Here is a 115,343-nt window from a genome sequence, read left to right on the forward strand (position 1 = left end):
TTCGACGAGGACGAGCTGGCCACCGACCTGGGTCAGCGCGCCATCTCGGACAAGAAGATCCGGCGGGTCCGGCGCGACCTCGACGCCCGCCGGGACCGCCGCGAGGGCGGACCAACCTCTGGACCGTCCGACGCGATCTGATCACACTGACCTACTCTTGTAGCAGAGGCGAGGAGGGTCCGATGGCCGAGCAGAACGAGGTTCCGGGGCGGGTGTCGAGCACCCCCCGCGAGCGCGAGCTCGAGAAGAAGGCCATCGATCTGGCCGGCAAGAACGAGCGTCTCGTGACCGCGCTGACGTCCGCGCGCTCGCAGCTGGTGGAGATGCGCACCCAGCTCGAGGAGATGACGAAGCCGCCCGGCAGTTACGCGATCCACCTGCATGACCACGGGGACCGCACCGTCGACGTGATGTCCTCCGGGCGCAAGCTCCGGGTCGGGGTGGCCCCGAGCGTGGACATCGAGACGCTGCGGCCCGGGCAGGAGGTCCAGCTCAACGAGGCGATGACTGTGGTCGCCGCGGGTGGGTACGAGCCGGTCGGTGAGCTGGTCACCGTGAAGGAGGCGCTCGACGGCGGTCGCGTCCTGGTCCTCGGGCGTGCCGACGAGGAGCGGGTGGTGCGGCTCGCCGGGCCGTTGCAGGACGTCACCGTTCGCGTCGGAGACACCCTCACCGTCGACGCCCGCACCGGCTTCGCGTTCGAACGGATCCCACGCTCGGAGGTCGAGGACCTCATGCTCGAGGAGGTCCCGGACGTCGACTACGCCGACATCGGTGGGCTGGCGGCCCAGATCGAGCAGATCAAGGACGCCGTGGAACTGCCGTTCCTGCACCCCGACCTGTTCCGCGAGCACGGGCTGAAGCCGCCGAAGGGCCTGCTGCTGTACGGCCCGCCCGGCTGCGGCAAGACGCTGATCGCGAAGGCCGTCGCGACGTCGCTGGCCGAGACCGCGGCCGCGCAGGGCGGTGGCGCGGCACCGGGGGCGGCGCGCAGCTACTTCCTGAACGTCAAGGGCCCGGAGCTGCTGAACAAGTTCGTCGGTGAGACCGAGCGGCACATCCGGCTGATCTTCTCCAGGGCCCGGGAGAAGGCCTCGCAGGGCATCCCGGTGGTCGTGTTCTTCGACGAGATGGAGTCGCTGTTCCGGACCCGCGGGACCGGCGTGTCCAGCGACGTCGAGACCACCATCGTGCCCCAGCTCCTCAGTGAGATCGACGGCGTGGAGCGGCTCGAGAACGTCATCGTGATCGGTGCCTCCAACCGGGAGGACATGATCGACCCGGCCATCCTGCGGCCCGGTCGCCTGGACGTGAAGATCAAGATCGAGCGGCCCGACGCCGAGGCGGCCCGGGACATCTTCACGAAGTATCTGACCCCGGACCTGCCGATCCACCCGGACGATCTGGCCGAGCACGGCGGGGACGCGGCGGCGGTCGTCGAGGCGATGATCGAGCGGACCGTGGGCCGGATGTACTCGGAGGAGCCCGAGAACCAGTTCCTCGAGGTCACCTACGCGAGCGGCGACAAGGAGATCCTCTACTTCAAGGACTTCAACTCCGGGGCCGTGGTTCAGAACATCGTCGACCGGGCGAAGAAGAGCGCCATCAAGGACCTGCTCGCCACCGGCGTGCGTGGGATCCGGGTGGAACACCTCCTCGACGCGTGCGTGGCGGAGTTCAAGGAGAGCGAGGATCTCCCGAACACCACCAACCCCGACGACTGGGCGCGGGTGTCCGGCAAGAAGGGTGAGCGGATCGTGTTCATCCGCACGATCGTGCAGAAGAAGGGCAACCCCGAGGCGGGGCGCACCATCGAGAACCTCAACCCCACGGGCCAGTACCTGTAGGTGCTCCGTCCCCTGGTGGGGCGCGCGGAGGCTCGGGCCCGACGGAACTAGGGTGGGCCCGTGACTGTGCGACGCATCATGGGTATCGAGACCGAGTACGGCATCCTCGGGATCGGCAATCCCGGCGCGAACCCGATGCTGATGTCCGCGCAGGTGGTCACGGCCTATGCGAACGAGGGCATCCACGGCGGTTCGCGGGCGCGCTGGGACTACCAGGACGAGGACCCGCTGCGGGACGCCCGCGGGTGGAGCCTGGACCGTTCCTCGGCGCACCCCAGCCAGCTCACCGACAACCCGAGCCGGCCCGCGCCGGACGGTGACGGTCCCGGCAACGGCAGCGCCGGCAGCGCTGCGGGCGGCGACGAGGCCACCGGCGGGAACTGGGGCGGTGTGACCCAGCGACGGCGCCCCGCCCCGCAGCCGGAACCTGCGACGGTCGCGAACGTGATCCTGCCGAACGGGGCCAGGTACTACGTCGACCATGCGCACCCGGAGTACTCCAGCCCGGAGGTCACCAGCCCGCTCGACGCGGTGCGCTGGGACCGGGCCGGCGAGGAGGTCCTGCTCCGGTCGGCGCGGCTGCTCGCCCAGATCCCTGGCATGCCCCAGGTGGCGCTGTACAAGAACAACACGGACGGCAAGGGCGCCAGCTACGGCACCCACGAGAACTACCTCGTGGGCCGCGAGGTGCCGTTCGACGACATCATCGACTACCTCACCCCGTTCCTGGTGACCCGGCCCGTCTTCTGCGGCGCGGGCCGCCTCGGCCGGGGTCAGCGCGGTGAGCAGGCCGGCTACCAGATCTCCCAGCGGGCCGACTTCATCGAGGCGGAGGTCGGGCTCGAGACGACGCTGCGCCGTCCGATCATCAACACCCGGGACGAGCCGCACGCGGACGCCACCCGGTACCGGCGCCTGCACGTCATCGTCGGGGACGCGAACATGCACGAGGTGTCCACCTACCTGAAGCTCGGCACCACCTCCGTGCTGCTGTGGCTGCTTGAGCAGGGCCAGGTGCCCCTTGAGCTGAGCGCGCTCCGGCTCGCCGACCCGGTCGGCGCGGCCCACGCCGTCAGCCACGACCTCACGCTCGGCAGCCCGCTCGACCTGGCCGACGGCCGCCGGATGACGGCTCTGCAGATCCAACGCGTCTACGTCGACGTGATCACCGCCGCCGTCGGCGCCCACGCCGAGCGCACCGGCACCGCGCCGGACACCCAGACCGCGGATGTCCTGGCCCGCTGGTCCGACCTGGTCACCCGGCTGGCCGACGCCCCCGCATCCTGCGCCCGGGAGGTCGAGTGGCTCGCGAAGCTGCGGGTCCTGGACGGGATGCGGACCCGGGACGACCTGCCCTGGGACCACCCGCGGCTGGCGGCGCTGGACCTGCAGTGGTCCGACCTGCGGCCCGAGCGCGGCATCTACGCGAAGATGGCCGCCGCCCGGGCCGTGGAACGGCTCGTCGATCCGGCCGACGTCGAGCGCGCCATCACCCACCCGCCCGAGGACACCCGCGCCTACTTCCGCGGTGAGGCGATCCGCCGGTTCCCGGACGCGATCAGCGCCGCGAACTGGGACGCGATCGTCTTCGACGTGCCCGGGCAGGCGCACCTGCAGCGGGTCCCGACGTCGGACCCCCTGCGAGGCACCCGGCGGCACGTCGGCGACCTGCTCGACGCCCACGCGGACGCGGGCTCGTTGTTGCGTGCGCTGACCGCCGTGCCGCCTCCGGCGGAGGAGTCTGGGACGTAGGATCGAACCACCCGCGTCAGCGCCACGAGGAGGACATCTTGGCAGCACGGCAGTACGACCAGCGCAACACCCCCGAGCCTCGGCCGGACGACGAGCCCGCGGGCCCGCCGCCCACCGCAGGGAGCGCGAGCGCCCGCGATGCGGAGGTGGACTCGCTGCTGGACGAGATCGACGATGTGCTCGAGACGAACGCGGAGACCTTCGTGCGGGGCTTCGTCCAGAAGGGCGGCCAATGACGGCCGAGTTCGGCGACCGGCTCCCGGCCGCGTTCTCCCGACCCGGTAGTTCGTCGTTCGTCGATTTCCTCGCCGACCATGCCCCGAACCTGCTGCCGGGTCGCGGGCCGGCCCCGATCGGCTCCGTCGAGACCCCGCACGCGACCACGATCGTTGCGCTCACCTACGACGGTGGGATCGTCATGGCGGGGGACCGGCGCGCCACGATGGGCTCGACGATCGCGCACCGGAAGATGGAGAAGGTCTTCTCGGCCGACGACTACTCCGCGGTGGGTATCGCGGGAACCGCCGGGGTCGCCGTCGAACTGGTCCGCCTGTTCCAGCTCGAGCTCGAACACTTCGAGAAGATCGAGGGCACGCTGCTGTCCCTGGAGGGCAAGGCGAACCGGCTCGCCACGATGGTCCGGGCCGGCCTGCCGATGGCGTTGCAGGGGCTCGCCGCCGTCCCGCTGTTCGGGGGCTACGACGAGCTGCGCTCCGAGGGCCGGATCTTCTCCTACGACGTGGCCGGCGGTCGGTACGAGGAACAGGACTTCCACGCGATCGGCTCCGGCTCCGTGCACGCCCGAGGCTCCATGAAGAAGCTCTGGGCGCCGGGACTCGGGGCCGAGGAGGCCGTACGGACCGCGGTGCACGCGCTCATCGACGCCGCCGACGAGGACTCGGCCACCGGCGGACCGGACGTGGCCCGCGGCATCTACCCGATCGTCGCCGTGGTGGACTCCGGCGGGTACCGGCGGGTGAGCGATTCCGACCTCGCCGCCGTGGTTCGCGCGATCACCATGGGAGGGGACCAGTCATGACGCAGCCGTTCTACGTCTCGCCCGAACAACTCATGAAGGACCGGGCGGACTTCGCGCGCAAGGGCATCGCCCGGGGCCGGTCGGTGATCGTGGTCGGGTACCGCGGCGGCATCGCGTTCGTCACCGAGAACACGTCCCGCGCCCTGCACAAGATCAGCGAGATCTACGACCGGATTGGCTTCGCCGCGGTGGGCAAGTACAACGAGTTCGAGAACCTGCGGGTGGCCGGGGTCCGGTACGCCGACCTGCGCGGGTACTCCTACGACCGCGTCGACGTCAGCGCGCGTGGCCTCGCGAACGCGTACGCACAGACCATGGGTGCGGTGTTCACGACCGAGTCCAAGCCGCTCGAGGTCGAGCTCGCCGTCGCCGAGGTGGCCGCCACGCAGGCCGGCGACCAGATCTACCGGCTGGGCTACGACGGCTCGGTCGCCGAGGAGCCCGGCTTCGTGGTGATGGGCGGCGCGGCGGAACGCCTCGGCGCCCTGGTCCGCGAGGAGTGGACCGAGGACCTCACGCTGGCCGAGGTGCTCGGCCTGGCCGTGCGCGTGCTGGGCGCCGGCGAGGAGGAGGACGGCTCGGCCGACCGGGTCCTTGCCCCGGCCAGCCTGGAGGCCGCCGTGCTCGACCGGCACCGGCCCCGGCGTGCGTTCCAGCGGCTGAGCGTCCCGGCCCTCACCGACCTGCTGCCGGGCGCGGAGCAGAAATGAAGATCCGCCGCATCTTCGGCCTGGAGACCGAGTTCGGCGTCACCTGCGCCGCTCCGGAGGGCCGGGGCCTGTCCGCCGAGGAGGTCGCCCGGTACCTGTTCCGCAAGGTGGTGGCGTGGGGCCGCTCCTCGAACGTGTTCCTCGGCAACGGCTCCCGCCTGTATCTGGACGTGGGCTCCCACCCGGAGTACGCCACCGCGGAGTGCGACGACCTGCGCCAGCTCGTCTACCACGACAAGGCCGGCGAGCGCATCCTCGAGGGCCTGGTCGCCGACGCCCAGGAACGCCTCGACGCCGAGGGCATCCCCGGCCGGATCCACCTCTTCAAGAACAACCTGGACTCCGCGGGGAACTCCTACGGCTGCCACGAGAACTACCTGATCCGCAGGCGCGGGGACTTCGCCAGGACCGCCGAGGTACTCGTCCCGTTCCTGATCACCCGGCAGATCCTCACCGGTGCCGGGCACATCCTGACCACGCCCCGCGGGCCGACGTACTGCTTCTCGCAGCGCGCGGATCACCTGTGGGAGGCGACCAGCTCGGCGACCACCCGGTCCCGGCCGATCATCAACACCCGCGACGAACCGCACGCCGACGCAGACCTGTACCGCCGCCTTCACGTCATCTCCGGCGACTCCTCGATGTCGGAGACCACCACCATGCTCAAGGTGGGCATGACCGACATCGTGCTGCGGATGCTCGAGGCCGGCCATATCTTCGGCGACATGAACCTGGAGAACCCGGTGCGGGCGATCCGGGAGATCTCCCACGACATCACCGGTACCAAGCAGGTGACGCTGGCCCGCGGCACGAAGGTGACCGCGGTCGAGCTGCAGGAGTCGTACCTGCAACGGGCCCGGGACTTCATCGCCGAGGCGCCCGAGGGGGGCCCGCACGACGAGTGGGTCCTGGAGCTGTGGGGTCGCGGGCTGGACGCACTCCGCAGCGGGGACCTCAGCCTCGTGGACCGGGACCTGGACTGGGCCATCAAGAAGCGCCTCGTCGACCGGTACGTCGAGGCCCACGACGTGCCGTTGTCCGACCCGCGGGTGCAGCGCCTGGACCTGGCCTACCACGACATCTCCCGCACCGACGGCCTGTTCGCCCGCCTCGCCGCGCGCGGCATGGTCAGCCGGGTCGTCACCGACGACGAGATCGACGCGGCCACCACCGAGCCGCCGCAGACCACCCGGGCCAAGCTCCGCGGTGACTTCGTGACCGCGGCGACCGCCCGCCGTCGCGACTACACGGTCGACTGGGTGCACCTGAAGCTCAACGACAACGCCGGCCGGACCGTGCTCTGCAAGGACCCGTTCCGCAACGTCGACGAGCGCGTGGACCGGCTGATCGCGAGCCTCGATCCACCGGCGCAGACGCAGGGGACTCCCAGCCTCGCCCCGTAGACTCAACGATCATGCCCGCTCCTCGACGACCCCACGGCCCCGGTCCGGTGGGGATGCTGGTCCTGCGTCTGCTGGCCGTGATGGCCCTGCTGACCGTGGCCGCTTGCGCCCCCGACGAACCCGAGCCGACCGGGATCGACCTGGTCAGCGTGGGTGGCAACTTCGGTGCGCACCCGCAGGTGACCTTCGACGCCCCGCTCGATGTCACCGAGACCGACACCGAGGAACTGATCACCGGCGAGGGCACTGTGCTCGTCGACGGCGCAGCCGTGATGGTCTCCTTCCTCGCCCTGGACGCGGTCACCGGTGAGGTGATCGAGGACACGTTCAGCGCCCAGCCCGAGGTGATCCTGCTCACCGAGGCCGAAGCCGGGCCGCTGTACGAGGACCTGCTCGGTCGCACCGAAGGATCCCGGCTGTTGCGCGTGGAGGTCGGCACCACCACCAAGCCGAACCCGCTGGTACTGGTCTACGACATCCTGCACACCCGCGCGTGGGGTGAGGAGGTGCCCGCGGTCGCAGGCATGCCGGTGGTGACCCGCAGCCAGACCGGCGAACCCACCGTGACCATCCCGGACTCCGCGGCGCCCGTGGACCTGAGCGTGGTGCCGCTGATCCGGGGCGACGGCGCCCAGGTACGTTCCGGACTGGCCGTCACCGTCCGCTACACCACGGTCGCGTGGAGCACCGGGGCGGTCGTCGAGTCGACCTGGGGGGAGGGGCAGGCGCCGACCACGGTGGCGTTCACCGGGCTCATCCAGGGCTGGCAGGAGGGCCTGGTCGACGAGACCGTCGGCTCCCAGGTGATGCTGGTGGTGCCGCCCGAGCAGGCGTTCGGTGACGATACGCTCGTCTATGTGATCGACGTGCTCGCAGTCTCCGCCCTGACCGGTACCGACGGGGCGGGCGAGTGAGCCTCGCGCTGCGGGTGATCCCCTGCCTGGACGTGAATGCGGGCCGCGTCGTCAAGGGCGTGAACTTCGAGAACCTGCGCGACGCCGGGGACCCGGTCGAGCTGGCCCACCGCTACGACGCCGAGGGCGCCGACGAGGTGACGTTCCTCGACGTGAGCGCCTCCACCGAGGGTCGGGCGACCACACTGGAGATCGTCGCCCGCACCGCCGAGGAGGTCTTCGTGCCGCTCACGGTGGGTGGTGGGGTGCGCAGCACCGACGACGTGGACGCCCTGCTGCGCGCCGGCGCGGACAAGGTCGGCATCAACACGGCCGCCATCGCCCGCCCGGAGCTCATCGCCGAGGTGGCGCACCGGTTCGGCTCCCAGGTGCTGGTGCTGTCCGTGGACGCCCGCCGCACGCCCGACGGCGTCAGCACGCCTTCCGGGTACGAGGTCACCACCCACGGGGGTCGCCGGGGCACCGGCATCGACGCGCTCGACTGGGTCGGCCGGGCCCAGGACGCCGGTGTCGGAGAGATCCTCCTGAACTCCATCGACGCCGACGGCACCACGGCCGGGTTCGACCTCGAGATGCTCACCGAGGTGCGTGCGCGGGTCCAGGTGCCGCTGATCGCCAGCGGCGGCGCCGGCACGGCCGACCACTTCGTCGAGGCGGCCCGCACCGGCGCCGACGCGCTGCTCGCGGCGAGCGTGTTCCACTACCGCACCCTCACGATCGGCGAGGTCAAGGACCACCTGCGCGCGGCCGGCTTCGAGGTGCGCTGACCGCAGGGGTCGAGCGTCAGAGCGCCGCCCAGGCCTCGAAGGCGGCGACGGCGTCCGGCGCCCCGGTGACCTGCACCTGCGCGGCGTCGCGGCGCCCCATCGCGAACAGTGTCTGCTCGATGGGACCACCGGTGAGGGCCACCGAGACGGCGCCCGCACGGGCACGCCGTCGCCGGTTCCCCGGGACCACCTGCACCACGCCGACGGGCGCGGACCGGAACGCGAACTTGGAGAACTGACCGACCCGCCGCCAGATGTCGTCGAGCATCGGCGCCGGGAGCTCCCGCGGCGGCAGCGGCTCGGCGCCGCCGCGGCGGACGTCCTCGTGGTGGACCACGTACTCGAGCAGGTTCATCGCCTCGTCGGCCCGCCCGCGCACCAGCCGCATCGGGTTCGCCCCGTCCGGGCCGGCCGCGAAGGTCTCGACCGCGTCGGTGTAGGCGGCGCGCTCGCGGAGGCCGTCCGCGACGTCGTCGATGAGCCGGTCCACGGCATCGGGAGCCCACGGCCGCGGGGTCAACCGCCACGGTTCCTGGCCCCGGAGCAGCAGGTGCGCGGCCAGGTGCCGGGTCTGCCAGCCCTCGCAGAGCGTGGGCGCGTTGGGGCCCGCGTTCGTCAGGGACTCGACCAGGTCGGACTTCTCGCGCGCGGACCACATGGGTTCCACGTTCTCACAAACCCACGTCGTGCCCGCGTCCGCAGCGCCGGACCGTCGGTGGGCGAGGGTAGGCTTGTGCCAGTGCCCGCAGAACCCGCCGGAGACGGCAACCCCGCCATGCCCAGCCCCGACGATCGGCCCCTCCACGCACTGTCCGGCGGCGCCGTCCGACGCTCCCTGCTCCTGATCGGCCGGGGCATCGCCTCGCAGCCGCGCACGTTCACCATCGCCATCGTCGCGAGCGTCGTCTACGGCATCGGCCTGGTGGCCTCCGGCTGGCTGCTCGGCCGGATCACCGACGGGGTGGTGCTGCCCGCGATCGAGGGTTCGGGGGTGTCGACCGGGTCCATCTGGCTCGCCGGGCTCGGGCTCCTGCTGATCGGCGCCGTGACCGCAGTCGGAGTGGCGCTGCGCCGCATCTACGCCGGCATCGGCGCCCTCGACGTACAGGCGGGGCACCGGCGCGCCGTCACGCGCCAGTACCTCCGGTTGCCGATGACCTGGCACCGGCGGCACCCGGCCGGCCAGCTGCTCTCCAACGCGAACGCGGACGCCGAAGCCGCCGGTGGCGTGTTCATGCCGCTGCCGTTCGCGCTCGGGGTGCTCGTCATGATCATCGTCGCCGGGGTCGCCATGATCGCCGCCGACCCGGTCCTCGGCATCATCGGGGTCAGTGTGCTCCCGCTGGTGCTCGTCGTGAATGCCGTCTACCGCAACTACATGAGCCCGGCGATCACCCACGTCCAGCACCAGCGGGCGGTCGTCGCGGACGTCGCCCACGAGAGCTTCGAGGCGGCCGCCGTCGTGAAGGCACTCGGCACCGAGGACTTCGAGGAGCGGCGCTTCGCCGCCGCCAGCCGCACGCTGCGGGACGCGAACATCGCCGTCGGGCGGATCCGGTCCGTGTTCGACCCGGTGATCGACCTGCTCCCGGGCCTGGCCACGCTGGGGGTCCTCGCCGTGGGCGCGACGCGGGTCGCCGCCGGCGTGGTGGACACCGGCGCGGTCATCACCACCGCCTACCTGCTCACCGTGATGACGTTCCCGGTGCGTGCCATCGGCTTCGTCCTGGGGGATCTGCCGCGCTCGCTGGTCGGCCACGACCGGGTCTCCCGGGTCATCGACGCCCGCGGCTACCTCGGCGCGGGCCGCCACCGGCTCGGCGACGCGGTCCCCACCGACGAGGGGCTGCGCCTGGACCTGGACGGCGTCGGCGTGCGGGTGCCGAGCCACGACGCCGACGGCGCGGCCACCGAGGCGGACCTGCTCACCGACGTCACGTTCTCCGTGCCGGCGGGCCGGACGGTCGCGATCGTGGGGTCCACCGGCGCCGGCAAGTCGACGCTGGTGGACGTGATCGCGCGGCTGCGGGACCCCTCGTCCGGGGTGGTCCGCTACGACGGCCGGGACGCCCGTGAGATCGCCGACGCGGACCGCACCGGTGCGATCGCCCTGGTGGCGCAGTCGGCGTTCGTGTTCGAGGACACCGTCCGGGGCAACGTCACCCTCGCCGACGAGGTGGAGCCCGACGGCGAGGGGCTGCCGGTCAGCACCGGTTCCGGATACACCGACGAGCAGGTCTGGGCCGCGCTGGCGATCGCGCAGGCCGATGGTTTCGTCGCCGCGCTGCCCGATGGACTGGACACCGTCATCGGCGAACGGGGCGCGTCCCTGTCCGGTGGTCAGCGGCAACGGCTGGCGATCGCCCGCGCCCTGATCCGGCGCCCCAGGCTCCTCATCCTCGACGACGCGACCTCCGCCGTCGACCCGCTCGTGGAGCAGGCCATCCTCGCCGGGCTGCGCCGCAGCGCCGGGGACGTCACGGTCATCCTGGTCGCCTACCGCACCGCCACGATCGGACTCGCCGACTCGGTGGTGCACGTCGAGCGTGGTCGCGTGGTCGACGCCGGCACCCACGCCGACCTGCTCGGCCGCGACCGGGGCTACCGGCGTCTGGTCACCGCCTACCAACGCGGCCGCGAGGAGAGGGAGGTGGCCCGGTGAGCGCCACGACCCCCGGAACCAGCGCCCGGATCGAGAGCACGTCCTCGCTCGGCGTGCTCGGCACCCTCAGGGCGGGCCTCGCGCTCTCCCCGGCGATGCGCACCGGCATCGGCGTCACCCTCGCTCTCGCCGTGCTCGCCACCGCGGGCCGACTGATCGTCCCGATCGTGGTGCAGCAGACCACGGACGTCGGCATCCTCGCCCCGGGCGGGGTGGACGTCGGCCTGGTCCTGCGGCTGTGCGGGATCGCTGCGGTCGGGCTGTTCGCCGCGGCCGCGTGCACCACCTGGGTGAATGTGCGTCTGTTCCGCGCGGCCGAGGCCGGGCTCCTGCAGCTGCGGGTGCGGGCCTTCCGGCACGTGCACGACCTGTCCGTGCTGACTCAGAACACCGAGCGGCGCGGGTCGCTGGTGTCCCGGGTGACCTCCGACGTGGACACCATCTCCCTGTTCGTCCAGTGGGGCGGCATGCAGCTCGTGCTGTCCGTGCTGCAGATCGCCGGCGCGACCGTGGCGATGCTGTTCTACTCCTGGCAGCTGACCATCGTCGTGTGGCTCGCGTTCGCGCCGATGATCGTGCTCGCCCCGAAGGCGCAGAAGGCCCTGAACGTCGCCTATGGCACCGTGCGCCTGCGGGTCGGGGCCATGCTCGGGCGGATCTCGGAGTCGATCGTGGGCGCCCAGACCATCCGCTCCTACGGCGCCGGTGCCCGCACCCAGCGCCGCATGGATGAGGCCATCGGCGAGCACCGGGATGCCGCCGTGCGGGCGCAGGCGTTCGCGTCGCTGGCGTTCTCCTCCGGCGTCCTGCTCTCCGGGCTGGCGCTCGGAGCCGTCGTGGTCGTCGGCACCCTGCTCGGGATAGACGGCGACCTGACCGTCGGTGGGCTGCTCGCGTTCCTGTTCCTCGTGCAGATCTTCACCGGACCGGTGCAGTCCGCCACCGAGGTCCTGAACGAGCTCCAGAACGCCGTGGCCGGGTGGCGCCGGGTGATCTCGGTGGTGCACACGCCGTTGGACATCACCGAACCCGACGAGCCGACCCCGGCCGGGCCGCGCGGCCCCGCGGCCCTGGACTTCGCCGACGTCACCTACACCTACCCCGGCTCCGCCGCCCCGGTGCTGCACGACATCGAGCTCGCGATCCCCGCGGGCGCCCGCGTGGCCGTGGTCGGGGAGACCGGCTCGGGCAAGACCACGCTCGCCAAGCTGCTCACCCGGATGATGGATCCCGACGCGGGCTCGGTGCGTCTGAACGGTGTGGACCTGCGCGACATCGCGCTCGCGGACCTACGCTCGCGGGTGGTGATCGTGCCGCAGGAGGGGTTCCTGTTCGACGACACGATCGCCGGGAACGTGGCCTACGGCCGCCCGGACACCGACGCCGACGGCGTGGCCGCCGCGCTCGAGCGCCTCGGCCTGGGCGACTGGTTGGCCACGCTGCCGCTCGGTGTGCACACCGATGTCGGGCAGCGAGGGGAGGCCCTCAGCGCCGGCGAACGCCAGCTCGTCGCGATCGCGCGGGCCTACCTGGCCGACGCGGATGTGCTCGTCCTCGACGAGGCGACCTCCGCCGTCGACCCGGCGACCGAGCACCGGATCAGCCGGGCCCTGGCCGAACTGACCCAGGGGCGCACCTCGGTCGCGATCGCGCACCGACTCTCCACGGCGGAGGCCGCCGACCTGGTCGTCGTCGTGGACGCCGGCCGGATCGTGGAGCTCGGCCCGCACACCGCACTGGTGGCGGCCGGCGGGGTCTACGCGCGGATGCACGCCACCTGGATCTCGGCAAGCGAGTGAGGCCCAGTGGGGGTCCGTGAACGTGCCTCGGGCGTGGGAGGATCGAGGGCGTGTCCGACGTGAACCCCTCCATCCTGGATCCCTCGATCGTGGCCCGGCTGAAGCGGGACGAGCACGGTCTCGTCTGCGCCGTCGTGCAGGACGACGAGAACGGTGACGTCCTCATGGTCGGCTGGATGGACGACGAGGCCCTGCACCGCACGCTGACCACCGGCCGGGCCTGGTACTGGTCCCGGTCCCGCCAGGAGTACTGGCGCAAGGGCGACACCTCCGGGAACACCCAGCACGTGCGCTCGGTGGCGCTGGACTGCGACGGCGACGCACTGCTGGTCCGGGTGCACCAGATCGGCCCGGCGTGCCACACCGGCACCCGGACGTGCTTCGAGGCGGGCGGCGACCTCGGCGCCGTCGTGGGCAGCCAGACCCCGGAGGCCGGACGATGACCGGCGCGCAGTCGAACGCCGCTACCGACTCGGGCGCCGACCTGAAGCTGGCCTGGGGCGAGACCAGGCCCTCCGGCGCCGGGTTCCGGGACCTGGCGGCGCAGCGCCGGGTGATCCCGGTGGTGCGCCGGATCCTCGCCGACGACGTCACCCCGGTGGGGCTGTATCGCCGGCTGTCCTCGGGCCGGGCCGGCACCTTCATCCTGGAGTCGGCGGCCTCGGACGGGGTCTGGTCGCGGTGGTCGTTCGTGGGGGTCTCCTCCCGGGCGATCCTGAGCGAGGCCGACGGTCAGGCCCACTGGTACGGCGACGTCCCGGTCGCGGTGCCCCGCACCGGTGACGTGCTCGAGGTGCTCCGGGAGACCCTGCGCGTACTGCACACCCCGGCGCTACCGGGCCTGCCACCGCTGACCGGTGGGCTCGTCGGTGCGCTCGGCTGGGACGTGATCCACCACTGGGAACCCACGCTGCCGCGGCTGGCCCGCGAGGAGCTGGGCGTCCCCGAGGTCGCGCTGTGCCTCGTCGGGGACATGGCCGCCGTCGACCACAACACCGGCGACGTCTGGCTGATCGCGAACGCCATCAACTTCGACGACACCGATGACCGGGTCGACGAGGCGTACGCCGACGCCGTCGCCAGGCTCGACGCGATGGCCGCCGCACTCGTGGCCCCCGCCCCGTCCCGCGCGATGGTCACCCTCGACGGCGCGGCGGCGCGGGAACCGGAGCTGCGGTTCCGGACCGAGCGGGCCGACTTCGAGGCCGGCGTCCTCGCCGCCAAACAGGCGATCCGCGAGGGCGAGGTGTTCCAGGTGGTGCTGTCCCAGCGCCTGGAGCTCGAGTGCACCGCGGACCCGCTCGACGTGTACCGGGTGCTGCGGACCATCAACCCGAGCCCGTACATGTACTTCCTGCACCTGGGTGACCCGGCGGCTGATGGCGAGGGTGACTACCACGTGGTCGGCTCCAGCCCGGAGACCCTGGTCAAGGTCACCGGCCGGGACGTGGTCAGCTTCCCGATCGCGGGCTCCCGTCCGCGCGGCGAGAACGCGACGCAGGACCGCGAGCATGCCGACGAACTGCTCGTGGACCCGAAGGAACGCGCCGAGCACCTGATGCTCGTGGACCTGGCCCGCAACGACCTCGGCCGGGTCTGCGAGCCCGGCAGCGTCGCCGTCATCGAGTTCATGGAGATCAAGCGGTACAGCCACATCATGCACATGTCCTCCACGGTCAGCGGGCGGCTCCGCCCGGAGTCGACGGCGGTGGACGTGTTCACGGCGACGTTCCCGGCGGGCACCCTCTCGGGAGCGCCGAAGCCGCGGGCGATCGCGCTCATCGACGAGTTGGAGCCGGCCCGCCGGGGCATCTACGGCGGCACGGTCGGCTACTTCGACCTGGCGGGCGACCTCGACATGGCGATCGCGATCCGGACCGCGCTGATCTCGCGAGGCGTCGCGAGCGTACAGGCCGGCGGGGGACTGGTGGCGGACTCGGTGCCGGAGACGGAGTACTGGGAGAGCCGGAACAAGGCCGCCGCCGCGGTACGGGCGGTGCAGATCGCCGCCGGGATCGAGGCGATCGCGCCGTGACGCCGGCGTCCACGCGCCGACGGCTGGGCCGCGGTCCGGCCGTGCTGATCCTGCTCGTGGCCGGGGCGGCGCTGCTGGTCACCACCCTGGGCACCTGGGTCAGCGCGCCCGTGGCCGGCATGCTCGGGACCGAGACGGTCACCGTGGGCGGCGCCGCGGCCGCCCCGGTGGTCCCGTCCGTGGCGCTCGTCGTACTCGCAGCCGCGCTCGCCCTCGGCCTGTCCGGCCGGGTGGTCCGGATGCTGGCGGCCGTGCTGGCGGCCCTCGCCGGAGCGGCGGCGGCGGCGGCGGTGCTGGCGTTCCTGCGGGACCCGGCCACCCCGGCGCAGGCTGCCGCGGGCGAGCTGATCGGAGTCCGCGAGATCGGCGGCGAGCCGGCCGTGACCGCGCTGCCCTACCTCGCGTTCGGTGTGGCCGCGGTGATCCTCGTCCTCGGTATCGCGCTGCCGTTCCTGGTCGGGCAGTGGGGCCGGGTCGGTCGCCGCTATGAGCGCGGTTCGGGTCCCGCCCCGGCCGGGGTCGATGCCGCGGCGCCGGAGGCGAGTGCACCGGGGCCGACCGCGGCGCCGGCCGCCGGGTCGGCGCGGACCACCCGGATGGAGGACTGGGACGCGCTGAGCCGCGGCGAGGACCCGAGCGAGGGGGCGGACCGGTAGTCTGGTCGCGCCGAGCACGACCACCGCGAAGGGCCACTGCACCATGACCAACGAAGCGATCACCGAATCCACCCGGCACTCCGAGGATTCGGTGGCGGGCGGGCACTACGCCCCCGAGAACCTGCCGACCGCCCCACCGTCCAACCACGGCCGCACCATCGCCGGCTGGACCCTGTTCTGGGGTGGTGTGGTCGGCTCCCTCGTGGTCGGCATCGCGTTCATCCTGCAGAACCTGACCATCGGGATCATCGGTGGCGCCGTCATCGTCATCGGGTGCGTCGCCAGCGCGATCCTGCGAGCCCTCGGTTACGGCCAGCTCGAGCGCAACTCCGGGCGGACCGCGTAGCCCGCGATGTCCTACCCTCCCGTGCCGCCCTCCAGCGGTGGTGTGAACCCCTACGGGGCACAGGATCCCTACGGCGCGGCCGGATCGAACCCGGGCCCCTCGAACGAGGACCGGGCGTTCGTGGAGGGGCCCCAGCCCTGGGACCCGCAGGCACCCGGTTCGTACGGCCAGTCCCAGTACGGCACACAGCCCCAGTACGGCGCACAGCCCCAGTACGGCGCACAGCAGTACGGCCAGCCGCAGTACGGCCAGCCGCAGTCCCCGTACGGGGTCAGCCCGTACGGGTACGGCCTGGCGGCCACCCACCGGAACAGCCTCGGCACCACCGCTCTCGTGCTCGGGATCGTCGGGTTCTTCCTGGCCTGCATCCCGCTCGTGGGCATCGGGCTCGGCATCGGCGCCATCGTGAACGGCACCAAGGGCCGCGCCGCTGCCGATGCCGGCCAGGCCACCAACAGGGGCTCCGCCACGGCCGGCGTCGTCATGGGTGTGCTGGCCATCATCGCGGGTGTCTTCTGGGTCCTCGTGTCCCTCTCCCAGGGCTACTACGGGTGAGCGTCGAGGCCACGGCGCCGCCCCGGGACCGGCGCACGCCGGTGCTGGTCGGTGCCGCGGTGGCCGCCGGCACCGCGCTGCTCGCGCTCGTGGACCCGCACGACGGCGGGTACGGGTTCTGCCCGATGCTGCGCCTGACCGGGTGGTTCTGCCCGTTCTGCGGTGGCCTGCGGACCACGCACTCGCTCGCCACCGGCGACCTGGCCGGGGCGTGGGCGGCGAACCCTATGCTCGCCATCGCGTTGCCGATGGTGGCACTGGTCTGGGTCTGGTGGCTCGTGCGGGTCTGGCGTTCGGAGCCCGTCCGGCGGTCGCCGACGTGGGTGTGGGTGGCGCTCGGCGCCGGCCTGCTCGTGTTCACGGTGCTACGCAACCTGCCCGCGCTTGCGCCCTATCTCTCCCCGGTCTGAGGCACCCCCGTCGCCCGCCGTGAGATGCGTCCTGGGCGCCGGAGGTTTCGGCATACGATGGTGGCCGAGCAAGGGAGAGGCGGATGGTGACCGTTCTTGAGGAGATCGTGGCCGGGGTCCGGGAGGACCTGGCGGTCCGGGAAGCGGCGACTCCGCTCGAGGAGTTGAAGGAACAGGCGGCGGCCCGCCCGTCGGCCATGAATGCCCTCGACGCGCTCGCCAAGGACGATGCCGTCACCGTGATCGCCGAGGTGAAGCGGTCCAGCCCCTCCAAGGGAGCGCTGGCGGACATCGCGGATCCGGCCGGCCTGGCCGCGGACTACGAGGCGGGCGGGGCGTCCGCGATCAGTGTGCTCACCGAGCGCCGCCGGTTCGGTGGATCCCTGGACGACCTCGACGGCGTCCGGGCGGCCGTGGACGTGCCCGTGCTGCGCAAGGATTTCATCGTCACCCCCTATCAGGTGTGGGAGGCAAGGGCGCACGGCGCGGACATCGTGCTCCTCATCGTGGCGTCCCTCGAGCAGACCGTGCTCACCTCACTCACCGAACGGGTGCACTCGCTCGGCATGACCGCCCTCGTCGAGGCGCACACCGCCGAGGAGGTGGAGCGGGCCGTGGACGCCGGCGCCCGCCTGCTCGGGGTGAACACCCGCAACCTGCACACCCTCGAGGTCCGCCGCGAGGTGTTCGCCGAACTGGCCCCGCGGATCCCGGACGGGATCGTCCGGGTCGCCGAGTCCGGTGTCCGGGGTCCACACGACCTCATGGACTACGCTCGCTGGGGCGCCGACGCGGTGCTCGTGGGGGAGGCGCTCGTGACCCAGGGCGACCCGCGGGCCGCCGTCAAGGACATGGTCGCCGCCGGGACCCATCCGTCGCTGCGGGCGGTGCGCAGCCGGTGAGCGAGCCCAGGACCGAGCCGGCTGCCGTGACGGACTTCCGGGACGCCGTCGGCCCCTACTTCGGCGACTTCGGGGGCCGGTTCGTGCCCGAGGCCCTGATCGCGGCGCTCGACGACCTTGCGACCGCCTGGGACAAGCTCAAGGATGACCCGACGTTCATCGAGCGCCTCGCCGCGCTGCACCGGGACTACACCGGCCGGCCCAGCCCGATCACCGAGGTGCCCCGGTTCGCCGAGCATGCCGGCGGCGTGCGGGTCTTCCTCAAGCGCGAGGACCTCAACCACACCGGGTCCCACAAGATCAACAACGTCCTCGGTCAGGCGCTGCTCACCCAGCAGGTCGGCAAGACCCGGGTCATCGCCGAGACCGGCGCGGGCCAGCACGGCGTCGCTACCGCCACCGCGGCTGCCCTGTTCGGCCTCGACTGCACGATCTACATGGGCGAGGAGGACACCCGCCGGCAGGCGCTCAACGTCGCCCGGATGCGTCTGCTCGGCGCCGAGGTCATCCCCGTCACCGCCGGCTCGCGGACTCTCAAGGACGCGATCAACGAGGCGTTCCGGGACTGGGTCGCGAACGTCGAGACCACCAACTACGTGTTCGGCACCGCCGCCGGTCCGCACCCGTTCCCGGCCCTGGTACGGGACCTCCAGAAGATCATCGGCGAGGAGGCGCGCGAGCAGCTGTCGACGAGGATCGGGCGGCTCCCGGACGCCGTCGTCGCCTGCGTGGGCGGTGGCTCCAACGCGATCGGCATCTTCACCGCGTTCCTGGACGACGCCGAGGTGCGCCTGATCGGCTGCGAGGCGGCTGGTGACGGCGTCGAGACCGGGCGCCACGCGGCCACGATCGGCGCCGGCAGCCCCGGCGTGCTGCACGGTGCCAAGACCTACCTCCTGCAGGACGAGGACGGGCAGACCATCGAGTCCCACTCGATCTCCGCCGGCCTGGACTACCCGGGCGTCGGGCCCGAGCACTCCTGGCTCGCGAGCATCGGGCGGGCCGAGTACCGGCCGGTCACCGACGCGGAGGCCATGGAAGCGTTCCGGTTGCTGACCCGCACCGAGGGCATCATGCCCGCCATCGAGAGCGCGCACGCGCTGGCCGGGGCGATCACGCTGGGCCGCGAGCTCGTGGCCGCCGGCGCCGACCCGGCCGAGACCGTGCTCCTGGTCAGCCTGTCCGGACGCGGGGACAAGGACGTCGAGACGGCCGCCGAGTGGTTCGGGCTCGTGGATTCGAGTGCCGCGAGCGGCGAGGACGAGGGCGGGAGCACGACGGCATGACCGGATCCAGGACGGCCGCAACCATCGACGCAGCGCGGGCGGAGGGTCGCGCCGCGCTCGTGGTGTACCTGCCGGTCGGCTACCCGGACGTGGACGGCTCCATCGCCGCGGCACGCGCCGCCGTCGAGGCCGGAGCCGACATCGTCGAGCTCGGCCTGCCGTACTCCGACCCCGGCATGGACGGCGCGGTCAACCAGGAGGCCATGCAGGCCGCCCTGGCCGGCGGCACCCGCACCGCGGACGTGTTGCGCGCGGTCCGCGAGGTCGCCGAGACCGGTGCCCCCACGCTCGTGATGACGTACTACAACCCGGTGCTGCGCTACGGCGTGGACCGCTTCGCGACCGACCTGGTGGCCGCCGGGGGAGCGGGCCTGATCACCCCGGACCTGATCCCGGACGAGGCCGGCGAGTGGATCGCCGCAGCGGACGCCCACGACCTGGACAAGGTGTTCCTGGTCGCGCCGAGCTCCACCACGGAGCGGCTGCACCTGACCACCGCCGCGAGCCGGGGCTTCGTCTACGCCGCCTCCACGATGGGCGTCACCGGGGCGCGCGCGAGCGTCGGCCCGCGGGCCGAGGCGCTCGTGGCCGCGACCCGGGCGGCCGGGGCCGAACGCGTCTGCGTCGGCCTCGGGGTCTCGACCGGCGCCCAGGCGGCCGAGGTGGCCAGCTACGCCGATGGCGTGATCGTCGGCTCGGCGCTCGTGCGCACCCTGATCCGCTCCGACGGTGACCGGGACGCGGCCCTGGAGGACCTGCGCCTGCTCATCGGCGAACTCGCCGAGGGCGTGCGGGCCGGACGGCTGGTCCGGTGAACGGCATCCCGAGCCCTTCGCAGGGCGTCTGGTACCTCGGTCCGATCCCGATCCGGGCCTATGCCCTGGCGATCCTCGCCGGCATCGTGGTGGCGGGCTTCATCGCGATCCGTCGGTACCGGGCCCGCGGTGGCCCCGAGGGTGCCGTCCTCGATGCGATCTTCTGGGCGGTGCCGTTCGGCATCGTCGGTGCGCGGATCTACCACGTGTTCTCGTCGCCGGACGCCTACTTCGGGCCGAACGGCGATCCTTGGCTCGCGTTCGCGATCTGGAACGGCGGCCTCGGCATCTGGGGCGCGATCCCGGCAGGTGCGCTCGGTGCCTGGATCAGTCTGCGCCGCGCCGGCCTGCGCCTCGCCCCGTTCGCGGACTCCCTGGCGCCTGCGCTCGCCGTGGCGCAGGCGATCGGCCGGCTCGGCAACTACTTCAACCAGGAGCTCTTCGGCGCGTCCACGACGCTCCCGTGGGGCCTGCAGATCTCCGAACAGACCCTGCGGGCCCAGGGGCTCGACTATCCCGCCGGCACCCTGTTCCATCCGACGTTCCTGTACGAGCTCCTCTGGAACCTCGCGCTCGCCGGCGTGCTCATCTGGCTCGATCGCCGGCTCCGGCTCGGGCACGGCCGGGTGTTCTGGCTCTACGTCTTCGGGTACACGCTCGGCCGCGTCTGGATCGAGTACCTGCGCATCGACGAGGCCGAGCAGGTCCTCGGTCTGCGCCTGAACGTCTGGACCTCGATCATCGTCGGTCTGGCGGCCCTGATAATCTTCATAGTGATCTCCCGCCGCCACCCCGGGCGGGAAGAATCGGTCTGGCTACCCGGTCGTGAACCGGACGAACAGAGCGAGGACGAGGCCGAAACCTCGGCCGATGACGAGGTCGACGCAGCATCCGAGCACGACTCGGACGACGTGGTCGAGACAGCCGAGACCGATCCGGTCGACGACGCTGAGGAGAACGACATGACCGACGAGACTCCCACGGAGACCGTCGACGAGCAGGCAGACCTCGAGCAGACCCGCACCAAGGCGGGCGCAGCGGATCCCCTCCCGGAGGACGACCCCGGTCGGTGACCCGTGTGCGAGGCAGGCATGGCAGGCACAGCAACGATGCGGGCCATGCGGTCTCCTATTTCACATGGGCGTAACACAACCGAAACATGGGGCGTGCATCCTCTGATGGTCTGCGGAGAGTAAAGTCTCCGCCGCAGGTGGGTCGACGGCGTCCCAACAAGTAGTGCAACCGATGCCGCGGGTCCCCCGATCCCCGCGGTGGTGAGGATGATCGGATGAACAGGTCCCCGCAGTCCCGAGGCGCGAACAGCGTCGGCAGTGCCACGCGTGCCACCAGCGCCTTCAGGGCGTTCAGCGCCACTCCCGAGAAGCAGGGTCTGTACGACCCCGCCCAGGAGCACGACGCGTGTGGGGTGGCCTTCGTCGCCACCCTGCGGGGCACCCCCGGCCGTGACATCGTCGATGCCGGCCTGACCGCGCTCGCCAACCTCGACCACCGCGGTGCGGTGGGCGCCGAGGAGAACTCCGGCGACGGTGCGGGCATCCTGACCCAGATCCCCGACGCCTTCGTGCGGGACGTCATCCCCGGCGAGCTCCCCAGGCCCGGGCACTACGCCATCGGCATCGCCTTCCTACCGGCCGACGCGGGCGAGGCCGCCGCCGCCCAGGCGGGCATCGAGGAGCTGGCGGCCGCCGAGGGCCTGGACGTCCTCGCCTGGCGCGACGTGCCGGTGACCGCCGACCTGGTCGGCCCGACCGCACGCGCCTGCATGCCGACGTTCCGCCAGCTCGTGGTCGCGGACCCGGCACGGGAACTCTCCGGGGTCGCCCTGGACCGCCGCACGTACCGGCTGCGCAAGCGCGCCGAGCACGCCCTCGGGGTGTATTTCGCGTCCCTGTCCTCGCGGACCATCGTCTACAAGGGCATGCTCACGACGACTCAGCTCGCCCCGTTCTTCCCGGACCTGACCGACCCGCGGTTCGCGTCCGAGATCGCGCTCGTGCACTCGCGCTTCTCCACCAACACATTCCCGTCCTGGCCGCTGGCGCACCCGTTCCGGATGGTGGCCCACAACGGCGAGATCAACACGGTGCGCGGCAACCGGAACTGGATGGCGGCCCGGCAGGGCACCCTCGCCTCGGACCGGCTCGGGGACGTACGCGACCTGCTGCCCATCTGCAGCGAGGAGGAGAGTGACTCCGCCAGCTTCGACGAGGTGCTCGAACTGCTGCACCTGGGCGGGCGCTCCCTGCCGCACGCGGTCCTGATGATGATCCCCGAGGCGTGGGAGAACCACGCCTCGATGAGCGCGGACCGGCGCGCCTTCTACCAGTACAACTCCACCATCATCGAGCCGTGGGACGGCCCGGCCGCGATGTGCTTCACGGACGGCCGCTACATCGGTGCTGTCCTGGACCGGAACGGGCTGCGTCCCGGCCGGTTCTGGATCACCGACGACGGGCTCGTGGTCCTCGCCAGCGAGGCCGGCGTGCTCGACATCGACCCGGCCCGGGTGGCCCGCAAGGGGCGCCTCGCCCCCGGGAAGATGTTCCTGGTGGACACCGGCTCCGGCCGGGTGATCGAGGACGAGGCCATCAAGGGCGAGCTCGCCGACGGCCACCCGTACCCGCAGTGGCTCGAGGAGAACCTGGTCACCCTCGAGGACCTTCCGGACCGGGAGCACGTGGCGCACTCCCGCTCGTCCGTGCTGCGCCGCCAGCAGACGTTCGGCTACACCGAGGAGGAACTGCGGATCCTGCTCCAGCCGATGGCGGCCAGTGGTGCCGAGGCACTCGGCTCGATGGGTACGGACACCCCGATCGCGGTGCTGTCCTCGCGGCCCCGGCTGCTGTTCGACTACTTCAGCCAGTTGTTCGCGCAGGTCACCAACCCGCCACTGGACGCGATCCGTGAGGAGCTCGTCACCTCCCTCGGCGGTGCGATCGGGCCGGAGCCGAACCTGCTCGAGGACACGCCGACGCACGCCCGCAAGCTGATCGTGCCGTTCCCGACGATCGACAACGACCAGCTCGCGAAGATCAAGCACGTGCAGCGCACGCCCGGACCCGGGCGCGGCTTCGAGGCGATCACCATCTCCGGCCTGTACCGGGTCAATGGCGGCGCCGCCGCACTCGAGGCGCGCCTCGAGGAGGTCTTCGCCGAGGTGGACGAGGCCGTGGATCGCGGCGTCTCCTTCATCGTGCTCTCCGACCGGGAGTCGGACGCCGAGTTTGCGCCGATCCCGTCCCTGCTGCTCACCTCCGCCGTGCACCACCACACGCTGCGCCGGCAGACCAGGACCCGGATCAGTCTCCTCGTCGAGGCCGGGGACGTGCGCGAGGTGCACCACGTCGCCCTGCTCATCGGTTACGGCGCGGCCGCGGTGAACCCCTACCTCGCGATGGAGAGCGTCGAGGAACTCGTGCACTCCGGTGTCGTGGAGGGCGTCACGCCCGAGCAGGCCGTCAAGAACCTGATCAAGGGTCTCGGTAAGGGTGTGCTCAAGGTGATGAGCAAGATGGGCATCTCCACCGTGCACTCCTACCGCGGCGCCCAGGTGTTCCAGGCCCTCGGCCTGTCGAGCGAACTGGTCGAGAAGTACTTCACGGCCACCCCGTCCCCGCTCGGCGGTGTCGGCCTGGACGTCATCGCGGCAGAGGCCGCCGCCCGGCACGCCATCGCCTACCCGAAGAGCGGCATCACCGCGGCGCACCGGCGGCTGCAGGTGGGCGGCGAGTACCAGTGGCGCCGCGAGGGCGACCCACACCTGTTCGACCCGGAGACCGTGTTCCGGCTCCAGCACTCCACCCGGACCCGTCGCTACGACGTGTTCCGGGACTACACCCGCCGGGTCGACGACCAGGCGCGCCGGCTGATGACGCTGCGCGGCCTGTTCCAGTTCCGCGAGGGCCTGCGCCCGCCGGTTCCGATCGAGGAGGTCGAACCGGTCTCGCAGATCGTCAAGCGGTTCTCCACCGGTGCGATGAGCTACGGCTCCATCTCGATGGAGGCACACGAGACCCTCGCGATCGCGATGAACGAGCTGGGCGCGAAGTCCAACACCGGTGAGGGCGGCGAGGACGCGGAGCGGTTGTACGACCCCCGACGGCGCAGTGCCATCAAGCAGGTCGCGTCCGGCCGGTTCGGGGTCACCTCCGACTACCTGGTCAACGCCGACGACATCCAGATCAAGATGGCCCAGGGCGCCAAGCCGGGCGAGGGCGGCCAGCTGCCGGGCAACAAGGTCTACCCGTGGGTGGCCCGGACCCGGCACGCGACCCCCGGCGTCGGGCTCATCTCGCCCCCGCCGCACCACGACATCTACTCCATCGAGGACATCGCCCAGCTCATCCACGACCTGAAGAACGCGAACCCGCGGGCGCGGGTGCACGTGAAGCTGGTGTCCGAGGTCGGTGTCGGGACCGTCGCGACCGGGGTGTCCAAGGCGCACGCCGACGTCGTGCTCATCTCCGGCCACGACGGCGGCACCGGGGCGAGCCCGCTCACCTCGCTCAAGCACGCGGGCGCACCCTGGGAGATCGGCCTCGCCGAGACTCAGCAGACGCTGGTCATGAACAACCTCCGGGACCGGATCGTGGTGCAGGCCGACGGCCAGCTGAAGACCGGCCGTGACGTGGTGATAGCCGCTCTGCTCGGCGCCGAGGAGTTCGGTTTCGCTACCGCGCCGCTCGTCGTCTCCGGCTGCGTCATGATGCGGGTCTGCCACCTCGATACCTGCCCGGTGGGTGTGGCCACCCAGAACCCGGAGCTACGCGCCCGGTTCTCCGGCAAGCCCGAGTTCGTGGTCACGTTCTTCGAGTACATCGCCGAGGAGGTCCGGGAGTATCTGGCCGCCCTCGGGTTCCGCAGCATCGACGAGGCCATCGGCGCGATCGACGCGCTGGACACCCGGGCCGCCGTCACCCACTGGAAGGCGTCCGGGCTCGACCTGAGCCCGATCCTGGTGCAGCCGGTGCTGCCCCCGGGGTCCTCGCCGCGCGCGGTGCGTGGGCAGGAGCACGGGCTCGAGAAGGCACTCGACAACGAGTTGATCGCCGCCGCGCGGCCTGCCCTCGATGACGGGGAGCCGGTCCGCTACACGACGCGCGTACGGAACGTGAACCGGACGGTCGGGACGATGCTCGGCCACGAGATCACCAAGCGCCACGGCGCCGCTGGACTGCCGGACGGGCTCATCGACGTGACGCTGTACGGCTCCGCCGGCCAGTCGTTCGGTGCCTTCCTCACCCCGGGCGTGACCCTGCGGCTGTACGGGGACGCCAACGACTACGTCGGCAAGGGCCTGTCCGGTGGTCGGGTGATCGTCCGGCCCGACCCCGGCGCCACGTTCGCGCCCGGGGACAACGTGATCGCCGGGAACGTGATCGCCTATGGCGCCACGTCCGGGGAGCTCTTCCTGCGCGGGCTCGCCGGCGAACGGTTCGCGGTCCGCAACTCCGGTGCGACCGCCGTCGTCGAAGGGGTCGGCGACCACGGCTGCGAGTACATGACCGGTGGCACGGTGCTGATCCTCGGCCCGACGGGGAGGAATTTCGGCGCCGGGATGTCGGGCGGCACCGCCTACGTCCTCGACCTTGACCGCGACCTGGTCAACGGCCCGGCGGTGGCCGCCGGGGATCTGGCCCTCGACGAGCTCGACGAGGAGGACCTGAACCTCGTGATGGACCTGCTCGCCCGGCACACCGAGCACACCGGCTCACGGATCGCGGCTCAGCTGCGTGAGGACCGTGAGCAGGTGCGGCGCCGGGTCACCCGGGTGCTGCCACCGGCCTACGCCCGCGTCAACGCCGTCCTCGCCGACGCCCGCGCCGATGGCGTGGACGTCAGCGAACCCCATGTCTGGACCCGAGTGCTGGAGGCGACCCATGGCTGACCCCAAGGGATTCCTGAAGAACCGCGACCGGGAGCTCCCGGTCCGCCGGCCGGTTCCCATCCGGCTGATGGACTGGAACGAGGTCTACACCAAGCGGGCGGAGGACGCCGATGCGCTGACCCGGCAGGCGGGCCGGTGCATGGACTGCGGCATCCCGTTCTGCCACAACGGCTGCCCGCTGGGAAACCTGATCCCGGAATGGAACGACCTCACCCGGACCGGCCGCTTCGACGAGGCGATCGAGCGCCTGCACGCGACGAACAACTTCCCGGACTTCACCGGCCGGCTGTGCCCGGCGCCGTGCGAGACGGCGTGCGTGCTCGGTATCAACCAGCCCGCCGTGACCATCAAGAACATCGAGCAGTCCATCATCGACAAGGCGTTCGACGACGGCCTGGTCACCCCGCAGATCCCGGACCGGCTGACCGGCTCGACGGTCGCGGTCATCGGGTCCGGCCCGGCCGGCCTCGCCGCCGCGCAGCAACTGACCCGGGTGGGGCACACGGTCGCCGTGTTCGAGCGTGACGACCGCATCGGCGGCCTGCTTCGCTACGGCATCCCCGAGTTCAAGATGGAGAAGCGGCACGTCGACCGCCGCCTCGAGCAGATGGCCGCCGAGGGCACCCGGTTCCGACCGGGCGTCGAGATCGGCGCCGACGGCGAACTCACCGGGACGGAACTGCTCGAGCGGTACGACGCCGTCGTGCTCGCCATGGGCGCCACCGTGCGCCGCGACCTGCCCGTGCCCGGCCGGGACCTCGGTGGCATCCACCAGGCCATGGAGTACCTGCCGCAGTCGAACCGGGCCACCGCAGGTGACCTGGTCCCGGACCAGATCACCGCCGCCGGCAAGGACGTGGTGGTCATCGGTGGCGGCGACACCGGCGCCGACTGCCTCGGCACCGCCCTGCGCCAGGGCGCGAAGAACGTGATCCAGCTGGAGATCATGCCGCGCCCCTCCGAGGACCGGCCCGATAGCCAGCCGTGGCCCACCTACCCGATGATCTACCGCGTCGCCAGCGCCCACGAGGAGGGCGGCGAGCGGGTCTACGCCACCTCCACCGTGGAGTTCCTCGGCGACGACGACGGCAATGTCAAGGAACTGCGCGTCGTCGAGGTGGACATGGGTTCGGGCCGGCCGGTCCCGGTCGAGGGAACCGAGCACGTCATCCCGGCGCAGCTCGTGCTGCTCGCGATGGGCTTCACCGGCGTACCGACCGCGGGCGTCGTGGAACAGTTGGGGCTCGAGGTGGACCAGCGCGGCCGGATCACCCGGGACGGCGCCTGGGCGACCTCGGTGCCTGGCGTGTTCGTCGCCGGTGACGCCGGACGAGGTCAGTCGCTCATCGTGTGGGCGATCGCCGAGGGCCGCTCCGCGGCGGCGGCCGTGGACGAGTTCCTGCGCGGGCACACCGAGCTGCCGGCCCCGATCGAGCCCACCACGGTCTCCATCACGGTCTGAGTCGCAGGATCGCCAGTGGCCACCCACCGAACGGGTGGCAAGGAGTAGTCGAACGCGCGGTGACGGCTCGTTCGAGTGATGCCGTGTGCCGTCCGGGCACCCGGCGAGAGGGCATAAGGTTTGAACATGCGTAGAGCCAAGATTGTGTGCACATTGGGACCGGCAACCGAGTCCCCTGAGATGGTCCAGGCGTTGGTGGACGCCGGCATGGACGTCGCCCGGATCAACCGCAGCCACGGTGACGTGGAGGCGCACGAGGCGGTGTATCGCCACGTCCGTGCCGCCGCGGAGGCGTCCGGGCGCGCCGTCGCCGTCCTGGTGGACCTGCAGGGGCCGAAGATCCGCCTCGGACGGTTCGTGGAGGGCAAGCACTACCTCGCCGAGGGCGACGTGTTCACGATCACAACCGACGACGTGCCCGGGACCAAGGAGCTCGTCTCGACGACGTTCAAGGGGCTGCCCAAGGACGTCAAACCAGGTGACGCCATCCTCATCGACGACGGCCGGGTGACCGTCCGCGTGACCGACGTCACCGCGACCCACGTGACCACCCGGGTCGAGGTGGCCGGTCCCGTGTCCAACAACAAGGGCCTGAACCTGCCCGGCGTTGCGGTCGACGTGCCGGCGCTCTCGGAGAAGGACGCCGAGGACCTGCGCTGGGCACTGAACCTGGGCGCCGACTTCATCGCGCTCTCGTTCGTGCGGTCCGCCAAGGACTACGACGATGTCGCGGCGATCATGGACGAGGAGGGTCGCACCGTCCCGGTCATCGCGAAGATCGAGAAGCCGCAGGCCGTCGAGAACCTGGCCGAGATCGTCGACGCGTTCGACGGCATCATGGTCGCCCGCGGCGACCTCGGTGTGGAACTCCCGCTGGAGCAGGTGCCGCTCGTGCAGAAGCGGGCCACCGAGATGGGCCTGCGCAACGCCAAGCCGGTCATCGTGGCCACCCAGGTGCTCGAGTCCATGATCAGTTCGCCGCGGCCCACCCGCGCCGAGGCCTCGGACTGCGCGAACGCGGTGCTCGATGGCGCGGACGCGGTGATGCTCTCCGGTGAGACCTCCGTCGGTGAGTACCCGATCGAGTGTGTGCGGACCATGGCCCGCATCATCGAGAGCACCGAGGAACACGGCCTGGAGCGCATCGCGAAGCTGCGGGCCACGCCGCACACCCGTGGGGGCGTGCTGACCAAGGCGGCCGCGCAGATCGGCGAGACGCTCGGCGTGAAGTACCTGGCCTGCTTCACCCAGTCCGGCGACTCCGCGCGCCGGATGTCCCGGCTTCGCTCGGCGACGCCGCTGCTGGCCTTCACGCCGGTCGAGGCAACCCGAAACCAGCTGGCGATGACCTGGGGCACCCAGACCTTCATCGTGCCGAAGGTGCAGCACACCGACGACATGATCGACCAGGTGGACGTGGTGCTGCGGAACTCCGGCCATGCCGAGGACGGCGACACCATCGTGGTGGTCGCCGGCATGCCGCCGGGCCAGCCCGGCACCACCAACTCGATCCGCGTGCACACCGTGGGCGAGGAGCAGAGCGTCGGCTGATCCCGCTCGGCCGGGGAACCGGCTGAACGCCCCACCGACGGCGCAGGGCAGGACTGACCCGCCCTGCGCCGTCGGGCGAACGGCTGGACCCGTGCGACGATGACGACCATGCACAAGCCCCGCGCCCGCCTGGGCGCCTCGGTGCTCGCGCTCGGCGTGCTGCTCACGCTGGTGGGCTGCGCCGGGTCGGCACCCGGCCCGGCGGGGGAGGAGACCACGCCCGGCGGGCCGGTCTCCGGTGGCGCGACCGGCCCGGCCACCGTGCCGCCCGGTCTGCTCGAGTGCGACGACGCCAGCAAGGACGCCGGCGCCGAGCCGGCGCCGCAGGACCTGCATCGGCTCGACTACGGCGTCCCGGATGGCTTCGCCGAGAGCGGCGGCTACACGCAGATCTCCTCCCCGGAGGGTGACTACACGGCCGACTACCTGGTGCCGACCACCTCGGGCGTCGGCAACCTCAACGTCCTCGCGGTGGTCTACTACGCCGAGCTCGCGCTGGGACCGGTAGCCGGCGACTGCGGGCAGCTCGATCGCAAACTGGTGCTCGCGCGGCTCGACGTCGTGAACGCCGAGGCCGGCGCCGACCTCCTCGGGGACTACGCCTGGGTGGAGGTCGGCGGACTGCCGGCCGTCCGGTACGACGCGTGGTACCCCAGCCATGGGTTCACGGTCCGAACCTACGCCGTCTACGGGGCGACCGAGCTCGTCACTTTCGGCTGCCAGTGGGTGGAGGCGGAGTCGGTCGTCACCGCGGGGTGCGACGAGCTGATCGCGTCCGCGTCCTTCTGAGCGATCCTCGCAGGCAGTCTGCCCGGGCCGTCCTGGCGAGGAACGTCCCGCAGCCTTGGGCAGTGCTGCCCGCCCGCGCCTGCGGGGACTCCCACCAGTGTGTGCTAGACAAGCCCATGTGATGCGCAGTGGATGGCGCGTGGCGCTCGTGGCCACGCTCGCGACGGTGGCGCTGGCCGCCTGCGGACCGGGGGATGAGGAGCCCACGGCGGACGATCCGAGCACCCCGGCCGACGCGAGCGGCAGCGACGCGACCGACCCACCCTCGGCGCCCGGCGGGTTCCTCGAGTGCGGCGATCCGGATGCGGACAAGGTGGTCGAGCTCGCCACCGTCGACCTCACCACGGCCACCTGGTCGATACCGACGGGGTTCCAGGAGACCTTCATCTACCACGAGGAGAACCCGGTCGACGAGGTGTTCTCGACCTGGACCGCGGAGCCGACGGCGGACGTCGACATCCTCAACATCGTGAACGTGGTCATCTACGACGGCGTCGACTGGGGCGAGGAGGCCGGGGAGTGCGGCACCGTCCCCGTCGACGTGATCACCGCCCAGCAGGCCGGCTACACGGAGGAGATCGGTGCCGTGCCGATCACCGAGGCCGAGGTGACCACCGTCGCCGGGTACCCCGCCGTCGAGCAGTACATCGACCTGCCCGACTACGACTACCACGGCTACTGGCTGTTCTCCGAGGACCAACTGCTGCACGCCTACTGCCAGTGGACCAACGAGCAGGAACTGGTCGAGGCGGCCTGCGCCGAACTGATCCCGTCGATCGAGGTCGAGCAGTGAGCATCGGCCCGGCGCCGGCGCGGTACCGGGCGCTCGCCGTCGGCCTGAGCGCGGGGCTGCTGACCGTCCTCGCCGCCTGCACGCCGGGCGGGCCGCAGGCACCCACCGGGCCCGGGGCCGAGACGACCACGTCCCCGGCCGGCACGGAGGAATCCGGCGGCGAGACGCCGTCGGGCGCCGGCGGACTGCTGGAGTGCGGCCAGGAGGTCAAGGACTCCCTCGGCGACGTGGACCTGGAGAGCGTCACCTGGAGCACACCGGCGGACTTCTACGAGAGCGACGACTTCGTCTCCGTCAACGACTACGAGGAGCAGAACGTCGAGCTCTGGGTGGCCTCCTACGAGGGTCCCGAGGCCACGGCCGCGTCGGCGATCGCGGTGACGTTCTACCCGGAGGTCGCCTGGGGCGACCTGGTTGTCGGCGGCTGCGCCCAGATCCCGATCGAGGCCGCGTTGGCCCGGGTCGCCGAGTACTGGGAGGTTCCGGGCACCACCGATGTGCCGGTCGGTGAGTCCGAGATCGTGCGGATCGGTGGGCAGCCCGCAATCGCACACGACTTCACGTTCGAAGGCACCCAGGCGCACGGCTGGTGGCTCTACTCGAACACCCAGCTGCTGCATCTGCAGTGCCAGTGGGTCTCCGAGGCCGAACGGCCGGGCCTCGAGGCCGGCTGCGACCAGTTCCTCGAGTCGGTGGTGATCCCGTGACGGCCCGACTCATGCGGCGGCTGGGAGTGCTGCTTGCCGGCGCGATCCTGCTCGCGGGATGCGCCACGCCCGCCGACGACCCGGGAGACCCGGGCGGCGCGGGCCGCCCCACCGGCGGCGGCCCGATGAACGGAACACCCACCGCCCAGCCGAGCGTGCCCGCCGGGTTCCTCGAGTGCCCCGATGTGGCAAGCGACAAGGATCTCCAGCTGGCCGACGTGGACCTGACCACGGCCACCTGGGCCACCCCCATCGGGTGGGCGGAGGCCAGCGGCTACATCGAGGACAACCCGCTGGAGGAGATCCTGGCGAACTGGGTCGGAGAGCCGGTCGACGATCCGCTGCCCCGCCTGAACGTCGGCGCGGTGGTGATCTACGGCGGGCTCGACTGGACCGACCTGGCCGACGAGTGCGGCCGGGTCCCGATCACCGCGATCGAGGCCCAGCTCGACCGGTACCGCGAACAGATCGGGGCCGAGCCGCTCAGTGACGTCGAGCGGATCACCATCGCCGGACTGCCGGCCCTGCACCAGGACATCCGGCTCCCGTCCTACGACTACACGGGCTACTGGGTGTTCTCCGAGAACCAGTTGCTGCACGCCTACTGCCAGTGGACGGCGGAGGAGTACCGGGGCCCGATCGAGGACGGTTGCCTGCAGATCGTCGAGTCGCTGACGGTCGGCTGATGGTCGGCCCGATGCGGCCTGCGCGGCGGGCACGGCGCTCCAACCGGGTGATGGCGGTGGCCGCGGTGGCCTTGACGGTCGCCCTCGTGGCTGGGTGCGACCCGGCGAGCCCGGCGCCCGGACCCGGCGGAGCGTCCGGCGCGGGCGACGGCACCGCGACACCGACGGAGCTGCGGACCGTGCCGCCGGGCTTCCTCGAGTGCAGCGACGACCCCGACCCGAAGGAGTTGCAGCTCGCCGACGTGGACCTGGCCACGGCCACCTGGTCCACCCCGCCGGACTTCGAGGTCGTCACGTCCTACCACGAGGACAACCCGGTCGAGACGATCGAGAGCACCTGGTATGCGGAACCGACGAGTCCGCCGCTGCCCACGCTGAACGTGCTGAACGTGCTGAACGTGGTGCTCTACTCCGGCCTCGACTGGGGCGACGTGGCCGACGACTGTGGCCGGGTACCGCTGTCCGCGATCGAGACCCGGCTCGCCGACTACCGCGAGCAGATCGACGCCGAGCCGCTCACCGACGCCAGCATGACGACGGTCGCCGGGCTACCCGCGCTCGAGCAGGACATCGGGCTGGCCTCCTACGACTACCACGGCTACTGGCTGTTCGCGGAGACCCAACTGCTGCACGTCTACTGCCAGTGGACCTCCGGCAACCGAGACGTGATCGAGGCGGGCTGCGGACCCCTGGTGGACAGCGTCCAGGTGGGCTGACACCCGCGCGCGACACCCTGCGAGGACTAGCATGCGGTGCGAGCGGACCGCCTGCCGCCGGCGTCCCGCCGGTGCACGAGCACCGCAGAGAGCAGGTCCGCCGGATGATCCGCATGCTGATCCGACTCGCATTCTTCCTCGGCGCGGCCGCCGTGGGGCTCGCCGTCGCCGCGCTGGTGATCGACGATCTGAGCATCACCCCCGTCTCCTTCATCGCCGTGGTCGTGGTCTTTGCGGTGATCCAGTCCGTGCTCTCGCCGTTCATCTCGACCGTCGCGAACAACACCGCACCAGTGCTGATCGGTGCCGCCGGGCTCGTCAGCACGTTCGCTGGGCTACTGGTCAGCTCGCTGGTCTTCGGTGACAACTTCCAGATCACCGGCGGCGTGGGCTCGTGGATCATCACATCCGTGGTGGTCTGGCTCGTGACGATGATCGCGACCGTGCTGCTGCCGGTGATCTTCGTCAAGCGCAAGGTGGCGGATGCCCGCGCCGACGGTGGCGGCTCGGGCAAGAACACCAGGAAGAAGTAGCTCAGACGTCTCCACGCCGTCGGAGCCAGCCCAGGGCGGGGCCTCCGTACGCCGGCGGCAGGTAGAACGTGGCGAGCCGGAACACGATGGCCGTGGACAACGCCGTCGCCTCCTCGACGCCGGCGGCGACCAGCGCGCCGGTGAGCGCCGCCTCGGCCACCCCGATACCGCCCGGCACAGGCATCAAGCCGGCGAACAGCGCAACCACACACTGGATCAGGATGAGCTCGGTGAGCGGAAGTTCCTGCCCGAACGCCCGCAGGGACAGCGACAGCACCACGGCCAGGAACGTCTGGGCGATGACGTTGCCGACGAGCATCAGGGCCAGGTTCTTCGGCGAGCGGAGCACCTGCAGACCCTCGTGGGTTTCCGCGAGCCGGGCGGGGAGGAAGCGGCGCACGGGCGGGATCGCCCACGCGATCGCGATCGCCGCGACCAGCCCGAGCGCGATCAGCGCCAGCGGGATGTCGATCTCCACACCGCCCGACGGCAGAGTCAGCGAGACCAGACCGGTCGCCGCCAACACCACCAGCATGATCGCCTGGGTCACGATGCCGCTGGCACCGTCGATCGCGCCCACGGTCACCGCGGTGGTCGATGGCAGACCGGCGCGCTGGAAGAAGCGCACGATGAGTGCGACGCGGGCGGCGACGCTCGGCACCACCAGGCCCATGAACTGGATGGCGTACTGGAGTGCGAGCACGGGCAGGAACCGCAACGGGCGTGGTGACGCGCCGATGGTCGACATCGCCGAACCGACCTGCACCAGCGGGGTCACCAGGATCGCCGCGATCACCCAGCCGGGAGTGGCCGCACTGAGCTCGGCGATGAGGTTGTCCAGCCCGATGCCGCTGATCGCGCCGACGATGACGTAGGCGAGCAGGACCACCACGACGACGGTCAGGACCTTGCCGAGGCTGAGCCGGCGCAACTGGGCGAGCTTCGGCGGCTCCACACCGGCGGCCTGGCCGGCCATGGTGCGCAACGCACCGAGGTCCAGCCCCTGATCGCGGACCTGCTTCCGGGTGGTGCGGTCCAGCAGCCCCGGTTGCACCAGCGGCAGCACCTCGCCGAACTGCTCGCCGCTCAGCGCGGCCGATGCCGCCGCCACGGCCCGCTCGGGCCCGAGCACCATGGCCGTCGCGATCAGGAGGCCGGCGTTGTCCGCCGCCCGGAGGAACGGCGTCGGGCTGATCCGGGCCTGGCTCAGGTCGGCGAGGGCTGCACTGCCGTCGGAGCGCACCATCAGCGCGGATGGCCGGAGCGAGCCGTGCGACAGCCCGATCTTGTGCAGGCGGGCCACGGCGGCCCAGTAGTGCGCCGCCAAGGCATCGGCGTCGCCGTCCGTCCCGTCGCCCGGGAACGTGTACGGACGGGCGTCGGCCCTGATCGCGAGGAGGGCGTCGCGGTCGCCCGCGAGCCCTGCGGCGACGATCGGCAGCACCGGCACGCCGGACCGCTCGGCAAGCAGGGTCGCGAAGGCCTCGTGCTGCACCTGGCCGAGCCGGGACACCCGTGCGGACGGTTCGCGGTCGCGGTACCAGAGCGAGGTGCCCACGGCCGTCATGAACTGGCTGTCCCAGGCGTCCCGGCCGTAGACGCGCACCAGCAGCGCCGTGCCGTCGGCGGAGACCCCGGCCACGAGGAGCTGCCCTCGCTCGTTCATGGCCAGGTACCGGAGGTCGTGGGCATCGACGCCGATCTCCCTGAGCGCCTGCCCGACCTGGGCGAGCGTGAGCCTGCCGCCGGGTGATCCGGCGATCAGGTGGACGACGGCCGCTGCGACCCAGCCGATGGCCACGCCCGTGAGGCTGCCCCAGGGACCCGTGATGCCGGTGGCGACGGCAGCGATGGCGCCCGCGACCACCAGGGCGCGGCCGATCCGGCGGACAGGCGCGACCACCTGCGGTGCCGTGACGGTGACGACGGCGGTCGTCACGGCGAGCACCAGACCGGGGTAGGTGGCGCCGTCGCCGGCCCACGGCACGAGCGCGTCGGTCACGTCTGCCGCGGAACCGACCGTCAGTCCCACCACGACCGCACCCAGAGCCGCCGCGATGGCCGCCCCGACCTGGTCGCGGACGACGTGCCAGCGACCGCGTGCGATCGCGACCGTGATGAGCAGCGCCGCCCACATCATCAGCACGGTGAGCAGGGCCTGCCAGACCCACGACCCGAACCAGCCGGCCTCGCCAAGGGACTCGAGCAGCCGGACGTCCGTGCTGGCGGGGCGCGCGAACGCCAGGACCAGGAGCAGGATCAGGACGGAGACGCCCAGGAGCACGGCGTCCGACGGGCGGCGGTCCCGCGGCGCCCGGGGCGCACCCGCGAACCACCGACCCGCCCGGCCGGACCGGTTCGCCTCCTTGGGCCCCGCGATGCCCGCTCCCGCATCAGGGAGCGGCTCAGCGTGCGGGTCATTCACTGCCGCGCGGTGCTCGGTGGCCATCTGTTACCCATCTGTGCTTCGGGTGGTCCGCACATCGTGGCAGGGCCCTGTTCTCAGGGCCACCACCCAGTTCGGGTGGTCGAGCACGACCCGCCGGATCGGCGCCCGATCAGCCCAGCCAGAGCACGTCGAGCGAACCGACGGCAGGCCGGAGAACCAGCACCACGACCAGGGCCGCGACAGCGATCGCGGCCCAACGCCAGCGGGTTCCATGGGTGCTCGCGATGGCCAGGCCCACGGATACCGGCACGGCGATCAAGAGAGCCGCCAGGAGCATGGCGAGGAACAAGGTCCCGGCACCCCAGGCCGCGGCGGCGGCGAGCGCAGGCAGGATCGAGATCCCGGTGACGAGCGCTCCACCACCACCCACCGCGAGGCCGGCCAGCGACCGGACCCGGTCGCTCCGCGCCGGCTCAGCCACGGGTCAGCTCGCTGATGATGATGCGAGTCGCCTCGGCGACGACCTCGTTGTCGTTGACCGCGGCCGAGTCGTCGGTGCGAGTCAGGATCACCAGCGTGATCGGGTCGGAACCGGCGCCCCAGAGCACGCCCGCGTCGTTGACCACGCCGTACCTGCCGGCACCCGTCTTGTCCGCCAGTTCGACGTCACCGTCCAGGCCCGCCCTGATCCGTGCGTCGGAGGTCGTGTTGCGCAGCATCCACGCCCGCAATCGTGCGCCCGACAGGGCGCCGGCCCGGTCCTCCAGCAGCAGCGCCCGGTACAGCAGCGCGATGTCCGAGGGGGTCGAGGTGTCCCGCACGTCGCCCGGGGCCGCCTCGTTGAGCTCCGGCTCCCAACGGTCCAACCTGGTGCTCGCCGCGCCGAGGTCCGCAGCGAAGGTGGTGATCGCATCCGGACCGCCGAGCTGGGCCAACAGCAGGTTCCCTGCCGTGTTGTCGCTGAACCGGAGCGCCGCATCGGCGAGAGTCGTCGGGCTCATCGCCCAGGTGGTGCTCGCCGAGGTGACCGGTGAGTCCTCGACGAGGTCCGCCGGTCCGAACGGGATCGGCTCGGCCCAGTAGGCGTCGTCGTAGGCCCGCTCGCGCAGCAGCGCGGCCACGGCCAGCACCTTGAACAGGGAACACATCGGGAACGCCTCCTCGGCCCGGTGATCCACGCGAGCGTCCGCGGTGATCCCGACGGCACCGATCCGGACGCCGGTGTCCTCCTCGAGCCTGACGAGCGCGTCGGAACCCGGGCCGGTCGGGTCCGTACGTGCGGGCTCGGGACCGGCGCATGCCGTCAGAGCAGCGCTGCCGAACAGGCCGGCGGCAGCGGTGGCCGAACCCCAACGGAGCAGGGCGCGGCGGCTTGGTGCGGTGAGGTCGGTATCGGCGGTCATGGCAGAGAGCATCCGCGCCGAGCGGTCATGCGGTCCAAGCACCGAAGATCACCATTGATGCTAATTTCGCATCCATGGCCGCTCGGATGGATCTCGTGTCCGCGTGTGAGGTGTTCGTCAGCGTCGCGGAGCGGAGCAGCTTCACGACGGGCGCCGCGGTGGCCGGCGTGACCCAGTCGGTGGCGAGCCGGAAGGTCGCCGCCCTCGAGGTCGAGCTCGGCGGTCGCCTCTTCGAACGGACGTCGCGACGCGTGGAGCTGACTCGGCTCGGCCGGGAGGTGCTGCCGGCGGCCGAGCGGCTGGTCCGCAGCGCCGGTGAGCTCAGGGTGGACGCCAGGCGTTCGCGTCGCCGTCCGATCACCCTCGGCGTACCGAACGGACTCCCGCCCGCGGAGCTGGCGCACCTGGTCGCGACCGCGCGACGTGCGGACCTGCTCCTGGAGGTGCGGACCGCGGACCCGCCCGAGCGTGCGGACGCGCTCCGCTCGGGTGTGCTGGACCTGGGTCTGGAGCCCGTTGCCGCGGACCAGGCCCGGTGGTGCGTCCCGCTCGGCGCCGGCCGCTCAAACGGCCGCGGCCGGGACCCTGCTGGGGACATCACCTTCTACCTGGCGTCGATCCGGAGCGGGCGCGGCACCCGGCCGGCGGACGCCCGCCGCATCTGGATCCAGCCGGACGACGCCGTGCCGCACGTGCGCGACCGACTGGTGTTCGCCGCGCATTCGGCCGGACTGGCCCCGGCGCAGGTCCGGGTGGCGACCGACATGGTCGGCGCGGTGGCCGAGGTGTGGTCACGGGACGATCTGGTCCTGTGTTCGGAGGCGGACGCCGAGCAGTATGGCCTCGGTTGGGCACCGATGGGGGATGCCCGCCTGGTCCGTGGCTACGACGTGTCAGGTCGGGACGCCGACCTGGTCCGTCGCTTCCTCGGTGTGGCCATCACCGATGTCGCGGGCGCGCTCGGCGCCGAGCTGTCCGGCCGGGTCGAGGCACCGCAGTGAGGCGCACCGCGGACGTGCTGGCCAACGCGGCGAGCGCACTCGAGGAGGCCGGGCTGCGCGGCTCCTTCCTGGTTCGCGACCTCGACACCGGCCGGGAGCTGGGCATCGAGGCCGACCTCCTGTTCCCGCTCGCCTCGCTCGTCAAGGTGCCGCTGGCCCTGGACGTCGTCGAGCGCGCCGGCTCCGGCGAGCTCGACCTCGCCGAACAGGTCCTCATCGACGCCACGGTTCGCGTGCCCGGACCCACCGGGCTGTGCCGGTTCACCGAGCCGGCCACCGTCGCGGTCGCCGACCTGCTGTACCTCGCCGTCGCGGTCAGCGACGACACGGCGGCCGAGGCGCTCTTCCGGCTGTGCCCACCGGAGCAGGTGACCCGGCGACTCCGGTCGATGTCGGTCACCGACGTCACCGTGCGGCACACGATCGGAGAGCTGCACCGGTCGCTGGCGTCTCGGCTCGATCCGACCGATGCGCACCTGGCGCAGACGCTCGCGATCGACTCCGGCACCCAGGGCCGGGGCCACGTGATCCCGCAGCTGGACGTCTCGATGGCCAACTCCGGCTCGGCGCGCGCCATGGCGGCCCTCTTCGAACGGATCTGGAGCGGCGCGGACCTGCTGCCCGGCACCGCCGAGCGCCTTCAGGAGCTGCTCGCCGGCAACCTGTTGCGGCACCGGCTCGCTCCGGACCTTGCCACCGACGCCGCTTCCTGGGCGTCGAAGACCGGCACCTTCCTGCACCTCAGGCACGAGGTGGGCGTCGTCACCCACCGCGATGGCGGCAGGTTCGTCGTGGCCGCCCTGACCGAGTCCCGAGTACCCGCCGCCACACAGCCCGTCGCTGAGCAGACGATCGGTTGGGTCGCTCGGATGCTGCATGACGAGGTCCGCGGGTACGCGGAGCCGAGCCGTACGGGGTAGCGTGCGCTCGTGAATGCTGCGCAGGTGGTCGGGTCGATCGCGGACGTGTTCACCTGGACGACCCTGCCGCTGGGCCTGCTCTGCATCCTGATCGCGGCCGTGGCCAAGGCGTGGCTGCGCGGGGAGCCCGAGCCGTCCGCGATCAGCACCCTGCGGCTCGTCGGCGGGTTGCTGGTGGGCGTGGGCCTGCTCTCGATCGTCGTCTCGATCGTGCTGACGTTCGCGGGTGGCTGACCGTCGTGATCGCCCCATCACATCCGGACATGGTCGAGGTAGCGCCCGGCTCCGTGACGCTGCACGACCGGCGCACGTCCACGCGGTGGCGGGTCGAGGTCACCGCACACCTGCTCGCCCGGGCACCCGTCACCCAGGCGCAGTATCGCGCCGTGCTCGGCGCCACCCCGAGCGCCGCGACCGGGGACGACCTCCCGGTCGAGACCGTCTCCTGGCTGGACGCCGTCCGCTTCTGCAACGCGCTCTCGATGCGTGAGCACCTCGAGCCCGCCTACACGATCGACGACGAGGTGACCTCCGCCGTCGGGAGCACCGGCTACCGGCTCCCCACGGAGGCGGAATGGGAGCATGCCTGCCGGGCCGGCACCACCGGCCCGCGCTACGGCGAGCTCGACGAGATCGCCTGGTACGCGGGGAACTCGGGGGAGCGGCCGCACCGGGTCGGCACCCGGGCACCGAACGCGTGGGGGCTGCACGACATGCTCGGTAACGTCTGGGAGTGGTGCTTCGAGCGCTACGACCCGGACGTCTACGGGGACTACCGGGTACTGCGCGGCGGCGGCTGGAGTGACCCGGAGTGGAGCGTGCGGGCGGGCGTGCGCAGACGCAGCCACCCGACCTTCGCCATCGAGGATGTCGGGTTCCGCCTGGCCCGGTCACTGCCCTGAGACGTGGCGTCGCCGTCACCGAACGCGAACGCCCGGAACCACCTCCTCGGCGGTCCCGGGCGCAGCGGCTGTGCCCGATCGGGTCACTGCCAGACGATCGGGGACTCCAGGTAGAGATTGCCCGGGGTCGCGACGAAGGAGTAGTAGCCCTCGCCGTTGTACTCGACAGCGCTCACCGGCTGGTCGGAGTTGGACAGGCCCACGAAGCAGCTGACCGCGGTGTTCGTCTCCTCGTCGAACGGCGGCAGCTCGAGGCCGCAAGCGTCACCCGGGCTGTTGAACGAGAACTGCGTGGTCAGGTACTCGGCGTCGGCGCCGTCCGCGAGCAGGGGGAACAGGTCGGCGCTCGGCGGGTTCTCGTCCGCCGGGACGTCACCGGTCCACTGCTGCTGCGTCACGATCAGGTACGGGATGTAGTCGGCGAACTCGTCCGCGTTGGAGTACTGCTCGAACAGCGACGCGTCCGACTCGATGATCTGCAGGACGCTGATGCCCTGGGTTCCGGTCACCTCCGTGTCGTCGCTGAAGGTCACCGTCCGCTCCACCCACGCGACCTGGCCGAGGGCCAGGGCGGAGCCCGGCGCGGTGACCGCACCCGGCTCACCGAAGTCGATCGCGTCGACGTCGAAGGTGCTCTCGGGCTCCTCGGTGGTCTCCTCCTCGGTGGGCTCGTCGGCCGCCACGTCCTCGACGGTGGGGTCGGTGCCGGCATCCGGCTCGTCCGTGTCGCCGCCGCCGCAGCCGGCCAACAGCAACGCCCCTGCGACGGCTGCTGCCGACGCCGTCCACATACGCCTGGAGTTCATCCCCGGTCTCACTTTCGTCTGTTCGGATCCCCGTCGCCGGATGGCACGGGTGCGGGTGGGCGCACCGGTGCACGGGTCTCATCACAGGCGCGGCGGACCGCGCAGAAGAGCCCCGGGAGCCCACCGCGGCGGACCGCGGGGACTGGGGGCCAACCCCCTGGCTTTCAACCCTAGTAGGCGTCGACCGGCGTGGGCGCCCCGCAGGCGCCGCGACGATGGGGAGAAGTCACCACCCGCACGGCCAGAGGTGCTTCAGACCAGGGTGCTGACGAGGATCGCGACCACGATCGCCACGATCACCGTGTTGAACGCGAAGGACAACAGCCCGTGGCCGGTCACGAGCCGGCGCATGCGTGCGGTCTCGACGGTGACGTCGGTGGTCGCGAACGTGGTGGACACCGAGGTCGCGAAGTACAGGTAGTCGGCGAGACCGTCCGGCTCCTCGCCGGGGAAGCGCAGGCCGGCGTCCCGGGTCTGTGCCCGCGCATAGTGCAACGCGTAGGAGACGAGCACCGTGAACCACGACGTGACCACCGTTGCGACGCCGACGAGGAGGAGGGCCGGATCGGACCGGACCTGGTCGTTGACGCTGAGCAGGAGGGCCGCGGCCAGGGCAACCAGGGCCACCTGGGCGGCCCAGCTCGGGCCGTCGCCCCCGGTCAGCATGGTCCGCGCGCCCGGCACCCGGAGGATGCGGCGCACGGCGCGGGGCTCGGTCGACTCGGCCTCGACGAGGGACCGCCGGAAGCGTTCGCCACGCAGGCCCCGGAACGCCCAGAGAGTCAGCACGCAGTAGATGGCGGCGAAGCAGCTCCACCCGAGCATCCCCGCGCCTATCGCGCTGACCAGACTGTCCTCGACGGGCTCGGCGAAGATGACCGGGCCGAGCACCACGATGAGGACAAGGCCCGGGATCAGGCAGACGACGCTGCGCCGGATGTCCGAGGTGAGCTTCGGGATGGCGGCGGGGTCTCGGGACACCGCATGAGGCTAACGTAGGCGGGTGAGCACCCAGAGCGCGCAGAGCAGCCAGACGAGCACCGAGTGGACCCAGCTCGACGACTACACCCGCCGCCGGATCCTGGCGCACACCCCGGAACTGATGGTGGTGGAGGTGCAGTTCGCGCCCGGTGGGGTCGGGGCTCCGCACACCCACCCGCACGTGCAGGCCACCTACGTGCGCGAGGGCACCTTCGACTTCGTGGTGTCCGGCGAGCCGATCACGATCACCGACGGGGACAGCATCGTGGTGCCGTCGAACGAGTGGCACGGCTGCGAGACCGCCACCGGCGGGACGCTGATCGACGTGTTCACCCCGGCCCGCGAGGACTTCCTGCCCAGCACCTGAGCGTTCGGCTCACCTCCGAGCCCGTTCGGATCAGCGGGTGGCGCGACAGCGGCATGCCCTGCGCAACGACAGTTCAGGAGCGGCTCCGCACCAGTTCCGTCAGCTCGGCGACCTGGTCCCGCAGGCCCCGGATCTCGCCCTCCAACGCCCGCGTGGTCGCAGGTTCGGCGGGTGTCTCGTGGTCGGTGGCCGCCGGCTCGTCGGCCCGGATGTGCTGCATGGCGTCGACGATCACGGCGATGAACAGGTTCAGCACCGTGAAGGCGCTCAGCAACACGAACGGCACGAAGAACGCGACGGCCCACGGGTGCACCTCGAGGACGGCCCGGCTGATGACGCTCCAGTTGTCGAGGGTCATGATCTGGAACAGCGTGAACAGCGACCGCGAGAGGTTGCCGAACTCGGTGGGGAAGGAGTCGCCGAAGAGCATCGTGGCCATCACCGCGCTGACGTAGAACAGCAGGATCAGCAGGGCGCCGATCGAGAGGATCCCGGGTACCGCTTTCACCAGCGCCTCGACCACCCGGCGCAGCTGCGGGACCATCGAGACCAGGCGCAGCACCCGCAGCACCCGCAGGGAGCGCAGCACCCCGAACGCACCCGAGCCCGGGATCAGGGCGACCCCGACCACGAGCAGGTCGAAGACGTTCCAGCTGGACCGGAAGAACGAGCCCCGGAAGGCGTACAGCTTCACGGCGAGCTCGACCACGAAGAACGCCAGGCAGATCCGGTCGAGGGTGTGCAGCAGGTCGGCGTACCCGGCCATCACCGCGTCGGAGGTCTCCAGGCCCAGCGTGGCGGCGTTGATCAGGATCAGCACGATCACGAATCGCTGGACCCGGTCGGACTCGACCCATCTGCCGAGCGCGGCGCGGGAGTACCACCGCGGGGGTGGCGGCGAACCGGCGGTGCCGGGCGCGGCCTCCGCGAGGATCTCGGTCGTGGTCATGCGCCTGCTCTCAGTCTGGACAACGGCTGGCGCACGAAGAATGCAGGCACGAGGCCGGGCCAGGCAAGTGGCGCAGGTGGTGACCGCTGCCCACCCGCCCGGCCGGAGGTGCTCAGGCGGGACTCGGCTGCAGCCCCACCCGCCGGGCCACCGAAGCTCCCCATTCGGTGGCCCGCTCGAGCTCGCCGTAGACCACAGGCCCGTCCGTGCCCCCGACATGGAAACTCATCGGGTCAGCGACCAGCGTGCAGCCACGCCGGGTCAGGAGTCTGGCCATCGTTCTGGCGGCGGACCCCGGGATCGGAGGAGCCACGTGGGTGTCGAAGGTCGCGACGGACAGCGACAGCGCCGACCGGGAGTCGATCCAGTCCCGCATCAGGCGCCCGTCGGAGATGACCTGACCGGCTCGCTCGACGGCTTCGTCCCGCGTGCGTGGCCGGCTGAGGCCGAACACGTGGGTCGGCGCACCCACGATCAACAGCTCCACCTGCAGGTCGCGGATCATCGGTGCGTCGCCGACCTCGACCAGCTCGACCGGCAGGCAGGTGGCGACCCCGGTCGCGACAGCCTCGGCCAGACCGGCCGTGTTACCGAACATGCTCTCGTAGACGATGTAGGCAGTCATTGCACTCACCATTCCCTTCTGTCTCCAGTGTGGAACTTCCCGACGGCGTAGGGCCGGGACCTAGGTCACGTTGGGTCGCGCTCCGCTCACGTTCGCGAGGCGAGGACGAGGACGCGCCGCATCGGACCGTCGCCGGCGCACCGTCGCTCGCCTCGACCGAAGCGGGCCGGGCCGGCCCGGAGAGGCGTGGGTCATCTGCCCGGACCCGACGCCTGATAGTAATTTCTACCAATCTGTAGTTAGCAGTAGAAATAACTGTTACATTGGGCGAACGCTCAAGGACGAGGGAGTGGCACGTGACGTACAGCGATGTGGCCGATGCGGAAGATGGCCAGGTGCGATGAAGATCGCATCGATCAGCCGAGCCGACGGCAGTACCCAATGGGGTCTCAGCGACGGGCAGTCATTCCTTGCCCCTGCGAGCGCAGGGGTGGACCTGCCACTGGATCTGGTCAGCGCGATCCAGGTGTCCGATTGGCGCGAGCAGCTCCGGCCTGCACTGCGCCAGCTCCACGACGGCGGTGGGCAGTGGATTCGAGCGGATCAGCTCGCAGCACCGCTGGTACTCGGGCGCAACGTCTTCTGCCTCGGTCCGAACTACTCGGACCACGCGGCCGAGTCGGCGCACAGCCCGGGCGTCCCGGCCGAACCGGTCTACTTCTCCAAGGCGACCACCACGCTCGCTCCACCGGTGCACTCGTTGCCCTTGGACCGGAGCCTGACCACTCGCCTCGACTGGGAGGTCGAGTTGGCCGTCGTCATCGCGGTCGGCGGTCGCAACATCGACGAGGCGACCGCACTCGACCACGTCCTCGGGTACAGCGTCGCGATCGACTTCTCTGCTCGTGATGTGCAGGAAGGTCGGCCGGAGGGCCAGTGGTTCCTCGGCAAGAGCATCGACGGGTACTTCCCGCTCGGTCCATGGATCGTGACGACCGACGAGATTCCCGATCCGCAGGCGCTGAGGATCGAGCTGACCGTGAACGGGGTGGTGAAGCAGCACGCCACCACTGAGGCCATGCTCTTCCCCGTCCGTCGGATCATTGCCGACCTGTCGCGCTACGTGACGCTTCAGCCCGGCGACGTGATCTCGACCGGTACTCCCGGCGGGGTGGGCAACGCGCGAGACCCGCAGGAGCACCTGGCCGAGGGCGACCGGGTCGTGGCAACGATCTCGGGCATCGGCAGCGTCACGACCACGATCGTGCCGACGTCCGGCCGGTCCGCCACGACGCCGGGAGCATCATGACGAACCCGCCGGTACTGCCCGATGCCACGGTGGACCGGAACGACGGCTGCCTCGCCAGGCTCCGGACCTCGGCGTCGCGACTCACCGGTGCGCGGCAGCGGGTCGCCGTCAAGATCTTGGAGAACCCCTGGGCGGCGAGAGGGCTGTCGATCAGCGCCCTGGCCAGCCACGTGGGTGCGTCCGAGAACGCGATCAGCCGGATCACCCAGGCGATCGGCTACAGCGGATATCGCGAGTTCATGCAGGAGCTGGCCCTCGACCTCGGCAAGAACATGGGCTACCAGCACGTGGATCCGGCCGCCGCGATCGAGGACATCGCCGAGGGCACCGCGGGGGTGGTCCGGCAGGTCGTCAAGCTCGAGATCGACGGCATGCAGGATGCGCTCGCCAACCTCGACGACAGTGTGCTCGACGAGGTGGTGCACACCATGGTCCAGGCGCGGACCATTCTGTTACTCGGCACCGGGACGGCGGCCGGCCTGTGCCAGATGCTCGCCTATCGGTTCACGAGCATCGGGATCGCGGCGTCGTGGTCGAGCGATCCCATGGTGATGCTTGCCGAGGCACACCGCACCACCACGGACGATCTTGTCGTTCTCGTGAGTTTCTCCGGGTACTCCCGCGACACCGTGTTCGCCGGTCGGCACGCGCGCGAGCAGGGTGCATCCGTCCTCGCCGTGACCAGCGACCCGCAGAGCGCCGTGGCCCAGATCGCCGACACCGTGTTGAGCATCTTCTCCGCGAGACTGAAGAACGAGGCCGCGCAGTTCAGCGGTCGGGTGGCCGGTCTTGCGCTCCTCGAAGCCATCGCGACCGCGGTCTCGTGGGAACGGGGCGGCACCGAGAACGCGTCCCTGGCGGCGCTCGGTGAGGCGCAGACCAGGTTGAACACACTGCCCGGCGACTGGGAGTCGTCGTGAATGACTCACCTCGCCTGGTCATCCTCGGCGTGGCCCATTGGCACACGGAGCGGCAGGTAGCTGCGTTCGCGCGAGCCGGCGCGCAGTTCGTGGCGGTCCAGGACGACGATCCGCACCGAGGCGAGAGATGGGGGAGAGAACTGGGTTGTCCCGCCCACACGGACGTCTCGGCTGCACTGGACGGCGTGGCGGCGGACCTGGTCCTGGTGCTCTCGCCCAACGACGACGTGCCAGGAGTGGTGCGTCTGTTGCTTGACCGCGGTCTGCCGTTCGCGGTGGAGAAGCCCGCCGGGGTCAGCGCACCGTCGCTCCGCGCCCTGTGTGACGAAGCGGAACGGCTCGGGACCTTCACCGCTGTGGCCTTCGTCAACCGGTACAGCGGGTTCTGGCCGGAGGTCGACCGGCTCCGCGGTCGAGGGACGATCACCGGGCCCGTCGCCGCACGCTTCCGGATCGTCAACGGCACGCCTGCGCGCTACCCCGAGTCCGGCGTTCCGTGGGTGCTGAGCAGACAACGGTTCGGCGGCGGCGCTCTCAGGAACATCGGCGCACACGCAGCGGACTCGGCCGTGCGTCTGCTCGGGCCGCAGATCGACGTCATCGGGGCACGCACCTCCAGCAGCGCGTACGGACTCGACGTCGAGGACTACGCCGTGGCGCTGCTCTCCGGCCGCGACGGATCGACGGTGACGATCGAAGCCGGCTACGTCCACCCGAACCGTGAGGGCACCGATCACGAATGGTCGCTCGCCTGCCCCGGGGCGATGGTGGTCGAGTCCGACTCTGTCCTGCACGTCACCACCGCGCAGTCCGACCGCGACGTCGCGACCCCAGATATGAGTGGTCGGTATGACCAGTTCGCCGCCGAGACCGTAGCCGCGCTGCGCGAGGGCCAACCGTCACGCACACCCCTGCGCACCGCGCTCCGGGCGCTTGACCTCGTCGATCGCATCTACGCCGCATCCACCACCTCGCCATCCCCGACCTGACGCTCTCGGCATGGGGCAGCACCCACGCCGAGACGGAGCCGCCAATGAGGCCACAACAGCACACCACCGGTCGTCACCACGGCCCGCCGCACTGGTGGACCGCAGAACGATCGTCGACCCGAGCTTGGGACACCCCACATGCCGCAACGATGCGGCACCACCAGGAGAGGCAGTTCCGCAATGAACCAGCAACCCAACCCGTTCCACGCAATGCACCGCGCCACCTCCCGCCGTTCGTTCCTGGGCCTGGGCCTCGCAGCCACGGCCGGGCTTGCCACTGCGAGCTGTAGTAGCGATGGCAATGACACGACCGACGGGGGAGTCACCGGAGACGTCGTCTTCTGGCACCCGTACGGCCAGGAGACGCGTCAGGCCGAACTCCAGGTGGCCTTCGACATCTTCGAGGAGGAGCACCCCGGTGCGCGGGTCCAGGCCGAGTACGTGCCGTTCGGAGACCTGCCGCTGCGCTGGCCGGCGGCACAGCAGGGCGGGACCCTTCCGGACCTGATGATCAACATCCCGGAGAACATCCTGCCCATGCACATCGCCGGTGTCATCGACACCGACGCCCTCGGCTCGTTGGTCGAGGAACTCGGTGGTGAACCGTTCTTCGCCCCGGGATTCCTGGACAAGAACGGTCGCTATCAGGGCGACACCTTCGCCATCCCGCACTATGCGCACAACCGCCTGATGCTCTACCGCAGCGACCGGCTCGCGGCCGCGGGTCTCGAAGTACCTGAGACGCTGGCTGACGTCGAGGAATGCGCTGCAGCCATGAACAACCCGCCGGACTTCTTCGGATGGACGATGCCGCTGTCCCAGAACGACATCGGCGGCGGATACCTGCTCTGGATGATCACCAGGTCCAACGGCGGCAGTCTCGTGGACCCGGAGGGCAACCAGTTCTGGGCCTCCGACGAGGTGCGCGCCGCCGCGGACTACCTCGGCCGAATCGCGAGCCAGTACGGTCCGACGTCGGCGGCGACCACGGCGATCGGGGACACGTTCAACCGGTTCCACGACGGCACGGCCTCGATGGTCGTCGACACCGCGGCGAACATCGCCGTCGCGAACAGCACCGAAGGTCTCGACCCGGAGCTCGTCGCGTCCCTGAACGGGACGCACATCCCGGCCGGGACCCAGCCCGGCCACATGGTGGGATCGGTCGCCATGACGATTCCGGTGGACGCGAACGTCGCGGCCGCGCACGAGCTGGCCAAGGTCCTGTACCGACCGGAGGTCCACCTGGACTTCCTCCTGTCCATCCCCATGTTCCACTTCCCGGCCACCACCAACATCGACACCGATGCGTTCTTCGGCGAGCCGCTGATCGCCCAGTACAAGGACACCGTGGTGGCGCAGACCCTCGCCGGGATCGACGAGGGATCCGTGGCCGGGTTCGAGGACGGGCCGAACCCGTTCATCGGTCCGATCCTGGACGCCAAGATCTCCGAGGTGATGATCCAGGACATCGCCTTCGGGGGCATGGGCGTCGATGCCGCGCTGGAGAAGGCCGCAGCCGCCGCCGACGAGATCGTCGCCCGCATCCAGAGCCAGATCAGCTGAGCCGCGGGCGAGTGAGGGTGTCCACCACGGTGACCGCTTCAGCCACGCAGGGAGGGCGGGTTCCGGCGCGGGAGCCGGACCCGCCCGGGGACCGTACGGTCCTCCGACGCGCCGGGCGTTTCGTCGACCGGCACTTCGCGGTGCTCCTCGTGGCGCCCGGTCTGATCTGGATGATGGTCCTGCTCGTCTATCCGGTGGCGCTCAATCTCTACTACAGCGTCACGAACAAGAGTTTCCAGTACCCCAACACCAGCGTGGTGGGGTTCGACAACTATGCGGCGTTCCTATCCGATCCGGAGTTCTGGCGGGCCGCCGCGAACTCGCTCATCTGGACCGCGGCCTCCATCGTGGGGCAACTGGCGATCGGATTCGTGGCGGCGTTGGCCGTCGAAGGCCTTGCCCGGGGGCGGGCCGTGGTGCGGCTGCTGCTGATCGTGCCGTGGATGTTCTCGTCCATCGTGCTGGCCGCGGTCTGGCGACTGATGCTCGATGAGCTGAGCGGCGTCACGAACGCCGCCTTGATGGCGATCGGGATCATCGACCAACCCATCGCCTTCTTCGGTGACGGCGCCTACGCCTTGGGGGCGGTGATCGTCATGAACATCTGGTTCGGTGCCCCGTTCATGTTCCTGGCGTTCCTCGCCGGGATGCAGACCGTGTCCCAGGACCTCTATGAGGCGGCCGTGACCGACGGCGCCGGGTACTGGCGCCAGGTGTGGCACATCACGCTGCCGGCCCTGCGACCGGTGGTGGGCACACTGGTGATCCTGCGGACGATCTGGGTGATGAACAACCTCGACTTCGTCTATCTCACCACCGGCGGCGGTCCACGTGACGCCACGATGACCTTGCCGTTGTACGCGTTCCGGGTGGGATGGGCACAGTTCGAGGTCGGACGGATGGCCGCCGTCTCCGTCGGGATGATGATCGGGCTGCTCGCGCTGGCCCTGATCCTGTTCCGGCTGATGCCGATCGAGGGCGAAGAGGACAGGAACTGAGATGCCACCTATTCCCAAGCGCCGCACCGCCACGTCGACCGCCGCGGTGGACGGCTTCGTGATCGCCCTCGCGGCGGTGTCGGTGTTCCCACTGTTCTGGATGATCTCCACGGCGTTCAAGCCGTTCGACGAGATCTACCAGTTCCCGCCGGCGTTGTTCCCCTCCCAGGTGACGCTCGGCCAGTTCGAGCGATTGTTCGGGGTCTCCTCCGGATTCACTCGGATGATCGGGAACAGCATCCTGGTATCCACGACGACCACGCTGATCACCATGGTCCTCGCCGCGATGGCGGGCTACGGGCTCGCCAAGGGAAGGTTCCGCGGGCGTCGGCTGCTGCTCCGCAGCACCCTGCTCGCGTATGTGTTCCCACCGATCCTGCTGGTGGTGCCGCTCTTCGGCATCCTGGCGGATCTCGGTTACGCGAACACGCTGCCTGGGCTCATCGCGGTGTACCTGATCATCACGTTCCCGTTCGCGGTCTGGTTGCTCACGAGCTACTTCGCCACCCTGCCGACGGAGCTGACGGAGGCGGCACGTATCGACGGGGCGAGCAACATGCGCGCGTTCTGGTCGATCGCGCTACCGCTGACGCGCCCCGGGTTGGCCGCCGTCGCGATCTTCACCTTCATCAACACGTGGAACGAGTTCCTGTTCGCCTTCGTGATCGTGGGTGGGGGGCAGAACCGGACCGCGTCCGTGGGGCTCTCGGCCATCCTGCGCGGCGCCGAGGGCGCCGAGTACGGGGTCCTGATGGCCGGCTCACTGATCGCGATGATCCCGATCATCATCCTGTTCGTGTTCGCCCAGAAGCACATCGTGGCGGGCCTCACCGGCGGAGCCGTCAAGGGCTGAACCTGCCCGTAGATCCCCGGCCGCGGACACCGTCCAGGCCCCACATCAGAGGAGGACTCGCATGATCAAGATCTCTGCGCACACCATGGCCACCCCCGAGGAGACGCTGCCGGAGGCCATCGACCTGTTCGCGGAACTCGGCTTCGACGGTGTGGAACTCATCTGCGCGGACGACTACCCGTGCGGGATCGGCACCGACGTCCAGGCGGGCGAACTGAGAACCGTGCGTCGTGCCATCGAGGACCATGGCCTCGAGGTCCCCAATCTGGTCCCCTACGTCCGCGAGATCAACGTCATCGACGCCCAGGTGCGGCGCCGATGCATCGACGATCTCCTGCGGTGCATCGACTTCGCGGTGGCACTGGGTGCTGCCTCCGTGCGGATCTGGGCCGGGACCGACCCCGAACCTGGTCACGAGGACGAGCAGTACGCGCTGCTCATCGACAGCCTGCAGCAGCTCGCGCCGGTCGCCGGCGCCGCAGGAGTGGTGCTGAGCGTCGAGAACCACATGGGTTCCCACGCGATCACGGGTGCGATCACGGCCGGCATCGTCACCGACGTGGGCTCGGCACACGTCGGCGTTCTGTATGACCCTGCGAACCTGCTGGTGCTCGGCGATTCCGACTATCGGGCCGCTCTCGAGGTGCAGCTCCCGCACATCACGCACGTCCACTTCAAGGACGTGGACGTCCTGGGTGACAACCGGCACATGCCCAGGATCGTCGGTGAGGGTGAGGTTCCATGGGCGGAGATCCTCCCGGCGCTGTCCGCCGCGGGTTACGACCGGTTCGTCACCACCGAGTATGAGAAGCGATGGCATCCGGACGAACTCCCGCCCTCCCGCGAGGGGCTGGCGCACGAACTGGCCGCTGCCCGCAGGATGCTGGACCTGACCGGTGGTCGGGATGAGTGAGGCCGCGCGTGGGGTACCACGATGAAGGTGGCCGTGATCGGCTGCGGTCTGATCGGCGGCATCTATGCCCGCGTGATCCGGGATCTGGGCCACGACGTGGCTGCGGTGGTGGACCTCGATCCGGACCGGGCCCGGGCTGTGGCCGAATCCGCCTCCGCTCGCGCCTACGGGTCGGCGGACGAGATGTTCGCCGTTGAGAAGGACGTCGCTGCGGCCGGGATCAGCACGCCACCGAGTCTGCACCCGGCCCTGGTGGGACTGTGTGCCTCGCGTGGCATCTCGACCCTCTGCGAGAAGCCGCTCGCGCTTGATCTGGTGGGCGCAGAGGAGGCTCTGCGGGAGTGTCGACGTTACGGCACCCGGCTCGCCATCGGGTTCAAGATGCGCTTCGAACCGCTCTTCCGGCGGACCAAGGACCTGATCGACGCGGGCACCATCGGGCGCCTGCGCCACCTCCACCTCACGCACTACCAACCGATGCACGGCCAGGCATGGGGCCGCGCCGAGGGTGTCACGCTCGAGGTGCTCGCGCACGCCGTCGACCTCAGCCGGTGGCTGTTCGCGCAGGAGCCGACGGCGGTGCAAGCCACGCTCGGCGGCTTCACCCCGGAGGGTGGCGACGGCACCAGCCGGGTGCGCCTCGTGTTCGGGCCGGACCGCGACGCCGGCATCGCGGGCGGTTGGCTGCCCGACTACCCGGCCGTCGGGGGCAGGGACGATCACACACTGCTGGCCGTGGGGGAGCAGGGGTACATCCGAGCGGTGCGGCCCGGGTCGCTGACCGTGCACGCCGCGTCCGGCCAGGTCACCGAGACGGTGGGCGAGGCCGACTACGACGGACCGTTCGCCCGGGAATGGTCGGCCTTCTTCAGCCTCCTCGCCGGAGGCGACCCCGGTGACCTCGCGATCGAGGCGGATGCCCTCGCCGTGCAGCGCATCCTGGAGACCGTGCGCACCAGCCACCAGGGCTGGTCCCGGTAGCGGGCCAGGTCCCGCAACCAGCCGACGCCCTCCGGCGTCGGCGCGGACCGGGGGACGGTGACCGCGCGTCCTGCGACCGTGCGGATCGCAGGTGGTGCCCCGAGTGGGATTCGAACCCACACTGGATCGGGTTTGAGCCGAACGCCTCTGCCGGTTGGGCTATCGGGGCCAGTGCGCCGCATCACTGCGATCTCTGTCGTGCCATTCTGGCACAGGCATTAGGCTAGGCGATCGTGAGCACGGATGAGACCACCGGCGGGAAGCCGGGCAAGAAGTCGTCGAACGACGCAGATCTCCTCGACCTCGACACGGCCCCTGCGGCCGAGCCGGCGGCGAAGCCCAAGGCGGGGCGGATCCGACGCGTGGTCGTGGCCGAGGACGAGGCACTGATCCGCCTCGACGTGGTCGAGACCCTCAACGAGGCCGGGTACGAGGTGGTCGGCGAGGCCGGTGACGGCGAGACCGCGGTGCGGCTGGCCACCGAGCTCGAACCGGACATCGTCGTCATGGACGTGAAGATGCCCATTCTGGACGGGATCTCCGCCGCCGAGCGGATCACGAAGGCCAGGATCGCCCCGGTCGTGCTGCTGACCGCCTTCTCCCAGACCGAACTCGTGGAGCGTGCCCGGGACGCCGGCGCCATGGCGTACGTCGTCAAGCCGTTCACCCCGAACGACCTGCTGCCCGCCCTGGAGATCGCCCTCTCGCGGCACCAGGAGATCGCGGCCCTGGAGTCCGAGGTCGCCGACCTGACCGACCGCTTCGAGACGCGCAAGCGGGTGGACCGGGCCAAGGGTCTGCTGATGACGAAGATGGGCTTGTCCGAGCCGGAGTCGTTCCGGTGGATCCAGAAGACCTCGATGGACCGGCGCCTCACCATGCGTGAGGTGGCCGACGCCGTCATCGCACAGGTCGGCGCGGGCAAGGACTGACGCACGCAACGGCCGGCGACCCGCGTGAGCGCACCTGCGACCACGGTCGTCGGCCGTCGTTGTGCCGGTTCGGTCCATGCCCGGGTTTCATTCGTTCGAATGCAAATCGGGACTTCTGCCCGTGGCCCCAACGGGCGTATGGTGGGGGCCGACCTCGCTGGAACGGACGACGAACGGTGGTGAGACGGTTGGTTCGGATGGGTGGTGTGACCGCACGGGTGGCACACGCTGAGGACCTCGAGGCCGTCCTCCCCGTCCTCCGGGCCGCGCGAGCCGACTCGCCGCTCGGTGTCCAACTGATCAACCCCGACTCCGGGGCCCTCAACGAACTCCTGCGGGCGTGGTTCGGGATGGAGAACTCCAGCCTGATCATCGCCGAGGTGGACGAGACGATCGTCGGGCTGGCCCTCGTCCAGCAGATCGACGTGAACCTGTTCTCGGACATCGCGTACATGCACATCGAGGCGCTCTACGTCGACAACGAGCATCGACGGCGGGGCGTGGGTCGGGCGCTGATGCACCAGATCGCGGTGGTCGCCGCCCGCTGCGCCGGCGAGCGCGTCGTGACGATGCCGCTCACCGGCGCCCGCAGCGAACAGCGCTTCCTCTCCGGGCTCGGGTTCATCCCGGCAGGTTCCCGTCGGATCGCCGAGACCGCCGCACTGCTGCGGCGGCTGGAGCAGCCGGCCGGCGGCCGTGACAAGAGGGTCCGCGGCATCGACGAGTTGATCGCCCGCCGTCGGCGGTCCCGTGGGCTTCCCGAGACCCCGCCCCGTGGGCTCAGCCTGGTGGACCTGGCCGACCGTGCGGAGCGGACCGACCGGGCCGATCAGGACGGGGCGTCGAGCAGCATGCAGGTCAACCGGGAGGTGCAGACCCGCCGCCCGGACTCGTCCGCCACCGCGATCTCGTAGGTCGCCGTCGAACGGCCCAGGTGGATGGCCGTCGCCGTCCCGGTCACCCAGCCCTCCCGTGCGGCCCGGTGGTGGGTGGCGTTCAGCTCCAGCCCGACGGCGTAGCGCCCCGGGCCCGCGTGCGCGACCGCCGCGAAGGAGCCGAGGGTTTCCGCCAGCGCCGCCGTCGCCCCGCCGTGCAGGAGTCCTACCGGTTGCGTGTTCCCGGCCACCGGCATCCTGCCGACGGCCCGGTCCGCGCTGATCTCGAGCATCTCGATGCCGAGCTTCTCGATGAGCGTGCCCCGGGTCAGGTCGGCCAGGTCCGCGATGTCAGTCATGACGCATAGGGTGGCACCTGTGAGTGAGAACGTGCGACCCAAGCTCCTGCTGATCGACGGGCACTCGATGGCGTACCGCGCCTTCTTCGCCCTTCCCGTGGAGAACTTCTCCACCTCCACGGGGCAGGCCACGAACGCCGTCTACGGGTTCACCTCGATGATGATCAACCTGCTCCGCGACGAGGAGCCCACGCACGTCGCCGTTGCGTTCGACGTCTCGAGTCAGACGTTCCGCAAGGAGACCTACGCCGAGTACAAGGGCACCCGGAGCGAGACCCCGCAGGAGTTCCGCGGGCAGATCCCGCTGATCGAGGAGGTCATGGCCGCGCTCGCAGTGCCGACCCTGGGCAAGGAGGGCTTCGAAGCGGACGACATCCTTGCCACCCTCGCCACCCAGGCCAGTGCCGCCGGGCTGGACGTGCTCATCTGTTCCGGGGACCGGGACACCTACCAGCTCGTCGGGGAGTCGGTCACGGTCCTCTACCCGCGCAAGGGGGTCTCCGACCTGGTCCGGATGACCCCGGAGGCGGTCACCGAGAAGTACGGTGTCACGCCCGCGGAGTACTCGGACCTGGCCGCACTGGTGGGGGAGACGAGCGACAACCTGCCCGGGATCCCCGGCGTCGGCCCGAAGACGGCGGCGAAGTGGATCAACACCCACGGCGGGCTCGAGGGCATCATCGCGAACGCCCCCGCGATCGGCGGCAAGGCGGGGGAGAACCTGCGGGCCCACCTGGACCAGGTGATCCTGAACCGGCAGCTGAACCACCTGCTCCGGGACATGGAGCTGCCGCTCGGCGTCGACGACCTGGCCCGCCGCCCGTTCGAACGGGAGAAGGTGCATCAGGTCTTCGACGCGCTGGAGTTCCGGGTGCTGCGGGACCGGCTGTTCGAGATGACCCCGCAGGACGCCGAGACCGAGGCGGCCGAGGGCTTCGACCTGGACGTCACCGCGCTCGCACCGGGTGGCATGTCCGCCTGGCTGGAGGCGCGCGCCGGTGCCGAGGTGGGGCTGGATGTGCGCGGCTCCGCGGCGCAGGGCACCGGGGACGCGTGGGGTCTGGCACTGGCGGCCGACGGCGGCTCCGCCCTCACGATCGACCTCGCTGACATCTCGGTCGAGGACGAGACGGCGCTCGCGGCGTGGCTCGCGGACCCGGCCGCACCCAAGGTGGTGCACGAGGCCAAGTCCGCATGGCACAGCCTGGACGGACGCGGGTTCGTTCTCGACGGCATCACGTTCGACACCGCCATCGGTGCCTACCTGTGCCACCCGGACCAGCGCAGCTTCACGCTGGCGGACCTGTCCGTGCGGTACCTGCACCGTGAGCTGCGCGCCGGCGAGGAGGACTCCGGGCAGCAGATGCTCGTCCTGGAGGGGCCGGCCGAGGATGAGATCGGCGCCGTCCGGGCCGCCGCCGTCCTCGATCTGGCCGCGGCCCTGCGGACCGACCTCAACGAGCGCGGTGCGGCTGAGCTGCTCACCGATCTCGAGCTGCCGGTGGCTGCGGTCCTCGCCGAGATGGAGAAGGCCGGCATCGCCGCGGACGTCGACTACCTCACCGAGCTCGAGAGCCAGTTCGGGGACGCGGTCACCGACGCCGCGACCAAGGCCTACGAGGTGATCGGCCGCGAGGTGAACCTGTCCTCCCCGAAGCAGCTCCAGGAGGTCCTCTTCGACGAGCTCGGGATGCCGAAGACCCGCAAGACGAAGACCGGGTACACCACCGACGCCGACGCCCTCGCGGACCTGTACGCCAAGACCGAACACCCGTTCCTGGAACACCTGCTCATCCACCGGGACCAGATCCGGCTCCGGCAGACGGTAGAGGGGCTCCTGCGCACCGTGGCCCCGGACGGTCGGATCCACACCACCTACTCGCAGACCATCGCGGCCACCGGCCGGCTCTCCTCGGCGGACCCGAACCTCCAGAACATCCCGATCCGCACCGAGGAGGGGACCCGGATCCGGGCCGCGTTCGTGGTCGGCTCCGGCTACGAGAACCTGGTCACGGCCGACTACTCCCAGATCGAGATGCGCATCATGGCGCACCTGTCCGGGGACGCCGGCCTCATCGAGGCGTTCCGGTCGGGGGAGGACCTGCACTCGTTCGTCGGGTCGCGGGTGTTCGAGGTGGAGCCGGACGAGGTCACGGCCGCGATGCGCTCGAAGATCAAGGCGATGTCCTACGGCCTCGCCTACGGTCTGTCCGCGTTCGGGCTGTCAAAGCAGCTCAAGATCGAGACGTCCGAGGCGCGCACCCTCATGGACGGCTACTTCGAGCGCTTCGGCGGCGTGCGCGACTACCTCGCCTCCGTGGTCGCGCAGGCCCGCACCACCGGCTACACCGAGACCATCCTCGGCCGCCGCCGGTACCTGCCGGACCTCACCTCGGACAACCGGCAGCGCCGGGAGATGGCCGAGCGGATGGCCCTGAACGCGCCGATCCAGGGCAGCGCCGCGGACATCATCAAGGTCGCGATGATCGGGGTGGAGCGGGCCCTGCGGGAGCAGGGGCTGAAGTCCCGGCTGCTGCTCCAGGTGCACGACGAACTCGTCGTCGAGGTCGCGCCCGGTGAGGCAGAGGCAGCGGAGGCGGTGCTGCGCGAGCAGATGGGCGCCGCCGCGGACCTCGCCGTGCCGCTGGACGTGTCCGTGGGGACCGGGAAGAGCTGGCGCGACGCCGGTCACTGAGTCCGTCCTCGCGCGCCGAGCTCAGGCAGGCAGCCGGGCCTGGAGGATCACGGTCCCGGGTAGTAGGGCGCCGCGCTCCGGGCCCCACCCGCCCCACACGTTCGTGTTGTCAGCGGGCCACTCCGGCTCGAGGAGACCGGAGATCACGAAACCCGCGCCGACGAGGTCCCGCACGTGGTCACCCAGGGTCCGGTGGAACTCGGCGTACAGGGGCTCACCGGCGTCGTCGGTCTCGACGTAGGGCGTGCGGTCGAAGTAGGACCGGACCGCGGTCAGCCCGTGCGTGCTCGGGTCGTCGGGGAAGGCCCACCGGATCGGGTGGGTCACCGAGAACACCCACAACCCACCGGGGCGCAGCACCCGCGCCACCGCTGCGTGCACCCGGTCGGCGTCGGGCACGAACGGCAGCGCCCCGAACGCCGTGAACACCACGTCGAACGAGGCGTCCGCGAACGGCAGGTCGCGGGCGTCGGCCACCACGGTGGGCACGGCGATCCCGGTCGCGGAGTCCAGCGCCGCGGCCGCCGCCACCATCCCGGGCGCCACGTCCGTGGCGACCACGTCCACCACTCCCCGCGAACGCAACCACCGGGAGCACTGCGCCGCCCCGGCGCCGACCTCCAGCACCGAGCGGGAGGCGAGGTCCGCCGTCGGCCCCAGCAACTGGGCCTGCTCCTCCCGCAACCCCTCGGGGCACCAGCAGAAGTCGGCCGCACCCAGGAACTCGCCGTGCTCGTCCAGGTACTCCTGCGCACCCTCGCTCCACCAGGCGGCGTTCGCGCCGGCCGCCCGGCCGCCGTCGACCAGCTCGTATCCGGCCCGCGCCAATGGCCCGCGGTGATCGGTGCCCATGGGTCCTCCCTCGTTCGGCGTCAGCCTAGACTCGGTCCCGGGCGGCCCTGATGCCGAGCGACCAGCCGACGCGAATCGACATCAGGGAGTGGCCATGCGCATCGGACTGATAACCGGGGGCGGCGACTGCGCAGGACTGAACGCCGCGATCCGTGCGGTCGTCAAGCACGCGCACGGCTCCTACGGACACTCGGTGATCGGCTTCCGCAACGGCTGGCGCGGCGTGGCCGAGGGCGACGTCCGCCCCCTCGCCCGCGATGACATCCGCGGCGTACTGGCGCTCGGCGGGACCTTGCTCGGCACCGCACGGTTCCACCCGCACTCGGAGCCCGGCGGCATGGACGCGGTCCTGGCGACGCTGGAGGCGGAGCGGATCGACGCGATGATCTGCGTCGGCGGGGACGGCACGTTGCACGCGGCCAGCGTCGTGGCCGAGCACGGGGTGAACGTCATCGGGATCCCGAAGACCATCGACAACGACGTCGAGGGCACGGACGCCTCGATCGGGTTCGAGACCGCCGTGCACGTGGCCACCGAGGCGATCGACCGCCTGCACACCACCGCCGAGTCACACAACCGGGTCATGGTGGTCGAGGTGATGGGCCGGCACGCAGGGTGGATCGCCGTGCAGGCGGGCATCGCCGGAGGCGCCGTTCGACATCGACCGCGTGGTCCGCACGCTCAAGCACCGGCACCGGGCGCACGCGTCGTTCTCCATCGTGGTGGTGGCCGAAGGCGCGGTGCCCGCCGAGGGCACGTCGCTGGAGTTCGAGACCCGGCTCGGCCCGCACGGCGAGATCATCGCCGGCTCCACGGGGGAGCGTGTCGCCGCCGAGATCGCCGCGCGGACCGGGTTCGAGACCCGCGTCACCGTGCTCGGTCACGTGCAGCGCGGCGGCACGCCGCTCCCGGGCGACCGGATCCTGGCCTCCCGGTTCGGCTACGCCGCGGTGGAGGCCCTCGCCCAGGGACGCAGCGCCGTCATGACCGCGCTGCGCGGGGACCGGGTCGAACTGGTGCCGCTCAGCGAGGTCGCGGGCCGGCTCAAGCGCGTACCGGACGAGCTGATCGCGGTCGCGTCCGCGCTCGCGTGAGCCGCAGCGGCCGGCTGTCGTGGCCGACGACGAGGCTGGTAGCGATGCCTGGCCGGACACGATAGACTAGTAGACGGCTTTTCGTGCCCTCCTGCGCCGCCCGGCGATCGGAACACCGGTCACCATGGAACACACGGTTCGCGGGGGCTACGCGTGCCACCATCCCCTGTCCGCACTATTCCTGTCCACATCGGAGTCCAACACTCTATGACTATCACCACCCCCGCCACGACGACGGTCCCGCAGGTCGCGATCAACGACATCGGCTCGGAAGAAGACTTCCTCGCAGCCGTCGATGCGACCATCAAGTACTTCAACGACGGAGACATCGTCGAGGGCACCGTCGTCAAGGTTGACCGGGACGAGGTCCTCCTCGACATCGGTTACAAGACCGAAGGCGTCATCCTTTCCCGCGAGCTCTCCATCAAGCACGACGTCGACCCCGATGAGGTCGTCTCCGTTGGTGAGCGCGTCGAGGCCCTCGTCCTCCAGAAGGAGGACAAGGAGGGTCGTCTGCTCCTGTCCAAGAAGCGCGCGCAGTACGAGCGGGCCTGGGGCACGATCGAGAAGATCAAGGAGGAGGACGGCGTCGTCACCGGCACCGTCATCGAGGTCGTCAAGGGCGGCCTCATCCTCGACATCGGCCTGCGTGGCTTCCTGCCCGCCTCCCTCGTGGAGATGCGCCGCGTCCGCGACCTTCAGCCGTACATCGGCCAGGAGATCGAGGCCAAGATCATCGAGTTGGACAAGAACCGTAACAACGTGGTCCTGTCTCGTCGCGCCTGGCTCGAGCAGACGCAGTCCGAGGTTCGTTCCACCTTCCTGCAGACGCTGCAGAAGGGCCAGGTTCGTCCCGGTGTGGTCTCGTCCATCGTCAACTTCGGTGCGTTCGTGGACCTCGGCGGCGTCGACGGTCTCGTGCACGTCTCCGAGCTGTCCTGGAAGCACATCGACCACCCGAACGAGATCGTGGAGGTCGGCCAGGAGGTCACCGTCGAGGTCCTCGACGTCGACTTCGACCGCGAGCGTGTCTCCCTGTCGCTGAAGGCGACCCAGGAGGACCCGTGGCAGGCCTTCGCCCGCACCCACGCCATCGGGCAGGTCGTGCCGGGTAAGGTCACCAAGCTCGTTCCGTTCGGTGCGTTCGTGCGCGTCGAGGACGGTATCGAGGGTCTGGTCCACATCTCCGAGCTGGCCCAGCGCCACGTGGAGCTGCCGGAGCAGGTCGCGAAGGTCGACGACGAGGTGTTCGTCAAGGTCATCGACATCGACCTCGAGCGTCGCCGGATCTCGCTGTCCCTCAAGCAGGCCAACGAGGGCGTCGACCCCAGCAGCGACGACTTCGACCCGTCCATGTACGGCATGGCGGCGGAGTACGACGAGCAGGGCAACTACAAGTACCCCGAGGGCTTCGACCCGGAGACGAACGAGTGGCTCGAGGGCTACGACACCCAGCGCGAGGCATGGGAGGCGCAGTACGCGCTGGCCCAGGCTCGCTGGGAGGCCCACAAGCAGCAGGTCGCGGCGGCCATCGAGGCCGACGCCGACCCGGGCACCTCCTCCAGCAGTTCCTCCTCCTCGTCCTCCACCTCCTCGGACTCGGGCTCGGACTCCTCGTCCTACAGCTCGGCTCCGGTCGAGGCGGCCGGCACGCTGGCCTCGGACGAGGCCCTCGCCGCGCTGCGCGAGAAGCTGACCGGCGGCTGATCCAGCCCCACGCAGTACCTCGACGGCCCGTCACCCCGCACCGGGGTGGCGGGCCGTCGGCCTAGGCAGGGCTCTGCGTGGCCAGCGATGGTCAGCATCCCTCGACCGCCGGCGGCCGTCCCCACCGCGCCGGCCCCGGCGACGGCGTCTATACCCGCCACCGCGAGTGCGGGCACGACGAGGAAGACTCAAGTGGCCCTGGTCGCGGCACGCTGGCGTCGTACGACGGCGTTGTAGTACTCGACCAACGCCTCCAGACCGGCGTCCAGGTCGCGAGGGTCCGACTCGGGTAGCATTGTCTGCTCCCACGACCAGAGTCGGCGCCTCGCATGCTGGAAGTCCTCGTCCTGGACCAGGTCGATCGTGCGGCGTAGCGTCTGCTCGTCGGCTTCCAGGGTGTCGCGAGCCGGAGTCGTAGTCGGATCCCGTCGGATTTCACGCCGGGCGGTGCCGGAGGCAACGCGGCCCCGTCGCTGCTGCCGGTGAGGGCTCCCGCCTCGTTTCGGGTCTGGAAAGGCTGCCGCCCTGTCGCGCTCGAGTCCAACCCTCGTGTCCCTTGAAGGCGGTGTGCACCTTTGGTTGCTCGAGGACCGCCGACCCGAAGCGGTCATCCGATTCGCCCATGAGCCTGGCAAGGGGGTAGGTGGGTCATCGTCGCCCAGTTGGGTGACGCGTAGGGCCAGCAACCCCGGGTCCCAGCCCTCGCGCTCCCACCGGGCGTGCTCCGCGTCGTCGTCGGGAGATGGAATTACCAGCACGTCGAATGTCAGTAGATCGGTGATGAGCCGGCCGAGGTTCTGATGAGCCTGCATCGAGTACGTGCCCCAGCGCGGCCGGTTCTCTAGCCACCGCTCAACCCAGTCAGTCATGTCGGCTCCCCGCGCTGGACGGCAGGAACCCGAGCATGAGGCTACCTCGGTGGAGGCGCCGGAGCCCGGGAGCCAGCGGGCACGCTGGCCAGACCGGGCTGTGCGAACCGACCCGGTGCGGCAGCCCTCGGCGTAGACTCGCTCCGGCGCGCACGTCCCCGAAACGGGGACTGTTCCGGGCCGAGGTGGCCCACATCCACAATGATCGTGCTCATCGGGGGATTCGGTCCCATGAGTGAGTTCCTCGTCCATGAAGCGCAGGTCGACGGTCCGGCTGCCCACGTCCTGGTGGTCGGGGTCGGGAACTACCCGCACCTGCTCGGCGGCAGCGGGCCGATCTCCGCTAAACATGGCGGGATGGGGCAATTGACGTCGTGCCCGGAGTCCGCCCGGGCGTTCGCGGCCTGGGCGATCGCCGAGCTCGACACCCCGGTGCCCCTCGGCTCCGTGACCCTGCTGCTGTCGGAGGCCGACCCGAGCCCGTTCCTGCATCCCACGACCGGCGCAAGGTTGGCCGTGGCCCCCGCGACCGCCGACAACGTGGAGACGGCACTTTCGCAGTGGCGTGCCCGGGGTGACGCGGGAGCGGGGGAGCGGCTCGTCCTGTTCTTCTCCGGGCACGGGATCGCCGCCGGCGCCGACCTCACCCTGCTCGCCGAGGACTACGGCGCCAAGCCGCACAACGCGCTGGACGGCGCCGTCGACTTCCGCAACGTCGTCGCCGCCATGGACCAATGCCTCGCCAGGGAGCAGCTCTACTTCGTGGACGCGTGCCGGGTCGGCTCCTTGGCGTTGCTGAGCGCAGGGAGCAACAACGGCCGCCCGATCTTCCAGCAGGACCTGCTCGCGCCGGCCCAGCCGCAGATGCGCCGAGCGCCCGTGTTCTACGCGGCGCTGCCCGGTACGAGTGCCTACGGGATCCCGGGCCGACCCAGCGTGTTCACGCGGGCACTGCTGGCCGGGTTGCAGGGTTACGGGGCCGACGACTTCGACGGCGGGGACTGGCAGGTCACGCCCTCGCGACTGCAGGACGCCCTCGAGGTCCTCATGGCGTTGGAGGCCCCCGAGTTGGGACGGCTGCCAGTCCCGGCGGCCGAGCACCATGGCAGGGTCGTCATCCGTGCGCTGGCCGAGGCCCCGGACGGGCTGACGATCGTCGAGTGCGACCCGCGCGAGGCCACGGAGGCGGCGTCCTTCGCCTGCTTCGAGAACGACCTCGAACGGGCTCGGCGCGGTCCCGCGAAGCGGGCCTGGACGGTTCCGCTGCCAGAGGGGCGGTACCGGTTCGTCGCCGAGTTCGCCGACGGCTCCTTCCGGCGCGAGGAGGTCGAGCGACGGGTGCACCCGCCGCTCATGCGCATCCCCCTGAGGGTCCGGCCATGAGCGAGTTGCTGCTGCGGGTCGACAAGTACCTCGACGGCGCCGAGGTCCCCCACGGGGCCGTCGCGCAGGTCCTCGCGTTCGACTCCCGCGGCGGGCGATCGCCGGCGGCGGACGTGCGCGACGTCGTCGTTCCGGTCGGCGGGAACGTGGCCCCGGCGTCGATCCCGGTCGAACCTGGGGACTACCTCATCGAGGTCCTGTTGCCCAACGGTGAGCGAACGAGCGCCGAGGTCAGGGCTGGAGAAGCACCCGTCAGCGTGGACCTGGCCGTGACGCACTCGCCGCGGGAGTGGCTGAGCTGGCAGCACCTGGTGGGAGGGGTTCCCCTCCGCGAGAACATGCGGCCGGGCCGGGGCGCCGGACCGGTGCGGCTGGAGTGGCTGGAGGGCCTCCCCCGAGGGCGCGTCGGCCTGGCCGGTCCTGGCTACCCGTGGCGGGCGGTCCTCGCGATCGTCACCGGCGCCGAGCCCGCGCCGGAGGGCTTGGCGGTTGCCCCGCTGACCGGTGAGTCCGGCTGGCAGCTCTACCGCTTCGGAGCGGCCGGGGCCCTGAAGTGGCTGGATCAGGAACCGGAACCCGGCGGGCCGATGCGCCGCCGTTACCTGGTGGCACGCAGTGGCGCAGATGTGTCGCTCGTGCCCGTGCCGGTGCCGTGGCCCATCACCTCGGGCGGCGCCGCGGTCGTCGACGTGCTCGTGCGCGACCAGCCGGACGGCGCACGGATCCTGATCTCGCCGATGGACCAATACATCGCGCCGGTGATCGGGTTCTTGAGTGCGGGGTCGGCGCAACCCGCGCGGGTGCTCGTCGACCACGCCAGGTCTCGGCTGTTCGAGAAGATGGTGAATCCGTTCGCGGCCGCCGCGGGCGGGTACGTCCTGCTCGCCACCGAGGAGACGGGCGACACCGCGTGGCATCCGTTGATCGCGAACCTGGCCGCGCGGTTCGACTGGCTGCCCGACGGCGCCGTCCTGCAGGGCCGACTCCTGTTGCGGCACCGGAGCGGCAGCGCCGACGTGCACGCGGCCCGCGATTCCTTCATGGAGGCGTACCGGCGTGGCCTGCCGTTCTACACGCTCGGCCTGCAGTGGCTCGTCGACGGCCTGCGCACCTTCGCCGGCACCGGCGACGAGGAGGCGGGGCGGATGCTCGCCACCGTGCAGGAGGTGGCGTGGCACGCCGACCTCGCCCAGCCGTTCGCGACGCTCCGCTCGGGCACCGGATGAGCCGGACGTTCGCCGTCGAGATGCTGCCGGCCCGGGAGGGGGACTGCCTGCTCGTCTCCTGGGGCGACGTGGACCATCCGCACCGGCTCCTGATCGACGCGGGGCGGGCCGGCACACGCCGGGCCATCCGGGACCGGTTCGCCGCCGCATCACCGGATGAGCGTCGGCTCGAGTTGCTCATCGTGACCCATGTCGACCGCGACCACATCGAGGGCGTACTGCCGCTGCTGTCCGACCCGGATCCGCCGATCACGTTCCGGGACGTCTGGTTCAACGGGTATCACCACCTCCACGACGGCAGGATCGAGACCTTCGGTCCAGTCCAGGGAGAACGGCTGACCCGGCTCCTGGAGCGGCCCGACACCTCCTGGAACGGTGCTTTCGGAGGTCGGTCCGTCGAGGTGACCCACGCCCCGGAGCCCGTCACCCTCGCGGGTGGGTTGACGCTGCGGGTCCTGGCCCCGGACCGCGACGATCTGGAACGGTTGATCCCCGTCTGGGAGCGGGAGTGCCGGCGAGCCCGCCTGACCCCGGGCGGTGAGGAGTCCACCGCCGTCGACATCGAGGCGCCCCTCGGGTACGAGTCGTTCGGCCCGATCGACGTGCCGGGTCTCGCCGCCGTGCCGTATATCCCGGACCCGAGCGAGGCGAACGGCTCGAGCATCGTCGTCCTCGCCGAGTACGAGGGCCGGCGCGTGCTGCTGGCCGCCGATGCGCACGCCGAGACCCTCGTGCGGGCGCTCGCACCGCTGGCGGCGGAGAGCGGGTCCCGCCGGGTGATGCTCGACGCGGTCAAGGTCCCGCACCACGGGAGCCGGCACAACCTCTCGCGTGAACTCGTCGCTCTGCTCGAGAGTCCGCGCCTCCTCATCTCGACGAACGGCGCCCACCACCAGCACCCGCACGACGTGGCACTCGCGCGCATCCTCGCCGACGGCGGGCAACCGCACCTCGTGTTCAACTACCGCACGGCGCAGACCCTGGTCTGGGACGACGACACACTCCGGGCGCAGTGGCTCTACACCACCTCGTACCCGCCAGCAGGGCAGGACGGAACGAACGCCGTCGACCTGTGTGCCGACCCCGACGACCGGCGGCCCGATACGACAGTGTGAGCCGTAGAGTCCTGTTGTGCCCACCGTTCTGCTCACCGGATTCGAACCCTTCGACGGCGCCACCAGCAACCCCTCGATCGAGGCAGTGCGACTGGTCGATCGCGACTGGGACCGTGCCGAGCGGCTCGTCGTGGCCGAGCTGCCCGTGGCCTACGCCCGGATGGGCGCCGACCTGGACGTCCTGCTCGCCGAGCACCATCCGGACGTCGTCATCGGCGCGGGCCTGGCCCCCGGTCGGGACCGGGTCGGCCTCGAGCGCCTCGCGGTGAACCTGTGCGACGCCCGGATCCCCGACAACGACGGGGCCCAGCCCGCCGAAGCCCCGGTGCTGGCCGGGCAACCCACCGCGCTGTTCACGTCGCTGCCGGTCAAGGCCACCCGCATGCTGCTGGCGGACGCCGGCATCGAGGCGGAGCTGTCGATGACCGCCGGCACGTTCGTGTGCAACGCGATGTTCTTCCGCGCGGCGGCGTGGGCCGGCCTTGCGCTGGGCCGTCGCGCCGGTTTCGTGCACGTGCCGATGCCCGACGGCGTCGGCTCGCCCGATCTGGCGACGCTCGCCCGCGCGGTGCGCGTCAGCGTCGACGCGGCGCTCGACGTCGACGCGGAACTGCAGGTCGCCGCTGGCGACACCGACTGAGCGCAGCGCCATCCGCCCACCTCACCAGGGCGCCACCGCACCTCGTAGGGTGGTGCCCGTGCTACATATCGGCCTCACCGGGGGCATCGCCGCCGGCAAGTCCACGATCGCCGCGGTCCTCACCGACCTGGGCGCCCACCTGATCGACGCGGACGTGATCGCCCGCGAGGTGGTCGAGCCGGGCACGCCGGGCTTGTACGCCGTGGCCGGGGCGTTCGGCGACGATATATTGACGGCCGACGGCACCCTGGACCGGCCCGCTCTCGGCCGGGTGATCTTCGGTGACGACGCCGCCCGGGCCCGGCTGAACGCCATCGTGCACCCGCTCGTCGGCGAGGCCACGAAGGCCCGGGTGCGGGCGCTGCCGTCGGACGCGATCGTGGTCCACGACGTCCCGCTCATCGTGGAGAACGGCCTCGCGGCCAACTACCACTTGGTCCTGGTGGTGGGCGCGTCCGAGGACGTGCGCCTGAACCGGCTGGTCACCGACCGCGGCATGACGCCCGAGGACGCCCGGGCGCGCATCGCGGCTCAGGCCGACGACGGTGCCCGGCGCCGGGTCGCCGACGTATGGATCGACAACGAACGACGTCCGGACGAGGTGCGCACCGCCGTCGGGCAGTTGTGGAGGAGACGGATCGCGCCGTACGCGCGCAACCTCGAGGCGGGTGCCGTGGCGGCCCGATCCGGGCCGGCACTGCTGTTCGAACCGCCCGAGCCGCCGCGTACCTGGGTGGCGCAGGCGGACCAGATCCTCGCCCGGCTGCGCCGCGCCGGCGGGGAACGGATCCGCTCGGCGGAGCACATCGGGTCCACCGCCGTGCCGGGGCTGGCGGCCAAGGACGTGCTCGACCTGCAGCTCGGTGTGGACACCCTCGCGGATGCGGACCGGATCGCCGAGGCGCTAGGCCGGGCCGGGTTCCCCGTGCGGGCGGGGGAGTGGGCAGACACCCCGAAGCCGAACGAACCCGATCCCCGCCGGTGGGACAAGCGGCTGCACGGCAACGCGGATCCGGGCCGGGCGGTGAACCTGCACGTGCGGGTGGTGGGCGGACCTGCCTGGACCTACGCCCTGGCCTTCCGGGACTGGCTCCGCGCCGACGATGCCGCACGCGAGGAATACGCGGCACTGAAGCGCCGAACCGCGGCCGGCACCGCCGACACCCGCGCCTACGCGGCCGCGAAGGAGCCCTGGTTCACCCAGGTCTGGCCCCGCCTGCAGGAGTGGGTCGCCGCCGAACGGTGGCAACCACCGGCCCTGTGATCGACGCATCGGCGCTCCCGTGCGCGACCGGTGATCGGCACGGGAGCGCAGTGCGCTTATGCGGTGAGCTGGGTCAGGCGAGCGACGCCGTCAGCGTGATCTCGGTGGCAGCGAGGGCCTTCGACACCGGGCAGCCCTCCTTCGCCGCGACGGCGAGCTTCTGGAAGTCCTCTTCCGAGAGGTTGTCGACCGTTGCCGACACGGTCAGGTGGATGCCGGTGATCGCGGCCCCGCCCTCGGCGCCCGGGTCGAAGGTGACCTTCGCTCCGGTGTTGATCTGCGTCGGCGGGGTGCCGTTGGAGTCGAGCACGTTCGAGAACGCCATCGAGTAGCACGCGGCGTGCGCGGCACCGATGAGCTCCTCGGGGTTGGTGGTGCCGCCGTTCTCCTCGGTACGGGCCTTCCAGTTGATGTCGAACGTCGCGAGCTTGGAGCTGTCCAGGCTCGCTGAGCCCGACCCCTGGAACAGGTTCCCGGACCAGGATGCGCTTGCGCGGCTGACGAGTGCCATCTGTCGATTTCCTCCTTCGCCCGCCCGGACGTTCCGTGCGCGGCGTCGTGAGCCAGTCTGCCTCGCCGGCCGCCTTCGCGACAGCGCGGTTCACGACCCGGGCACACCGACGTGATCGCGGAGGAATCGGGCGACGTCCGCCAGCTCGGCGGCGGCGACGCCGTGGCCCGCCCCGGGGTACCGGCGCTCGGTGAGGTCGACGTGTGAGGTGAGGAACGCCGTCGTGCGCATCACGGCGTCCGCGGTGATGACCGGATCGGCATCGTCACGGCCCCAGAACACCGGCGGGCGGATCTGCGAGAGGGCCTCGTCCCCGGCCACCAACCCACCGGCGGTGAAGCCGGACAGGACGACGCCGCACGCGTAGTCCTCGGGGTTGTGGCGCAGCAGGTGGGTCACCATCGCGCCGCCCTGGGAGAATCCCAGCAGGGCCACGGGCCCCGGTGTACGGACCCGCGCGTGCGTGTGCTCCAGCCACCGGCGGATGCCCCGCACACCGGCATCCAGGTAGGCGGGGTCCGGCCGGCCGGGGTCGGTGATCGGGAACCAGGCGTAGCCGCGGCCGGCCCCGACGTCGACCGGCAGCGGTGCCCGCAGGCTGGCGATCACGAACTCCGCCGGCAGGTGCGGCATCAGGCCGGCGAGGTCGGCCTCGTTGGAGCCGAAGCCGTGCAGCAGGACGAGCAGCGGCCGCTCGTCGAGGGCGGCGTTGACCCGGTTCTGTGGTACCGACCAGACGGTCGCCCCGGCGTCCAGCGGCAGGGTCTCGGGGCGCAGTGTCGACATGGCGGAAGTCTGGCACGCCTGCGTTCGGCCGACGGCGTACCGGTGCCGATCGATGAATGTCACCGGTCCGACGTACCTTTGTGTCATGCGCCCTGTCACCGATCTGCAACGGACCGTCGCCCCGTTCGAGGTGATCTCCGAGTACACCCCCTCGGGGGACCAGCCGACCGCCATCGCCGACCTCACGGAGCGGTTGAAGGCCGGGGAGAAGGACGTGGTGCTCCTCGGGGCCACCGGTACCGGGAAGTCGGCGACCACGGCCTGGCTGATCGAGCAGGTGCAGCGGCCCACGTTGGTGATGGCGCCGAACAAGACCCTGGCCGCCCAGCTGGCCAACGAGTTCCGCGAGCTCCTGCCGAACAACGCCGTCGAGTACTTCGTCTCCTACTACGACTACTACCAGCCCGAGGCGTACGTCCCGCAGTCGGACACCTACATCGAGAAGGACTCCTCGATCAATGACGAGGTCGAGCGGCTGCGGCACTCGGCTACGAACAACCTGCTCACCCGGCGCGACGTCATCGTGGTCGCGTCGGTGTCCTGCATCTACGGTCTTGGCACCCCGCAGGAGTACGTGGACCGGATGGTGCCGCTGCGGGTCGGGGACAGCATCGACCGCGACGACCTGCTCCGCCACTTCGTGACCATGCAGTACACCCGCAACGACATGGCCTTCACCCGGGGCACGTTCCGGGTCCGCGGGGACACGATCGAGATCATCCCGGTGTACGAGGAGCTCGCGATCCGGATCGAGATGTTCGGGGACGAGATCGAGTCCATCCAGACGCTGAACCCGCTCACCGGCGAGGTGGTGCGCTCGGAGACCGAGACGCACCTGTTCCCGGCCACCCACTACGTGGCCGGACCGGAGCGGATGGAGCGGGCCATCGGGACGATCGAGGTCGAGCTCGCCGAGCGCCTGGCCGAGTTCGAGGCGCAGGGCAAGCTCCTGGAAGCGCAGCGGCTGCGGATGCGCACCACCTACGACATCGAGATGATGCGCCAGATCGGATCCTGCTCGGGGATCGAGAACTACTCACGGCACATCGACGGGCGCGAGGCCGGCTCCGCCCCGCACACACTGCTGGACTACTTCCCCGAGGACTTCCTGCTCGTCATCGACGAGTCGCACGTGACCGTGCCGCAGATCGGGGCGATGTTCGAGGGGGACTCCTCGCGCAAACGCACCCTGGTGGAACACGGGTTCCGGCTGCCGAGCGCGATGGACAACAGGCCGCTGCGCTGGGAGGAGTTCCTGGACCGGATCGGGCAGACCGTGTACCTGTCCGCCACCCCGGGCTCCTACGAGCTGTCCCAGTCCGACGGCGTCGTCGAGCAGATCATCCGGCCCACCGGGCTGGTGGACCCGAAGGTGGTGGTCAAGCCGACCCAGGGTCAGATCGACGACCTGCTCGCCGAGATTCGGGAGCGAGCGGGCCGCGACGAGCGGGTGCTCGTCACCACGCTCACCAAGAAGATGGCCGAGGACCTCACCGACTACTTCCTGGAACGGGACGTGCGGGTGCGTTACCTGCACTCTGAGGTGGACACGCTGCGTCGGGTGGAGCTGCTCCGCGAGCTGCGCTCGGGGGTGTTCGACGTGCTCGTCGGGATCAACCTCCTGCGCGAGGGTCTCGACCTCCCGGAGGTGTCCCTGGTGAGCATCCTGGACGCGGACAAGGAGGGCTTCCTGCGCTCGTCCACATCCCTGATCCAGACCATCGGGCGGGCCGCGCGGAACGTGTCCGGCGAGGTGCACATGTACGCGGACTCGATCACACCGTCCATGAAGATGGCTCTGGAGGAGACCGACCGGCGCCGGGAGAAGCAGGTCGCCTACAACACGGCGAACGGCATCGACCCCACCCCGCTGCGCAAGCGGATCGGGGACATCACCGAACTGCTCGCCCGCGAGGAGATCGACACCAAGGAGCTCCTGGCCGGTGGCTACCGTCAGCAGGGCAAGGGACGCGGCGGGAAGGCGTCTGCGCCCACGTCCACCCGGGAGAAGCTCGCGGGGGCGGCGGCGTCGGATCTCGCGGACCTCATCCAGGAACTGAACGATCAGATGCACGCGGCCGCGGAGGAACTGCAGTTCGAGCTCGCGGCCCGGCTCCGGGACGAGGTCTCGGACCTCAAGAAGGAGCTGCGGCAGATGATGCAGGCGACGGCCTGAGACCGCGGCCGTCCCGCATTGCGGTGGCGTCGGGGGACACGACCGTCACGGCGCCAGCGTTGTGATCACCCACTCCGCCGTGGTCCAGTCCTGCGCGGACACCGCGGCGGCGTCCGCGTCGAGGGTGGCGGGATCCAGGGTCAGCCCGCGGCTGGTGTCGGCGCCCAGCTCGGCCTGCTGCATCTGCTGGGCGTCGAACTCCACCGTGCTGACGAACAACTTGAGGACATCCACGGCTCGGGACCGGCCCGGGGCCACCGTCATCCGGACCGTCGGCTCACCGGTGGCGTCGAGGACCCAGGCCTCCTCGCCGGCCCCGAGCCAGGCGCCGCCCCCGGGCAGCAACGGCACCACACCGTGGTCCTGGGTGAGCGCGAACAGGGCGCAGAACAGCGTGGGCCCGAGCCGGTTGACAACCCGGATCCGCGCCGGCGCCCACCGTTGCCCGGGTGGGCATCGCACCTCCACGGTGCCGTCCACGGGTAGCGGGGTGCCGTCCGGCTGCTCGACGGCGACGTCGACCGTCCCCACGGGGATCGTGGTGCCCGGGTTGCGCCGGTCGAGCAGGTCGTGCCAGCGACCGATGTGTGCCGCCCGGGCCGGATCGCCGCCCGCGTCGCCGGCGCCTTCGCCGGCCGGGCCGCCGCCCGGGTCGCCGGTGCTCGTGCGGCCACCGGCCGCGCCGGCACCCGCCGTGCCGTGGCCTTCGGGCCCGCCCGGGGCGGTGCCCGCCCGGCCCACGCTCGCGCGATAGGTGCGTGCCGGATCGAGGGCACCCTCGCCGTCGGTGATCCGGACGTCGCTCTCACCGACCCGCACCGCGCTGAGGACGCCCCGCGCGAGCGGACCGGCCGAGGCCGGCGAGGCACCGCCCTGCGCCGCGCCGATCGGGAACAGCGCGATCTCCGTGCGGCCGACGGCGATGTCCGGGAGTCCGTGCACCACGCCGCCGTCGAGCAGCCACCGACCACCGCGGATGCTCACCGTGAACGGGTGCGCGGCCAGCACCGCGGCGCCGCCGAGGAACGGTTTGTCGAGGTCTCCCGGCTCGGCCACCTCGAGCTGCGGGCTCTGATCGGCGACCAGATCCAGGGTGGCAGCGCTGCACATCCGGTGGATGTCCCGATAGGAGAGCGGCCCGATCGCGCCCGTGAGGGCCCGCTCGAGGCCGGCCGACAGCACCCCGCGGGTGACACCCCGCACCGGTCGCTCCTTGGCCTTCTGGTCCGAGCGGCACGCGGACAACGCCACCCAGCGCGCGGCCGGCTTCGCATCGCCCAATCCTCTGGTGGTCGTCAGGGACAGGCTCACGCCCGGCGGGCGGATCCGGTCGTCCGCGGGCGCCGCGCGGACGCCGCCGGTGGCATCGTCGTCGACCGTGCGGGTCCCGCCCCCCGAGTGGCAGCAGTCCAGCACGGCGAGCACGTGGCCGCCGCGCCGCGCGGCCAGGCCGAGCAACTGCGCGAGCTCCTTGTCCGCCAGGTCGAACACGTCGGGGGTCCGGGCGTCGTAGGGGACCAGGGTCTCGATGAGTCGATCGGGCTCAGCGTGCCAGCTCGACTCGGGGGCCCGCTCCTGGGAGCCGTGCCCGCTGTACCAGAACACGGCGACGTCGTCGGGCCCGGTGCGGCCGAGGTGCTCGAAGAACGTGGCGATCAGGGCCTCCCGGGTCGCCTCGGCGTCACGCAGGGTGCGCACCTCCAGCGCGGCGCCCGTGGACTCCGCGCGCACTCGCAGGACCTGCTCGGCCGCCGCGACGTCGTTGCCGCAGCCCGCGAGAGGCGTGATCGCGAGGTAGTCGTCGATACCCACGAGAAGTGCCCGGACGGTGCCGGCCATGCGTTCCTCCCTGATCGCCGGCGGTGATGCTCCAGTCTCGCGCGATCGGCCCTGCCGCGACGGGTGATTCGGTGCGCATCCCCGGGTGAATCGGCCGGTTCGCGGGAATCACACGGTATTTCGCTGTGCCGGTTGCGCAGCGGTCGGACAATGGAACCGAGCCGCCTTCGGCGTTCACCGGTGAACGCCGACCGCGGAGCGGAGGTGTTACTCGTGCGTGCATATCTCGATCTGGATCTGGCCCTCGTCTCCGACCGCGGAGGCGCGGTGCAGGCGCGCGTCACGAGTTCGCCCGCAGGCGTTGCGGAGGCCGCGTTCGAGCTGCCTGTCACCCCCATGGAGCTGGCGCGATTCCTGGTCGCCACCGGCCCCGCACGAACGCCGGCGCGAGGCATCTCGCTGAGCCCGAGTCCGGTGGACCTCCAGGACATCGGCGGCCGGCTCAACGACGCGATTTTCGCCGGTGACATCCGGGCCTGCTTCCAGCGCAGCCTCGCGCTCGCCGAGCAGCAGGGGAAGGGGCTGCGGATCCGGCTCAACCTGAGCGGTGCCCCGGACCTGGCCGGCGTCCCCTGGGAGTACCTGTACTCGCACGCGCTGAGCCGGTTCCTCACCCTCTCCACCGACACCCCGCTGGTGCGCTTCCTGGACACCCCGGCGCGGTCCACGCCGTCCGGGCTGGACCCGCCGCTCCGCGTCCTCGTGATGATCTCCAGCCCGAGTGACGCCGCCCAACTGGATGTGCAGCGCGAGGCGGAACTGCTCCGCACGACGACGGCGGACCTGACCGCGGCCGGTTCGCTCGAGCTGGTGTTCCTCGACTCCGCGACCCTGACCGGGCTGCAGCACGCGATCTATCAGCGCTTCCACGTCTTCCACTTCATCGGGCACGGCGGTTTCGACCGGGCCGCGGGCACCGGGGTCCTCGTCCTGGAGCGCGAGGACGGCACCTCCCACCTGGTCTCCGCCGCCAAGCTGGGCACACTCCTGCACGATGCCAAGAGCTGCCAGCTCGCGGTGCTGAACGCGTGCGAGGGTGCGCAGACGTCGGGCCAGGACGTCTTCTCCGGCGTCGGGCAGACGTTGGTCCGGCAGGGGCTGCCGGCGGTGGTTGCGATGCAGTCGGAGATCTCCGACCGCGCCGCGGTCGCCTTCTCGCACGAGTTCTACTACGTGCTCGCGAGCGGTCGCTCGGTCGAGGAGGCGGTCGTCGAGGCGCGCAAGGCCATCTACCTCACCTACGAGGACTCCGAGTGGGGCACCCCGGTGCTGTTGCGGTCCGCGGCCGAGGAGCAGCCGTTCCTGCTCACCCGGCCGGCTGCCCTGCCCACCCGGGACCAGCACTGGGCCGCGATGCGCGCCGCCGCCCAGGAGGCGGCCGCTGCGGGCTCCGACCGCGTCGCGGTGCCGTTGCTGCAGCAGCTGGTCGCCGAGAACCCCGATGACGACGGGGCGACGGCGTTGCTCGCCCGGGTGCAGACCGACGCACGCGCCGATGCCAGCCATGACCCCGCCCAGCGGGTCCGGCCCGACGGGCGTGCGGATGCTCCGGTCCAGCCGGGCCCGCAGCCGCGCGACCAGGCGTCCCGGCCCGCCCCGCCGGCACCGCCGGCACCGTTCCCACCCGTCGGCCCGAGGACGCCGCGCCCAGACCCACGCCGACGGCGCCGGCTCACCACCGCCGTCGTGCTCACCGTGGCTCTCGGGTTCGCGGGCGTCGGTGGCTATGCGGTGTGGCGGTCGGTCCAGCCGACCGATTCCGCGAGCGGGGCGAGTCCGAGTGTGGAGCAGGCCTACGTGGTCACCGCGTGCGGCGAGGAGGCAGAGCTGCCCGATCCGAGCCCGGACCTCGTCAGCATCCCGTGTGCCCTGCAGGCGCCGGTGATGGACGGGGACATGTCGGACTGGGGGGACGTGCCGGCCTGGCACGCGAGCGAGACGGTGTACGCGAACCCCGAGGATGCCGGCGCCGCCGACTTCGCGAGCGCCTGGTACCTGGTGTGGACCAGGGACTTCCTGTTCGTCCATGTCGAGGTCCTGGACCCCGTGCCGACGCCGGTCGACCCGTACTCCCCGTCCGCGTTCTGGGAGGGGGACGGGGTCTCGTTCGAGTTCGGCTCGGACCCTCGCGCACTCGCCGACACCGAACGGCTGCGTCCCGATGACCTGCACGTGCTGCTCGGGGTCACCGCGGAGCGGGTGCTCACCGCCGCGAACGCCCCGGGCGGGCGGGGCACGTTCGAGGCCGCGATCGGAGATCTCGGCGTCGACACCGGGCTGCAGTTCACCGAGCAGGGCTACCTCATCGAGGCGGCCTTTCCGTGGAGCACTCTGAACGTGGCCTCGCCGCCTGCCCGTGGTGACGTGTTCGGGATGAACCTGAACGCGAGCAACGCACGCCTGAACGGGCCGACCGCACCCACGGATCTGGCCCGGATGGTCAGTTCGAACCCGATCCGGACCTCCGCGGAGCAGAACCTGCCCGGGCTCTGGCACACCGCGGTGCTGGCCGGTCCGAGCGCCTGAGGCGCCGTCCGCGATCGTCGTTACCAAATCGGGACCTCATCGGGCCCGGAACGACTTGACGTGACCCCCTGACGAGAATACCTTTCAGCGATACCCACGACGTCGTGAGAGGAATTTTCAGTGGAACTGGATTCTGTCGAGACAGCGGACGGCATGCTCCGCATGGTCGAGCGCATCCAGGCCAACCTCCCACAGATGTCCGCGACGATGTCGAAGATCGGTGACCTGCTGCTCGCCGAGCCGGCCGCACCGCTCGAACTGTCCATCACCGAGCTCGCCGACCGGGCCGGCACCTCCGCGGCCACCGTCACCCGGTTCTGCCGCCAGCTCGGGTACCCCGGCTACGTGCAGTTCCGGGTCGCCGTCGCAGCGGACAGCGGCCGCGGCGAGGCCGACGACCAGTGGCGCACCGAGATCGGGCGGACACTCTCCCCGACCGACCCACCGCAGGCCGTGCTGCGGACGCTGCTGAACGCGCACATCCGCTCGCTGCGCGCGACGGCCGGCACGGTCGACGTCGCCGAGTGCGCGGCCGTGGCAGAGCGCATCGCCAGCTCGCGGCACCTGGACATCTACGGCACCGGCGGCAGCGCTGCGATGGCCGACGAGCTCGAGAACCGGCTGTACCGGATCGGGGTCAACGTGCATTCCTGGGGTGACGTGCACGCCGGCCTGGCGAGCGCCTCGATCCAGGACGAGCGCACGATCGCGATCGGCATCTCCAACAGTGGCCGCACCAAGGAGACGATCGAGATGCTCGCCCGGGCGAAGGCGTCCGGGGCATTCACGGTGGCCATCACGAACCGGCACACCTCCCCGCTCGGGCAGCTCGCGGACGTCTGCCTGACCGCGTCCGTGCCGGAGCAGTACCTGCACCCCGCCGACCTCTCCGCCAAGCACTCCCAGCTGTTCGTCCTGGACCTGATCTATCTCCTGGTGATCCAGCAGGACTTCACCGACAGCGTGAACAAGATCGCGGCCTCCGCCCGCGCAGTGTCCGGGCACCGACGGTTCGCCTCCGCGGACCGCAACGATCCGAGCGCGTCATGATCGCCGGCGCACCCGACCTCCTCGCCGAGGCCACCGGTCGCCTCGAGCGGCTCGCTGCCGCGGCTGCCGATGGTGCCTACGACGCCGCGATCGACCTCATGGTCGACGCGATCGACGCCGGAGGGGTCATCCAGGCGTTCGGGACCGGGCACTCCCAGGCGTTCGCCATGGAGATGGCGGGCCGCGCCGGCGGGCTGATCCCCACGAACGGCATCGCACTCCGCGACGTCGTCCTGTTCGGCAACCGGGAGCCCGCCGCCCTGTTCGGCAGCGAGCTCGAGCGGGATCCGAACGTCGTCGGCGAGCTGCTCCGGGTCACCCGGATCGGGGAGGAGGACGTCTTCCTGATCGCCTCGAACTCCGGTGTGAACGGGTCGATCGTGGGGCTCGCGCTCGCGGTCAAGGAGCGTGGCCACAAGGTGATCGCCGTGACCAGCCTCGAACACACCAACAGCGTCGAGCCCCAGCACCCGAGCGGGGTCCGACTTGCCGAGGTCGCCGACGTCGTCGTCGACAACCTCGCTCCTCGCGGGGACACCACCCTGACCATCGCCGACGGCGTGGGCGTGGGTGCCGTCTCCTCGATCACCGGGGCGTTCGTCGCCCAACTGTTGACCCTCGGTGTGGCCCAGCGCCTCGCCGATGCGGGTGGCACGCCACCCGTCTACCTCTCCGCCAATGTCCCTGGCGGCGATGAGCACAACCGGGCACTGCAGCACCTGTACCGCGACAGGATCCGCTGGAGTGTCTGACCTGCAGGCGTCTCGGTAACCTCCGCCGCCTACCCCCCAAGAAAGGTAACCACCATGACCGTCCAACACGTTCCAATGAACCGGCGCACCGTTCTGCGCGGCGCGCTCGCCGCCGCGATCGGTATCCCGACGGCGGGCGCCCTCGCCTCCTGCGCCACCGGCGGCGCTGGCGACGACGACCCGACCGACGGCGGCAACACCGGCGAGGCATCGGACACCAACCCGTTCGGTATGGCGGAGAACACCGTCGTGGACGCCGTCATCTTCGACGGTGGCTACGGCATCGACTACGTCGAGTTCGCCGCTGCGATCCTCGCCGAGACCCACCCTGGCTCCAGCGTCGAGGTGCAGTCCTCCACCCAGATCGCCACCGAGCTGCAGCCGCGCTTCGTCGGCGGCAACCCGCCCGACCTGATCGACAACTCGGGCGCACAGTCCATGGGCTTCAACACGATCCTGGACCAGCTCGAGGACCTCACCGACGTCATCGACGCGCCGAACCTCGAGGGCACCACGATCCGGGACACGCTCTACGGCGGGGTGCTGGCGCCGGGCACGTTCGACGGCAAGCTCGCCGCGATCAACTACGTCCTGACCGTGTACGGCATCTGGTACTCCGCGAGCCTGTTCGCCGACAACGGCTGGACGCCGCCCACCACCTGGGAGGAGGCGAAGGAACTCGGAGCACTGGCAAAGGAGCAGGACAAGTACCTGTTCCTCTTCGGCACCGAGGCGGCCACCTACTACCAGACACTCGCCATCGACTCCGCGATCATGGAGGGCGGCGACGAGGTTCGCCTGGCCCTGGAGAACCTGCAGGAGGGCTGCTGGTCCCTGCCGGCGATCCAGTCGGTGTTCACCGCGATGAAGGAGATCATCGACCTCGGCTACATGAAGCCCGGTGGCTCCGGTACCCAGTTCACCGCGGCGCAGGCGCAGTGGAGCAACGATCAGGCGGCGCTGCTGTACCCGTCCGGGTCCTGGATCGAGAACGAGATGAAGGATCAGACCGCGGACGGCTTCGAGATGACCGGCATGACCACCTTCACGGTCACCTCGGACTCCGCTCTGCCTGCCACCGCGTTGCACTCCACGGCCGGTGAGCCGTTCATCGTGCCGAGCGACGCCGCCAGTGTCGAGGGCGGCAAGGAACTGCTGCGCACGATGCTCTCGAAGGAATCGGCGGAGAACTTCAGCAAGACGAAGCTCGCGCCGACCGTGATCAAGGACCTCGTGCCTGCGGACGGCTTCGGCTCGACCGCGTTGGTCTCCCAGACGGACATGCTCTCGGCCGCCGGCGACGACATCTTCACCTACAACTTCGTCGCCACCTACGGCATGAACCAGGAGCAGCTCGTGTTCTGGAACTCCTTCCTGGACGGGCAGAGCACCGTGGAGAAGCTCACCGCCGATCTGCAGGGACTCACGGACCGGATCCGGGAGGATGACTCGATCACCAAGATCGAGGTCCAATGACCGCGGCAGGTGCCGACCCCGGTCGGGCGATCGCAGTCGGTGTTGGGCCCTCGGGGCGGCGCAAGCCGTCCCGGGGGCCCCGGCGGCGCAGGCTGTCCGTCGACTACGTCAGTTTCATGCTGGTGTTCCTCGGACTGCCCTTGGCGATCTTCCTGATCTTCGTCATCTGGCCGTTCGTCCAGGCCGTGTTCTACTCGATGACGGACTGGACCGGCTTCACCGCGGAGTTCAACGTGATCGGCCTCGGGAACTTCGAGAAGCTGATCAACGATGCGATCTTCATGAAGGCGATGCTGAACAGCATCAAGATCGCCATCGTGGTGCCGATCGTGACGATCGTGATCGCGTTGACCTTCGCAACGCTGATCACGGTCGGTGGTCCCAGCAAGGGCCAGGTGCGAGGCATCCGGAACTCCAGCTTCTACCGGGTGGTCTCGTTCTTCCCCTACGTGATTCCCGCCATCGTGATCGGCCTGATCTGGCGGCAGATGTTCGACCCCTCGGCGGGTCTGCTGAACGGCCTCCTGACCGGCCTCGGGTTCGAGCAGTTCGATTCCTACGCCTGGCTGGGCAAGGTGGGCACGGCCCTGCCGGTGACGATGTTCGTGATCGTCTGGGGTGCAGTGGGCTTCTACATGCTGCTGTTCATAGCCGCGATCAAGGGTGTTCCAGCGGAGACGCTCGAGGCAGCCCGGATCGACGGGGCCGGGCGCTTCCGCACGGCGGTCTCCATCGTGATCCCACTGATCCGGGACAACGTGCAGACGGCCTTCATCTACCTCGGCATCATGGCCCTCGACGCCTTCGTATTCGTACAGGCACTGAATCCGAGCGGCGGCCCGGACAACTCCACCCTGGTGATGTCACAGCAGTTGTTCCGGACCGCGTTCACGCAGGGTCAGTTCGGCTACGCGAGTGCGATGGGTGTGGTGCTGGCCATCATCACCCTGCTGTTCGCTGCGCTGGTGTTCATCATCAACTGGGCAACCGGCGGACGCGACGAAGGAGGACGAGCATGACCACGCTCACCCGGACCAGCACACCTGGCCCGCCGGTGGTGGTTCCAGGCAGCAAGGACGACACGACCGGTGGGGATCGTGCGGTCGCCACGGTGTCCCACACCGTCCTGATCATCTGGTCGATCATCGTCATTCTGCCCCTGTTGTGGACCCTGCTCTCCTCGTTCAAGACCTCGTCGGAGATCTTCGCGTCGCCGTTCGCACTGCCGGCGGAGTGGAACTTCGACAACTACGTCTCGGCGTGGGTCTCGTCCGGGATCGGCGGGATGTTCCTGAACACGGTGATCGTGGTCGGATTCGCGCTCGTGCTCGTGATGCTGCTCGGCGGCATGTGCGCGTACGTGCTGGCCCGGTTCGCGTTCCCCGGCAGGCGTGCGATCTACTACCTGATGCTGGCTGGGCTCACGTTCCCGGTGTTCCTGGCGATCGTGCCGCTGTTCTTCGTGCTGCGAAACATCGGCCTGCTGAACACGCTGCCCGGTCTGATCCTCACGTACGTGGCGTTCGCACTGCCGTTCACGGTGTTCTTCCTGTACTCGTTCTTCCGGGGGCTGCCGGACGAGATCGCCGAGGCCGCGGCCATCGACGGGGCGGGGGAGTGGCGCACGTTCTTCCAGGTGATGCTGCCGATGGCACGGCCGGGCATGGCCTCCGTGGCCATCTTCAACTTCCTCGGGCTCTGGAACCAGTTCCTTCTGCCCGTGGCGTTGAACAGTAACCAGGACAATTACGTGCTCTCCCAGGGGATGGCGGGGTTCGCGTCATCGGCTGGCTACGCCGTCGACTTCGGCGCGCTGTTCGCCGCTGTGGTGATCACCGTCGTTCCGGTGCTCATCGTGTACGTCATCTTCCAGCGTCAGCTCCAGGGCTCGGTGTCCCAGGGCACCATGAAGTAGCTGTTCTCCGGTGCTGGGCCGGTGCCGCGAGGGCGGCGCCGGCCCTCCTAGAGACTGATCGGAGTGCGGTGGTGATCACCGCGGGCGTCGACGGCTCCGTGGTCCGCAGTGAGGAGCTGTTCCACCCGGTAGGCGTCATCGACGGGTCGCCCGTGAGTGACGGCGATGGCCTCGCTGACGACGTCGGCCAGGAGACCGCGGCGTTCGTAGGCCCGCCGCTGCCGGCCGGCCCCCGTGCCACCGTCCAGGATCCGCTGCAGGGACTCCTCGACGTAGGCGGCGTCGCCGGCCTCTTCGAGGGCGTCCCGGACATGGTTCTGGAGTGCGAGGATCGCATGCCTCGCGACGACCGGCCGGTGGGTCACCGGGTGGAGCAGGTCACCGGTCAGACCCCATCGGCTGGCCTGCCATGCCGCCTGACGCAGGACGATGGCCGGGACCGGGTCCGGCGCCGTTCCGGCCCTCCATTCCCGTGCCGCGGTCTCTGCCAGGGCCCGCACCAGGGCAGCGATCAGAACGGTGTCGCGGGGATCCAGGCACACGTCGGAGACTCGGATCTCAACGGTCGGGTGCCGGGCCGACAAGCGCGCGTCGAAGTCCGGACTGACCACCACGCCGGTGCCTGAGAGGTCCGCGACCAGTGCGTGGTAGGCCTGCGCCGAGCCGAAGACCTCCGTGGGACCGGCGGTGGACCACCGGTTCCAGGCCTGCGTGCGGAAGCTGGCGTAGCCACTGTCCGCGCCGTGCCAGAACGGGGAGTTCGAGCTCAGGGCGATGAGCAGCGGCAACCACGCCCTGATGCGGTCCAGGATCGCGACGCCCTCCTCGTCGGAGTCGACGCAGACATGGACATGCATGCCGCAGGTCAGTTGTTCCCTGGCGGTCAGCGCGTGCTTCTCCAGCAGCGCGTCGTAGCGGTCGGTCCTGGTGGGGTGGGGCACCAGGGCCAGCGGGGATGTGGCGAGCGCCACGATCCGCACGCCCGCACTTCGGGCGAGCGTGTCGGCGAAGGCGCGTCCGGCCACGATCTCGGCGGCGAGTCCGCTCAGGTTGCTGTGCGGGCGGGTGATGACCTCGAGCTGTTCCTGATGCAGTTCGACGGTCAGCGTGGGGTGAGGGGTACCGTCGACCGGCTCGCGGCCCGGGTCCTGCAGGCGCAGCAGGTCTGCGGCCAGTGGCAGGGGGGCGCCATTGTAGGGATCTACGATCAGGAATTCTTCCTCGACACCAAGGGTACGCACCTGGTAAGTGTCGCCGACGAAACGGGCTGCGGACGCCTTTCGGAGTACGCCTGGGGCGAAGCCGCGGCAACACGCCGCAACAGGTCGGGGGCAGACCGTGCGATGGCGTAGGGTGTGCGGTGTTGGAGGGGAGTACCTCACAAGCGGTGGTGTCGTCATCACAGTCGATCTCGGATCGACTCGGTGCCACCGGCCCGATTCTCGGGTGAGGGAGACCTCCGGTGTCCAGTACCGCTCACCGGAGGTTGAACAAGTGGATGTCCACCCCTGGGCCTGGGGCGTAACCCTTGGCCTGATCGCCATCATGCTCACCGTCGACTTCGTCGGCCACGTACGCAAGCCGCACGCCCCCAGTCTCAAGGAGGCGGCATTCTGGTCCGCCGGCTACGTCGGAATCGCGCTGTTGTTCGGCGTGTATGTCTGGATGGTCTGGGGCGGCGACTTCGGCAACCAGTACTTCGCCGGCTACATCACCGAGAAGTCGCTCTCGGTCGACAACCTGTTCGTGTTCGTCCTGATCATGGCGAGCTTCCGGGTGCCGCGGGAGTATCAGCAGAAGGTGCTGCTGATCGGCATCGTGATCGCGCTCGCGCTGCGCACCATCTTCATCTTCCTCGGCGCCGCGATCGTGAGCGAGTTCGCCTGGGTCTTCTACATCTTCGGTGCATTCCTGCTCTACACGGCGTACACGCAGATCAAGTCCAAGGACTCCGACGACGACGATTTCAAAGAGAACGCCATCCTGCGCCTGACCCGCCGGATCTTCCCCACCACCGACGGGTTCGTCGGCGACAAGATGTTCGTGGTCCAGGACGGCCGACGTCACATCACACCGATGCTGATCGTGATGCTCGCGATCGGCAGCGCGGACATCCTGTTCGCCGTCGACTCGATCCCGGCGATCTTCGGCCTCACCCAGGAGACCTACCTGATCTTCGCGGCGAACGCGTTCTCCCTGCTCGGCCTGCGGCAGCTGTTCTTCCTCATCGACGGGCTCCTCGACAAGCTCGTCTACCTCAACTACGGGCTGGCTGCGATCCTGGCCTTCATCGGCGCGAAGCTGGTGATCCATGCCATGCACGAGAATGACGTGCCGTTCATCAACGGGGGCGAGCCGATCCACGCCATCCCCGAGATCAGTACCAACCTCTCGCTCGTTGTGATCCTCGGCATCCTCACCGTCACGACGGTCACCTCGCTCACCTTCGGCAAGAAGCGCGCCGAGGTGGCGGCCACCAGCGAGGAGCAGGCGCGCGAGCTCGACCCTCGCTAACCTCTCCTCAGACACGACACACGAATGCCGGCGGGCACTGCCCGCCGGCATTCGTCGTCCTCGCCGATCAGTCGTTCTGCGCGGCGAACGGCCCGATCACGGGGTTCCACGCGCGCACCGTCCGGTGCGTGATGAACTTCGCCCGTTGGAACGGGTCCTGATCGAGGATCCGCCGCGCCGCGTCCGCGTCGTCGGCCACCACGAGCAGCAGCGCACCGGGCGTGGCGCTGTCGAGCCACGGTCCGGAGGCCAGGAGCGTGCCCGTCTCGAGGAGGTCGCGCAGGTAGGCGCGGTGGTCCGGGCGGATCTCGTCCATCTCGGCGGTGCGGGTGATGTCGTAGGTGTACTCGACTGCGAAGGTTGTCAGCATGCCTGCGACATTAGTGGTCCGGCGGGCCCGGCACCCCGCTCAGAGGCTCTGCCGGTACCGCAGCGGTGACAGTCCGACGTGCCGTTTGAACGCGGTGCTGAACGCACTCTCGGAGGAGTATCCGAGCCGTGCGGCGAGCGCTCCGACGCGGACCTCGTCATCGCGCAGTGCCCGTTGGGCGAGCAGCATCCGCCACCGGGCGAGATAGGTCAGCGGTGGCACGCCTGCCACGGTCCGGAAGTGCTCGGCGAACGACGTGCGCGACATCGCGGCCGCCGCGGCCAGGTCCGCAAGGCTCCAGGGCTCGCCGGGATCGGCGTGCATCATGGCGACGGCCGGGCGCAACCGCTCGTCCGTCACCACCCGGAGCCAGCCCGGCGGCAGATCGGCCTGCTCGACGTGGGCGCGCACCATTTCCAGCACGAGGAGCTGGACGTGCTGCCGGATCGCGAACTCGGCGCCCACCCGGCGCAACCGCACCTCCTCGAACAGGCGATGGAGGGTGCCGCGCAGGTTGGTGGCGCTCGGGCCCGAGCCACGCAGGTGTCCTACCGGTGGCAGTGCCTGCATCAGCAACGTCCGGCCGGCCGGGTTGAGGTCGACCCGACCGCCGACGATGGTGTCGTCGGTGCGGAAGTCGATGCCGGCCGGATCGGCGGACGGGCCGTTCTCCTCGGGCTGGATCTCGCGAGGCGACCCATCGCCGGTGCCGCCCTCCAGTTCGAGCCAGGCCCGGTTGTTCAGGATGGCGACGTCGCCCGGCTCGAGCTCGAGCGGAGCGTCGATGCCGTCTGTGGTCAGCCGTGCTCGGCCGCTCACGACGGCGAAGAACTTGAACGGCGTCTCCAGCGGCCCTCGCGAGACCCACCGGTCGCGGGCCACGAACCCGCCGGACAACACGCCGCGGACCTCGACCAGGTCGAACACCTCGGACAACTGGTCTCTGCTCATCTTCGTACTATTGCGAAGAAAATACGGATCGACAACCATTCAGAATCCGACGGTTGCTGGTGAGGATGGAGCCATGTCCTACACCACCGTGCACCAGCAGCATCCGATCGGATCCGGCTTCACCCCCAGCTCGACGGCGGACGACGTGCTCGCGGGCATCGACCTGACCGGCCACAACGTGATCGTCACCGGAGGCCACTCCGGGCTCGGCCTGGTGGCCACCCGCGCGCTGGCCCGGGCCGGCGCCTCGGTCACCGTCGGCTCCCGTGACACCGACCGAGCAGCCGACGCGGTCGCCGGCATCGAGCACGTCGAGGTCGGCCGGCTGGACCTACTGGACCCGGACTCGATCGATGACTTCGCCGCGCGCTTCCTCGGCACCGGGCGGCCACTGCACATCCTGATCAACAACGCGGGCTTTCCCGGATCGGCCGAGATCGTCCGGGACGCGCGGGGTTATGAGGCGCAGTTCGCGGTCAACCACCTCGGCCATTTCCAGCTGACACTCGCGCTGTATCCAGCCCTTCGTGCCGCCCGCGGGGCCCGGGTCGTGACCACCACCTCCGGCGCCCAGCGGGCCTCCGACATCCTGTGGGACGACCCCAACTTCACCACGGGCGCCCACAACTTCGGCCTGTCCTATCCACAGTCGAAGACCGCGAACGTGCTGTTCTCCGTCGAACTCGACCGACGCTGGGCCGCCGACGGTATCCGCGGGTACGCACCGCACCCGGGCATCGTCCCGGCCACCTCGTTCAACCGGTCGGTCGGCCAGGACGTGCAGCGCGCCATGCACCTCGTCGACGCTGCCGGCGAACCGATCATCGAGCCCGACCGCGGCAAGAAGACCCCGGAGCAGGGGGCCGCGACGATCGTGTTCGCAGCCACCAGCCCGCTGCTCGACGGCATCGGCGGGGTCTACCTGAACAACTCCGACATCACACCCGTCGACCCTGATCTGCGGCCCATCGACCTCACCGACCCCGACGTCGACGTCCCGGTCGACGTGGCACCGCACTCCATCGATCCCGAGTCCGCCCGACGCCTCTGGGCGATGAGTGAGCAGATGATCGGCCGCGAGGCACCCGGTGGGCGCGGGGAGGTCCGCTGACGCGTCACCAGCCGCGCTCGCGCCATTGCGTCAGTTGTCCGCGTTCGGCGCCCAGGGTCGTGTTGTCGCCGTGGCCGGGGTGGACGACCGCGTCGTCGTCGTAGACGCCGAAGAGCCTGTCCTCGACGTCGTCGATGAGCGAGGCGAAATCGGCTGGCGATCCGGTCTTGCCCACCCCACCGGGGAACAACGAGTCGCCCGTGAACAGATGGACCCGACCCCCGCCGTCGCCCCGGTCCTCGCGGAAGGCGAGTGCGACCGAACCCGGCGTGTGTCCGCGCATGCCGACCACGGCGAGGTCCACCCCGCCCAGGGTGAGCGTGTCGCCGTGGGCGAGTTCGCCGTCGGCCGGGATCGGCAGCTCACCGGCGTCGGCGGTGCCGGCGAGCACTCGCGCGCCGGTCGCGGCGGCCACCTCGGCCAGCGCACGGTGGTGGTCCCAATGCCGGTGGGTGGTGACGATGGCCGTGACCGGCCCGCCGCCCGCCTCGGCGACCAGGGCCAGCACCCGTGCGGCGTCGTCGGCGGCGTCGATGATCAGGTGCGTGCCGCCGTCGGGCTCGGTGAGCACGTAGCAGTTGTTGTCCTGCGCGGACACACTGGCCTTGCGGATCTCCAGGCCGGGCACGGCCCAGTGGGCGGACGGACCGCCGGGGCTGACGTGCCCGGGCACGAACGGTGCGCTGTTCACGCGGTGGCCTCCAGGGTGTGGGCGGCGCGCACCAGTGCGAGGTGGGAGAGCGCCTGTGGGAAGTTGCCCGCGAACCGGGCGTTGGTCGGGTCGTACTCCTCGGCGAGCAGGCCGAGGTCGTTGACTGTCGCGACGAGTTCGGACATCCGCCGGGCGGCCTCGTCGGTGCGCCCGATCCGCGCGAGGGCATCGACGAGCCAGAACGAGCACGCATAGAAGTGGTGCTCGCCGGCGGGCAGCCCGTCCACACCGGTGGCGGTGTGGTAGCGCAGCACGTGCGGCCCGTGGGCGAGTTCGGCGTCGATCCGGGTCACGGTGCCGACGATCCGCGGGTCATCGGGTGGAAGGAAGTGCACCTGGAGCAACTGCAGGAGGGACGCGTCCACCTCGGTGGACCCGTAGTGCTGTGTGAAGCTGTTGGTCGCGGGGTCGTAGCCGTGGGCGAGGATGTCGGCGCGGATCTCGTCGCGGGCCGCGCGCCACTTCTCGATCGGGCCGGGCAGGCCGTGGGCCTCCACGCCGTGGATGGCCCGGTCGACGGCAGCCCAGCACATCACCTTCGACTGGGTGAAGTGCTGCTTCTCGCCGCGGATCTCCCAGATGCCGTGGTCGGGGTCGCGCCACCGCTCAAGCATGTCCTCCACCAGGTGGACCTGCAGCGACCACGAGTCCTCGCTCTCGACCAGGCCGGCCTCTCGGGCCTGGTCGAGAGCGACCATCACCTCGCCGAGGACGTCGTTCTGGACCTGCCCGACGGCGCCGTTCCCGATCCGTACCGGGGCGGAGGCCGCGTAGCCGGGCAGGTGGGGCAGTTCTCGCTCGGGCAGGTCGCGACCGCCGTCCATGCGGTACATGATCTGCAGGTCCTCGTAGTCGCCGGCGACGGCGCGCAGCAGCCAGGATCGCCAGCCGGCTGCCTCCTCGCGGTATCCGAAGTCGAGCAGCGCCTCGAGGGTGAGCGAGGCGTCCCGCAGCCAGCAGTAGCGGTAGTCCCAGTTGCGCACCCCGCCGAACTCCTCCGGCAGTGAGGTGGTGACCGCGGCCGCGATCCCGCCGGTCTCGTCGTTGGTGAGCAGCCGCAGCACGAGCAGGGACCGCTTCACGGCATCCGGGTGCGACCCGCCGTACACACCCGCCGACGCCCAGGCGTCCCAGATGCCGGTGGTGGCACCGAGGAAGTCGTCGGCCGGAAGTGCCTCCGGGACGTCCGCCCAGGAGGGGGTCCAGGTCAGGCTGAACTGGAGCCGCTGGCCGGCCCGGACCTCGAACTCGTCCTCGTGGCGTTTGTCGGTGGCACGGGGGAGGCGGTCACCGTGCAGGGTCAGTGCGTCCGGGCCGGCGACCGCCCTGATCACCGGCTTCCCGTTGGGGTCCTCGGTGCGGCGCACCCACGGCACGATGGCGCCGTACCCGAACCGGATGGTCAATGCGTGCTGGAACGACACCGTGCCCTCGAGGCCCTCGATCCGGCGGAGCACGTCGGCGCGCCCGTCCTCCATGGGCATCCACTCGGTCACCCGGGCCCGACCGGTCGCGGTGGTGTACACGGTGGTCAGCACGAACGACCCGCCGTCGTAGCTGCGCCGCACGTCGGTCGCATCCGGGGCGGTGAGGAGCCACCGCCCGTTCTCGGGGGTGCCGAGGAGGTTCGCGAAGCACGCCGGCGAGTCCAGGGCGGGCAGGCACAGCCAGTCGATGGAGCCGGTCCGGCTGACGAGGGCGGCGGTGCGGGAGTCGCCGAGGACGGCGTAGTCCTCGATCGGAGTGGCGGAGGTCTCGGTGCGCGTTGTGCTACTCATCACTCCCATTGTGTCGGGTGGGTGGGCCCGACGCAGGAAGCCCAGCCGAACTGGGGTCCATTGGTGACCCGGGACGCGCCGAAGCGCACCGACACGCCGTCGAACGGTTGTACGATGTCCGGGATTCGCCTTACCATGTTGGGCGTGAGTGACACCCTTCTCGTCCGCGGCGCGCGCGAGCACAACCTCAAGAACGTCAGCATCGACCTACCCAGGGATCAGCTGATCGTGTTCACCGGGCTCTCCGGTTCGGGGAAGTCCTCGTTGGCCTTCGACACGATCTTCGCCGAGGGACAGCGGCGGTACGTGGAGTCGCTGTCCGCCTACGCGCGGCAGTTCCTCGGCCAGATGGACAAGCCGGACGTGGACTTCATCGAAGGACTCTCGCCCGCGGTCTCGATCGACCAGAAGTCGACGAACCGGAACCCCCGGTCGACGGTGGGCACGATCACCGAGGTCTACGACTACCTGCGCCTGCTGTTCGCGCGCGCGGGCACGCAGTTCTGCCCGGTCTGTGGCGAGCGGGTCACGGCGCAGACGCCGCAGCAGATCGTCGACCAGCTCCGGGAGATGCCCGAGGGCACCCGGTTCCAGGTGCTGGCGCCGGTGATCCGCGGGCGCAAGGGGGAGTACGCGGACCTGTTCCGGGACCTGCAGTCGCGGGGGTTCAGCCGCGCCCGGGTCGACGGCGAGGTCGTCCAGCTGAGCGAGCCTCCGGTGCTGGAGAAGAAGCTCAAGCACAGCATCGAGGTGGTCGTCGACCGGCTCGTGGTGCGCGAGAACATGCGTCAGCGGCTCACCGACTCGGTCGAGACGGCGCTCGGTCTGGCCGAGGGCCTCGTGATCGTGGACCTCGTGGACGCGGACGCCGATGATGCCAACCGGGAGCGCCGGTTCTCGGAGAAGCGTGCGTGCCCCAACGAGCACCCGCTCACGCTCGATGAGATCGAGCCGCGCACGTTCTCGTTCAACGCCCCGTACGGCGCGTGCCCGGAGTGCACGGGGATCGGCACCCGCCTCGAGGTGGACCCCGACCTCGTCGTCTCCGATGATGAGCTGAGTCTGGCCGGGGGAGCGATCGCCCCGTGGGCGCAGAGTTCCTCGCAGTACTTCGACCGGGTACTCGCCGCGCTCGCGGACGACTTCGGGTTCTCCATCGACACCCCGTGGCGGGCCCTGCCGGAGCGCGCCAAGGAAGCGGTCCTGTACGGCAAGGACCACAAGGTGCACGTGAAGTACAAGAACCGGTGGGGCCGTGAGCGCTCGTACTCGACCGGGTTCGAGGGGGTCATCGCCTTCCTCGAGCGGCGGCACTCCGAGACTGACTCGGAGTGGTCGCGGGAGAAGTACGAGGAGTACATGCGGGAGGTGCCGTGCCCGGTGTGCGAGGGTACCCGGCTCAAGCCCGAGGTCCTCGCCGTGAAGATCGGCGGCAAGTCGATCGCGGACGTGTGCGCCCTGCCCATCGACGAGGCGAAGACGTTCCTGGACGGTCTCGAGCTCGGTGAGCGGGAGGCCGCGATCGCCGGGCAGGTGCTCAAGGAGATCCACGCCCGGATGGGGTTCCTGCTGGACGTCGGCCTCGACTACCTGTCCATGTCCCGCCCAGCGGCCACCCTGTCCGGTGGCGAGGCCCAGCGGATCCGGCTGGCCACCCAGATCGGCTCGGGTCTGGTCGGCGTCCTGTACGTGCTGGACGAGCCAAGCATCGGCCTGCACCAGCGGGACAACCGGCGCCTGATCGAGACGCTGACCCGGCTGCGTGACCTCGGCAACACGTTGATCGTGGTCGAGCACGACGAGGACACGATCCGCGCGGCGGACTGGATCGTGGACATCGGTCCGGGTGCCGGCGAGCTCGGTGGGCACATCGTGCACTCCGGTGACTACGCCGGACTGCTCGCCAACGAGGGATCCATGACCGGGGCGTACCTCTCCGGGCGACGCTCCATCCCGATGCCGGCCAAGCGCCGTCGGCCGGAGAAGGGGCGGTACATGACCGTCGAGGGCGCCCGGGAGAACAATCTCCAGGGTGTCGACGTGTCGTTCCCGCTCGGGTGCTTCGTGTCCGTCACGGGGGTGTCCGGGTCGGGGAAGTCGACCCTGGTCAACACGATCCTGTACAACGTGCTCGCGAACGAGCTGAACGGCGCCCGGCACGTGCCCGGCCGGCACAAGCGGGTCACCGGTCTGGAGCAGCTGGACAAGGTCGTGCACGTGGACCAGAGCCCGATCGGTCGAACCCCGAGGTCGAACCCCGCCACCTACACGGGTGTCTGGGACCACGTGCGCCGGCTGTTCGCGGAGACCACCGAGGCGAAGGTCCGCGGGTACACCCCGGGCCGGTTCTCGTTCAACGTCAAGGGCGGCCGCTGCGAGGCCTGCTCCGGTGACGGGACGCTCAAGATCGAGATGAACTTCCTGCCCGACGTGTACGTGCCCTGTGAGGTGTGCCACGGCGCCCGGTACAACCGGGAGACCCTGGAGGTGCACTTCAAGGGCAAGACGGTCGCCGAGGTGCTCGACATGCCGATCTCGGAGGGCGCGGAGTTCTTCGCCGCCGTGCCGGCGATCGCTCGCCACCTCAACACACTCGTCGATGTCGGTCTCGGGTACGTGCGCCTGGGTCAGCCGGCGCCGACGCTCTCCGGCGGCGAGGCGCAGCGGGTCAAGCTCGCGTCGGAACTGCAGAAGCGCTCCAGCGGCCGCACCGTGTACGTGCTCGACGAGCCCACCACCGGCCTGCACTTCGAAGACATCCGCAAGCTGATGGATGTGCTCCAGGGCCTGGTGGACAAGGGCAACACCGTCATCGTGATCGAGCACAACCTCGACGTGATCAAGAACGCCGACTGGGTCATCGACATGGGCCCCGAGGGTGGTAACGGCGGCGGGACCGTCGTGGCGCAGGGGACGCCGGAGCAGGTCGCTGCCGTGCCCGCGTCGCACACCGGCAAGTTCCTCGCCGAGATCCTCGGCACCGACGCGGTGGCCGAGCTGAAGCCGATCACGAAGGTGGCCGACCTCGCCAAGCCGAAGGCTCGCTCGGTGCGCCGAGCGCAGAAGGCCAAGACCGCCTGAGACGGCCCGCCACAACCCGGCCGGGTTGTGGCGGCTCGCCGTTCCTCGAGCCGGACGTCCAGTCCGGATCGACCGTGATGAACGATGCGCCCCGGCTCGGCGAGCCGCGGTCGCACGAGGGTGCGGTCCTGCGGCGGATGCGCCGCGTGAGCCGCAGAACGGCACCCACACGGATGGCGCGGTCGCACGAGGGTGCGGTCCTGCGGCGGATGCGCCGCGTGAGCCGCAGAACGGCACCCTCGGCGGCCGACTCGAGGGCCGGCCGTTCCTCACACGCTCTGGGGCGCACCGACCTCGGTCGCCAGTGGCGCGTGCCGCACGGGGAAGTTCACGGACCGGGCGATGAAGCAGTGGTCGTGTGCCTCCTGGTGGAGGGTCGCGATCTGCTCCTCGGAGACCGCCTCGGCCACCGTCACGCCGGGGTGCAGCACCACCTCGGTGAACTGACCGGCGCCCGCCGTCTCCACGCGCATCGTCCCGGTGGCCCGGTCGGTGTATCCGACCACCACCACGCCCGCCATCGCCGCGCGGTGCAGGAACCAGAGCATGTGGCACTGGCTCAGCGAGGCGACGAACAGCTCCTCCGGCGAGTACCGCGAGGGGTCCCCGCGGAACGCGGCATCGGAGGATCCGGGCAGCGGCGGCTTCGCACCGATCTGCACCACGTGGTCTCGGGTGTAGGAGGTGTAGGTCTCGGTGCCGTGCTCGCCGGCGCCGGTCCAGTCCACGTTGACCGTGTACATGTGCAGCGGGCCCATTGACACACGCTAGCGCGAACTAGTCTTGAGGGCATGGCTGATCCCTCCACGTACCGACCCAAGCCGGGGGAGATCCCCGAATCACCCGGCGTGTACCGGTTCCGGGACCCGCATGGGCGGGTCATCTACGTCGGCAAGGCGATCAACCTCCGCTCCCGGCTGAGCAGCTACTTCCAGAACATCACCGCGCTGCATCCCCGCACCCAGCAGATGGTCACCACGGCGAGCTCGGTGGAGTGGACCGTCGTCGCGAACGAGGTCGAGTCGCTGGCCCTGGAGTACTCCTGGATCAAGGAGTACGACCCCCGGTTCAACGTCAAGTACCGGGACGACAAGTCCTACCCCTACCTCGCCGTCACCATGGGCGAGGAGGTGCCGCGGGTGCAGGTGATGCGCGGTGCCAAGCGCAAGGGCACCCGCTACTTCGGCCCCTACTCCCACGCCTGGGCGATCCGCGAGACCGTGGACCTGCTGCTGCGGGTGTTCCCGATCCGCAGCTGCTCATCCGGCGTCTACAAGCGCGCCGCGCAGTCCGGGCGCCCGTGCCTGCTCGGCTACATCGACAAGTGTGCGGCCCCGTGTGTGGGCCGGATCTCGGTCGAGGACCACCGCGACCTCGCCGACGACTTCTGCGACTTCATGGCCGGCAACACCGGTTCCGCGGTGAGCCGCCTCGAGGCGCAGATGAAGGCCGCCGCCGCCGAGCTCGACTTCGAGCGGGCCGCGCGGCTGCGCGACGACCTCGGGGCGCTGCGCAAGGTGGTCGAGAAGAACGCCGTCGTCCTCCCGGACGGCACCGACGTCGATGTGTTCGCCATGGCCAGCGACGACCTCGAGGCCTCGGTCCAGGTGTTCCATGTGCGAGGCGGCCGGGTCCGCGGTCAGCGCGGCTGGGTCACCGAACGGGTCGAGGACCTCCTGCCCGGGGAGCTCGTCGAGCGGCTGCTCGAGCAGGTCTATGGCGACATCGCCGCGAGCCCCGACGCCGACGGCGCCGAGCGGGCCGTGCCCCGGGAGATCATCGTGCCCACGGTGCCGGACAACGTGGCCCAGATCGAGGTGTGGCTCAGCGAGATCCGCGGCGCGAAGGTCCGCGTGCGGGCGGCGCAGCGCGGGGACAAGCGCGCGCTGGCGGAGACCGTCGAGAGCAATGCCAAGGCGGCGCTCGCCCTGCACAAGACCCGCCGGGCCGGGGACCTCACCGCCCGGTCGCACGCGCTCGCCGACCTCCAGGAGCACCTCGGCCTGACCGAGTCGCCGCTGCGCATCGAGTGCTATGACATCTCCCACACCCAGGGCACCGAGCAGGTCGGGTCGATGGTCGTGTTCGAGGACGGGCTGCCCCGCAAGAGCGAGTACCGGCACTTCGTGGTGCGTGGCCCGGACGGCACCGGTGCCCGCGATGACACCGAGGCGATGAACGAGGTCCTCACCCGCCGGTTCCGGCGCTACCTGGCCGAGCCGGCCGGGTCGCCGACCCAGGAGGAGGTCGACGGCGGCACCCCACGGGCTGCGGACGGCGCCGACGGTGCGGTGGCCGGGGACGAGGCCGCGGTCGACGGCGCAGCCCGGGTCACGCCGTCGGGTCCCCTCGATCTGTCCCCGGGTGAGGCCGGCGCGTCCGCGCCGAAGAAGCGGTTCGCGTACCCGCCGAACCTCGTGGTGGTCGACGGCGGTGCACCCCAGGTCGCGGCCGCCCAGTCCGCGCTGGACGCGCTGGGCATCGTGGACGTGGCGCTGGTCGGGCTGGCCAAGCGGCTCGAGGAGGTCTGGGTGCCGGGGGAGGAGTTCCCGCTCGTGCTGCCCCGTACCAGCGACGGGCTGTTCCTGCTACAACGCCTGCGTGATGAGGCCCACAGGTTCGCGATCACCCATCACCGCAAGCGCCGCGCGAAGGGCATGACCCGTTCCGCGCTGGACTCTGTGCCCGGCCTCGGCCCGACCCGTCAGGCCGCGTTGCTCAAGGCATTCGGATCCGTGCGGGCGATCCGCGGAGCCTCCGTGGCCGAGATCGCGCAGGTACCCGGGATCGGGCCGAAGATGGCCGCGACCGTCGCCGAAGCGCTCGCTCCGGAGGCGGACCGGCAGGCCGACGTTGCCCGAACGTGACATTCTGAGACCCATGACCGAGGCGACCGATCCCGCGCTGCCCCCGACCGTCCCGGAAGGTATCCCGCTTCTTGAGCGCGAGACCCCGCCGGCCGAGGATGCCCGCCCCGAGGTGCTCATCATCACCGGCATGTCGGGAGCCGGGCGGAGCCGCGCGGCGGCCGTCCTGGAGGACCTCGACTGGTACGTCGTGGACAACCTGCCGCCCAAGATGCTGCTCGCGCTGTCCGGGATGATGACCCAGGCCGACGGCGGCGTGCGTCGCCTGGCCGCCGTCGTGGACGTGCGCAGCCGCGAGTTCTTCTCCGACCTGGTCCAGGTCCTCGCCGACCTGCGTACCCGGCAGGTGGACTACCGGATCATGTTCCTGGACGCGGCGGACGAGGTACTGGTCCGCCGGTTCGAGCAGGTGCGCCGCCCGCACCCGCTGCAGGGCGACGGCCGGATGCTCGACGGCATCGCGGAGGAGCGCCGGCTCCTGGACCACCTGCGTTCACGCGCCGACGTCGTGATCGACACCAGCGACCTGTCCGTGCACGATCTCGCCAGGCAGGTCCGGGACGTCGTCGCGGGGGAGGCCGGGGACCGCAGGATCCGGATCACCACCGTCTCGTTCGGCTTCAAGTACGGCCTGCCCCTGGACGCCGACCACGTCGTCGACGTGCGGTTCCTCTCGAACCCCTACTGGGTCACCGAGCTGCGGCACCTGAACGGCAGGGACGAACCGGTGCGCGACTACGTCCTCGGCCTGCCCGGGGCGGAGGAGTTCGTCGAGCGCTACGTCGCTGCCATCGAACCCGTGCTCCAGGGCTACCTCACCGAGCAGAAGCCGTACGTCACGATCGCGGTGGGCTGCACGGGCGGCAAGCACCGCTCCGTCGCCATCAGCGAGGCGATCGCCACCCGGCTGCGGGAGGGCGGACAGAGCGTGCGCACCGTCCATCGTGATCTGGGCCGCGAATGAGGGCGACCGCTCCGGCCTGGCTGGGTGCCGCCCGCCCCGACGCCCTGCGCGTGGTCGCGCTCGGCGGCGGCCACGGACTCGCCGCGACCCTCGCCGCCCTGCGGCACGTGACCCGCGACGTGACCGCCGTGGTCACCGTGGCCGACGACGGCGGCTCCTCCGGGCGGCTGCGTCAGGAACTTGGAGTGCTCCCACCCGGGGACCTGCGGATGGCGCTGTCGGCGCTGTGTGACGAGTCCGAGTGGGGCCACATCTGGCGCGACGTCCTGCAGCACCGGTTCGCCTCCGATGGGCCCCTCAACGGGCACGCGGTCGGGAACCTGCTGATCGTCGCCGTGTGGGAGCTGCTCGGCGACTCCGTGGCCGGCCTGGACCTGATCGGGCAGCTGCTCGGTTCGCGCGGCCGGGTGCTCCCGATGGCCTCCGTACCACTCGAGATCGAGGCGGACGTGGAGCTGCCGAACGGGCCGGCCGACCAGGCGACCCTCGTGCGCGGACAGAGCCGGGTGGCGGTGACCTCCGGCCGGGTCACGAAGGTCCGCCTGCTGCCCGAGGAACCGCCCGCGTGCGAGGAGGCCGTCGCCTCGATCATGGGGGCCGACTGGGTGATCCTCGGACCCGGGTCCTGGTACACGTCGGTGATGCCGCACCTGCTCGTGCCCGGCATCGCCCGGGCCCTGCACGAGACCTCGGCCCGGCTCGCGCTGACCCTCAACCTCGCCCCCCAGCAGGGTGAGACGGACGGGTTCAGTGCCGCGGACCACCTACGTTCGTTGCGCGAGTACGCCCCCGACCTGAAGGTCGACGTCGTGATCGCCGATCCGGGCGCCGTCGAGGATCTCGACGACCTCAGCGCCGCGGTCGAGGACGTCGGCGGCGCGATGCTGCTGCGGCAGGTCTCCGCGGGTGACGGCACCCCGCACCATGACACGTTGCGGCTCGCGGCCGCCTACCGTGATGCCTTCGACCGCTTCCTCTCAGACGTGGGGGAGCGGTCGCGATGAGTGGGAGGATGACCCTCATGTCCCTGACGGCCGAGGTGAAGGATGAGCTGGCCCGGCTCCGCGTGGACAAGATGTCCGCGCGCAAGGCCGAGGTGGCGGCGACCCTGCGGTTCGCCGGCGGTCTGCACATCATCTCCGGGCGGATCGTGATCGAGGCCGAGTTGGACACCGGCATCGCGGCACGCCGACTCCGGCAGGCCATCCACGAGGTCTTCGGGCACACCAGCGAAGTGATCGTCGTCTCCGGCGGAGCGCTCCGGCGTGGGAACCGGTACGTGGTCCGGGTGGTCAAGGACGGCGAGGCGCTCGCCCGGCAGACCGGCCTGCTCGATTCCAGAGGGCGACCGGTGCGCGGCCTCCCGCCGCACGTCGTCAACGCGAGCCTCGGCGACGCCGTCGCCGCCTGGCGGGGGGCGTTCCTCGCCCACGGTTCCCTCACCGAGCCCGGGCGGTCCTCGGCGCTCGAGGTGACCTGCCCGGGCCCGGAAGCCGCCCTCGCGCTGGTCGGTGCCGCCCGGCGCCTCGGCATCGGTGCGAAGGCACGGGAGGTGCGAGGCGTGGACCGCGTCGTGATCCGCGACGGAGACGCCATCGGCGCCATGCTCACCCGGATGGGCGCGCACGACGCGGTGATGGCCTGGGAGGAACGGCGGATGCGCCGGGAGGTGCGGGGCACCGCGAACCGGCTCGCGAACTTCGATGACGCGAACCTGCGCCGCTCCGCACAGGCCGCCGTCGCCGCAGGCTCGCGCGTGGAGCGGGCCTTCGAGATCCTCGGTGAGGGCGTCCCCGGGCATCTGCTCAAAGCCGGCCGCCTGCGTCTGGAGCACAAGGAGGCGAGCCTGGAGGAACTCGGGCAGCTCTCCGACCCGCCGCTGACGAAGGACGCCGTCGCAGGGCGGATCCGCCGGCTCCTCGCGATGGCCGACAAGAAGGCTGCCGAGCAGGGCATCCCGGACACCGAGAGCAACCTGACCCAGGACATGCTCGACATGTGAACACCCACCCCCGTGGGACCTTCGCCACGGGAGCCGGGCCCTGGAGCGGGTGTACCTTTGGATCTGGTGAATGACCCACCATGAAGCAACAATCGAAGGGTCATCACACTCCCCAACAAACTCGCGCGTGAGCGCGAAGACCGACAGACGCTATGCGCGCAGTGAGCGCGCGAGGAGGAAAACGTGACCATCCGCGTCGGAATCAACGGCTTCGGCCGCATCGGACGGAACTTCTACCGCGCCGTCCTGGCCAGCGGTGCTGACATCGAGGTCGTCGGTGTCAACGACCTGACGAGCAACCAGACCCTGGCGAACCTGCTCAAGTTCGACTCGATCCTCGGCAAGCTGGACCGCCCCGTGTCCTACGGCGAGGACACCATCACCGTCGGTGACCACACCTTCAAGGCACTCGCCGAGCGTGACCCGTCCGCTCTGCCCTGGGGCGAGCTCGGTGCGGACATCGTCATCGAGTCGACCGGCATCTTCACGGACGCGACCAAGGCCAAGGCGCACATCGACGCGGGCGCCAAGAAGGTCATCATCTCCGCCCCGGCGAAGAACGAGGACGCCACGTTCGTGATCGGTGTGAACCACACCGAGTACGACCCGGCGAACCACCACATCATCTCGAACGCGTCCTGCACCACCAACTGCCTCGCGCCGCTGGCCAAGGTCATGGACGAGAAGTTCGGCATCGTGCGTGGCCTGATGACCACGATCCACGCCTACACGGCCGACCAGAACCTGCAGGACGGCCCGCACAGCGACCCGCGCCGCGCCCGCGCCGCCGCCCTGAACATCGTCCCCACCTCCACCGGCGCGGCCAAGGCCGTCTCCCTCGTGCTCCCGCAGCTCAAGGGCAAACTGGACGGCTACGCGCTGCGCGTGCCGGTCCCGACGGGCTCAGCCACCGACCTCACCTTCACCGCCTCCCGCGAGGTGAGTGTCGAAGAGATCAACGCTGCCGTCAAGGAGGCCGCCGAGACCGAGGCGCTCAAGGGTCTGCTCGTGTACTCGGAGGACCCGCTGGTCTCCACCGACATCGCCGGTGACCCGGCCTCGAGCATCTTCGACTCCGGCCTGACCAAGGTGATCGGCGACCAGGTCAAGGTCGTGGCCTGGTATGACAACGAGTGGGGTTACTCGAACCGGCTCGTGGACCTCACGGTCTACGTCGGCGAGAAGCTCTGACCCTCGCTCCGCTCATGATGGCGCCCGCGTACCGGTGTGTACGCGGGCGTCGTCATGTCCCGAACCGAACCACTCCCAGAAGGGATCCACGGGAACCGTGGCAACCATGAAGACCATCTCCGACCTCGGCGACCTGCGCGGCAAGCGCGTGCTCGTCCGCTCCGACTTCAACGTGCCGCTGGACGGCACCACGATCACCGACGACGGCCGCATCCGCGCCGCACTGCCCACCATCAAGACGCTGGTCGACGGCGGCGCGAAGGTCGTCGTGACGGCTCACCTCGGTCGCCCCAAGGGTGCGCCCGAGGACAAGTACTCCCTCGCGCCCGTGGCGGCCCGCCTCGGTGAGCTGCTCGGCCAGGAGGTCGTGCTCGCGCCCGACACGATCGGCCCGGGTGCGCAGGCTGCCGTGGCCGCCGCCGCCGACGGCGACGTCGTGCTCCTGGAGAACATCCGGTTCGACCCCCGCGAGACGTCGAAGGACGACGCCGAGCGCGGCGCGCTCGCGGACGACCTCGCAGCGCTGGCGGACGCCTACGTGTCCGACGGGTTCGGTGTGGTGCACCGCAAGCAGGCCAGCGTCTACGACGTCGCGACCAAGCTGCCCGCCGCCGTCGGTGGTCTCGTGCAGACCGAGATCGAGGCGCTGCGGCGCGCGACCGACAACCCGGAGCGGCCCTACGTCGTCGTCCTCGGCGGGTCCAAGGTCTCCGACAAGCTCGGCGTGATCGCGAACCTGCTCACCAAGGCGGACCGCCTCCTCATCGGCGGGGGAATGGTCTTCACCTTCCTCGCCGCCCAGGGGTACAACGTCGGCAAGTCGCTGCTCGAAGAGGACCAGATCCCGACGGTCAAGGGCTACCTCGCCACGGCCGCCGAGAAGGGCGTCGACATCGTGCTGCCCACGGACATCGTCGTGGCGCCCGAGTTCAAGGCGGACTCCCCGGCCACCGTGGTACCCGCGAGCGAGATCCCCGACGACCAGATCGGCCTGGACATCGGCCCCGAGTCCGGCGCCGCGTTCGCCGAGGCGATCGCGTCCGCGAAGACCGTCGTCTGGAACGGCCCGATGGGCGTGTTCGAGTTCCCGGCGTTCGCCGGCGGCACGAAGGCCGTCGCGCAGGGCCTCGTCGACGCGACCGCGGCCGGCGCGTTCACCATCGTGGGCGGCGGCGACTCCGCGGCGGCGGTGCGTCAGCTGGACTTCGACGAGGCCGGCTTCAGCCACATCTCCACCGGTGGCGGAGCCTCCCTCGAGTTCCTCGAGGGCAAGGTCCTGCCCGGCATCGACGTTCTCAACTGACCCCGTCCGGACGAAGCAGGAAGGCACCACCGAAGATGGCAAAGAACCGCACCCCGCTGATGGCGGGGAACTGGAAGATGAACCTCGACCACCACGAGGCCACGCACACCGTGCAGAAGCTGGCCTGGACCCTCAAGGACGCGAAGCACGACTTCAACCGCGTCGAGGTCGTGGTCTGCCCGCCGTTCACCGACCTGCGTTCGGTGCAGACGCTGGTCGACTCCGACAAGCTCGAGATCGGCTACGGCGCGCAGGACATCTCCGCGCACGCCAAGGGCGCCTACACCGGCGAGATCTCCGCGGCGATGCTGGCCAAGCTCGGCGTGGGCTACGCCGTCGTCGGTCACTCCGAGCGGCGCGAGTACCACGCCGAGGACGACGCGCTCGTGGGCGCGAAGGCCAAGGCGGCGCTGGCCGCGAACATCATCCCCATCGTGTGCGTGGGGGAGGGCCTGGAGGTCCGGCAGGCAGGCAACCAGGTGAGCCACACGCTCGCCCAGGTGGACGGCGCCTTCGACGGGATCTCCGCCGAGGACGCCGCCCGCTCCGTGATCGCCTACGAGCCGGTCTGGGCCATCGGCACCGGCGAGGTCGCGACGCCGGAGGACGCCCAGGAGGTCTGCGGCGCGATCCGTGGCCGGCTCGCAGAGCTGTACTCGGCGGAGGTCGCCGACGCCGTCCGGGTGCTCTACGGCGGCTCGGTGAAGTCCGGCAACGTGGCCACGATCATGGCCCAGCCGGACGTCGACGGCGCGCTCGTCGGCGGGGCGAGTCTTGACCCGACGGAGTTCGCCGCGATCGCGCGGTACCAGTCCCACGACGTGGGTCTGTAGGTAGGTGTGAGCGTCGGCGCGGGGGCAAGGCGTGAAGTCCCCGCGCCGATCGCGTAAACTCACCGAGGGTTCCAAGGTTGTGCGCCGTCCGCGCATGCCCACAAGACGTGAGGAAGTACTGACGACGTGACGGTAATGACCATCATCCTGCAGGTCCTGCTGGTGCTGACCAGCGGGGTGCTGATCATGACGATCCTCATGCACAAGGGCAAGGGCGGTGGCCTCTCCGACATGTTCGGCGGTGGCATGTCCTCCAGCCTCGGTTCGTCCGGAGTGGCCGAGCGCAACCTCAACCGGATCACGATCGGCTCCGCCGTGATCTGGGGCGTTGTGGTCGTGCTGTTGGGTCTCATCCAGAAGTTCACGATCTGAGCAGGGAGTCTTCACGTGGCTGGTGGTAGTGCAATTCGAGGTTCGCGCGTCGGCGCCGGACCGATGGGCGAGGCCGAGCGGGGAGACGCCGCACCGCGGGTGTGGATCTCCTACTGGTGTGCGTCGGGTCACGAGACCCGGCCGAGTTTCGCGCAGGAGCCCGGCATGGTGGTCCCGGAGACTTGGGACTGCCCGCGCTGCGGGCTGCCCGCCGGTCAGGACCAGGCGAACCCGCCCTCGGCTCCCAAGAACGAGCCGTACAAGACGCACCTCGCGTACGTGAAGGAGCGCCGGACCGATTCCGACGGCGCCGCGCTCCTCGACGAGGCTCTCGCGGCCCTTCGGGCCCGCCGCGGCGGCTGACCCCGACGCGCGCGGCCCTGCTTGGGCCAGGCTGCGTGGGCCAGGTCTGCCGGACCTAGTCCCCGCGGGCGCCGACACCCTCCGCGTCGGCGCCCACCGGTTCCAGGAACGGGCGCAGCAGCCCCGGCACGGCCTCATCGGCGAGGTCGAGGCCGGTGGCTGATCCGACATCCACGACGGAGTACCTGCCGCGGCTCGCAGCCGTGGTGGCCGTCACGGTGAGCACGCCCACCCGGCGTTGGAACACCGACTGCCGGATCCGCCAACCGATGATCCCGGGCCGCGACAGTGCCGCCGTGCTCCGGCGGACGCTGCCGCGCCGGGCCACCAGGTGGTCGGGCGTGAGGGCGTGACCGAGGCTGCGGGCGCCGTCCACGGCGACCGCGACCGCGATCACCGAGCCGACGACGGCGGCGACGATCAGGACCGACGTCCAGAACGCCGTCGGGCGTACGGCGACGACCAGCACGCCGACCACGGCGCCCAGCCCGACGATCACCAGAGCCGCCCGGAACAGGCGGCGGTCGCGCGCGGCGCGCGGGTGCGGGCGCAGGTCCGTCGGCAGCGATGCGCCGAGGATGCGTTCGGCCACCGCGAGGGGGACCTCCCGGGGTGACCCCGGGACCAGGGTGGCCGCCTCCTGCTTCTCCGCGTCCGCGCGCATGCCGGTCGCCAGCACGTCCAGGCGGGCCGCGCCCGCGAGGCGGATACCGAGCGGCTCCACCAGCTCCACGCCCCGGACCCGGGACTCCTCGAAGCTGGTCGAACGGGACGTGAGCAGGCCGCGTCGCACCCGGAGCACGCCGGCGCCCCGCTCCAGCCGGTAGTTCCACCAGGACTCCAGCCCGAGCGCGGTCATGCCGATCGCGCCGGCCACGACGAACACCACGATCGCACCCAGGAGCGCGGGCCAGGCACCGAACCGGTCCGCGAGCGAGCGCGCCCACTCCACCGGTAGTTCGGGCACGCCGAACCACTCCGCCACCTGGAACACGGCGCCCGCCGCGCCGGCGGCGATCAGCAACGTGAACACGGACATCGGCACGTACCGGACCCACCGCGGGGACCAGACGGCCAGCGCCGTCTCCGCGGCCGGATCGGCGGCGACGGCGCCGGCGCGACGGAGCAGGTCGGTGCGCAGGCACTCGCCCTCGGCCCTGGAGATCGGGTCGAGCACGATCGACTGGCCCTCGCTCTCGCTGACCTTCTCCCCGGTGCCGACGGACAGGCGCACCAGCCCGAACGCGCGCAGCAGGATGTTGGCGGTCAGGTCCACGTTCCGGATCCGCTCCCGGGCCAGGGACCGGCGTCGCTTGAACAGGATCCCGCCGTGCATCTCCAGGCGGGTGTCCGTGAGCCGGTACCGGGTGGTGCGCCAGCGCAGGTGGTCGGCGACGGCGGAACCCACCGTGATCAGCACGGTCCCGGCCACGCACCAGGCGAGCGCGGCCGGGCCCGCGTCACTCTGCAGCCAGATCGGCGGGACGATGAGGACCGAGCTTCCTGCGAAGATGGCGAACAGCAGGATGGCCGTGACGAGCGCGGTCCGGGGGTCGAGCGTGTGCCAGTCCTCGGGGTTCGGACCGCCGTCGGCGCCCGGCGGTGTGGGGGACTCCTCCTCGGTGGCGCTCACGTCGCGTCGCCCGGAGTCGCGTTGGTGACGATCGTCAGGTCGTGCGCGATCTCGGTGGCCTGCTCGTCGTCGAGCCCGGCGATCGACACCGGCCCGGCCGCGGACGCCGTCGTCACCACCACGGTGGCGAGCCCGAACGCCCGCTGCAACGGGCCCCGGGTGGTGTCCACCGTCTGGATCCGGCTCATCGGCGCCACCCGCCAGGTCTGCCAGAAGTAGCCGGTGCGCGTGTAGACCGCGTGCTCGGTGACCTCCCACCGGTGCTTGGCGTACCACCACAGGGGCAGCGCCACGGCGAGGGCACCGCCGATCACGATCACGACGGCGGCAGGCACGAGCAGCCAGATCCGGGCCGGGGCGACGATGATGCCGAGGATCACCAGCGGGAGCGCGATCACCGCCGTCCAACAGATCGCGCTCCAGCGCCACCAGGCGACCACGCGGCGGTCGTACCGGTTCCGTGGCGGCCGCAGCTGCAGCGCCGTCGCCTGCGGATCCGACATCAGCGCACGTAGGCGAGCAGGATGCCGTCGTATCCCTTGCTCCCGACGGTCTGCAGGGCGGTCGCGTCGAGGCGTTGCTCGGCCACCGCCGTCGCGACGTCGTCGACCATGGTGCGCGTGCCCTGGACGTCCGGGCGGTCACTGTCAGGATCGGCGACGGCGCCGCCGCGCACCACGTTGTCCACGATGATCAGCCCGCCGGGCCGGGTCAGGCGCAAGGCCCAGTCGAGGTAGCCCGGGTTGTTCTGCTTGTCGGCGTCGATGAAGACCAGGTCGAACGGGGCGTCGATGTCCGCGGCGACGCCCGGCAGCGTGTCCAGCGCGGCCCCGACCCGAACCTCGACCAGGTCCTGCAGGCCGGCTCGCTCGATATTCTCCCGGGCGATCCGGGCGTGCTCGGGGGAGTACTCCAGGCTGATGAGCCTGCCGTCCAGCGGGAGTGCCCGGGCCAGGTGGATCGCCGAGAATCCGAACAGGGTGCCGACCTCCAGGATGCGCCGGGCCGATACGGTCCGGGCCAGCACGCCGAGCAGCCCGCCGAGCAGATCCGAGACCTGGATCTGCGGGAGCTCGGAGCCGGCCGCGACCGCCTCGGTGAGGGCGTGGTCGCGAGGGCGGAGCCGGTCAGCGAAGTAGCGGTCGACTTCTGTCCATCCTGCTGTGTCCATACCTCGATCCTGACAAACGGGGCCGGTCCTGACTAGGGGTGTGGTGGCATCCGCTACGGTGACCGTCGAGGGGAGTCGATGGGGCGATCTGCCCGCGCAGCCCGCCGGAAAGCGGCGGCATCGGTTGCGTGGAGTCGATAGCGTGCTCCTGCAGGCGATCCTCGCCCTGTGCGAACACACACCAGTTGCATCGAAGGGAGAACGGATGAGCGGCGATCAGCCACTCCCGCAATCCGCAGCACCGACGACCGAACCGGGTGACCTCACCCCCGAGCTCATCGACACCGACATCTGGACGGACGAGATGGTCGCGCGCGCGGGCATCCCCGTGGTGCCGGTTCCGTTCGTGACGGTCGGCGGCGGCATCGGTTCCTTCGTGACCGTGGACTACCTGCGGATCTACGGCGTGCCGGCGCAGCAGATCGTGGTCCTGACCGGCTTGGACGTGCCGTGGCAGAGCTACGAGTACCTCACCCGGGTCTCCCAGATCCCGCGCACCGAGAGGCTGCGCTCGGACTCCCAGTCACGGCCGGACAACATCTGGGGCTTCCCGTCCTACGCGCTCTCCGAGGCGTTCGCGGCGAAGAGCCTCAAGGAGTTCCTCTGGCCGCTCTGGAACGTGTTCACCGAGCCGATCCTCACGAACTACTTCACCCCGAGGGCCGGTCAGGCGTTCTCCACGATGGAGAAGGAGATGAACCGGATCGGCTATCTCCAGTCGGTGCGCAAGGGGCAGGTCCGGATGGTCCGCCGGCGTGCTGGCGGCGGGTACTACACGATCCTGACCCCGCCCGCGGGTGCGGCGCCCACCAAGCGGATCGCCTACCAGAGCCAGTACGTGCACATCGCGATCGGGTACCCGGGCCTGCGGCTGCTCAAGGACCTGCAGGACTACCGGGAGCGCTACCGCGACCCCACCAAGGTGGTCAACGCCTACGAGCCGCACGAGCAGGTCTACGACCAGCTCCGGATCCGCCCGGGCAAGGTGATCGTGCGTGGTGGCGGGATCGTCGCATCGCGGGTGCTGCAGCGGCTCATCGACGACCGGGACAAGTACAACCTGCGGACGGAGATCCTCCAGGTCTTCCGCACGTTCTACACCGGGCCGCACGGGAAGAACGTCTTCAACCGGCGCCCCGGCGGGCACGGCTGGGCCTATCAGGGCTTCAACTACCCGAAGTCGGTGTGGGGAGGTCAGCTCAAGGAGAAGATGGCCAAGCTCGAGGGCGATGCCCGTGCGCAGGCCTATGAGGAGATGGGCGGCACGAACACGCCGTTCCGGAAGGACTGGCTCGAGCAGCTCAAGCGGGGCCGGTCACAGGGCTGGTACCGCGAGATGCAGGGCGCGTTCGACTCGCTCCGCCCGGGGCCGAACGGCGCCGGCGTGGTGGTCGCGATGAGCACGCAGCATGGCGCCCTCGAGGAATATGCGGACTTCGTGGTCGACTGCACCGGTCTGGAGGCGGACATCCGGGAGAGCCGGGTGCTCGCCGACCTGCTCGACCACAGCGGCGCCGGGCGGAACCCGAAGGGCCGTCTGGACGTGAACGCGCAGTTCGAGGTGATCGGCACCCGGAGCCGCCCGGGGCGTCTGTACGCCTCCGGGAGCTCGACCCTCGGTGGCCCGTTCCCCGGTGTGGACACCTTCCTCGGGCTGCAGATCTCCGCGCAGGAGATCGCCGATGACCTCGCCCGACTGGGCTTCGTGAAGAGACTGGGTCCGGGTCGGTCCATCGCCCAGTGGTGGCGCTGGGCCCGGAACCGGCCGATCTAGGAAGGCGAACCGTGCTACCCACCCTCAACGGGCGACTCCAATCACGGATCCTCGTCACCGCCATCCTCGGCGGGATCTGGACGCTCATCATCACCCCGGTGCTGCCGACCGGCGCCCCCCTGGGGGAGAGCTACAAGACGACGTTCATCATCCTGCTCACGGTCATCGTGCTCGGCGTGCTCTGGGAGTTCCTCTACCACTTCCTCCAGCAGTTCCGGTGGGAGAAGGACTGGCCCACGAGCTGGGGCCTGTTCACCGGGATCAACGAAGGCCTGCTGATCTGGCTGCTGATCAACCTCGGCTGGATCCCCGGCGTCGGTCAGGTGCCGGGCTGGGCGTTCGTGATCCAGTTCTGCACCACGTGGTTCCTCATCTGGGCGGTCCAGAATGGTCCCCTGCGGGTCCCGTTCATCCGCTGGCGCTTCAATGGAGGTCGTTTCCTGTGAAGGTGAACTTCGACGATGTCCCGGCTCGGGTCCACCCGGGCCGCCATCACCTGGTGCGTCTGCCGGGGGTGGTCGCGATTATCCGCACCGACCCGGGGACCGACCCGGACGCCGCCAGAGACCTCCTCGAGCGCATCCAGACGTCCTCCCGGACCGCGCCGACGGCGCCCGGGCGGGACCTCGCCCGGCAGTTGTCGATCTGGCTGAGCCGGTTCGAGGAGACGAACGGGGTCGCCCCGGGGTTCGGCGCCATCTCCGCCAGCGAGAACGGCGTCGCGATCTTCCTGTACGGCGACATCAGCGTCACCGAGCGCGTCGATGATGCCGAGTTGCCGCCCGAGGACCGGGTCTCGCTGTTCGGCAAGGATGCGGCGTTCACCGTGGACCGACTGCTGCCGTGGCCCGCCGGTGCCCTGCAGCTGATCGCCGACGACGACGCCGACGGCGAGCTGGACATCCCCGAGCACGCCGCCGATGTGCTCGCGTCCGCGGACGGACCGATGCCGGCCTGGGCCGGATTCCACCGCGGCGTGACCCCCGGTGGTGGACTGCTGTTCGGGCCGGTCACCGACCACATGAGCGAGCCGGTCGTCGCCGACGTCCCGGCCGCGTCCGGCAGCCACCTGGCCGGGCCGGAGGTGCCGGTGCCGTCCGGCCCGGGCTCCCACGGGCCCGTGCCCGGCTCGTCCGCGACGCTCTCGTCCGCCGCCTACGACGCCGAGGCGATGTCCGACGGCGAGGCGATGGTTGCCGAGCCGGGCTCCGGTGAGCGGGTGGCTGAGGACGAGCCGATGGTCGGCGGCGACGCTGCGGATGGCGCGCCGGCGTCCGCTGAGCCGATGGCTGAGGCTGCGGGAACCTCGGTCCCGCCGCCGCCGGCGCCGTCCGGTGCTCAGGTGCCGCCGTCTCCGGCGGGTTCAGCCGTACCTGCGCCGCCCTCGCAGAGGTCGGTCGTGCCGCCGCCGCCATCCGCAGGTACTCCGGTGGTACCTCCGGCGCCGTCCGCAGGTACTCCGGTGGTACCTCCGGCGCCGTCCGCAAGCCCAGTGCCGCCGCCGCCGTCCGGTGCACCCGTGGTCCCGCCGCCGCCGTCCGGTGCACCCGTGGTGCCCCCACCGCCGTCAGCAGGCACGCCCGCGGCTGCGCTCGCGCCGCCGCGGTTGTCCGAACTGATCCAGGACGGCCCTGCCGAGCCCCCGCGGGCGCCGCTCCCGCCGGCCGCGCCGGCCCCACGCCAGACAGCGCAGCAGAAGGCGGCGGAGAAGGCCGCAGGGGTCAAGGAACGGCCGCAGGACTACGTCCAGGGCTTCCGGTGCTCCCGCAAGCACCTCAACGACCCGCGGGTCTCGTTCTGCCGCGTGTGCGGCATCCGGATGGACCAGATGACCGGTGTGCTCGTCGAGGAGCGACGCCCGCCGCTCGGCCTCCTGGTGCTCGACGTCGGCGCGACCTTCGTGCTCGACGACAACTACGTGCTCGGCCGCAACCCGGAATCGGACGCCGCGGTCCGGGAGGGCACGCTGCGCCCGGTCCGGCTCGACGACACCTCGGGCGCGCTCTCACGAGTGCACGCGGAGATCCGGCTCTCCGGCTGGGATGTCGTGCTCATCGACCGGGGCTCGGCGAACGGCACCTACGTGGCGGCCACGGACGAGCAGTCCTGGCAGCGGCTGGCACCTAACCAGCACTTCGTGCTCACCCCGGGCACGCACGTGCGGGTGGGGCAGCGGACGTTCACGTTCGAATCATCGGCGGCCCGACTGCGTTGATGCTTCGGCGTCGATGCGCAAGTTGTCGAGCGACCGGGGCTGAGGTTCCGGCGGAACCTCAGGTCGTCGGCGCCCCCGTGGTCTCCTCGTCGTCGGTGACGAGCGCGCCGAGCGCCTCGGTGAGCTCGGCGTCGGCCACGTCCTGACCCGCCCACAGCGTCACCGCAGCGGTACCCGGCGACGGTGCTACGCCGTCGGCCAGGCCCGCCGCCACCACGCGCATCGCCGCGCCCGCGGCGTCCGCCTCGCCGCGCTCCACCACGCGGTAGCCCAGGCCGTCCGCGTGCAGCGCGGCCAGGGCGGCGCCGAAGCGCTTGGCGAGCCGGGCGCCGTCCGGCAGATGCAGGAGCAGTTCCGCGCCACGGGCGCGGGCGGCCGCGGCTCCTGCAAGCACCGCGCCACGCCCGTCGGGGTCGCCGCCGGCGATGACGACGATCGGTGCGTCGGCCGCGGCATCCTCGGCGGCCAGGCGCACGGTGGCCACGCTGAACCGGTGCCCGGACAGGTCGGTGCCGGTTCCACCACCGGTGCCATCCGGTGCGTTGGCAGCGAACCAGTCCGCGTCCATCAGCAGCACGGCCGCCTCGGCCGTCTCGGCCTGGACCAGGAGATCGGCCCAGGGATCGGCGGTGAACCGGGACAGAACCGTGGCAGGCACCCCGGTGGCATGCACGCGGGAGGCGAGCGCGTTGAGGTCGTCCACGGTGGCGGCCATCAGGGTGAGGTTCGAGGACAGGCCGGCGCCGAGTTCCACCGGCGAGTTCTCGCGGCCCACGAACCGGCTGAGCACGACCTTGCCGGGGCGGCCCGTGCCGAGCAGAGTGGCCGCGACCGCGGCCATCCGGTCCGCCTTGGCGGGGTCGTCGACCAGGACCAGCACGCGGTAGGACTCGTCCACGCCGAGTGCCGCCCGTTCGGCGGCGGCGATGTCCTTGGCGATGGCCCGGTCCGGGTAGACCCGGCGAAGCAGGGGGCCGGTCATCATCGTGGTCAGGATCGCCATCAGCACGAGCAGGGTGAACAGTTCCCCGTCGAGCACGCCGAGCTGACGGCCGATCTGCAGGATCACCAGCTCGGTCAGGCCCCGGGTGTTCATCAGGACGCCGAGCGCGGTGGCCTGCCGGCTCGGCACCTTCAGCAGGCGGGCGGCGAGGAATGCGCCACCGAACTTGCCGCCGACCGCCACCAGCATGATCAGCGCCAGCTGCCAGAGCCCGGCCCCGGTGATCCCGCCGATGTTCGTACTCAGGCCGGTGACCACGAAGAACAGCGGGAGCAGAAGCAGGACGCTCACCTGCTCGAGCCGTTCGAGGATCTCCCGGGTGAGGTCCGCGGCGCCCTGGCGCGGCATGACCGCGCCGAAGATGAACGCACCGAAAATGGCGTGGATACCGATGACATCGGTCATGACCGACGAGGCCAGTACGCCGATCAGGACGATCGCGAGGATGTTGGGAGTGAGTCGGCCGGCCCGCCGGTAGGCGTCGACCAGACGCTTCAGCAACGGCCGCACGATGCCGAACATCAGAGCCGCGAACGCGGCGGTGAGGACGACGATCCGGATCACGTCGGCTGGTCCGTCGCCTTGGACGACAGCCACCACGAACGCCAGCAGGGTCCAGGCGAGGATGTCGTCGACGGCGGCGCAGGCCAGCGCGAGCACGCCCGTGGTGGTGCGGTGCATGCCCCGGTCGGTCAGGATCCGGGCCAGTACCGGGAAGGCCGTGATGGCCATCGCGATCCCGAGGAACAGCGCCAGGCCCAGGAACGGCACCTCGCCCGCGTCGGTCACGTTGTGGAACGGGTACAGCACGAACGTGAGGCCGGCGCCCATGGCGAACGGCAGGATGACCGAACTCAGCGAGATCGTGCCGGCGAGCTTCTCCCGACCCCGGACCAGGGTCATGTCGAGTTCGAGCCCGACGATGAACATGAACAGCACCAGGCCGAGCTGGGCGAGCATGTCCAGGTACGGGAGGATGTCCGGGGGGAACAGCTTCGCGTCCAGGTCGCCCGGCAACAGCCCGAGGATGCTCGGTCCGAGCGCGATACCGGCGATGATCTCGCCCACCACCGGGGGCTGCTGGATCTTGCCGGCGAGCCGCGCGAACAGCCGCGCGACGAGCATGATGACGGCGATCGCCAGGAATACGTGCGCCGCGATGTGCATGACCGTGAGAACCCCTACTGGATGGCGGATGTGGACCGTTCCCCTCGTCGTGGAGGAACGCGCCCGATAGACTTTCGCGTGATCTGCCACGAATGATATTGGGTCCGTGACCCACCGAGTCCACGTTTGGGGAAGTCACATGTCGTTGCGTGATCAGCGTGTCCGCGACCTGCCGGTCCTGGCCGACTTCGAGGTGGTGCGGTCGATCGGTGACGGCAACCACGGGCAGTTCTTCCTGGCGCGGCCACCGGCGCGGCTGGGGATCGCCGACGAGTACGTTGCGGTCAAGGTCTTCGCCGGCCAGGTCACCGAGGACGCCTACCGGCGCGGCGCTCGCGAGCTGCGGGCGTTCGCCGCCGTGGACTCGCCGTACCTGGCGACCGTCTACGACGCGGTGCTGGACGACCGGTTCTTCTACGCGATGGAGTACTTTCCGCTCGGTTCGCTGGCCAGCCCGGAGCGGCCGTTGGAACGGGACCGACTGCTCACCGTGCTGGAGCACGCCGCCCTCGCGATCGACGCCCTGCACGAGGCAGGGCTGGCTCACGGCGACGTCAAGCCCGCGAATGTCATGATCACCGAGACCGGTGGGAAGGTCTCCGACCTCGGCCTTGCCAGGGTGTTCGCGGCCGGCGCCGCGCTGACAGGCATGGCCCCGGAGACCTCCGTCGAGTTCGTCGATCCCGAGCTGCTGCTGGGGGAGCCGCCCTCACGCGCCACGGATATCTGGGGCCTGGGCGCCACCGCGCACCGGGTCCTGGCGGGTGTCGGCCTGTATGGCGATCTGCCGGAGAACCAGCCGTTGCTGGCCATCCGCACGGTGCTGAAGGCCGACGGTCCGACGCTGTCCGAGCGACTGTCCCCGAGCGAGGCCGACGTGGTGCGCCGCTGCCTCGCGCCGCTCGGGGAGCGGTACGAGACGGCGCAGGCCGTCGCGCAGGCGATCGCCGGCCTGCGCGCCTGATCGGCTCCGACCCGCGCTTGATCGGCTCCGACCGGCGGACCGTCAGAACGGGGCGCTGACCCACCATTCCCGGCGGATGTCGAGCCGCTCGTGCTCGGGCCACCAGACGGCCACCATGTACTCCGTGCGCTCGGCGTGGACGAACGTGGTGTACAGGAAGCCGGGGTCGGTCACACCGTCCTGGCTGCCGTACTCGGTCCCGGCAGGATCGTCCGGAGCGGAGTCGTAGAACCACTCCTGGCTGAACCAACCCTCGTTGGCCACGCCCTCCGAGCCGAACGTGGCCAGCGCGTCCGCCGATGTGAAGTGCAGCAGCGTGAACACCAGACCATCCGACTGGGTGCAGGTGATCGCGGCGTCGACGGTGTCCGGCTGGGGCAGGTGTTCGGAACTGCCGAGCTCGCAGGTGGCGTCGTTGTGGCCGGCGACGTTCGGGCCATCGGGCACCAAACTCGGGAACGCCGTCCGCATGAAGTCGGCATCGCCCCAGCTGCCGGGGTCCAGCGACGCCTCGGCGACGGCGGGGGTGCTGTCGTCGGAGGTCCCACCCTCCGGCCCGACGGCGCGCACCGTGTACTCCTGCCCGCTGGGGGCCGTGTCGACGAACTGGCGGGCGGTGCCCTCGTAGACGAGTTCACCGTCCCGGTCGAGCTCGTACCCGGTGGCGTCCGGCACCGAGCTCCAGTTGACCACCGTGTCACCGTCGCCGTTCACGGTGATCGTGAGGTCGGCCGGGGCCTCGATGCCGTCAGGATCGTCGTTCCCGCCGCCGAACCCGCCGTTGGCGGCGATCACGATGAGCACGATGATGGCGACCAGCGCCACCGCGAAGCCGGTGATCATGGCGGGGTTCGGTCCGCGGCGGACGGGGGCCTTGTGACCCACGGCGTGGATGCCGGTGTGCTGGGCGGGCGCCGAGAGGTAGCTCGGCATGCCGCCGGTGCTCCGGGTGGGTGCCCCGACGGTCGGTGTCGGGCCGGTCGTCATCGGGCCGGTCGGCATCGGGCCGGTCGGCATCGGTGTGGCCGGGATCGGCCCGGTCGGCATCGGCACGGGTGGGATCTGACCGGTCGGGTTCGGGCCGGTGTCGCGGCCGCCCTGTCCGATCGGGCCGATGGTGGCGTTCGGTGACCAGCTCCGGTTGCCGGGTGCGTTGTTCGCGCGCAGGTACGCGGCCGGGGCCGCCGAGGTGACGTGCCACGGTGAGATCCGGGCCAGGCGCGGGGCGATCTGGTCCAGCACCAGCGGGTGCCGGGAGCCCTGGTGCTCGTAGGCGACCGTCCAGGTGCGCTCGCCGGCGCCGACGGTGATCTCCTCGAGGTAGTCACCGGTGATCTGCCGCTCCAGCGGCAGCCGCGGCGGCAGGTCGAAGAACCGGGCCTCGTGCAGAAGCGACTCGAGCGCGGCGCGGTCGGCCATCGGCACGTTCCGGGTGTCGACCGGGCCGACCTCCTGGCTCTGGCGGCCGTCGGCGAAGTAGCGGCGGACCTTCAGCGTGAACGGCGGCCTTGGTCCGGTGTGCGCCCGGCTCGGTGTGGGCGTCGGGTGCGGGCTGCCGGGCTGCTCGCCCGGGGTCGCCGCCGGCGTCAGCCGGGCGGGCTGCAGCACGGTGGCGGTCTCGGACTGCTCGGTGAGCGACTTCAGCGCAGCGGCCGCCGCCCGGCTCAGCGCCCGGCAGCTCTGGTACCGGTCCTCGGGCTTCTTGGCCATCGCCTTCGCGACGACGGCATCGAAACTCGTGCCCAGTCCGGGCTGGGCCTCGGACGGCTTCGGCGGGTCCTGGGTCAGGTGGGCCGTCATCTTCGCGAACGGTGAGTCGGCGACGAACGGCACGCTGCCCGTGAGGAGCTCGTACAGCACGCAGCCGAGCGCGTAGACGTCGACCTCGTGGCCGAGGGAGCGGGCCTCGATCTGCTCGGGCGCGGCATAGGCCAGGGTGGCGAGCATATTGCCGGTGCCGGTGAGGTTGTTGTCGCGGTCGTCGATCGCCTTGGCGATCCCGAAGTCGGTCAGCAGGACCTGCTCGGGCTCCTCGGGATCGTCCGGGTCCAGGCCGGGGGCCAGCAGGATGTTGGCCGGTTTGACGTCGCGGTGCAACAGACCGGCCCGGTGGGCGAAGTCGAGTCCGTTGCCGACCTCGGTGACGATGTGCACGACTCGCGTCGGGTCGAGACCGCCGCCGGCCTCGGCGATGGCGTGCGAGGCATCGGTGCCCTCGACGTACTGCATCGCGATCCAGAGCTGACCCTCGAACTCACCGCGGTCGTAGACGGCGACGATGTTCCGGTGGAAGAGCTGGGCGGCCAGATCGGCCTCGCGCTCGAACCGGGTTCGGAAGCTCTCGTCCGAAGACAGGGACGTGCTGAGCATCTTGAGCGCGTCCCGGCGGGGCAGCCGCGGGTGCTTGGCCAGAAATACCGAGCCCATGCCGCCACGCCCGAGCTCGCGCTCGATGGTGTAGCCAGCAAAGACCTGGCCCGGCTCGAAGTCCACCCTGTTCCATCCCCTTGATGTTCGTGAGGCAAATGCCCGGCTCACCTTATCGGAGAGCGGGGCGATCGTCAGACGAGCCCGGGGTCGGCTCCGGCCGCTGCGGTGTCCAGCAGCCATAGCGTCACGTCTCGTCCGGCCACGACGGCGGCGGGCGTCTCCTGCACGTCGGTGGCGCCACCGAGGGCGCGGCGCACGGCGCCCGACTTCTCCGCGCCCGCGACGACGAGCCACACCTGGCGGGCCGACTCGAGTGCTTCGAAGGTGAGCGAGATCCGGTCCGGCGGCGGCTTGGGGGAGTCGTGGACCGCGACCGCGGTGGTGCCGGTCGCGCCCAGCGCCGGGTGACCCGGGAACAGCGAGGCGACGTGGGCGTCCGGGCCCATGCCCAGCAGGACCACGTCGAACACGAGAGTCGGGCCGGCACCGGCAGTGCCATCAGCGCCGGAGCCGAAGGCCGCCAGTTCCGCTGCGTACGCGGCTGCGCCCTCCTCTGCCGTGGCGGCGTCCTCGGTTGCGGCCATCGGGTGCACGTTCTGCGCCGGGATGGGCAGGTGGTCGATCAGTGCGGCTCGCGCCTGGCCCTCGTTACGCTCGGGGTCCGCGCGCGGCACGAAGCGCTCATCGCCCCACCACAGGTGCACACCGGTCCAGTCGACGGCGTCGGCCAACGGCGTCTGCCGGGCCCGCTCGAGGAGCCGGATCCCGACCGTGCCGCCGGTGAGCGCGACGTGGACGGGGTGGCGCACGGACTGGGCGTCGAGGATGGCCAGGAGGAGTCGGGCGCCGGTGGCCTCGGCCAGCGCGTCCGCGGAGGGATGCACCACCACGGCACGTGCCGGTCCGTGGGAGGCGGCGCCGTTGTGGGCCGAACCGTCGGTGTCCACCGGGCTCACTCCCCGGCCACCTTCGGCAGGCCCTTGAGCAGGCTGCGGGCGTAGGTCTCGTCGGGGTCGAGCCGGCGCAGGTCCTCCATCAGGCAGTCGGCGATCGGTCGTTTGGCCATCGCGATCTGCTGCGTCGGCGCGCCGTCCTGGGTGACGGTCACCACGGCGCTGCCCTCCGGGCGGCGCATCCTGATCGTTCCGCTGCGTCGGTCCAGGTCGAGCCCGGTGATCGCGGTCGCTTCCGGGTCGCGTTCGATGATGACCGGAGCCTTCAGGTTCGCCGCGAGCCACGCCGCGAACAGGTGCGTGGACGGGCGGTCCCGGCTTCCGATGACCCGCACGGCCCGGACCGGCTCGTAGGGCGGCTCGTCCAGGGCCGCGGCGGCGAGGCCACGCCACAGCGTGGTGCGAGCCCAGGACAGGTCGGTGTCGCCCGGGGCGTAGGTGTCGGCCAGCCCGGCGAGGTGCTCGATCGGCTTGCCGCAGGTGCCCACGTCGCTGATCCGGCGCTGGGCCATCGCTCCGAGCGGGTCGGCGGCCATGTTCTCGGGTGGTTCGTGCGGCCACCACACCACGATGGGCGCATCGGGCAGCAGCAGCGGGACGACGAGCGTGTCGACCTGGTCACGGGCGGCGCCCAGCGGACGCAGCACGATGACCTCGCTGGCCCCGGCGTCGCCGCCGATGCGGATCTCGGCATCGAGGCCGGCGGACCTGCGTCCGTCGCCCGGGTCGACCACGATCACCCGGCACGGGTGCTCCCGGCTGGCGTCGTTCGCGGCCTCCACGGCCGACTCGACGTCGTCGCCGGTGGCCACGATGACCAGCGTCAGCACCCGGCCGAGGGCCACGGCGCCGCCCTCCTCGCGCAGCGCCACGAGCTTGGCGCCGATGGCGGAGCTGGTGGTGTCCTCGAGGGTGATGATCATGGTCGCCTCCACGTGCGTCCGTCGCGGGCAAGCATGGCGTCGGCCGAGGGCGGGCCCCACGTGCCCGGGCGGTACTGCTCCGGCTTCCCGTGCTTGGCCCAGTAGTCGATGATCGGGTCGAGGATCTGCCAGGAGAGCTCGACCTCGCGCTGGCGCGGGAACAGCGGTGGGTCGCCCAGGAGCATGTCCAGGATGAGCCGTTCGTAGGCTTCGGGCGAGGACTCCGTGAACGCGTGCCCGTAGCCGAAGTCCATGGTGACGTCGCGGACCTCCATGGCCGTGCCGGGCACTTTCGAGCCGAACCGGATGGTCACGCCCTCGTCCGGCTGCACGCGGATCACGATGGCGTTCTGGCCGAGCTCCTGGGTCTCGTTCAGATCGAACGGCAGGTGCGGCGCCCGCTTGAAGACGATGGCGATCTCGGTGACCCGGCGGCCGAGACGCTTGCCGGCGCGCAGGTAGAACGGCACCCCGGCCCAGCGCCGGGTGTCGATGTCGAGGCGGATCGCCGCGTAGGTCTCGGTGATCGAGCCGGTGCTCATGCCCTGCTCCTGCAGGTAGCCGAGGACCTCCTCGCCGCCCTGCCAGCCCGCCTCGTACTGACCGCGGGCACTGTGCCGCCCGATGTCCCGCGGGATCGTGACGGCGGAGAGCACCTTCTCCTTCTCGGCCCGCAGCTCATCGGCCTCGAAGGAGACCGGCTCCTCCATGGCGGTCAGTGCGAGCAGTTGCAGCAGGTGGTTCTGGATGACGTCCCGAGCCGCACCGATGCCGTCGTAGTAGCCCGCCCGCGAACCGATG

General features: G+C 70.7%; 102 protein-coding genes, 1 tRNA gene and 1 pseudogene (2 of these 104 running past the window's edge). 76 read left to right on the plus strand and 28 right to left on the minus strand.

Going from position 1 to position 115,343, the window contains the following annotated elements; all coding sequences use genetic code 11:
- The 9 genes in view from KCQ71_RS00560 to hisF are tightly spaced (at most 60 nt apart) and all read left to right on the plus strand, a layout consistent with a single transcriptional unit that may run on beyond the window.
- Nucleotides 1-141 carry the final stretch of a tRNA (adenine-N1)-methyltransferase gene (locus KCQ71_RS00560; protein WP_223401672.1) on the plus strand. Its footprint begins 888 nt before the window's first position, so the window shows 141 of its 1,029 coding nt (coding positions 889-1,029); the start codon falls outside the window, past its left edge; it ends in the stop codon at nucleotides 139-141.
- Nucleotides 142-182: 41 nt separating this feature from the next.
- Nucleotides 183-1,847: a proteasome ATPase gene (gene arc / locus KCQ71_RS00565; RefSeq protein WP_223401673.1), complete on the plus strand. Its 1,665-nt coding sequence runs from the start codon at nucleotides 183-185 to the stop codon at nucleotides 1,845-1,847.
- A gap of 60 nt (nucleotides 1,848-1,907) precedes the next feature.
- Nucleotides 1,908-3,599, plus strand: coding sequence for a depupylase/deamidase Dop (dop, locus tag KCQ71_RS00570; RefSeq protein ID WP_223401674.1), 1,692 nt, complete (start codon nucleotides 1,908-1,910; stop codon nucleotides 3,597-3,599).
- 38 nt (nucleotides 3,600-3,637) lie between these two features.
- Complete coding sequence (locus tag KCQ71_RS00575) at nucleotides 3,638-3,835, plus strand: ubiquitin-like protein Pup (RefSeq protein ID WP_223401675.1); 198 nt, start codon at nucleotides 3,638-3,640, stop codon at nucleotides 3,833-3,835.
- Nucleotides 3,832-4,638: a proteasome subunit beta gene (prcB, locus tag KCQ71_RS00580; protein ID WP_223401676.1), complete on the plus strand. Its 807-nt coding sequence runs from the start codon at nucleotides 3,832-3,834 to the stop codon at nucleotides 4,636-4,638. Before KCQ71_RS00575 ends, prcB begins: the two co-directional genes overlap by 4 nt.
- Nucleotides 4,635-5,348: a proteasome subunit alpha gene (gene prcA / locus KCQ71_RS00585; protein WP_223401677.1), complete on the plus strand. Its 714-nt coding sequence runs from the start codon at nucleotides 4,635-4,637 to the stop codon at nucleotides 5,346-5,348. The genes prcB and prcA overlap by 4 nt, the downstream gene beginning before the upstream one ends.
- Nucleotides 5,345-6,751, plus strand: a complete 1,407-nt coding sequence (gene pafA, locus KCQ71_RS00590) for a Pup--protein ligase (RefSeq protein WP_223401678.1) — start codon at nucleotides 5,345-5,347, stop codon at nucleotides 6,749-6,751. The genes prcA and pafA overlap by 4 nt, the downstream gene beginning before the upstream one ends.
- An 11-nt stretch (nucleotides 6,752-6,762) precedes the next feature.
- On the plus strand, nucleotides 6,763-7,665 hold the full coding sequence (locus KCQ71_RS00595) for an FKBP-type peptidyl-prolyl cis-trans isomerase (protein ID WP_223401679.1): 903 nt from the start codon (nucleotides 6,763-6,765) through the stop codon (nucleotides 7,663-7,665).
- Nucleotides 7,662-8,432 (plus strand): imidazole glycerol phosphate synthase subunit HisF, encoded by a 771-nt coding sequence (hisF, locus tag KCQ71_RS00600; protein ID WP_223401680.1) that lies wholly within the window; start codon nucleotides 7,662-7,664, stop codon nucleotides 8,430-8,432. The genes KCQ71_RS00595 and hisF overlap by 4 nt, the downstream gene beginning before the upstream one ends.
- Nucleotides 8,433-8,448: 16 nt before the next feature.
- Here the strand turns inward: hisF and KCQ71_RS00605 are convergent, their stop codons facing one another.
- Complete coding sequence (locus tag KCQ71_RS00605; protein WP_223401682.1) at nucleotides 8,449-9,090, minus strand: TIGR03085 family metal-binding protein; 642 nt, start codon at nucleotides 9,088-9,090, stop codon at nucleotides 8,449-8,451.
- A gap of 81 nt (nucleotides 9,091-9,171) precedes the next feature.
- Between KCQ71_RS00605 and KCQ71_RS00610 the strand changes: the two genes are divergently transcribed.
- The 21 genes from KCQ71_RS00610 to KCQ71_RS00710 all read left to right on the plus strand — a co-directional run bounded on the left by KCQ71_RS00610 (nucleotide 9,172) and on the right by KCQ71_RS00710 (nucleotide 33,043).
- Nucleotides 9,172-11,094, plus strand: a complete 1,923-nt coding sequence (locus tag KCQ71_RS00610; protein WP_223401683.1) for an ABC transporter ATP-binding protein — start codon at nucleotides 9,172-9,174, stop codon at nucleotides 11,092-11,094.
- Nucleotides 11,091-12,893 carry an ABC transporter ATP-binding protein gene (locus KCQ71_RS00615; protein ID WP_223401685.1) on the plus strand — a complete coding sequence of 601 codons (1,803 nt, stop codon included), beginning with the start codon at nucleotides 11,091-11,093 and terminating at the stop codon, nucleotides 12,891-12,893. The genes KCQ71_RS00610 and KCQ71_RS00615 overlap by 4 nt, the downstream gene beginning before the upstream one ends.
- A 50-nt stretch (nucleotides 12,894-12,943) precedes the next feature.
- The gene (gene hisI, locus KCQ71_RS00620; protein ID WP_223401693.1) at nucleotides 12,944-13,336 is read left to right on the plus strand and encodes a phosphoribosyl-AMP cyclohydrolase; all 393 of its coding nucleotides are present in this window, start codon (nucleotides 12,944-12,946) and stop codon (nucleotides 13,334-13,336) included.
- A complete protein-coding gene (locus tag KCQ71_RS00625) occupies nucleotides 13,333-14,928 on the plus strand; it encodes an anthranilate synthase component I (protein ID WP_223401695.1) in 1,596 nt (531 codons plus the stop codon). The genes hisI and KCQ71_RS00625 overlap by 4 nt, the downstream gene beginning before the upstream one ends.
- Entirely contained in the window at nucleotides 14,925-15,584 is a 660-nt protein-coding gene (locus KCQ71_RS00630) for a Trp biosynthesis-associated membrane protein (RefSeq protein ID WP_223401697.1), read from the plus strand. The genes KCQ71_RS00625 and KCQ71_RS00630 overlap by 4 nt, the downstream gene beginning before the upstream one ends.
- A 43-nt stretch (nucleotides 15,585-15,627) precedes the next feature.
- Entirely contained in the window at nucleotides 15,628-15,930 is a 303-nt protein-coding gene (locus KCQ71_RS00635) for an HGxxPAAW family protein (RefSeq protein ID WP_223401699.1), read from the plus strand.
- A gap of 21 nt (nucleotides 15,931-15,951) precedes the next feature.
- On the plus strand, nucleotides 15,952-16,485 hold the full coding sequence (locus tag KCQ71_RS00640) for a DUF4190 domain-containing protein (RefSeq protein ID WP_223401701.1): 534 nt from the start codon (nucleotides 15,952-15,954) through the stop codon (nucleotides 16,483-16,485).
- Nucleotides 16,482-16,895, plus strand: a complete 414-nt coding sequence (locus tag KCQ71_RS00645; protein ID WP_223401703.1) for a DUF2752 domain-containing protein — start codon at nucleotides 16,482-16,484, stop codon at nucleotides 16,893-16,895. The genes KCQ71_RS00640 and KCQ71_RS00645 overlap by 4 nt, the downstream gene beginning before the upstream one ends.
- An 86-nt stretch (nucleotides 16,896-16,981) precedes the next feature.
- Nucleotides 16,982-17,797 (plus strand): indole-3-glycerol phosphate synthase TrpC, encoded by an 816-nt coding sequence (gene trpC / locus KCQ71_RS00650; RefSeq protein ID WP_223401904.1) that lies wholly within the window; start codon nucleotides 16,982-16,984, stop codon nucleotides 17,795-17,797.
- A gap of 26 nt (nucleotides 17,798-17,823) precedes the next feature.
- Nucleotides 17,824-19,083 (plus strand): tryptophan synthase subunit beta, encoded by a 1,260-nt coding sequence (gene trpB, locus KCQ71_RS00655; RefSeq protein WP_223401906.1) that lies wholly within the window; start codon nucleotides 17,824-17,826, stop codon nucleotides 19,081-19,083.
- Entirely contained in the window at nucleotides 19,080-19,898 is an 819-nt protein-coding gene (gene trpA, locus KCQ71_RS00660) for a tryptophan synthase subunit alpha (protein WP_223401705.1), read from the plus strand. The genes trpB and trpA overlap by 4 nt, the downstream gene beginning before the upstream one ends.
- A complete protein-coding gene (gene lgt, locus KCQ71_RS00665; RefSeq protein WP_223401706.1) occupies nucleotides 19,895-20,971 on the plus strand; it encodes a prolipoprotein diacylglyceryl transferase in 1,077 nt (358 codons plus the stop codon). The genes trpA and lgt overlap by 4 nt, the downstream gene beginning before the upstream one ends.
- Before the next feature lie 215 nt (nucleotides 20,972-21,186).
- The gene (gene gltB / locus KCQ71_RS00670) at nucleotides 21,187-25,806 is read left to right on the plus strand and encodes a glutamate synthase large subunit (RefSeq protein WP_223401708.1); all 4,620 of its coding nucleotides are present in this window, start codon (nucleotides 21,187-21,189) and stop codon (nucleotides 25,804-25,806) included.
- Nucleotides 25,799-27,268, plus strand: coding sequence for a glutamate synthase subunit beta (locus tag KCQ71_RS00675; RefSeq protein WP_223401710.1), 1,470 nt, complete (start codon nucleotides 25,799-25,801; stop codon nucleotides 27,266-27,268). Before gltB ends, KCQ71_RS00675 begins: the two co-directional genes overlap by 8 nt.
- A 126-nt stretch (nucleotides 27,269-27,394) precedes the next feature.
- A complete protein-coding gene (gene pyk, locus KCQ71_RS00680) occupies nucleotides 27,395-28,819 on the plus strand; it encodes a pyruvate kinase (RefSeq protein WP_223401712.1) in 1,425 nt (474 codons plus the stop codon).
- Nucleotides 28,820-28,927: 108 nt separating this feature from the next.
- Nucleotides 28,928-29,608: a hypothetical protein gene (locus KCQ71_RS00685; protein WP_223401714.1), complete on the plus strand. Its 681-nt coding sequence runs from the start codon at nucleotides 28,928-28,930 to the stop codon at nucleotides 29,606-29,608.
- Between the two features lie 139 nt (nucleotides 29,609-29,747).
- Entirely contained in the window at nucleotides 29,748-30,401 is a 654-nt protein-coding gene (locus KCQ71_RS00690) for a hypothetical protein (protein WP_223401716.1), read from the plus strand.
- Nucleotides 30,398-31,108 (plus strand): hypothetical protein, encoded by a 711-nt coding sequence (locus tag KCQ71_RS00695; RefSeq protein ID WP_223401718.1) that lies wholly within the window; start codon nucleotides 30,398-30,400, stop codon nucleotides 31,106-31,108. The genes KCQ71_RS00690 and KCQ71_RS00695 overlap by 4 nt, the downstream gene beginning before the upstream one ends.
- On the plus strand, nucleotides 31,105-31,794 hold the full coding sequence (locus KCQ71_RS00700; RefSeq protein ID WP_223401720.1) for a hypothetical protein: 690 nt from the start codon (nucleotides 31,105-31,107) through the stop codon (nucleotides 31,792-31,794). Before KCQ71_RS00695 ends, KCQ71_RS00700 begins: the two co-directional genes overlap by 4 nt.
- The gene (locus tag KCQ71_RS00705) at nucleotides 31,794-32,510 is read left to right on the plus strand and encodes a hypothetical protein (RefSeq protein WP_223401721.1); all 717 of its coding nucleotides are present in this window, start codon (nucleotides 31,794-31,796) and stop codon (nucleotides 32,508-32,510) included. Before KCQ71_RS00700 ends, KCQ71_RS00705 begins: the two co-directional genes overlap by 1 nt.
- A gap of 113 nt (nucleotides 32,511-32,623) precedes the next feature.
- Nucleotides 32,624-33,043 (plus strand): hypothetical protein, encoded by a 420-nt coding sequence (locus tag KCQ71_RS00710; protein WP_223401723.1) that lies wholly within the window; start codon nucleotides 32,624-32,626, stop codon nucleotides 33,041-33,043.
- 1 nt (nucleotide 33,044) lies between these two features.
- Here the strand turns inward: KCQ71_RS00710 and KCQ71_RS00715 are convergent, their stop codons facing one another.
- The 3 genes from KCQ71_RS00715 to bla all read right to left on the minus strand — a co-directional run bounded on the left by KCQ71_RS00715 (nucleotide 33,045) and on the right by bla (nucleotide 36,835).
- The gene (locus tag KCQ71_RS00715) at nucleotides 33,045-35,492 is read right to left on the minus strand and encodes a lysylphosphatidylglycerol synthase transmembrane domain-containing protein (protein ID WP_223401725.1); all 2,448 of its coding nucleotides are present in this window, start codon (nucleotides 35,490-35,492) and stop codon (nucleotides 33,045-33,047) included.
- A 109-nt stretch (nucleotides 35,493-35,601) separates the two neighbouring features.
- Entirely contained in the window at nucleotides 35,602-35,913 is a 312-nt protein-coding gene (locus KCQ71_RS00720; protein ID WP_223401727.1) for a hypothetical protein, read from the minus strand.
- Nucleotides 35,906-36,835 carry a class A beta-lactamase gene (gene bla / locus KCQ71_RS00725; RefSeq protein WP_223401729.1) on the minus strand — a complete coding sequence of 310 codons (930 nt, stop codon included), beginning with the start codon at nucleotides 36,833-36,835 and terminating at the stop codon, nucleotides 35,906-35,908. The genes KCQ71_RS00720 and bla overlap by 8 nt, the downstream gene beginning before the upstream one ends.
- Nucleotides 36,836-36,909: 74 nt before the next feature.
- On the opposite strand from bla, the gene KCQ71_RS00730 reads away from it, so the two are divergent.
- Genes KCQ71_RS00730 through KCQ71_RS00745 form a run of 4 tightly spaced genes read left to right on the plus strand, consistent with a single transcriptional unit; the run spans nucleotide 36,910 to nucleotide 39,658 of the window.
- Nucleotides 36,910-37,836 (plus strand): LysR family transcriptional regulator, encoded by a 927-nt coding sequence (locus KCQ71_RS00730; protein ID WP_223401731.1) that lies wholly within the window; start codon nucleotides 36,910-36,912, stop codon nucleotides 37,834-37,836.
- Nucleotides 37,833-38,756, plus strand: a complete 924-nt coding sequence (locus tag KCQ71_RS00735) for a serine hydrolase (RefSeq protein WP_223401733.1) — start codon at nucleotides 37,833-37,835, stop codon at nucleotides 38,754-38,756. Before KCQ71_RS00730 ends, KCQ71_RS00735 begins: the two co-directional genes overlap by 4 nt.
- A 9-nt stretch (nucleotides 38,757-38,765) precedes the next feature.
- A complete protein-coding gene (locus tag KCQ71_RS00740; protein WP_223401735.1) occupies nucleotides 38,766-38,990 on the plus strand; it encodes a hypothetical protein in 225 nt (74 codons plus the stop codon).
- A 29-nt stretch (nucleotides 38,991-39,019) separates the two neighbouring features.
- Nucleotides 39,020-39,658: a formylglycine-generating enzyme family protein gene (locus KCQ71_RS00745; RefSeq protein ID WP_223401737.1), complete on the plus strand. Its 639-nt coding sequence runs from the start codon at nucleotides 39,020-39,022 to the stop codon at nucleotides 39,656-39,658.
- 83 nt (nucleotides 39,659-39,741) lie between these two features.
- Here KCQ71_RS00745 and KCQ71_RS00750 read toward each other — a convergent pair whose 3' ends face one another.
- Both KCQ71_RS00750 and KCQ71_RS00755 read right to left on the minus strand, forming a co-directional pair.
- On the minus strand, nucleotides 39,742-40,464 hold the full coding sequence (locus KCQ71_RS00750; protein ID WP_223401739.1) for a hypothetical protein: 723 nt from the start codon (nucleotides 40,462-40,464) through the stop codon (nucleotides 39,742-39,744).
- A gap of 252 nt (nucleotides 40,465-40,716) precedes the next feature.
- Nucleotides 40,717-41,445, minus strand: coding sequence for a DUF1345 domain-containing protein (locus tag KCQ71_RS00755; RefSeq protein WP_223401741.1), 729 nt, complete (start codon nucleotides 41,443-41,445; stop codon nucleotides 40,717-40,719).
- A gap of 22 nt (nucleotides 41,446-41,467) precedes the next feature.
- On the opposite strand from KCQ71_RS00755, the gene KCQ71_RS00760 reads away from it, so the two are divergent.
- Nucleotides 41,468-41,812 (plus strand): cupin domain-containing protein, encoded by a 345-nt coding sequence (locus tag KCQ71_RS00760; RefSeq protein ID WP_223401743.1) that lies wholly within the window; start codon nucleotides 41,468-41,470, stop codon nucleotides 41,810-41,812.
- 73 nt (nucleotides 41,813-41,885) lie between these two features.
- On the opposite strand, the gene KCQ71_RS00765 is transcribed toward KCQ71_RS00760, so the two are convergent.
- Nucleotides 41,886-42,761: an ion transporter gene (locus tag KCQ71_RS00765; RefSeq protein ID WP_223401745.1), complete on the minus strand. Its 876-nt coding sequence runs from the start codon at nucleotides 42,759-42,761 to the stop codon at nucleotides 41,886-41,888.
- Nucleotides 42,762-42,873: 112 nt separating this feature from the next.
- Nucleotides 42,874-43,386 carry a flavodoxin family protein gene (locus tag KCQ71_RS00770; protein WP_223401747.1) on the minus strand — a complete coding sequence of 171 codons (513 nt, stop codon included), beginning with the start codon at nucleotides 43,384-43,386 and terminating at the stop codon, nucleotides 42,874-42,876.
- 340 nt (nucleotides 43,387-43,726) lie between these two features.
- Here KCQ71_RS00770 and KCQ71_RS00775 point away from each other — a divergent pair, with 340 nt between their 5' ends.
- From KCQ71_RS00775 to KCQ71_RS00810, 8 genes are all read left to right on the plus strand, one after another.
- The gene (locus KCQ71_RS00775) at nucleotides 43,727-44,635 is read left to right on the plus strand and encodes a fumarylacetoacetate hydrolase family protein (RefSeq protein WP_223401749.1); all 909 of its coding nucleotides are present in this window, start codon (nucleotides 43,727-43,729) and stop codon (nucleotides 44,633-44,635) included.
- Complete coding sequence (locus KCQ71_RS00780; protein ID WP_223401751.1) at nucleotides 44,632-45,555, plus strand: MurR/RpiR family transcriptional regulator; 924 nt, start codon at nucleotides 44,632-44,634, stop codon at nucleotides 45,553-45,555. Before KCQ71_RS00775 ends, KCQ71_RS00780 begins: the two co-directional genes overlap by 4 nt.
- Nucleotides 45,552-46,544: a Gfo/Idh/MocA family protein gene (locus tag KCQ71_RS00785; RefSeq protein WP_223401753.1), complete on the plus strand. Its 993-nt coding sequence runs from the start codon at nucleotides 45,552-45,554 to the stop codon at nucleotides 46,542-46,544. Before KCQ71_RS00780 ends, KCQ71_RS00785 begins: the two co-directional genes overlap by 4 nt.
- A gap of 180 nt (nucleotides 46,545-46,724) precedes the next feature.
- A complete protein-coding gene (locus KCQ71_RS00790) occupies nucleotides 46,725-48,110 on the plus strand; it encodes an ABC transporter substrate-binding protein (RefSeq protein ID WP_223401755.1) in 1,386 nt (461 codons plus the stop codon).
- Between the two features lie 29 nt (nucleotides 48,111-48,139).
- Nucleotides 48,140-49,108: a carbohydrate ABC transporter permease gene (locus tag KCQ71_RS00795; protein ID WP_223401757.1), complete on the plus strand. Its 969-nt coding sequence runs from the start codon at nucleotides 48,140-48,142 to the stop codon at nucleotides 49,106-49,108.
- Between the two features lies 1 nt (nucleotide 49,109).
- Nucleotides 49,110-49,961, plus strand: a complete 852-nt coding sequence (locus tag KCQ71_RS00800) for a carbohydrate ABC transporter permease (RefSeq protein WP_223401759.1) — start codon at nucleotides 49,110-49,112, stop codon at nucleotides 49,959-49,961.
- Between the two features lie 61 nt (nucleotides 49,962-50,022).
- Nucleotides 50,023-50,874: a sugar phosphate isomerase/epimerase family protein gene (locus tag KCQ71_RS00805; protein ID WP_223401761.1), complete on the plus strand. Its 852-nt coding sequence runs from the start codon at nucleotides 50,023-50,025 to the stop codon at nucleotides 50,872-50,874.
- Between the two features lie 21 nt (nucleotides 50,875-50,895).
- Nucleotides 50,896-51,855, plus strand: coding sequence for a Gfo/Idh/MocA family protein (locus KCQ71_RS00810; RefSeq protein WP_223401763.1), 960 nt, complete (start codon nucleotides 50,896-50,898; stop codon nucleotides 51,853-51,855).
- A 92-nt stretch (nucleotides 51,856-51,947) separates the two neighbouring features.
- Here the strand turns inward: KCQ71_RS00810 and KCQ71_RS00815 are convergent.
- Nucleotides 51,948-52,024 (minus strand) — tRNA-Leu (locus KCQ71_RS00815).
- Between the two features lie 184 nt (nucleotides 52,025-52,208).
- Between KCQ71_RS00815 and KCQ71_RS00820 the strand changes: the two genes are divergently transcribed.
- Both KCQ71_RS00820 and KCQ71_RS00825 read left to right on the plus strand, forming a co-directional pair.
- Complete coding sequence (locus tag KCQ71_RS00820; protein WP_223401908.1) at nucleotides 52,209-52,787, plus strand: ANTAR domain-containing response regulator; 579 nt, start codon at nucleotides 52,209-52,211, stop codon at nucleotides 52,785-52,787.
- A 206-nt stretch (nucleotides 52,788-52,993) separates the two neighbouring features.
- Nucleotides 52,994-53,701: a GNAT family N-acetyltransferase gene (locus KCQ71_RS00825; protein ID WP_223401764.1), complete on the plus strand. Its 708-nt coding sequence runs from the start codon at nucleotides 52,994-52,996 to the stop codon at nucleotides 53,699-53,701.
- Here the strand turns inward: KCQ71_RS00825 and KCQ71_RS00830 are convergent.
- The gene (locus tag KCQ71_RS00830; RefSeq protein WP_223401766.1) at nucleotides 53,617-54,021 is read right to left on the minus strand and encodes a PaaI family thioesterase; all 405 of its coding nucleotides are present in this window, start codon (nucleotides 54,019-54,021) and stop codon (nucleotides 53,617-53,619) included. The two genes, KCQ71_RS00825 and KCQ71_RS00830, sit on opposite strands and share 85 nt — an antisense overlap.
- Between KCQ71_RS00830 and polA the strand changes: the two genes are divergently transcribed.
- Complete coding sequence (polA, locus tag KCQ71_RS00835) at nucleotides 54,020-56,716, plus strand: DNA polymerase I (protein WP_223401768.1); 2,697 nt, start codon at nucleotides 54,020-54,022, stop codon at nucleotides 56,714-56,716. The two genes, KCQ71_RS00830 and polA, sit on opposite strands and share 2 nt — an antisense overlap.
- A 21-nt stretch (nucleotides 56,717-56,737) precedes the next feature.
- Here the strand turns inward: polA and KCQ71_RS00840 are convergent, their stop codons facing one another.
- A complete protein-coding gene (locus tag KCQ71_RS00840; RefSeq protein WP_223401770.1) occupies nucleotides 56,738-57,568 on the minus strand; it encodes a class I SAM-dependent methyltransferase in 831 nt (276 codons plus the stop codon).
- Nucleotides 57,569-57,662: 94 nt separating this feature from the next.
- Between KCQ71_RS00840 and KCQ71_RS00845 the strand changes: the two are divergent.
- From KCQ71_RS00845 to coaE, 7 genes and pseudogenes are all read left to right on the plus strand, one after another.
- Nucleotides 57,663-58,662: pseudogene (locus KCQ71_RS00845) on the plus strand (6-phosphofructokinase).
- 207 nt (nucleotides 58,663-58,869) lie between these two features.
- Nucleotides 58,870-60,369 (plus strand): 30S ribosomal protein S1, encoded by a 1,500-nt coding sequence (rpsA, locus tag KCQ71_RS00850; RefSeq protein ID WP_223401772.1) that lies wholly within the window; start codon nucleotides 58,870-58,872, stop codon nucleotides 60,367-60,369.
- A 1,100-nt stretch (nucleotides 60,370-61,469) separates the two neighbouring features.
- Nucleotides 61,470-62,621 carry a caspase family protein gene (locus KCQ71_RS00855; RefSeq protein ID WP_223401774.1) on the plus strand — a complete coding sequence of 384 codons (1,152 nt, stop codon included), beginning with the start codon at nucleotides 61,470-61,472 and terminating at the stop codon, nucleotides 62,619-62,621.
- Nucleotides 62,618-63,847, plus strand: a complete 1,230-nt coding sequence (locus KCQ71_RS00860; RefSeq protein WP_223401776.1) for a hypothetical protein — start codon at nucleotides 62,618-62,620, stop codon at nucleotides 63,845-63,847. The genes KCQ71_RS00855 and KCQ71_RS00860 overlap by 4 nt, the downstream gene beginning before the upstream one ends.
- Complete coding sequence (locus KCQ71_RS00865) at nucleotides 63,844-64,962, plus strand: ComEC/Rec2 family competence protein (protein WP_223401778.1); 1,119 nt, start codon at nucleotides 63,844-63,846, stop codon at nucleotides 64,960-64,962. Before KCQ71_RS00860 ends, KCQ71_RS00865 begins: the two co-directional genes overlap by 4 nt.
- Before the next feature lie 16 nt (nucleotides 64,963-64,978).
- A complete protein-coding gene (locus tag KCQ71_RS00870; RefSeq protein ID WP_223401780.1) occupies nucleotides 64,979-65,602 on the plus strand; it encodes a pyroglutamyl-peptidase I in 624 nt (207 codons plus the stop codon).
- 58 nt (nucleotides 65,603-65,660) lie between these two features.
- Complete coding sequence (coaE, locus tag KCQ71_RS00875) at nucleotides 65,661-66,866, plus strand: dephospho-CoA kinase (protein WP_223401782.1); 1,206 nt, start codon at nucleotides 65,661-65,663, stop codon at nucleotides 66,864-66,866.
- 73 nt (nucleotides 66,867-66,939) lie between these two features.
- On the opposite strand, the gene KCQ71_RS00880 is transcribed toward coaE, so the two are convergent.
- Nucleotides 66,940-67,377, minus strand: coding sequence for an OsmC family peroxiredoxin (locus KCQ71_RS00880; RefSeq protein ID WP_223401784.1), 438 nt, complete (start codon nucleotides 67,375-67,377; stop codon nucleotides 66,940-66,942).
- 90 nt (nucleotides 67,378-67,467) lie between these two features.
- Nucleotides 67,468-68,163 (minus strand): alpha/beta hydrolase, encoded by a 696-nt coding sequence (locus tag KCQ71_RS00885; RefSeq protein WP_223401786.1) that lies wholly within the window; start codon nucleotides 68,161-68,163, stop codon nucleotides 67,468-67,470.
- Between the two features lie 85 nt (nucleotides 68,164-68,248).
- On the opposite strand from KCQ71_RS00885, the gene uvrB reads away from it, so the two are divergent.
- Nucleotides 68,249-70,339, plus strand: a complete 2,091-nt coding sequence (uvrB, locus tag KCQ71_RS00890) for an excinuclease ABC subunit UvrB (RefSeq protein ID WP_223401788.1) — start codon at nucleotides 68,249-68,251, stop codon at nucleotides 70,337-70,339.
- Between the two features lie 45 nt (nucleotides 70,340-70,384).
- On the opposite strand, the gene KCQ71_RS00895 is transcribed toward uvrB, so the two are convergent.
- The gene (locus KCQ71_RS00895) at nucleotides 70,385-72,178 is read right to left on the minus strand and encodes a caspase family protein (protein WP_223401790.1); all 1,794 of its coding nucleotides are present in this window, start codon (nucleotides 72,176-72,178) and stop codon (nucleotides 70,385-70,387) included.
- Between the two features lie 213 nt (nucleotides 72,179-72,391).
- Here KCQ71_RS00895 and KCQ71_RS00900 point away from each other — a divergent pair, with 213 nt between their 5' ends.
- From KCQ71_RS00900 to KCQ71_RS00925, 6 genes are all read left to right on the plus strand, one after another.
- Nucleotides 72,392-74,704: a CHAT domain-containing protein gene (locus KCQ71_RS00900; protein ID WP_223401792.1), complete on the plus strand. Its 2,313-nt coding sequence runs from the start codon at nucleotides 72,392-72,394 to the stop codon at nucleotides 74,702-74,704.
- Between the two features lie 120 nt (nucleotides 74,705-74,824).
- Nucleotides 74,825-75,754, plus strand: a complete 930-nt coding sequence (locus tag KCQ71_RS00905; RefSeq protein WP_223401794.1) for a MurR/RpiR family transcriptional regulator — start codon at nucleotides 74,825-74,827, stop codon at nucleotides 75,752-75,754.
- Nucleotides 75,751-76,506, plus strand: a complete 756-nt coding sequence (locus KCQ71_RS00910; RefSeq protein ID WP_223401796.1) for a sugar isomerase domain-containing protein — start codon at nucleotides 75,751-75,753, stop codon at nucleotides 76,504-76,506. Before KCQ71_RS00905 ends, KCQ71_RS00910 begins: the two co-directional genes overlap by 4 nt.
- A gap of 54 nt (nucleotides 76,507-76,560) precedes the next feature.
- Nucleotides 76,561-77,982, plus strand: a complete 1,422-nt coding sequence (ngcE, locus tag KCQ71_RS00915; RefSeq protein WP_223401805.1) for an N-acetylglucosamine/diacetylchitobiose ABC transporter substrate-binding protein — start codon at nucleotides 76,561-76,563, stop codon at nucleotides 77,980-77,982.
- A gap of 116 nt (nucleotides 77,983-78,098) precedes the next feature.
- Nucleotides 78,099-79,001, plus strand: coding sequence for a carbohydrate ABC transporter permease (locus KCQ71_RS00920; protein WP_223401916.1), 903 nt, complete (start codon nucleotides 78,099-78,101; stop codon nucleotides 78,999-79,001).
- On the plus strand, nucleotides 78,998-79,897 hold the full coding sequence (locus tag KCQ71_RS00925) for a carbohydrate ABC transporter permease (RefSeq protein WP_223401807.1): 900 nt from the start codon (nucleotides 78,998-79,000) through the stop codon (nucleotides 79,895-79,897). Before KCQ71_RS00920 ends, KCQ71_RS00925 begins: the two co-directional genes overlap by 4 nt.
- Nucleotides 79,898-79,944: 47 nt before the next feature.
- On the opposite strand, the gene KCQ71_RS00930 is transcribed toward KCQ71_RS00925, so the two are convergent.
- A complete protein-coding gene (locus tag KCQ71_RS00930; protein WP_308116589.1) occupies nucleotides 79,945-81,138 on the minus strand; it encodes a carboxylate-amine ligase in 1,194 nt (397 codons plus the stop codon).
- 253 nt (nucleotides 81,139-81,391) lie between these two features.
- Here KCQ71_RS00930 and KCQ71_RS00935 point away from each other — a divergent pair, with 253 nt between their 5' ends.
- The gene (locus KCQ71_RS00935; protein WP_223401811.1) at nucleotides 81,392-82,411 is read left to right on the plus strand and encodes a TerC family protein; all 1,020 of its coding nucleotides are present in this window, start codon (nucleotides 81,392-81,394) and stop codon (nucleotides 82,409-82,411) included.
- 67 nt (nucleotides 82,412-82,478) lie between these two features.
- Here the strand turns inward: KCQ71_RS00935 and KCQ71_RS00940 are convergent, their stop codons facing one another.
- Entirely contained in the window at nucleotides 82,479-82,781 is a 303-nt protein-coding gene (locus tag KCQ71_RS00940; protein ID WP_223401813.1) for a YciI family protein, read from the minus strand.
- Between the two features lie 39 nt (nucleotides 82,782-82,820).
- Complete coding sequence (locus tag KCQ71_RS00945; RefSeq protein WP_223401815.1) at nucleotides 82,821-83,732, minus strand: AraC family transcriptional regulator; 912 nt, start codon at nucleotides 83,730-83,732, stop codon at nucleotides 82,821-82,823.
- A gap of 73 nt (nucleotides 83,733-83,805) precedes the next feature.
- Between KCQ71_RS00945 and KCQ71_RS00950 the strand changes: the two genes are divergently transcribed.
- The gene (locus KCQ71_RS00950; protein ID WP_223401817.1) at nucleotides 83,806-84,843 is read left to right on the plus strand and encodes an SDR family NAD(P)-dependent oxidoreductase; all 1,038 of its coding nucleotides are present in this window, start codon (nucleotides 83,806-83,808) and stop codon (nucleotides 84,841-84,843) included.
- A gap of 4 nt (nucleotides 84,844-84,847) precedes the next feature.
- On the opposite strand, the gene KCQ71_RS00955 is transcribed toward KCQ71_RS00950, so the two are convergent.
- Complete coding sequence (locus KCQ71_RS00955; RefSeq protein ID WP_223401819.1) at nucleotides 84,848-85,534, minus strand: MBL fold metallo-hydrolase; 687 nt, start codon at nucleotides 85,532-85,534, stop codon at nucleotides 84,848-84,850.
- Complete coding sequence (locus KCQ71_RS00960; protein WP_223401821.1) at nucleotides 85,531-87,333, minus strand: glycoside hydrolase family 15 protein; 1,803 nt, start codon at nucleotides 87,331-87,333, stop codon at nucleotides 85,531-85,533. Before KCQ71_RS00960 ends, KCQ71_RS00955 begins: the two co-directional genes overlap by 4 nt.
- A 144-nt stretch (nucleotides 87,334-87,477) precedes the next feature.
- Between KCQ71_RS00960 and uvrA the strand changes: the two genes are divergently transcribed.
- Complete coding sequence (uvrA, locus tag KCQ71_RS00965; RefSeq protein WP_223401823.1) at nucleotides 87,478-90,414, plus strand: excinuclease ABC subunit UvrA; 2,937 nt, start codon at nucleotides 87,478-87,480, stop codon at nucleotides 90,412-90,414.
- 269 nt (nucleotides 90,415-90,683) lie between these two features.
- Here uvrA and KCQ71_RS00970 read toward each other — a convergent pair whose 3' ends face one another.
- Complete coding sequence (locus tag KCQ71_RS00970) at nucleotides 90,684-91,172, minus strand: OsmC family protein (RefSeq protein ID WP_223401825.1); 489 nt, start codon at nucleotides 91,170-91,172, stop codon at nucleotides 90,684-90,686.
- 33 nt (nucleotides 91,173-91,205) lie between these two features.
- On the opposite strand from KCQ71_RS00970, the gene uvrC reads away from it, so the two are divergent.
- From uvrC to KCQ71_RS01015, 9 genes are all read left to right on the plus strand, one after another.
- Complete coding sequence (gene uvrC / locus KCQ71_RS00975) at nucleotides 91,206-93,281, plus strand: excinuclease ABC subunit UvrC (RefSeq protein ID WP_223401827.1); 2,076 nt, start codon at nucleotides 91,206-91,208, stop codon at nucleotides 93,279-93,281.
- A gap of 13 nt (nucleotides 93,282-93,294) precedes the next feature.
- The gene (gene rapZ / locus KCQ71_RS00980) at nucleotides 93,295-94,245 is read left to right on the plus strand and encodes an RNase adapter RapZ (protein ID WP_223401829.1); all 951 of its coding nucleotides are present in this window, start codon (nucleotides 93,295-93,297) and stop codon (nucleotides 94,243-94,245) included.
- The gene (locus KCQ71_RS00985; protein WP_223401831.1) at nucleotides 94,242-95,249 is read left to right on the plus strand and encodes a gluconeogenesis factor YvcK family protein; all 1,008 of its coding nucleotides are present in this window, start codon (nucleotides 94,242-94,244) and stop codon (nucleotides 95,247-95,249) included. The genes rapZ and KCQ71_RS00985 overlap by 4 nt, the downstream gene beginning before the upstream one ends.
- 17 nt (nucleotides 95,250-95,266) lie before the next feature.
- Nucleotides 95,267-96,247 carry a DNA-binding protein WhiA gene (gene whiA, locus KCQ71_RS00990; RefSeq protein ID WP_223401833.1) on the plus strand — a complete coding sequence of 327 codons (981 nt, stop codon included), beginning with the start codon at nucleotides 95,267-95,269 and terminating at the stop codon, nucleotides 96,245-96,247.
- A gap of 183 nt (nucleotides 96,248-96,430) precedes the next feature.
- Nucleotides 96,431-97,438 (plus strand): type I glyceraldehyde-3-phosphate dehydrogenase, encoded by a 1,008-nt coding sequence (gene gap / locus KCQ71_RS00995; RefSeq protein WP_223401835.1) that lies wholly within the window; start codon nucleotides 96,431-96,433, stop codon nucleotides 97,436-97,438.
- Between the two features lie 106 nt (nucleotides 97,439-97,544).
- On the plus strand, nucleotides 97,545-98,741 hold the full coding sequence (locus KCQ71_RS01000) for a phosphoglycerate kinase (protein ID WP_223401837.1): 1,197 nt from the start codon (nucleotides 97,545-97,547) through the stop codon (nucleotides 98,739-98,741).
- A 35-nt stretch (nucleotides 98,742-98,776) separates the two neighbouring features.
- The gene (tpiA, locus tag KCQ71_RS01005) at nucleotides 98,777-99,574 is read left to right on the plus strand and encodes a triose-phosphate isomerase (protein ID WP_223401839.1); all 798 of its coding nucleotides are present in this window, start codon (nucleotides 98,777-98,779) and stop codon (nucleotides 99,572-99,574) included.
- 135 nt (nucleotides 99,575-99,709) lie between these two features.
- Entirely contained in the window at nucleotides 99,710-99,946 is a 237-nt protein-coding gene (gene secG, locus KCQ71_RS01010) for a preprotein translocase subunit SecG (protein WP_249422388.1), read from the plus strand.
- A gap of 15 nt (nucleotides 99,947-99,961) precedes the next feature.
- A complete protein-coding gene (locus KCQ71_RS01015) occupies nucleotides 99,962-100,309 on the plus strand; it encodes an RNA polymerase-binding protein RbpA (RefSeq protein WP_133109147.1) in 348 nt (115 codons plus the stop codon).
- 55 nt (nucleotides 100,310-100,364) lie between these two features.
- Here KCQ71_RS01015 and KCQ71_RS01020 read toward each other — a convergent pair whose 3' ends face one another.
- From KCQ71_RS01020 to KCQ71_RS01030, 3 genes are read right to left on the minus strand one after another with little or no spacing between them, the layout of a single operon-like run.
- Nucleotides 100,365-101,942, minus strand: coding sequence for a PH domain-containing protein (locus tag KCQ71_RS01020; protein ID WP_223401843.1), 1,578 nt, complete (start codon nucleotides 101,940-101,942; stop codon nucleotides 100,365-100,367).
- Nucleotides 101,939-102,445: a PH domain-containing protein gene (locus KCQ71_RS01025; protein ID WP_223401845.1), complete on the minus strand. Its 507-nt coding sequence runs from the start codon at nucleotides 102,443-102,445 to the stop codon at nucleotides 101,939-101,941. Before KCQ71_RS01025 ends, KCQ71_RS01020 begins: the two co-directional genes overlap by 4 nt.
- Nucleotides 102,445-103,113, minus strand: coding sequence for an O-methyltransferase (locus tag KCQ71_RS01030; protein WP_223401847.1), 669 nt, complete (start codon nucleotides 103,111-103,113; stop codon nucleotides 102,445-102,447). Before KCQ71_RS01030 ends, KCQ71_RS01025 begins: the two co-directional genes overlap by 1 nt.
- 205 nt (nucleotides 103,114-103,318) lie before the next feature.
- Here KCQ71_RS01030 and KCQ71_RS01035 point away from each other — a divergent pair, with 205 nt between their 5' ends.
- Genes KCQ71_RS01035 through KCQ71_RS27490 form a run of 3 tightly spaced genes read left to right on the plus strand, consistent with a single transcriptional unit; the run spans nucleotide 103,319 to nucleotide 107,102 of the window.
- Nucleotides 103,319-104,887: an FAD/NAD(P)-binding protein gene (locus KCQ71_RS01035; protein ID WP_223401850.1), complete on the plus strand. Its 1,569-nt coding sequence runs from the start codon at nucleotides 103,319-103,321 to the stop codon at nucleotides 104,885-104,887.
- 11 nt (nucleotides 104,888-104,898) lie between these two features.
- A complete protein-coding gene (locus KCQ71_RS01040) occupies nucleotides 104,899-105,333 on the plus strand; it encodes a hypothetical protein (protein ID WP_223401852.1) in 435 nt (144 codons plus the stop codon).
- Nucleotides 105,334-105,335: 2 nt separating this feature from the next.
- A complete protein-coding gene (locus tag KCQ71_RS27490) occupies nucleotides 105,336-107,102 on the plus strand; it encodes an FHA domain-containing protein (protein WP_223401854.1) in 1,767 nt (588 codons plus the stop codon).
- A gap of 58 nt (nucleotides 107,103-107,160) precedes the next feature.
- Here KCQ71_RS27490 and KCQ71_RS01050 read toward each other — a convergent pair whose 3' ends face one another.
- Nucleotides 107,161-109,272, minus strand: a complete 2,112-nt coding sequence (locus tag KCQ71_RS01050) for a cation:proton antiporter domain-containing protein (RefSeq protein ID WP_223401856.1) — start codon at nucleotides 109,270-109,272, stop codon at nucleotides 107,161-107,163.
- 139 nt (nucleotides 109,273-109,411) lie between these two features.
- Here KCQ71_RS01050 and KCQ71_RS01055 point away from each other — a divergent pair, with 139 nt between their 5' ends.
- Nucleotides 109,412-110,236: a serine/threonine-protein kinase gene (locus KCQ71_RS01055; RefSeq protein WP_223401858.1), complete on the plus strand. Its 825-nt coding sequence runs from the start codon at nucleotides 109,412-109,414 to the stop codon at nucleotides 110,234-110,236.
- Nucleotides 110,237-110,278: 42 nt separating this feature from the next.
- On the opposite strand, the gene KCQ71_RS01060 is transcribed toward KCQ71_RS01055, so the two are convergent.
- The 4 genes from KCQ71_RS01060 to zwf all read right to left on the minus strand — a co-directional run.
- Complete coding sequence (locus tag KCQ71_RS01060; protein WP_223401860.1) at nucleotides 110,279-112,729, minus strand: serine/threonine-protein kinase; 2,451 nt, start codon at nucleotides 112,727-112,729, stop codon at nucleotides 110,279-110,281.
- A 68-nt stretch (nucleotides 112,730-112,797) separates the two neighbouring features.
- Nucleotides 112,798-113,622, minus strand: a complete 825-nt coding sequence (gene pgl / locus KCQ71_RS01065) for a 6-phosphogluconolactonase (RefSeq protein WP_223401862.1) — start codon at nucleotides 113,620-113,622, stop codon at nucleotides 112,798-112,800.
- Complete coding sequence (locus KCQ71_RS01070) at nucleotides 113,619-114,542, minus strand: glucose-6-phosphate dehydrogenase assembly protein OpcA (RefSeq protein WP_223401863.1); 924 nt, start codon at nucleotides 114,540-114,542, stop codon at nucleotides 113,619-113,621. The genes pgl and KCQ71_RS01070 overlap by 4 nt, the downstream gene beginning before the upstream one ends.
- On the minus strand, nucleotides 114,539-115,343 hold the 3' portion of the coding sequence (gene zwf / locus KCQ71_RS01075) for a glucose-6-phosphate dehydrogenase (protein ID WP_223401865.1). 737 nt of this gene lie beyond the right edge of the window; the window shows 805 of its 1,542 coding nt (coding positions 738-1,542); its start codon lies beyond the right edge, outside the window; it ends in the stop codon at nucleotides 114,539-114,541. The genes KCQ71_RS01070 and zwf overlap by 4 nt, the downstream gene beginning before the upstream one ends.

It is taken from the genome of Occultella gossypii (assembly GCF_019947135.1).
GTDB classification, from domain to species: domain Bacteria; phylum Actinomycetota; class Actinomycetes; order Actinomycetales; family Beutenbergiaceae; genus Occultella; species Occultella gossypii.

Bases quoted from the DNA above. Each gene is read 5' to 3' on its own strand.
- arc (WP_223401673.1), top strand. From the start codon at position 183: ATGGCCGAGCAGAACGAGGTTCCGGGGCGGGTGTCGAGCACCCCCCGC.
- prcB (WP_223401676.1), top strand. From the start codon at position 3,832: ATGACGGCCGAGTTCGGCGACCGGCTCCCGGCCGCGTTCTCCCGACCC.
- prcA (WP_223401677.1), top strand. From the start codon at position 4,635: ATGACGCAGCCGTTCTACGTCTCGCCCGAACAACTCATGAAGGACCGG.
- pafA (WP_223401678.1), top strand. From the start codon at position 5,345: ATGAAGATCCGCCGCATCTTCGGCCTGGAGACCGAGTTCGGCGTCACC.
- KCQ71_RS00595 (WP_223401679.1), top strand. From the start codon at position 6,763: ATGCCCGCTCCTCGACGACCCCACGGCCCCGGTCCGGTGGGGATGCTG.
- KCQ71_RS00605 (WP_223401682.1), bottom strand. From the start codon at position 9,090: ATGTGGTCCGCGCGCGAGAAGTCCGACCTGGTCGAGTCCCTGACGAAC.
- KCQ71_RS00625 (WP_223401695.1), top strand. From the start codon at position 13,333: ATGACCGGCGCGCAGTCGAACGCCGCTACCGACTCGGGCGCCGACCTG.
- KCQ71_RS00635 (WP_223401699.1), top strand. From the start codon at position 15,628: ATGACCAACGAAGCGATCACCGAATCCACCCGGCACTCCGAGGATTCG.
- trpA (WP_223401705.1), top strand. From the start codon at position 19,080: ATGACCGGATCCAGGACGGCCGCAACCATCGACGCAGCGCGGGCGGAG.
- gltB (WP_223401708.1), top strand. From the start codon at position 21,187: ATGAACAGGTCCCCGCAGTCCCGAGGCGCGAACAGCGTCGGCAGTGCC.
- KCQ71_RS00675 (WP_223401710.1), top strand. From the start codon at position 25,799: ATGGCTGACCCCAAGGGATTCCTGAAGAACCGCGACCGGGAGCTCCCG.
- pyk (WP_223401712.1), top strand. From the start codon at position 27,395: ATGCGTAGAGCCAAGATTGTGTGCACATTGGGACCGGCAACCGAGTCC.
- KCQ71_RS00685 (WP_223401714.1), top strand. From the start codon at position 28,928: ATGCACAAGCCCCGCGCCCGCCTGGGCGCCTCGGTGCTCGCGCTCGGC.
- KCQ71_RS00705 (WP_223401721.1), top strand. From the start codon at position 31,794: ATGGTCGGCCCGATGCGGCCTGCGCGGCGGGCACGGCGCTCCAACCGG.
- KCQ71_RS00710 (WP_223401723.1), top strand. From the start codon at position 32,624: ATGCTGATCCGACTCGCATTCTTCCTCGGCGCGGCCGCCGTGGGGCTC.
- KCQ71_RS00715 (WP_223401725.1), bottom strand. From the start codon at position 35,492: ATGGCCACCGAGCACCGCGCGGCAGTGAATGACCCGCACGCTGAGCCG.
- bla (WP_223401729.1), bottom strand. From the start codon at position 36,835: ATGACCGCCGATACCGACCTCACCGCACCAAGCCGCCGCGCCCTGCTC.
- KCQ71_RS00730 (WP_223401731.1), top strand. From the start codon at position 36,910: ATGGCCGCTCGGATGGATCTCGTGTCCGCGTGTGAGGTGTTCGTCAGC.
- KCQ71_RS00745 (WP_223401737.1), top strand. From the start codon at position 39,020: ATGGTCGAGGTAGCGCCCGGCTCCGTGACGCTGCACGACCGGCGCACG.
- KCQ71_RS00750 (WP_223401739.1), bottom strand. From the start codon at position 40,464: ATGAACTCCAGGCGTATGTGGACGGCGTCGGCAGCAGCCGTCGCAGGG.
- KCQ71_RS00765 (WP_223401745.1), bottom strand. From the start codon at position 42,761: ATGACCACGACCGAGATCCTCGCGGAGGCCGCGCCCGGCACCGCCGGT.
- KCQ71_RS00770 (WP_223401747.1), bottom strand. From the start codon at position 43,386: ATGACTGCCTACATCGTCTACGAGAGCATGTTCGGTAACACGGCCGGT.
- KCQ71_RS00775 (WP_223401749.1), top strand. From the start codon at position 43,727: ATGAAGATCGCATCGATCAGCCGAGCCGACGGCAGTACCCAATGGGGT.
- KCQ71_RS00780 (WP_223401751.1), top strand. From the start codon at position 44,632: ATGACGAACCCGCCGGTACTGCCCGATGCCACGGTGGACCGGAACGAC.
- KCQ71_RS00790 (WP_223401755.1), top strand. From the start codon at position 46,725: ATGAACCAGCAACCCAACCCGTTCCACGCAATGCACCGCGCCACCTCC.
- KCQ71_RS00800 (WP_223401759.1), top strand. From the start codon at position 49,110: ATGCCACCTATTCCCAAGCGCCGCACCGCCACGTCGACCGCCGCGGTG.
- KCQ71_RS00805 (WP_223401761.1), top strand. From the start codon at position 50,023: ATGATCAAGATCTCTGCGCACACCATGGCCACCCCCGAGGAGACGCTG.
- KCQ71_RS00810 (WP_223401763.1), top strand. From the start codon at position 50,896: ATGAAGGTGGCCGTGATCGGCTGCGGTCTGATCGGCGGCATCTATGCC.
- polA (WP_223401768.1), top strand. From the start codon at position 54,020: ATGACGCATAGGGTGGCACCTGTGAGTGAGAACGTGCGACCCAAGCTC.
- KCQ71_RS00830 (WP_223401766.1), bottom strand. From the start codon at position 54,021: ATGACTGACATCGCGGACCTGGCCGACCTGACCCGGGGCACGCTCATC.
- KCQ71_RS00840 (WP_223401770.1), bottom strand. From the start codon at position 57,568: ATGGGCACCGATCACCGCGGGCCATTGGCGCGGGCCGGATACGAGCTG.
- rpsA (WP_223401772.1), top strand. From the start codon at position 58,870: ATGACTATCACCACCCCCGCCACGACGACGGTCCCGCAGGTCGCGATC.
- KCQ71_RS00855 (WP_223401774.1), top strand. From the start codon at position 61,470: ATGAGTGAGTTCCTCGTCCATGAAGCGCAGGTCGACGGTCCGGCTGCC.
- KCQ71_RS00860 (WP_223401776.1), top strand. From the start codon at position 62,618: ATGAGCGAGTTGCTGCTGCGGGTCGACAAGTACCTCGACGGCGCCGAG.
- KCQ71_RS00865 (WP_223401778.1), top strand. From the start codon at position 63,844: ATGAGCCGGACGTTCGCCGTCGAGATGCTGCCGGCCCGGGAGGGGGAC.
- KCQ71_RS00880 (WP_223401784.1), bottom strand. From the start codon at position 67,377: ATGGCACTCGTCAGCCGCGCAAGCGCATCCTGGTCCGGGAACCTGTTC.
- KCQ71_RS00885 (WP_223401786.1), bottom strand. From the start codon at position 68,163: ATGTCGACACTGCGCCCCGAGACCCTGCCGCTGGACGCCGGGGCGACC.
- uvrB (WP_223401788.1), top strand. From the start codon at position 68,249: ATGCGCCCTGTCACCGATCTGCAACGGACCGTCGCCCCGTTCGAGGTG.
- KCQ71_RS00895 (WP_223401790.1), bottom strand. From the start codon at position 72,178: ATGGCCGGCACCGTCCGGGCACTTCTCGTGGGTATCGACGACTACCTC.
- KCQ71_RS00910 (WP_223401796.1), top strand. From the start codon at position 75,751: ATGATCGCCGGCGCACCCGACCTCCTCGCCGAGGCCACCGGTCGCCTC.
- ngcE (WP_223401805.1), top strand. From the start codon at position 76,561: ATGACCGTCCAACACGTTCCAATGAACCGGCGCACCGTTCTGCGCGGC.
- KCQ71_RS00920 (WP_223401916.1), top strand. From the start codon at position 78,099: ATGCTGGTGTTCCTCGGACTGCCCTTGGCGATCTTCCTGATCTTCGTC.
- KCQ71_RS00925 (WP_223401807.1), top strand. From the start codon at position 78,998: ATGACCACGCTCACCCGGACCAGCACACCTGGCCCGCCGGTGGTGGTT.
- KCQ71_RS00940 (WP_223401813.1), bottom strand. From the start codon at position 82,781: ATGCTGACAACCTTCGCAGTCGAGTACACCTACGACATCACCCGCACC.
- KCQ71_RS00945 (WP_223401815.1), bottom strand. From the start codon at position 83,732: ATGAGCAGAGACCAGTTGTCCGAGGTGTTCGACCTGGTCGAGGTCCGC.
- KCQ71_RS00950 (WP_223401817.1), top strand. From the start codon at position 83,806: ATGTCCTACACCACCGTGCACCAGCAGCATCCGATCGGATCCGGCTTC.
- KCQ71_RS00960 (WP_223401821.1), bottom strand. From the start codon at position 87,333: ATGAGTAGCACAACGCGCACCGAGACCTCCGCCACTCCGATCGAGGAC.
- KCQ71_RS00970 (WP_223401825.1), bottom strand. From the start codon at position 91,172: ATGGGCCCGCTGCACATGTACACGGTCAACGTGGACTGGACCGGCGCC.
- uvrC (WP_223401827.1), top strand. From the start codon at position 91,206: ATGGCTGATCCCTCCACGTACCGACCCAAGCCGGGGGAGATCCCCGAA.
- rapZ (WP_223401829.1), top strand. From the start codon at position 93,295: ATGACCGAGGCGACCGATCCCGCGCTGCCCCCGACCGTCCCGGAAGGT.
- KCQ71_RS00985 (WP_223401831.1), top strand. From the start codon at position 94,242: ATGAGGGCGACCGCTCCGGCCTGGCTGGGTGCCGCCCGCCCCGACGCC.
- whiA (WP_223401833.1), top strand. From the start codon at position 95,267: ATGTCCCTGACGGCCGAGGTGAAGGATGAGCTGGCCCGGCTCCGCGTG.
- KCQ71_RS01000 (WP_223401837.1), top strand. From the start codon at position 97,545: ATGAAGACCATCTCCGACCTCGGCGACCTGCGCGGCAAGCGCGTGCTC.
- tpiA (WP_223401839.1), top strand. From the start codon at position 98,777: ATGGCAAAGAACCGCACCCCGCTGATGGCGGGGAACTGGAAGATGAAC.
- secG (WP_249422388.1), top strand. From the start codon at position 99,710: ATGACCATCATCCTGCAGGTCCTGCTGGTGCTGACCAGCGGGGTGCTG.
- KCQ71_RS01025 (WP_223401845.1), bottom strand. From the start codon at position 102,445: ATGTCGGATCCGCAGGCGACGGCGCTGCAGCTGCGGCCGCCACGGAAC.
- KCQ71_RS01030 (WP_223401847.1), bottom strand. From the start codon at position 103,113: ATGGACACAGCAGGATGGACAGAAGTCGACCGCTACTTCGCTGACCGG.
- KCQ71_RS01035 (WP_223401850.1), top strand. From the start codon at position 103,319: ATGAGCGGCGATCAGCCACTCCCGCAATCCGCAGCACCGACGACCGAA.
- KCQ71_RS01050 (WP_223401856.1), bottom strand. From the start codon at position 109,272: ATGCACATCGCGGCGCACGTATTCCTGGCGATCGCCGTCATCATGCTC.
- KCQ71_RS01055 (WP_223401858.1), top strand. From the start codon at position 109,412: ATGTCGTTGCGTGATCAGCGTGTCCGCGACCTGCCGGTCCTGGCCGAC.
- KCQ71_RS01070 (WP_223401863.1), bottom strand. From the start codon at position 114,542: ATGATCATCACCCTCGAGGACACCACCAGCTCCGCCATCGGCGCCAAG.